A 115,343-nucleotide genomic window follows, 5' to 3' on the forward strand; every position below is an offset into this window, starting at 1 on the left:
GAGCCGTTGCCGGCCTTGACCAGGACGCGGTAGCGCTGCGCTTCCTTGTCCTTGTCGGACGACGAGCCCCAGCTGAACAGTTTCGAGAAGAAACCATCTTTCTTGACCACATCCGGATCGACGTAACGCACGAAATACGTGCCTTGCGTGCGGTCGCGGTCTTCCACGGTGAAGCCAACGCGGTCCAGCGCCAGGCCAACACGGCGCCAGGCGCGGTCGAAACCTTCATCGACTTCGATTGCGCGCGCCGGCGTGGCGGCGTCGCCCACCAGCTTGGCGTGCAGCGGCTGCACAATGGCGGCATCCACGGCTGTCTTCGCCTGCGCTTCGTCGCCGGCCGCGCCCAGGCGCGTCATCAGCTTGGCCAGGAATTGCGCTTCCAGGCCCGGATCGTTGGGACGCGCGGTCCAGGTGGTGGTTTCCTTGTCGCGACCCGTGACGACCTCTTCTACGCCACGGTGGCTGATGTAGATCTCGGTCGAGCCATCGGCCAGGCGTTCCACGCGGGTACGGAACTTGTCTTTTTCACCCGTCGAGTACAGCGAATCGAAGGCCTTGCCAATGGTGCTGCGGATAAAGTCTTGCGGCACTTTGGCGCGGTTTTCATTCCATTCAGTTTCCATGATGCCAGCCGTCGGCTGGTCGATGGCGACGGTAAAGCCCGAATCTTCCCAGAACTGCTTGAGTTGCGGCCACAGCACTTCAGGCGACTGCTTGACGACCAGCCAGCGCTGGTTGCCCGCGCGCTCGACCTTCACGCCACCGGCCGTGACAGGCACGACGCCCACCACGCCGTCGGCGCCCACGACGACAGGCGTACCTGCCGTGGCGTTGCGCTGCGCGTTGTAGCCGGAAGCCGTCGCCACGCCGTTCTTCGCATCCGGCAGGGAGTAGCGGTTGTCCTGCTGCAATTGCGTCAGGTCAGGCGGCACGTCCAGAGTGCTGGCTTTCTTGACCGACTTGTAGTCGACCTTGTCGCCGCCGACTACCGAACTGATCATGCCGCAGCCCGCGAGGCTGGCTGCGATGGCGCCGATGACGATGCCGCGGACGGCGATGGTGGCAGGCGCCGATTGGTTTTTCTTGCAATTAGTCATGTCGTAACTGGATAAGAAGCTAAGTAGCAGCTGGAATCAGGGAAGGTCCGGACTGGTCAAGTCCGGGCTTGAGGTTCGGCCTTAAGACAGGATGCCGGCGTCGCGCAAGGCATCGCGCACGGTAGCATGGCAATTTTCAGCCAGTGGCACCAGTGGCAAGCGTATGCCAGCCGGCATCAGGCCCATTTCGGCCATCGCCCATTTGACGGGCACCGGGTTGGGCTCGACAAACAATTTCTGGTGCAGAGGAAAAACTTTGTTATTGATGGCGATCGCCGTGGCGCGATCACCCGCCATGGCCGCAACGCACAGTTCGTGCATGGCGCGCGGCGCCACGTTGGCTGTCACGGAGATGTTGCCGTGGCCGCCGCAGAACATCAGCGCCATGGCCGTCGGATCATCGCCCGAGTACACGGCGAAACCGGCTGGCACGAGGCGCAGCAGGTCGATGCCACGGCCGATGTTGCCGGTCGCATCTTTCACGCCGACGATATTCGGGATGGCGGACAGGCGCACGATCGTTTCGTTGCTCATGTCGGCAACCGTGCGGCCTGGCACGTTGTACAGGATCACGGGAATATCGACGGCTTCGGCGATGGCCTTGAAGTGCTGGTACATGCCTTCCTGGGTAGGACGGTTGTAGTACGGCACCACTTGCAAGACAGCATCGGCACCCGCTTCTTTCGCATAGCGCGTCAGTTTGATGGCCTCGGCCGTGGAGTTGCCTCCGGCACCGGCGATGATAGGAATGCGTCCCTTGGCATGTTCGACGGTCAACTGGATCAGTTCGCAGTGTTCTTCCACGCTGACTGTTGCCGATTCGCCCGTCGTGCCAACGATGACGATGCCGTCCGTACCCTCGGCGATATGCCAGTCGATCAGCTTGCGCAGACCTGGAAAGTCCAGACTGCCGTCTGCGTGCATCGGGGTGACGATTGCTACAATGCTGCCCTTGATCATAGTAAGTTTATAGCGCCGATAAATAAAACAACGATTGTAGCGGATAGCCCGCGCCTGTGGTGCATTCTGACATAGTATGGCCGCTCAAAACGTCGGCAGCAAGGCTGCCAACCGTGGAAAATCCGGCCGGACGGCACAAATTCGTTGCACCAAAGCAGCTTTTGGCTGTTCCACGCGCCCATCCTCGTACGCTACCACACGCAAGCCGTGCTGCACCGCCCAGCTCAGCATTTCGCCTTCCTTCAGCAGGAATTTCGGATTCGACGGCTTGCCGAACTGCTCGTTACCCTCGGCGAAAGTTTCAACCAGCAGCACGCCATCGGGCGCCAGGCTGGCCACCATCGCTTCGAGCAAAGGCCGGTGCAGATAATTGGTGACGACGATGCCGGCAAAGCGGCCGGGCGCGAAGGGCCACACGGCGCCCTGCGCCTCCAGGTCCACCAGCGAGGTGGTGATGCCCGTGCCGGCCGCCTTTTCCAGCATTTCCGGATCGTGGTCGAGCGCGATGACGGGATGGCCAAGGCTGACCAGGTGGCGCGCATGGCGGCCCGCGCCGCAGGCCAGGTCCAGCACTTCGCCGCCCGGGATCAGGGGCGCCCAGCGGCGCACCCAGCCAGAAATCGCTTCAGTTTCTATTGTTGGTTCAGTTACTTGCATCGGTACTTCCATCAATTATTTGCGACCATTCAGTTGCTTGTTTCAAGTCAATATGGCCGTCAGGGGCGTGACCAGGGTGACAAAAATGCCAATCACAAATTCGATCGCCGTCAGCAGGGCGCGGTTCAGGATGCCCGTGTACATCAGCAGCACCAGGGCGCCGAACACATACAGGCCGTAGCGCTCGATGCTGGCGTAAGGACGCGCCAGCTGCATCGGCAGCAAGCCCGTCATGATGCGTCCACCATCGAGGGGCGGCACGGGAATCAGGTTAAAGACAAACATGGCCGCATTCACGCTGACGCCGGCGCCGGCCATCTTGCGGAAAAACATGCCCATTTCCGTCGGCGGCATCACGCTGAGGACGACAAAGGCGATCATCCAGCCCAGGCCCATGACGAAATTGGCGCCAGGACCGGCAAACGCCACCCAGGCCATCTGCTTCTTCGGATTACGCAGGCGGCTGAAATCGACAGGCACAGGCTTGGCATAGCCAAACGGTACCTGGATCGTGAAATACAGTATCAAGGGCAGCAATATCGTGCCGAAAGGATCGATATGCCGGATGGGATTGAGGCTCAGCCGGCCCTCGTTCGAGGCCGTGGGATCGCCGAAATAGCGGGCGGCGTAGCCGTGCGCCGCCTCATGCAGGGAAATGGCAAACAGCACCGGTACCAGGTACACCGCAACGGTCTGGACTATCGTATTGAAATCGCTCATGACCGCGATTCTACCAGAGGCGTCCCAGGCACTTTCTTATGTTGCCATTAAAGATAGGTAAATCGAGCGCCCTGCGCCAGCCGCTACAAGCCCAGCACGGCCGGGTCGCCCCGTCCCACGCGCACCACTTCCGGCTCCGGCCCCGTCAGGTCGATCACTGTACTGGGGCCATGCGCGCAAACGCCGCCATCGACGATCAGGTCGACCAGCTTTTCCAGCCGTTCGCGGATCGTGTCGGCATCCGTCAGGCTGTCTTCGTCGCCAGGCAGGGTCAGGGTCGCACCCAGCAGGGGCTGGCCCAGTTCTTCCAGCAGGCTTTGCACGATGCGGTGCTGCGGCACGCGCAGGCCGATGGTCTTGCGCGAAGGATGGCTGAGGCGACGCGGCACTTCCTTGGTCGCCTCCAGGATGAAGGTATAGGCGCCCGGCGTGCCCGCCTTGAGCAGGCGGAACTGGCGGTTGTCCACGCGGGCATACAAGCCCAGTTCGCTCAAATCGCGGCACAGCAGGGTCAGGTGATGCTTTTCATCCACGCCGCGGATGCGGCGCAGGCGCTCGACGGCGCCCTTGTCGTCGAGCTGGCACACCAGCGCGTAGCAGGAATCCGTAGGCAAGGCCACGACGCCGCCGGACTGGATGATCTGCGCCGCCTGCTTGATCAGGCGCAATTGCGGATTTTCAGGGTGAATATGGAAAAATTGACTCATGTGTAAGCGTTCTGGCGAACCAGCTTGTTAAGTTAGCATTATTGTACGCCGCGCAGCGCGGCGATGCGTTGTTCGAGGGGTGGATGGGTGGCGAACAGCGCGCCCCAGCCGCCATTGCCGCCGCTGATGCCCAGCGCCTGCATCGATTGGGGCAGTTCGCCCGGCGGCACGCCGCCCAGGCGGGCCAGCGCATGCATCATCGGCGTCGGGCTGCCCAGCAGCTTGGCGGAACCGGCATCGGCGCGAAATTCGCGCTGGCGCGAGAACCAGGCCACGATGATGGAAGCGAGCAAGCCGAAGATGACTTCGCACACCATGACGGTGACGAAATAGCCGATGCCCCGCCCACCGCCTTCGCGGTTGTTATTTTTCAGCAGCACATTGTCGACAAAGAAACCAACAACGCGCGCCATGAAGACGACAAAGGTATTGACCACGCCCTGGATCAAGGTGAGCGTCACCATGTCGCCATTGGCGACGTGGGCGATTTCATGGCCCAGCACGGCCTCGACTTCATCGCGGTTCATGCTTTGCAGCAAGCCTGTGGAAACGGCCACCAGCGCCGAGTTTTTGAAGGCGCCCGTGGCAAACGCATTCGCGTCGCCTTCGTACACGGCCACTTCCGGCATGCCGATGCCGGCCCGTTCAGACAAGGCGCGTACGGTATTGACCAGCCACAACTCGGTCGACGAGGTCGGATTGTCGATCACGCGCGCGCCCGTGCTCCACTTGGCCATGGGTTTGCTGATCAACAGCGAAAAGATCGAGCCCGTGAAGCCCACCACCAGCGAAAACACCAGCAGGCTGCCCAGGTTCAGGGTACTGCCCCGCGCCGGATTGCCCACGCCCAGCAAGCTGAGGACGAGCGACAGCACCAGCATCACGGCCAGGTTGGTTGCGATAAAGAGGACGATACGTTTCATGGGCGATGGCTCCGAAAAACAATAATAACTAAAAGATAAGTATGCGGTCGCGACTTTTCAAGCCCGCCCAGCAGGCGCAGGCTGGCCGTGCCTTAGAACCAGTCGTGCCAGATCGGGGTCACGTTGGCAGGCAGCGGCGGCAGCTTGGCAAAATCCACGCGCGACTCGCCCGGCGCATGGAAATCCGTGCCGCGCGAGGCGAGGAATCCGTAAGCGTTGGCCAGCTGCGCGTATTCGGGATACTGGTCCGGACTGTGGCTGCCCGTGACGACTTCGATGGCCACGCCGCCGAGCTGCTTGAATTCATCGAACAGCACGCCTTGCGCCATGTCGCTGAAGCGGTAGCGGCCCGGATGGGCGATGACGGCCACGCCGCCCGCGCCGCGTATCCAGCCCACCGCTTCGGCCAGGGTCGCCCAGCGGTGCTCGACGTAGCCCGGCTTGCCTTCCGACAGGTATTTCTTGAACACGTCAGGGATGTTTGCGCACTTCCCCGTTTCCACGATGTAGCGGGCAAAGTGCGTGCGCGACATCAGATCCGGGTTGCCGACAAATTTCAAGGCCCCTTCATAGGCATCGGGGATGCCGGCCAGATCCAGCTGGCGAGCGATCTCCCGGCCCCGCGCGTCGCGCCCGGACCGTGTCTGGTGCAAGCCCTGTACGAGACCTGGATTGTTTTCATCGACTTGCAAGCCCACGATGTGCACGGTCTGGCCGGCCCACGTGATGGATATTTCCACGCCGGCCACGAAACGCATGCCCAGGTCCAGCGCGGCCGTACGCGCGGCGGCGACGCCGGACACTTCATCGTGGTCCGTCAGCGCCCACACATCGACGCCGGCCTTGCGTGCATAGGCGGCCACGGCAGCGGGCGCGAGCACGCCGTCGGAAATATTCGAATGACAATGCAGGTCGACTTTAAGCATACGAAAACAATACCCTGCACGGGCTCAGCATGAAAGAAGTTTTCATTGTACGCTGCTTGCCCGATATGGAAGTCGCGTTAGCGACACAGTTGCGCCAGCGCATTATTGCGCAAGGAAGGTTTCCACCAGGCGCGCCAGCTCCGCCGGCTGGTCATGGTGCAGCATGTGGCCCGCGTCCAGCATCATCTCGCAGCGCACATCCTTGATGCAGGCCAGACGCCGGTCGATTTCGATGCGCGCCTCTTCCTTCGGCCCCATCCACTGCCACATATTTGTGTCAATCGCCTCCACCCACAGCACGGGCGCCGTGATGCGGCGCCAGCAAGCCATCACTTCTTCCACCTGGTACAGGATGGGATTGACGCGCTTGTGTTGCGGGTCGCCCATGATGTCCCACTCGCCCGCCTCGTTCTGCGCCGACCAGTGCTCGGCCAGGAAGGCGGCGCGGTCATCCGGCAGGCGCGGATTGGTCTTTTGCAGGCGCTCGGCCACCGCGCGCTGCGAGGGATAACTGCGCATGACGGGCGGCTCGCGCAATTCGTCCAGCCACTTGGCGTAGCGGCCAGGGGCTTGCTCCGGCTTCGTCGCCATCATGCCAAAGCCTTCCAGGTTGATGAAACGGCTGATGCGCTCGGGCCGCACGCCCGCATACAGGCCGGCCACATTGGCGCCCATGCTGTGACCGAGCAGGTTCACGGGCGCATCCGGCGAATAGTGCAGCAGCATGGCGTCCAGGTCGGCCAGGTAGTCGGGGAACCAGTAGGTGTCCGATTGCGTGTAGTCGCTCACACCAAAGCCGCGCCAGTCGGGCGCGATCACGTGCCAGTCACCAGCTAACTCGTCGACGACGAACTGGAACGAGGCGGCCACGTCCATCCAGCCGTGCACCATGAACAGGATGGGCGCGCCTTCGCGGCCCCAATGGCGTACATGCGTGCGGGCGCCGCGGATGTTGATGAATTCGGAACGGGAAAGTTTCATGGGTTTCATCTCATTGCCTGCCTTGAAAGTGGCGCGGATGGCGCCACATGCTGTGTCTGTAGATAGTGCGGCATAAAAGTACGACCGTTCGATAATTATACCGGATTAGCGCACGGCGTCAGGACTTGCCCTGCAACAGCGTAAAATAGCGTACATAGTAGCTAAGCAAGTAAGTAAAACTCCCGCGTCCGGCCCAGCCCGGCGCTTCCACCACCGCCACAGGCTAACGATGACACTCTACCAATTGGGCGCCGAGGCGCCACAGATTGACGCTTCCGCTTTTGTAGCCGACACGGCCAACGTGATCGGCAAGGTGACCCTGGAAGCGAACACCTCCGTATGGTTCGGCGCCACCATCCGCGGCGACAATGAACGCATCACCGTGGGCGCCAACAGCAATGTGCAGGAAGGCGCCGTACTGCACACGGACCCGGGCTACCCGCTGGACATCGGCCAGAACGTGACCATCGGCCACCAGGCGATGTTACATGGATGCACGATTGGCGATGGTGCCCTGATCGGCATCCAGGCCGTGATCCTGAATGGCGCGAAGATCGGCAAAGGGTGCCTGGTCGGCGCAGGCGCCCTGGTCACGGAAGGCAAGGAATTTCCCGACAATATGCTAATCATCGGCTCACCGGCAAAAGCCGTGCGGGCCCTGACGGCAGACGATATCACCAGGCTACAAGGCAACGCCGTGAACTATGTGCAGCGCGGCCAGCTATTTAATACGCAACTCAAGAAGATTGGATAAGAGAATGACGACTGAAACCACGGGCGCAGTCAGCGCAGCCGTTAGCGGCCAGGATACCCTGCAAAAATTTATTTTCGACAACGCCGCCGTGCGCGGCCAGTTCATCGACGTCTCCCACACCTGGCAGGAAGTGGTATCGCGCCACGCCTACCCGACTGCCGTGAAAAAAGTGCTGGGCGAAATGGTGGCTGCCGCCGCCCTGCTGTCGGCCAACCTGAAATTCAACGGCTCCATCATCATGCAAATCCATGGTGACGGTCCCGTGCGCCTGATGGTGGTCGAGTGCGATTCCGACCTGCGCCTGCGCGCCACGGCCAAGCTGGACCCGGACGCCACCATTGCCGAGGTCGCCACCGTGCCGCAATTGCTCAACGCCACGGGCAAGGGCCGCTTCATCATCACCCTGGACCCGGCCGACAAGGTGCCGGGCCAGCAACCGTACCAGGGCATCGTGCCGCTGGACGGCGATGACATGGCCACCGTGATCGAAAACTACATGTTGCGTTCGGAGCAGCTCGACACGCGTTTGTGGCTGGCCACGGACGACAGCGTTTCGCGCGGCCTGCTGCTGCAAAAGCTGCCCCACCATGGCGGCAAGGCCGAAGCGACGCCCGTCTCGGAAGAAGATGCACTGGACACGTGGCACCGCGCCGTGATGCTGGCGTCGACCCTGAAAGAGGAAGAAATCCTGGCCACCGACATCGATACACTGATGCAACGCTTGTTTTGGGAAGAAACGATCCGCGTCTTCGACCCGCTGCACCCGAGCTTCCATTGCAGCTGCACGCGCGAAAAAGTGGGCAATATGCTCAAGATGCTGGGCGAAGAAGAAGTCAACAGCACCCTGGACGAAGTGGGCCAGGTGGGTGTGAACTGCGATTTCTGCGGCCAGCACTACGAATTCGACAAGGTCGATTGCGCGCAGCTGTTCATCACGGATGCGCCGGCCGAAGTCTTGATTCCTCCGGCAGCGAGCATTAACTAAGCTCAAGCAAGCATTACAGTTTCGCCATCATCCTTCCGCGCCGCCTTTCAGGCGGCGCAATTGTTTCCACTGTCATCGTTCCGTCATCAGTTCGTCATCAGCCCGTCACGCGCCGCCGTTACGCTGCGCAGCTTGTATTACTTTCCACTTTCCACAGGCTGATGATGAATACCCACTTGACGCTGGCCCTGCGCCGCCATTCCTTCCATGTTTTGCTGGGCGCGTGCGCCGCAGGCCTCTCCCTGCCAGCGCTGGCCCAAACGGCCGCGGCCGCGGCCGTGGCGTCCGCCGCCGCCGACATGGCCGCTGCAACGGCTGCTGCAGCCGACGACAATACCCCCATGACCACCGTGGAGATTTCCTCGCGCAAGACGCGCTCCTCCGTGGCCTTGAGCAAGAATGAAATCCAGAAAATCCTGCCAGGCACGAATCCCCTGAAAGCCCTGCAAACCTTGCCTGGCGTCAGCTTCCAGACGGCCGACCCATGGGGCAACAACGAGCAGAACCTGTCGCTGTTCGTGCATGGTTTCTCCGGCCAGCAACTCGGCTACACCATGGATGGCGTGCCGCTGGGCGACCAGCAGTACGGCAACTACAACGGCCTGTCGCCGCAGCGCGCCGTCATCAGCGAAAACGTGCGCAGCGTCGTGCTGTCGTCGGGCGCAGGCGACCTGGCCACGGCCTCGACCAGCAACCTGGGTGGCACCATCGAAACCTATTCCAGCGACCCGCTGGCCACGCAGGGTGCCAGCGTGCAGCAAACGGTGGGCAGCCACCGCACTTCGCGCACGTTTGCCCGCTACGACACGGGCGCCTTTGGCGACGGCAGCAGCGCCTACTTTTCCATCCTGCACCACGAAGCACGGGCCTGGGACTTCGATGCGCGCCAGGGCGGCGATCAGTTCAATGCCAAATACGTCAACCGCAGCGACGCGGGCAAGCTGACCCTGTTCTTCAATTACTCGGACAAGATCGAGCCGAACGAAGACAGCACCGTGCACGTGGCCGGGGAGAAGAGCGCGCCGTACACGCGCCCCTTCCTGTACCCGGACTTCAAGGCGGCCCTGAATTATTTGTCGCCGACGGGCGCCACGCCTGCTGCCGACGGCAACAATTACCGCAATTACTACAGCGATGCGCAGCGCACCGATTACCTGGCCTACGCCAAGTTCGACGCCAACCTGGGCGAAGGCACGACCTGGGCGAACCAGGTGTATTACCACAAGGATGACGGCGCGGGCGTAGTGGCCGGTCCCATCGGCGTGGCCGGCTTGCCTGGCCTGTTCAGCGTGTACTACCCGAAACAGAACCTGAAACAGGTGTTCGGCAACTCGGGCTACGCCGTGCGCACCACGGAATACGACATCAAGCGGGGCGGCTTCATTTCCACGCTGCGCAAGGAAATCGGCGAGCATCAATTGGAAGCGGGCCTGTGGCTGGAGCAGAACCGCTCGTCCGCCTACCGCCGCTGGTATGCGCTGGACGTCAACAATCCCACTTCGCCGTATGACCGCCCCAGCAATCCTTTGATCACGCAGTACGGCAGCGAGATCGACAACAAGGTGGTGCAGCTGCACTTGCAGGATGAGTGGCGCATCCGTCCCGATATCGCCCTGCAGGCCGGCTTCAAGTCCAGCCTGCAGTTTGCCGATGGCCAATTTCCCGTGCAGCCGGCCCTGGGCGCCATTTCCGGCGGCTCGACGGCCTTGCCGGTCGGCACCATCAACACGAAAAAATGGTTCTTGCCGCAAGTGGGCGCGCGCTGGGACTTCACGCCGCAAGACCAACTCTACTTCAATATCCAGAAAAACATGCGCCAGTTCGTCACCTATGGCGGCGGCGGCGCTTCGCCATGGAGCTTGTCGAGCCAGGCCGCCTTCGACCTGTTCAAGCGCGACGCCAAGCCGGAAACGGCCCTCACCTATGAAGTGGGCGTGCGCGGCAGCCATGCCCTGAACCTGGGCGCCATCACGGCCATCGATGGCCAGGTCAATGTGTACCACGTCGATTTCAGCAACCGTTTGCTGCAGATCAGCCCGACGCCCGTGATTTCCTCCATCATCGGTGGCAACCCCGTGCTGGCCAACGTGGGTAGCGTGCGTACGGACGGCATCGACATCGCTGGAACCGTGCACTTTGGCAACAATTTTTCGTTCTACAATGCCCTGTCGTACAACCGTTCGCAGTACGCGGACAATTACAGCAATGGCGCCGCGCTGGTATTGACGGCCGGCAAGAACGTACCCGGTTCGCCGGAATGGCTGAACAAGTTCGTGGCCTCGGCCACCTTTGGCGATATCGAAGTGCAACTGACGGGTGACTATGTGGGCAAGCGCTACGCGACATACACCAACGATTTGTCCGTGCCCAGCTATTTCCTGATGGGACTGGGCGTGTCGGGCAAGCTGCCGGCCATGGCCAGCTGGCTGAAAAACCCCCGCTGGCGCTTGAACGTCAGCAACCTGGCCAACCGCGAAGGTTCGCTGAACGTGGTGGTGGGTGCGGCCGACAAGACCTACAACACCTTCCCCATCGCCCCGCGCCAGGGCTTTTTGACCCTGACGGCGGACTTCTGATGCGCGAGCCTATCCTCCCGCATCGGCACTTTTCCCGCCGCAACTTCGTCCAGGCGGCCGTGGGCGGCCTGGCCCTGGCCGCCGCGCCCGGCTTTGCCGCCGGCCTGCTGGCCACGCCCCCCAGCCGCCCACTGGTGTTCGCCCACCGGGGCGCCAGCGCCCTGCGCCCCGAGCATACGCTGGCTTCGTACGCCAAAGCCATCCTCGACGGCGCCGACTATGTCGAGCCGGACCTGGTGGCCACGCGCGACGGCATCCTCGTGGCGCGTCACGAAAGCAATCTGATCGACACCACCGACGTGGCGCGCCGTCCTGAATTTGCCAGCCGGCGCGGCAAGAAGATGGTCGATGGCGAATGGCACGAGGGCTGGTTCGTCGACGACTTCACGCTGGCGGAACTGAAAACACTGCGCGCCATCGAACGGTTGCCGAAAGTTCGCACCGGCAACACCTTGTACGATGGACAATTTCAGATTCCCACCTGGGAAGAAATCATCGATTTTGTTGCAGCGCAATCTGCCGCCAGCGGACGCATCATCGGCCTCGTGCCGGAGCTGAAAAGTTCGACGTATTTCCGCGATGCGGGCCTGGCGCTGGAAGACCGTTTCCTCTCGACGATGCTGGCGCACGAATACACGCGCCGCGCGCCCATCGAGATCCAGTCCTTCGAAGTGGCGAATCTGAAATATTTGCGCGAGAAGCTGGGACGACGCGCCAACGTGCGCCTGATGCAACTGGTGGTGGGCGGCGATGTGCGCCCGATGGACGTGGTCAAAGCCGGTGGCAAGCTGACCTTCGGCCAGATGACGACGCCGGCCGGCCTGCGCGACATCGCTGCCTACGCGGACGTGGTGGCGCCGCCCACGCGGGGCGTCATCCCGCTGGGCGCCGACCAGCGCCTGGCCGCGCCCACGACCATCGTCGACGATGCGCACCAGGCCGGCTTGCTGTTGCACACCTGGACCTTCCGCCCGGAAAACCGTTTCCTGGCAGCCGATTTCCGCGATGGCAATGGCGAAAATGCGCGTAATGAAGCGGGTTCCGTGGCGGAAATGCGGCGCTATATCGAAACGGGACTGGACGGCTTTTTCAGCGATGATCCGGGCCTGGGACGCATCGCCGCCGGATAAACATTTCGTAACAAATTCATTTTGAGGGCGTGGCCAGCGGCGACGCCCTTATTATGCGTTTCTTGAATTACTGAAATTGGAATTTGAAATTAGACATATATCGCGAACTCCATTATTGTGCAATGCAACAACAGACCATTCATGGAGGGCATATGTCCACTTTTACCAACACCTACAGCAACGACGACAACTATTTCAGCAACCTGGGCCGCGCCACGCGCGCCTTCCTGGGCGCCCTGCTCGCTTCCAAGCCGTACAGCGAACTGGCGCAGAAGGAAGTCATCGCCACGACCACCAGCCATACCGAAGAACAGCGCTATGTGCGCCCAAGCAAGCGCGACATCGCCTTGCTGAACTCGGAAGCGGCCCGTTACGAAAACCTGATGCCGAACTTGGCCTCGGAACTGCGCTTCCTGGCTTCGCGCGGCTAAAAAACGTTCATGGCGGCGTTGCCTGCGCCTTGCGGTACGTTCGTACTGCCTGCCGCTTGGCGCCTTGCCCTGGACGTTTTTTAGGCTATTCAGGCACTACTAATTTAAAAGGAACTTTTATGATATTTCTCGAAACCGCACTGATCGCCGTGGCCGTCGTGGTCACCGGCATCCATTTCTACCTGATCTCGACCGGCAAAGCCCGTTTCTGATCAGCAAGCAGCAAGGCAAAAGCAGCACGCCGCGCCATGCGGCCAGTCGTGTGCAGCAGTACAGAGTAGCAATACAAGGTAGTAATGATATGTCAGCCTGGCAATCGGTCCAGGCTGGCAAGTGGGAAAGTTAGTACACCCTTAGTGTGGCGCAGCAGCGTCCACCGGCGTTTCCAGCAGTGGCGGGGTTTGTCCCTTGCGCACGATCTGCACGAAAATCTCATTCTGTTTGACCATGCCCAACTCATAGCGGGCACGCTCCTCGACGGCGCCCGTGCCATCTTTCAGGTCGCGCACTTCGGATTCGAGCTTGGCGTTTCGCGCCTTCAATTCCATGTTCTTCTTATTGGCCACCGCCACTTGGGCTTCCATGTCGGCAACACGCAGCCAGCCGCCTTTACCCAGCCAGAGGGGAAATTGGATCAGCAGCAGCAGGGCTGCCAGGGCGAGCGTAATCAGGCGCATGGGACATTCAGTTAAAAAACCGGCCGGATATCTCCGGCCGGCCAGTGGGTTTTACATCAGCTTACTTCAGATTATAGAACGCATCGCGGCCAGGGTAGCTGGCGATGTCGCCCAGGTCCTCTTCGATACGCAGCAGCTGGTTGTACTTGGCCATGCGGTCCGAACGCGACATCGAGCCGGTCTTGATCTGCAGGGCGTTCGTGGCCACGGCGATATCGGCGATGGTCGAGTCTTCCGTTTCGCCCGAGCGGTGCGAAATGACGGCCGTGTAGCCGGCGCGCTTGGCCATTTCGATGGCGGCGAAGGTTTCCGTCAGGGTGCCGATCTGGTTGATCTTGATCAGGATCGAGTTGGCGATACCTTTCGAGATGCCTTCTTTCAGGATCTTGGTGTTGGTGACATACAGGTCGTCGCCGACCAGTTGCACTTTCTTGCCCAATTCCGCCGTCAGGATCGCCCAGCCGTCCCAGTCGCCTTCGTGCATCGCGTCTTCGATCGAGATGATCGGGTACTTGTCGCACCAGGTTGCCAGCAGGTTGGTGAACTCGGTGGCCGTCAGGCTCAGGCCTTCGCCTTCCATCTCGTACTTGCCGTTCTTGTAGAACTCGGACGCGGCGCAATCGAGACCGATGGCGATCTGCGTACCTGGCTCGTAGCCCGCTTCTTCGATGGCCTGGATGATCAGCTTGATGGCTTCTTCATGATTGGCCAGCGATGGCGCGAAACCGCCTTCGTCGCCCACGTTGGTGTTCAGACCCTTCTTGTGCAGGATCTTTTTCAGCGTGTGGAACACTTCCGCGCCGTAGCGGACGGCTTCCTTGAACGACGGGGCGCCCACGGGAATGATCATGAATTCCTGGATGTCCAGGTTGTTGTCGGCATGCGCACCGCCGTTGATCACGTTCATCATCGGCACTGGCATCTGCATGGCGCCCGAACCGCCGAAATAGCGGTACAGCGGCAAGCCCGCTTCTTCGGCGGCAGCCTTGGCAACGGCCATGGAGACGGCCAGGATGGCGTTGGCGCCCAGGCGCGATTTGTTTTCCGTGCCGTCCAGGTCGATCAGGGTACGGTCCAGGAAAGCCTGTTCATTGGCGTCCAGGCCCATGATGGCTTCGGAGATTTCGGTGTTGATGTTTTCGCATGCTTGCAACACGCCTTTGCCGAAGTAGCGCTTGGCATCGCCATCGCGCAATTCCACGGCTTCACGCGAACCGGTCGAGGCACCCGACGGCACGGCCGCACGGCCCATCACGCCCGATTCCAGCAACACATCGCATTCGACGGTCGGATTGCCGCGCGAGTCCAGGATCTCGCGACCGATAATATCAACAATAGCACTCATGTCATTCTCCAAAGTTAAGCGTAACAGGGGCTGCACACTGCGTACTGATGCGCAATTGCACAAAGGGGGCAAAGAAACTCCCGGCGGGAACCATCTGGCCGGGAGCTGTCTTACGGGTAATACTGTCGCAATCGACCCGCGTTATTCCGCAGCGGCGTTGGCTTCCTTGTGCGCCAACGCTGCCTTGATGAACGAGGTAAACAAGGGATGGCCGGTGCGTGGCGTCGACTTGAACTCAGGATGGTATTGCACGCCCATATACCATGGGTGGGCATTGTCGCCCGTACGTGGCAATTCCATGATTTCGCACAAATCTTCGCTCGGCGTGCGGGCCGACACGATCATGCCAGCCGCTTCGACACGGGCCAGGTAGTGATTATTGGCTTCGTAGCGATGGCGGTGACGCTCGGTCACCACGCTGCCGTAGATCTCGGCAGCGAGGGTGCCCGGATTGACGGCACAGGTCTGCGCGCCCAGGCGCATGGTACCGCCCAGGTCCGAGTTTTCATCGCGCAACTCGACTTTACCATCGTGGTTTTGCCACTCATTGATCAGTGCAACGACAGGTTGATCCGTATCAAGGTCGAACTCGGTCGAATTCGCGTTCGGCATGCCAGCCTTGTTGCGCGCGTATTCGATCAGGGCCACTTGCATGCCCAGGCAGATGCCCAGGTAAGGGATCTTGTGCTCACGGGCGAACTGAGCCGCCTTGATCTTGCCTTCCACGCCGCGCTTGCCGAAGCCGCCCGGTACCAGGATGGCATCGTACTTGGCCAGGTTGTCGCAACCCGTCGTTTCGATTTCTTCCGAATCGATGTACTCGATGTTGACGCGGCTTTCCGTGTGGATGCCGGCGTGGCGCAGCGCTTCGATCAGCGACTTGTACGACTCGGTCAGCTCGACATACTTGCCGACCATGCCGACGGTCACTTCCGCCTTCGGGTGTTCCATCGTATAGATCAGCTTGCTCCAGATCGACAGGTCGGCCGGTGCAGGATCGAGGTCCAGCGCGTCGCAGATGATCTTGTCGAGGCCCTGGTCGTGCAGCATCTGCGGCACTTTGTAGATGGTGTCGACGTCCCACACGGAGATGACGGCCTGCTCTTCGATATTCGAGAACAGCGAGATTTTTGCACGCTCGTCTTCCGGGATGGCGCGGTCGGCGCGGCACAGCAATGCGTTTGGCATGATGCCGATTTCACGCAGCTTTTGCACCGAATGCTGGGTCGGCTTGGTCTTCAATTCACCGGCCGAGGCGATGTAAGGCACCAGGGTCAGATGGACGAAGGCCGTGTTCTTGCGGCCGGCGCGCAGGCTCAGCTGACGCGCCGCTTCCAGGAATGGCAGCGATTCGATATCGCCGACGGTGCCGCCGATTTCGCACAGGGCCACGTCGTAGCCTTCGGCGCCACGGCGGATGTAATCCTGGATTTCATTGGTGATGTGCGGAATCACCTGCACGGTCTTGCCCAGATATTCGCCCCGGCGTTCCTTGCGGATCACCGATTCATAGATCTGGCCAGTGGTGAAGTTATTCACCTTTTTCATGCGGGTGGAGATGAAGCGCTCGTAGTGACCGAGGTCGAGGTCGGTTTCGGCCCCGTCATCGGTGACGAATACTTCACCGTGTTGCATAGGGCTCATCGTGCCAGGATCGACGTTGATATACGGGTCGAGCTTGAGCATGGTGACTTTAAGGCCGCGCGATTCGAGGATCGCGGCGAGGGAGGCGGCGGCAATCCCTTTTCCAAGGGAAGACACAACGCCACCAGTGACGAAGACAAATTTGGTCATTGCAGATGGTGCCGAACGGCACGTGCGGGAAATTGAAATTATACACTAAAGCCCGCCTGCGGCGCTCCCCACGCGTGGAAATTTGCGCCAAATGCCGACTATCGCCCCGCTCCTGCGGTCTACGCACCACAAAATTACCCAATGGCAATAATTGAAATATTTCCAACTCCATACTTTGTGTGGGAGAGCGAACAGACCCTGCCGCGCTCCGGCCGCAAACTGGGATTTTTCAACGGAGGTACATCATGAGCTACGAAGAACGCGACGCCTACGGCATGTATGTCAACCGCGGCCACAAAGGCCCCGGCCCTGAACTGATGGGCGCCGACACCCTGATCGGCGACCATGTGCACAACGCCAAGGATGAACACCTGGGCGAAATCAAGGAAATCATGATCGACATGCGCAGCGGCAAGATCGCCTATGCTGTCATGTCGCACGGCGGCGTCTTCACCATCGGCGAAAAGCTGTTCGCCGTGCCTTGGGAAGCGCTGCTGCTCGACACCGTCAACAAGCGCTTCACCCTCAACGTCGACAAGGAACGCATCGAAAACGCGCCCGGCTTCGACACGGATAACTGGCCGAACATGGCCGATACCACGTGGGCCAATTCCATCCATAGTTACTACGGAACGACACCACGCGAGTATTAAACGCTGGCCTAATTTGGGGTCAGACCCGCCGGGTCTGACCCCAGCGTTAAATTAGAACCGGTACTCCAGCCCCGCCACATACGTCCTTCCCCGCGCCGTACTCATCGGCGTATTGTCGTTCGACTGCGACGGCATCGAATTCAGACGGTTCAGCGCTTCCAAATAATTCTTGTTTATGGCGTTTTGCACCGACAGGCGCAAGATACGTGCTGGGCAGCTCACTGATGTCGCACGCGCCAAACCACGCGCTGGCGATCGCGGTAGGCTGGCTGGTCTTTTCGCGCGTGTACGACAGGCGCGCATGCGCCTGCAAAAAATCGGACCAACCACCTGGCTGCCATCGAGGCGCTTGCTGGGGGAGAGTGCCGGGCTGAATGCCCGGCGGACATGCAGGAACTATTTGGCACTGGCGACGGCAGTTGCCACTGCCGGCGTGAACCACACAAAGTCCGCCTGGGACGCCAGCACCGTGGCGCCGCGCTGCGCCAGCACCAGCACGAGCGGCGCGGGGCCGCCCGTCAAGTCCTGCACGTGCAGCGGCACGCCCAGGTCCTTGTGCGCATGGTAGGCGCCGGCGATCAGCACGGCTGGCGCGGGCGCGGCCAGCAGGCGCTCGGCCATGCGGCGGTCGCGCTGCTGCTGCACCGACAACATGGCAGCCAGGCGCGGTGCGTCAATCTGGTTGTCATGCATGACACGGATGATGTCTTTCAGTTTGTCATGCACCTTGCCATCGTTGGCCAGGTTGGAGTGCTTGCCCTGCACGGCCGGCCGGTCGACAAACAGTTGCTTTATCTCGCTGCGGTCCAGGTTGGCCGACCAGACGGGATACGGCGCACGCATCACCGTCATCACCAGCTCGCCATATTGCTCCCATTTCCAGCTCGGTTGCCAGGCCAGCATCTCGGTCACGTGTTCGGGACGCACGACCGGGTCCGTCTGCAGCCACGGCTTGAGCTTGTCCACCCTGGCTTGCTGGTCCGGGTTCAGCATTTCCAGCAGCACGCTGCCTTGCGGACGCTGGCCCTGCAATTGCTGCACCAGCCATTGCTCGATCTGGTGATGGCTGAGCTGGTCATGCTGTTCGCCGATGATGAGCCGTGGAGCGGCGGCCAGCTGGGACAGCAATTGTTCGGCGCTCAGGCGCTGGCCGCTGCGCAGGTCGACGATCTCCCCCACCTGGCGCACGTCTTGCGCAGAAGCGGACGCGGCTGTCGTGTTGGCCAACGGTGCGACGCTGCTACAGGCGCTCAGCGCCAGCATGCAGGCGGGCAGGACAGCGGCGAGGGACAGGGGGAATTTCATGGCATGGCCTTTCGGGTTGAAGCTCGCATTGCAAAATAACTACTGGCGGACATTTTAATAGAAATGATTCTCATTTACAATCAATGCACGGCATACCCTGCAATTTTTTTACACCAGGCAAAAAATCAATATAGTGCCTCGGTGAAATCCCAGGGCGCGGAGTAGAATAAAAAAAACGGAGGACTAGCGTGAATCAAACTGACCAGTTGGCGGTACTGAAAAAACCGCTGCCCGCATCCCTTGCTGCCGTACTTTCCCTGATCTTTGCCGACCGCTTTTCCATGACGCAAGCCGTGCGCGAGCACCATGGCCGCGACGAGTCCAGCTATCCCCCCATGTTACCGGACGCCGTCATCTTCGCCCATTCCACCGAAGAAGTGGCGGCCGCCGTCAAGCTGTGCAGTGCGCACGACGTACCCATCATCGCCTATGGCAGTGGCACCTCGCTCGAAGGCCACGTGCTGGCCCTGCATGGTGGCGTGACGATTGATCTGTCGCAAATGAACGCCATGGTGGCCGTGCATCATGAAGACTTGACGGCCACCGTGCAGGCAGGCGTGACGCGCAAGCAGCTGAACGAGGAAATCCGCGACACGGGCCTGTTCTTCCCCATCGACCCGGGCGCCAATGCATCGCTGGGCGGCATGGCGGCGACGCGCGCCTCGGGCACGAACGCCGTGCGCTACGGCACCATGCGCGAAAACGTGCTGGCCCTGACGGTGGTGACGGCCGATGGCCGCATCATCAAGACGGGCACGCGGGCGAAAAAATCGTCGGCCGGCTACGACCTGACACGATTGTTCGTGGGCAGCGAGGGAACGCTGGGCATCATCACGGAAGTGACGGTGAAACTGTATCCGCTGCCGGAAGCGATCTCGGCGGCCGTCTGCTCCTTCCCCGGCACGGGCGAAGCCGTCAACGCCGTGATCCAGACCATCCAGATGGGCGTGCCCGTGGCGCGGGTCGAGTTTCTCGATGAAAATGGCGTCAAGGCCATCAATGCCTACGACAAGATGGCGCTGCCGCAAAAGCCATTGTTATTGTTTGAATTCCACGGCACGCCGGCCAGCGTGGCCGAGCAGGCGCAACTGGTGCAAGCCATCACGGCGGAGCACGGCGCCAGCGATTTCGAATGGGCCAGCCGCCCCGAAGAGCGCTCGCGCCTGTGGGCCGCGCGCCACAACGCGTATTTCGCCCTGCTGCAGATGCGCCCCGGCAGCCGCGCCATTTCCACCGATTGCTGCGTGCCTATTTCGCGCCTGGCCGAATGCATCCTGGCCACCAAGGCCGATTGCGAAGCGCAAGGCCTGGTCTACGCCATCATCGGCCACGTGGGCGACGGCAATTTCCACGTGCAGATGCTGGTCGACCCAAATGATCCCGCCGACATCGCCCGCGCGGAAAAGGTCAACAGCGACATGGTCACGCGCGCCATTGGCATGGACGGCACCTGCACGGGCGAACACGGCGTGGGCATGCACAAGATGGCGTTCCTGATGGAAGAACATGGCGAAGGGGCCATCGACACCATGCGCGCCTTGAAACACGCGCTGGACCCGAAGAACATCATGAATCCGGGCAAGATCGTGCGCTGGTAATAAGCCCGCAAGCAAAAACTGGGGTCTGACCCGCCGGGTCTGACCCGGCTTTGGGCTCGGGCTTATTTTTACAGCTCCATGCGCATCGGCACAAACGCGATGCCGCCCGTCTCCACCTTCGGTCCCGTGGCGACAAAGCCCAGGCTTTCATACAGGGGCAAGGCGTAGGCCGATGAATTGACGGTAAATGCCGTCACGCCGCCCCTGGCAAGCGACGCAGCGCGGGCGGCCTGCCACAGGCGGCGCGCCATGCCGCGCCGGTGCAGGGCGCGCGGCACGAACATGTGGAACAGGTGCGTGTTGTCGCGCATGGCCACCACGCCGGCCAGCGCGCCATCGATATGCGCGAGCTGGTAATGGTAATTCGGTAGCGACAAATAGTTTTCGATGGCCGGCTGGCGGCAGTGTTCGATGAACTTTTCCGCCCCCGCGCCATCCGGGTGCAGAGTCAGAAAGGGCATCAGGTCATCGATCAGGGCAACGATGGCGGGCGCATCGGCAACCAGAGCGGGACGCAGTGTCGGTTCGGGTAAAGTAGTCATGATGATAATCATGCCACCGTCTGGACGATATTGACAAGTATCAACAGAAATCGCGGCTGCTGGTGCGCAAACGCCCCAACAGATGCGACATGTCGACCAGGCGCTTGGCCACCAGGTTGCGCACCTGCCCTTCGCGCTGCCACACGCCGTACACCCCCAGCAGGGGCGCGCTCAACACTTCGCGCCGCTGGCTTTCCACCAGGTCGGGCCAGACGATGACGTTGACCGTGCCCGTCTCGTCTTCCAGGGTCATGAAGATCACGCCCTTGGCCGTGCCCGGCCGCTGGCGCACGGTGACGATGCCGCAGGCGCGCGCCAGCTGGCCATTCGTGTAGCTGGCAAGCGTCGCGGCGGGCAGGAAACGCTGCTCCAGCAATGACTTGCGCAGCAGCGCCAGCGGGTGGCGGCCCAGGGTCAGGCCTTGCGCGCGGTAGTCGCTGACGATGCTCTCGCCTTCCGTGGGCGCGGCCAGCACGGGCAAGTCTTCCTCTTGTGTGGTGGCGCGCAGCAAGTCCCTGTCGGGCACGGCGCCGGCCGCCTGCCACAGCGCCTCGCGCCGGTGGCCAGCCAGCGCGTGCAGCGCGTTGCCGGCAGCGAGCACCTGCAAGTCATGACGGTCCAGGCTGCCACGCCGGGCCAGGTCGGCCACGTCAAGAAAGGCGGCGATGGAACGCGCATCCTCGATGCGCCGGGCCGCCTCCACGCGCATGCCGAACAGACTGTTCAAGCCCAGGCGCACGGCGGGCGCGGCGCCCTGCCCTCCCTGTCCTTCCCGCTCCTCCAGCGCCGCCTCCCAGCCGCTGACGGCCACGTCGACGGGCAGCACTTGCACGCCATGCCGACGACCATCCTGCACCAGTTGCGAGGGACTGTAAAAGCCCATGGGCTGGCTGTTGAGCAAGGCGCACAGGAAGGCAGCCGGTTCGTGGCATTTCAGCCAGGAACTGGCGTACGTCAGCAGGGCAAAACTGGCCGCATGCGACTCGGGGAAACCGTATTCGCCGAAACCCTCGATCTGGCTGAAGATGGCCTCGGAAAATTCTTTCTCATAGCCATTGTCCACCATGGCATCGACGATGCGGTCATGGTAATTGTTCATGCCGCCCTTGCGTTTCCAGGCCGCCATGGCGCGCCGCAACTGATCCGCTTCGCCGGGCGTAAAATCGGCGGCGATGATGGCCACCTGCATCACCTGCTCCTGGAAAATCGGGATGCCCAGGGTGCGTCCCAGCGCCTTTTCCAGGCCCTTCGGAAACTCGACCGCTTCCTTCTGCTGGCGCCGCTGCAGATACGGATGCACCATGCCGCCCTGGATGGGGCCGGGGCGCACCAGCGCCACCTCGATGACGAGGTCGTAGAATTCACGGGGACGCAAGCGCGGCAGCATGCTCATCTGAGCGCGCGACTCGATCTGGAACACGCCGATGGTGTCCGCCTGACACATCATGTCGTAAGTGGCGGGGTCTTCGCCGGGAATATCCTGCATCCGGAATTCCTCGCCGCGCCGCGCACTCACCAGTTCCAGGGCACGGCGCAGGGCCGACAGCATGCCCAGCGCCAGCACGTCGACCTTCATCAAGCCCAGCTCCTCGAGGTCGTTCTTGTCCCACTCGATGACACTGCGCTCGGCCATGCTGGCGTTTTCGATGGGCACCAGGCGCGACAACTTGCCTTGCGCGATGACAAAGCCTCCCGGATGCTGGGACAGGTGCCGGGGAAATCCCAGCAACTGCTGCGCCAGGCTGGCCCACTGCTGCGACAATTCCGCCTCCGGGTCCAGCCCGCATTCGGCCAGGCGCTCCAACAGATCGCGCTTGCCGTCGAACCAGCGATGCGCTTTGGCCACCTTTTCCACGATGGCCAGGTCGATCCCCAGCGCCCGGCCGCTGTCGCGCAAGGCGCTTTTCGGCCGGTAGCTGATCACCACGGCCGCCAGCGCGGCCCGCTCGCGGCCATATTTCCCGTAGATATATTGAATGACCTCTTCACGCCGCTGGTGCTCGAAATCGACGTCGATATCGGGCGGCTCGTTGCGCTCGCGCGACATGAAGCGCTCGACCAGGCAATTGCCGCGCGCAGGGTCCACTTCCGTGATGTGCAGGCAATAGCAGACAGCCGAGTTGGCGGCCGAGCCCCGGCCCTGGCACAGGATGTTTTGCCCCCGTGCAAAGCGCACGATGTCGTACACGGTCAAAAAATACGGCTCGTAGGAAAGGTCGGCGATCAGTTGCAGCTCGTGCTCGATCTGCTGCTGCACGTTCGCCGGGATACCCAGCGGAAAGCGGATGCGCGCGCCCGCATACGTTTCCTCGCGCAGATACGTCGCCGGCGTGTGCCCGTCCGGCACCAGCTCGTCGGGATAGTCATAGCGCAAGCTGTCGAGGGAAAATGTGCACATCCTGGCGATGCGCACGGTTTCCGCCAGCGCTTGCGGCGGATACACATTGGCCAGGCGCAAGCGCGCGCGCAGATGCTGCTCGGCATTTTGCGCCAGCGCATAGCCGCACTCGCCCACCGGCTTGCCCACGCGAATCGCGCACAGGGTGTCGAGCAAAGGCTTGCGCGAACGCACATGCATGCACACATGGCCGACGGCCACCACGGGCAAGCCCAGCGCCTGCGCGGTGTCCTGCACGGCGCTGCGGTGGGCGTCATCCTGCGCCCGCTGCAGCAAATTCAGGCCGATCCAGCTGCGCTCGCTGCCAAAGGTGGCCACCATCCACTCTCCCTGTGCGCGCACGGCTTCCGGCTGGGCCGGATAGCCGGGCAGCAAGATCATCAGACAGCCGGGCAAACCCTGCAAATGGGCAAACTCGGGCGAGGGCACGGCGAAATCTTCGGGCGTCAGCAAATATCGCCCCTTGGCCGCCCGCGTGCGCGCCATGGTGATCAGTTCCGACAGATTGCCGTAACCGTCGCGATCCCGCACCAGCGCCAGCAAGGACAGCGCCGCACTACCGTCGGCCTGCGTCAAATGAAAATGCGCGCCGATAATCAGGGGAAAACCGGCCCGCTTGGCTGTCGCATGGGCGCGCACGACGCCCGCCAGCGAACATTCGTCCGTGATGGCCACCGCCTTGTAACCGAGCTGTACAGAGCGCGCCACCAACTCTTCCGCATGCGAGGCCCCATGCAGGAAGCTGAAATTGCTCAGGCAATACAACTCAGCATACTCGGGTAAGACTGCGCCCCACATGATCTACCTCAATACTGTATATAAACACAGTATATTATACGCATCTTGGATCGGGCTTATCGTTTATGCTGATGTTTTACCTTGCATCGTCTCCACCATGATCGTTCATCTCTTGAAATGTTTCGGCGCCGCCCCCGGTGGCGGCAATACGGCGCTGGTCGTGGAAAACGACCATGGCAGCGAAACGGCGCGCCAGCAGTTCGCCCGCGAACGCCAGGTCAGCGCCTGCGTCTTCATCGACCGGCAAGCGGACGGCGGCATCGTGCTCGACTATTTTTATCCGCACACGCGCAGCCCCCTGTGCCTGCATGCCACCCTGGCGGCCGCACATGTGCTGCTGACGGCGCCCTGCGCCCCGGCAACCCTGACGGTGAGCACGGCCATGCGCGGGCAAGCCTTGCTGCTGGTGCGCCGCGCGGAAGGTATGTCGCATGGATTATTTATTGGCCTGGCGCCGCAACCCTCGCCTGCCGTCATGGTGGAAAAGTATATCCCGTCAGAACTCATGGGCCAGCACATGCACTTGCTGTCGCCGCCCGTGATCGCCTCGGTCGGCAGTCCGAAGCTGCTGCTGGAAGTGGCAGACCTCACCACCCTGCGCGCGCTGCGGCCGAACCTGGAACTGATCGCCGACTGGAGCGCCTTGCACAAGGTCAACGGCTGCTATGCGTATTGCCGCACGGGCGAGAACACATACGAAGGGCGCAACTTCAACCACCTCGACCCGGCGTTGGAAGACAGCGCCACGGGCGTGGCGGCGGGCGCGCTGGCAGCGTATTTGCAACAGTCGCTGCGCCTGCATCAGGGCCACGTGACGCAGCAACCCTGTTTGATCGACGTGCAATACAGCCCCGGGGAAATCCTGGTGGGCGGCATGGTGCAAGCGAGCACCTGAACGGGGCACTGCGCACCAGCGCAAGGCAAGCCAGGCGCTGAACAAAAGATAGTCAACCAGGAAACAACAGTTACAACAGATTTGTAATAACAAAACAAAGTATCGCTGGTGGAGGATGAAATGATGGCACTAGAATCAAGTCACAATACCACTTGGAGACACCGCGTGCCGACCCTCACCACCTTGCGTAAAGCCATTCTCATCAGCCTGTACGGCAGCACTGCCCTGGCCGCGTTCAGTCCCGCCGCCATGGCCCAGACCACGGAAGCGGGCGCCACCGATGGTCCCGTGCAAACGGTCAGCGTGGTCGGCTCGCGCCGGGTCACCAGTTCCGCCACCGACACCATGGTGCCGGTCGATATCATTCCGATTTCCAGGGTGGCCGAGCAAGGCGGTCAGTTTGACCTGGCGCAATCGCTGCAATACATCTCGCCCTCGTTCAACTCCACGCGCCAGACGGGCGCCGACGGGGCCGACCTCGTCGATTCGGCCGCCCTGCGCGGTCTCGGTTCCGATCAGACACTGGTGCTGGTGAACGGCAAACGGCGCCACACGACGGCCCTGGTCAACCTGTTCGGCGCGCGCAACCGCGGCAACACGGGCACGGACATGAATGCGATTCCTTTGCTGGCGATCAAGAACGTGCAAGTACTGCGCGACGGCGCCGCCGCCCAGTACGGCTCGGACGCCATTGCCGGCGTGATCGACATCGAACTGAAGAAAAGCCTGGGTTGCGAAGCGGTGGCCGGCTACAGCCAGTACTCGGCCGGCGACGGCAAGAACTACATGACCTCCGCCTACTGCGGCATCGCGCTGGGCGACAAGGGTAGCTTGGCCATCACGGGCGAATACCTGGACCGGGGCCGCTCGAACCGGGCCGATGCGGACAGCATGCGCATCATCGGTGACACCAAGGCCAAGAACAAGACCCTGTACATCAATGGCGACTACGCCACCAGCGCCACGGGCAAACTGTACTTCACGGCCGGCGCGCAGACGCGCGATGCATCCAGCGCCGCGTTTGGCCGCGGCGGCATCGGCAGCGACGACATTCCGTCGCGCAATTCGGCCGCCATGTATCCGGACGGTTTCGTACCGTTCATTAACGGCAAGATCGACGACCAGTACGCCACCATCGGCCACCGCAGCCAGATCGGCGAATGGCATGCTGATTTTTCGCAAACCTATGGCTACAACAAGATGCGCTACGACATCAGCCATACCTTGAACGCCTCGATTGCCAACCTCGACTTGATGAACGGCGGCAAGGGCGTCAGCGCCAGCAGCTACGACGCGGGCGGCTTCTCGTTCCAACAGCTGACCAGCAACGCCGATTTCAGCCGCTTTTACGATACGGTAATGAGCGGCATGAACGTGGCTTTCGGCGCCGAATACCGCAGCGAGGAATACAAGATCATGGCCGGAGAACCGGGCTCCTACATCGACGCCGACGGCGTGGGCATGGGCGGCAATGCGGGCAGCCAGGGTTTTCCCGGCTTCCAGCCAGGCGATGCCACCAAGGCCAAACGCCACAGCATCGCCGCGTATGCCGACGTGGAACTGGACTGGACGGAACGCCTGAAAACCCAGGCTGCCCTGCGCTATGAAAAATTCAGCGATTTCGGCTCCACCGTGACGGGCAAACTGGCCGCCAGCTATAAAGTGGCACCGAATGTGCTGCTGCGCGGCTCGGCCAGTACGGGCTTCCGCGCGCCATCCTTGCAGCAAGTTTATTTCTCGTCCACCTTCACCGACTTCATCGGCGGCGTGCCCACGGACGTGGTGCTGGCCCCCAATGGCGGCACCGTCGCCAACGCAGCCGGCATTCCCAAGTTGAAAGAGGAAAAATCCACCAGCTTCACGTTTGGCACCACCTGGACGCCGACACAAGCCATTTCCGTCACGGCTGACTTGTACAATATCAAGATCAAGGACCGCATCGTGCTGTCGGGCCGCTTCAATGCCGACAACTATCCGGACCTGGCGGCACGCCTGGCGCTCTTGGGCGTGGGCGAGGCGCAATTCTTCGTCAACTCCATCGACACGCGCACGCGCGGCCTGGACCTGACGGCCTCGTACAAGGGCGAACTGGCCGGCAACCGCCTGAACACCTTCCTGGCCTTGAACCTGAGCAAAACGGAAGTGACGAAGGTCAAGACGCCCGCCTCGCTGACGGGCTTCGAGGATGTCTTGCTGTCCGAGCGCGAACGCCTGTTCATCGAACAGGGCGGCCCCCGTGCGAAGGCCACCGTGGGCTTCGACTACATCACGGGCAAGCTGGAATCGGACTTGCGCATCATCTATTTTGGCCCGCAAACCCTGGGCACCTTCAGCGGCACGGCCGCCGGCGTGCCCAACGCCCACTACGCAGCCAAGACCTCGGCCGACCTGAGCTTTACCTACAGCATCAACAAAAATACCAAGCTCACTTTCGGCGGCAACAATATCTTCAACGTCAAGCCGACCACGCAAAACGCGGATGAAACGGACAACGGTTTCAAATACGACAGCGTGCAGTTCGGCCTGAACGGCGCCTCGTACTTTGGCAGGCTGTGGGTGAAGTTCTGATCACCGTGCCCGCCTGAAGAAACAGCGGCTGCGCCAATATGGGCAGCCGCTGTTTTTTTTGTGCGCAGATCAATACACTGCTGCCCAAGATGGATTGTCGTTAGCCTTGGCGAGAAATAAGCCACTGCCGGCCTGCAAATGACGTGGGATGGTGAATCGTAAGCCATCGCCGGCAAACTCCGTCCCCTCACGTCACACAGCATGAACAGCCCGGCAGTCCTGCCCCAGCGGCTCCCGGCGGACACGGCCGCAGTGAACAATCTTTGCCCTGCGGCGGAAAGAACGGATAATAGCGCCTAACTCATCAGCACAGTATTGGATTACCTCATGGAAATTAAAGTCAACTTTCTCGACAAGCTGCGTCTCGAAGCCAAGTTCGACGATTTCACCGTCATCGCAGATCAGCCCATCCGCTACAAGGGCGATGGTTCGGCGCCTGGCCCGTTCGATTACTTTTTAGCATCATCGGCACTGTGCGCAGCGTACTTCGTGAAGTTGTATTGCGATACGCGCAATATTTCCACCGAAAATATCCGCCTGTCGCAAAACAATATTGTTGATCCGGAAAACCGTTACCAGCAGATTTTCAAGATCCAGGTCGAATTGCCGGCCGATATCTCGGCCAAGGACCGCCAGGGCATCCTGCGCTCGATCGACCGTTGCACGGTGAAAAAAGTGGTGCAGGCGGGGCCGGAATTCGTCATTGAAGAAGTCGAGAACCTGGACGCCGATGCGCAGGCCTTGCTGACCTTGAATCCGGATCCGGGTGCGAGCACCTATATCGTCGGCAAGGATTTGCCGCTGGAACAGACCATCGCCAATATGTCGGGCCTCCTGGCGGGCCTGGGCATCAAGATTGAAATCGCCTCGTGGCGCAACATCATTCCAAATGTATGGTCGCTGCACATCCGTGACGCGCACTCACCCATGTGCTTTACCAACGGCAAGGGCGCGACCAAGGAAAGCGCGCTGGCGTCGGCCCTGGGCGAGTATATCGAGCGGCTCAGCAACAACCATTTCTACGCGGGGTCTTTCTGGGGTGTCGACATTGCCAACGCGCCATTCGTGCATTACCCGAACGAACGCTGGTTCAAGCCGGGCCGCAAGGATGCGCTGCCGAAGGAGATTCTCGATGCCTACTGCCTCGATATCTACAACCCCGATGGCGAGCTGCGCGGCTCGCACCTGATCGACACCAACTCCGGCAATGCGGAGCGCGGCATCTGCTCGCTGCCGTATGTGCGCCATTCCGATGGCGAGGTCGTGTATTTCCCGTCGAACCTGATCGAAAACCTGTACGTCAGCAATGGCATGAGCGCCGGCAATACCCTGGTCGAAGCGCAGGTGCAATGTCTGTCGGAAATTTTCGAACGGGCCGTCAAGCGCGAAATCCTCGAAGGTGAAATCGCCCTGCCCGACGTGCCGCAGGAAGTGCTGGCGAAGTATCCGGGCATCCTGGCCGGCATCCAGGGCCTGGAAGAGCAAGGCTTTCCCGTGCTGGTGAAAGATGCGTCGCTGGGCGGCGTGTACCCGGTGATGTGCGTTACCCTGATGAACCCGCGCACGGGCGGCGTGTTTGCCTCGTTCGGCGCACACCCGAGCCTGGAAGTGGCGCTCGAGCGCAGCCTGACGGAATTGCTGCAAGGGCGCAGTTTTGAAGGCTTGAACGACTTGCCGCAGCCGACGTTTGCCAGCGAAGCCGTCACCGAGCCGAATAACTTCGTCGAACACTTCATCGATTCGAGCGGCATCGTCTCGTGGCGCTTCTTCAGCGCCAGGGCCGATTACGATTTTGTCGAGTGGGATTTTTCCGGCCACGGCGAGAACTCGAATGCCGAGGAAGCGGCGACCCTGTTCGGCATCCTCGCCGACATGGGCAAGGAAGTGTACACGGCCGAGTATGACCAGCTGGGCGCCATCGCCTGCCGCATTCTCGTGCCCGGTTATTCGGAAGTGTATCCAGTCGAGGATTTGATCTGGGACAACACCAACAAGGCGCTGCTGTTCCGCGCCGACATCCTGAACCTGCATAATCTGGACGATGCCAGCCTGGAAGCGCTGCTGGAGCGCCTGGAAAACAGCGAGCTCGACGAGTACGGCGACATCGCCACGCTGATCGGCATCGAGTTTGACGAAAACACGGTGTGGGGCCAGCTGACGACGCTGGAATTGAAGCTGCTGATTCATCTGGTCCTGCAGCAATTCGAAGAGGCGAAAGAGCTGGTGGAAACCTTCCTGCAGTACAACGACAACACGCTCGAGCGCAAGCTGTTCTATCAAGCCTTGAACGTGGTGCTGGAAGTGGAACTGGACGACGAGCTGGAGCTGGATGATTACGTGGTCAATTTCCGCCGCATGTTTGGCGACGCCCGCATGGACGCGGTGCTGGGCTCGGTGGACGGCAGCGTGCGCTTCTTCGGCCTGACCCCGACCAGCATGCAGCTGGAAGGCCTGGACAGGCACCAGCGCCTGATCGACAGCTTCAAGAAATTGCACGCGGCGCGCGCCAAGGCTGCGGCCCGCTAAGGTGACTAGCCAGGGATGGACTTGCAACAGTTCATCCCTGGCGACAACAAGCTGACGACAATCAGCCGGCCAGCGCCGCGATCTCCTTCTGCATGTTTTCAATGGCCCGCTCGTTGTACTGGTCGGCGAAATACGCATCGCCAAACAGCTGTCCCGCCTGTGCCTTGGCGCACAGGTGCTGCAGCGCCAAGCCCCGCTGCTCGTTGAAGCGCACGGGGTCCACATGCGCGTATTCACGGCCGATGGCTTGCGTGTAGGCGTGGTACACCTCTTCATCCTGACCGAGGATGGCCAGGTCGGCGCTGAGCATGGCGTCCTTCAGCGCGTGGCTGATGCCGGGTCCCTGGAAATGGTCGGTCACGCGTATCAATTGCGCCACATCAAGGTTGTCGCCCGCATCGAGGCCGCTGGCCAGCCACAGCTGGGCGCTGGCCTCTTCGCTCGAATACAGGGCGTCTTCGTCGTGGCTGTAGACGGCGTCATGGAACCAGAAGGCTTTTTTGACCAGCGCGCTGTCGCGTTTGGGCGCATTGGTATTGTCCGCCCACACGCGGATTTCCGACAGGCCGTGCACCAGGTGGTCGAGGTTGTGATAGTGGCGGTCCGTGCCGCCATACGCCTGCGGTCCCGTCAGGTACGCGAACCAGTGATCCGCCAGCGCGATGTCGGCTTGCGAGGCGCTGGCGTAATTCCACAGCGCTTCCCACTCCTTGCGCAGGCAGTCGAGTATCCACGCCTGGTAGGCCGGGCCTGGGACGAATTTTTTCATGGTCCAGTTCCAGCCCACGGGGCCTTCCAGCGCCTTGACGAAGCTGGAGCTGACGGAGCCGAGGTCGCGCGGCGGCATGACGAAAATCGTCTTGGCGCCAGCAAGCACGTCCACATTGGTTTGCTGGATCAGGTTTTCATAGTCGAAATCGGCCGTCGTGCGGATGCCGCGTATCAGATAATCACAGCCATGCTTTTTCGCCGCGCGCGCCGTGTAGTCGCCCTTGACGATGACCACCTGCACATTGTCCCAGCCGCACTCGCGCGCGCTCTGTTCGATGATGCGCTTGCGGTCTTCGGCAGGGAATTGAGGGCGCTTGGCGGGGTTTTGCGACAAGAAGACGATCACCTCGTCGGCGAGCGAACGCGCTTCGCCGATCACCCACATATGGCCGTTGGTGATGGGGTCGAGGGTTCCTGAAAATCCGATTCTCTGCATGCTGCGCTCCGTGGTCTGGTTCTGCTTGTTTCGCAGACAATATAGGGCCACGGCGCGCACGTCAATGCACCAGGTTAAAGATCCGCCTCATGCAAGGGCGAAGTGGAGGGAAATCTGCCTCATTTTTTCGCCACCAGGGGGAATTCCACGCGCACGCACAGGCCGCCCAGGCGCTCGGATTTATCCAGCACCAGACGCGCGCCATGGCGTTCGGCGATGGCCTTGATGATGGCCAGCCCCAGGCCGCTGCCGTTGGCGTCCGTGCCGGGCACGCGGTAGAAGCGGCTGAAGACGCGCTCGCGCTCTTCGGGCGGGATGCCGGGACCGCTATCTTCCACGGACAAGGTCACGCCGACGGGGCTGGCGCGCAGGTCGATATCGACAGTGCCGCCCTGCGGCGTGTACTTGATGGCGTTGTCGACCAGGTTGCGCAGCATGATATTGAGCGCATCGGCCTGCCCCGCCACCTTGGCCGCGTCCATGTGGTGCAGGCCCAGGTCGATCTTGCGCGCTTGCGCGATGCCGGCCATGTCGCCCAGCGCCCGCTTGACGACGTCGTTCAAGTCCACCGCCTGCAACTGGTCGCCGCTGGCGGCGCTCGCTTCCTGGCGCGCCAGCACCAGCAATTGCTCGACCAGGCGCGTGGCCCGCTCGATGCCGGCACTCACGCGGGAAATCGCCAGGCTGCGTTTTTCCTCGGATTCGGCCCGTTCCAGGCTCAACACCTGCAGTTTCAGGGCCGCCAGCGGCGTGCGCAATTCATGCGCGGCGTCGGCAACAAAGTGCTGCTGCGCGTCGAACGCCGTTTTTACGCGGCCGAACAGCAGGTTCAATTCATGCACCAGAGGGCGCACTTCATCTGGCAAGCCCGCTTCCGAGACGGGCGACAGATCGTCCGCCTGGCGCGCCGCCACCTGCTTGCGCACGCGCGAGACGGGCGCCAGCGAACCGCTGACGACCCACCAGACGACCAGCATCAATATCGGCGCCATCAGCGCGATGGGGCCCACCGTGCGCAGCGCCAGGCTGCCGGCCATGCGCTTGCGCACGGCCATGTCCTGAGCGATCTGCACGGTCTGGGAACTGGTTTGCACGGAGAAGATGCGATAGGTGGTGCCGTTGGCTTTCACGTTGGAAAAGCCCAGCACGGCGCGCTGCGGCAGTTCCGCGCGCGTGATCGAGCGGAACACCTGCACGCCGTCCGGCGTCCACACCTGCACCACCATGTCGTTGTTGACGGGGTCGGCCGGCAAAGCTTGCGCATGGTTGGCCAGCGGCGCGCCGGAGCGCAGCGACAGGGCCATCTGCTGCATGTGGTAGTCAAAAATCTGGTCGGCGTCGTACAGGGCGCTGCGGTAGGCGATCGACGCCTGGGCCAGGGCCGCCATGATGATGGCCGCCAGCAAAAACCACAGCAGGCGGCCGCGCAGCGAGTGCGTCACCGTGACCTTCATCCTCATGCCTTGGGCACCATATAGCCGAGGCCGCGCACGTTCTGGATCAAGTCGCTACCGAGCTTCTTGCGCAAGCCATGGATATACACTTCCACGGCATTGCTGTTGACTTCATCCTTCCAGCTGTACAGTTTTTCTTCCAGCTGCGCGCGCGACAGCACGATGCCGGGGCGCGCGATCAAGGCTTCCAGCACGGCCCATTCGCGCGCCGACAGGTTGACGGGATGGCCCTCGGCGATCACTTCGCGCGTCAGCGGATTAATACTCACGCCCTGGTGTTCGAAGATCGGTTCCGGCCGCCCCGAGGCGCGCCGCAGCAGGGCGCGTATGCGCGCCAGCAATTCATCGAGGTCATACGGCTTCAGCACGTAATCGTCGGCACCCGCGTCGAGGCCCGCGATGCGCTGCTCGACGGCGTCGCGCGCCGTGGCCACCAGCACCGGGGTGTCGAGCTTGCGCAATCGCATCGAGCGCAGCACGTCAAGACCATCCTTGCGCGGCAAGCCCAGGTCCAGCAGCACCAGGTCATAGGTTTGCGTCTGCAGGGCCGTGTCGGCCATGTCGCCATCCTTGACCCAGTCCACCGCGTAATGCTCGGCGCGCAGCAAGTCAAGCACCACCTCGCCGATCATCGTGTCGTCTTCTACCAGCAATAAGCGCATGGCTTGCCTTTCTGTTTCGTTATGCTCGCTTTCACCCCAAAAGATGAAAGGCTGGGGTCAGACCCGGCGGGTCTGACCCCGGTGCTAATGAGTTAACCTAATCGCACGGGAATAAAAATCTTATCCGGTCCCCGCTGTATCAGCAAGGCCACCGACTTGGCGGATTTTTCCACCACGTCGCGCACCTGTTCGACCGTGTTGACGGGACGGCCATTGACCGACAATAGCACGTCGCCCGGCTGCACTCCGGCATTCGCGGCCGCACCGCCAGCGTCTTCCACCAGCAGGCCGGCGCTGATGCCCGCCTCGCGTTTTTCATCCGATTGTAACGGACGCAGCGCCAGGCCCAGCTTTACCTTGCCGGCCGCGCTGTCGCTTTTCGCCACTTCGGCCACCTTGTCGGCGGCATTGGCCAGGGTTGCCGTCAGGCTGACGATCTTGCCGTCACGCCAGACATCCAGGCTGATCTTGTCGCCTGGCAAGGACGTACCCACTAGAGCCGGCAAGTCGGCCGAGCCGATGATGCGCTGGCCATTCACCTTGCGCACCACGTCGCCCGACTTCAGGCCTGCCTTGTCGGCCGGGCTACCCCGCTCCACGTTGGCGACCAAGGCGCCTTCCGGCGTGGCCAGCTTGAACGAGTCGGCAAAACCCTGGTTCACTTCCTGCACCGTCACGCCCAGCTTGGCATGGCTGGCCTTGCCCGTGGCGACGATCTGGTCCTTGATGCGGCCGGCCAGGTCGATCGGGATGGCGAACGACAAGCCCTGGAAGCCTCCCGTCTGGCTGTAGATCTGCGAATTGATACCCACCACTTCGCCGCGCGTATTGAATAGCGGACCGCCCGAGTTGCCGGGGTTCACTGCCACGTCGGTCTGGATGAAGGGTACATTGCTGTCGTCAGGCAGGGAGCGTCCCTTGGCGCTCACCACGCCCGCCGTTACCGTGCTGTCGAAACCGTACGGCGAACCGATGGCCAGCACCCACTCGCCCACTTTCAGGTCGCTCGAATGACCGAGCGGTACGACGGGCAGGTTGTTCGCGTCTATCTTCAGCACGGCGATATCGGTCTTCGGATCCGTGCCCAGCACCTTGGCGCGGAATTCGCGGCGGTCGTTGAGCTTGACGGTCACTTCGCGCGCATCACGTACCACGTGGGCATTCGTCATGATGACGCCATCCGGGCTGACGATGAAGCCGGAACCGAGGCCGTGCGTGGGCACGTCGCGGCCACCGCGCTGCCCTCCTTGCGGCCCCTGGAAGCGGCGGAAAAATTCGAAGAAGGGGTCGTTGCCGAAATCGTCGTTGCCGGCCTGGGCCGAGGGGTCGTAAGCCACCTTGGTGCTGCCCGTGACGCTGATATTGACCACGGCCGGGCTATTGCGCGCGGCGATCTGGCTAAAGTCGGGCAAGGCCACCAGCGGTGCGGCAGCGGCAGGCGCCACGGCGGCGGCCACCGGGGCGGCCGGCGCGCTGGCGGCGGCATTCGCGCCTGCATTGTTCTGATGGATCACCATGGCGCCGCCGGCGCCCAGCACACCGATCGCGGCCAGCGCGGCTACGGTGCGTTTGATTTTCAGCGATGCGGTATTGGTTTGCTGTTCCATGAATTGCTCCTCATTCAATGAGATTTTGATGTATGCAATAGTGGGCCACGAGTCTTAGGCTGTGCTTAACATTTTTCTATTTAGAAACAGGCGCTGGCGCCTTTAAGCAGGGTTTAATCTTGCGTGCTGCGCACACCTCGCATGGCGGGCGATGAAGGGCCCGAACGGGCTCTGGACGTGACACTGGCCGGATCAACCGGCCAGTATTTTACTGCATGGGGAGGGGCTAGCCCCTCCCGGCTATGCCAGCGCGTGGCGCCGACATCAGCTCAGCTCAGGCTGCCTGGCGCTGTTCCAGCGCATTCACGTTAGCGGCGGTGGCGTAGGTGTCGCTGCCGGTGCCGATCTCGATCTTGCGCGGTTTCAGCGCTTCCGGCACTTCACGCACCAGGTCGATGGTCAGCATGCCGTTTTCAAACGTGGCGCCCGTGACCTTCACATGGTTGGCCAGCTGGAAACGCTGTTCGAAATCGCGGGCAGCGATGCCGCGGTGCAAGAACGTGCGCTCGACGCCATCTTTCTGCTTGCGGCCCGTGACGTGCAGGGAATCGCGTTCGGTGATGATGTCGATCTCTTCGCGCGAGAAGCCAGCCAATGCCATCACGATCCGGTATTTATCTTCCGACACCAGTTCGATGTTGTAGGGTGGATAGCTCGGTTGCGCATCGGCGCGCTGTTCATTGAGCAGTTGTGCCAGGCGGTCAAAACCAATGGCGGAACGATACAGGGGGGCAAGGTCAAAAGTACGCATGATAAATATCCTTTTCAAATGAAGCGATAAGAGGGGCGGACCTCACCGTGAGCATCCGCCTGTTACCGATATACGGCCTGTCCAGCCCCTTTCAAGGCCTTGAAATTGGCGAAAAACGCCCCAGTCAGCCCCAAATTTGTAAGAAATTTTTACAGAATGCTAGACTCGGCCTTTGCCATCCAGCCCGCCGCCCCATGTCCCGCGCCTTCCTGTCTTTGTCCTTCTCCCTTCTCGTTTCCGCCGCGGCCCAGGCCGCCACGCCCGCCCCCATCGTGCTGCACGTCGATGCTAGCAATGTGGCGCAGCAACTATTCAGCATCCGCGCAAGTATTCCCGCCGCGCCCGGCAAGCTGACCCTGCTGTATCCACAATGGGTGCCCGGCAACCACGGCCCCAGCGGCCCCCTGAACCAGCTGGCCGGCCTGCGCCTGTCCGCCAACGGCCAGCCTCTGGAATGGCGGCGCGATCCCGTCAACATGTTCGCCTTCCACGTGGAGGTGCCGGCCGGCGCCGGCAGCGTGGAAGCGCAATACCAGTTCCTCTCGCCCGTCGACACCAGCCAGGGCCGCATCACCATGACGGGCGCCATGCTGGGCGTGCAATGGCATGCGATGACCCTGTATCCGGCCGGGCGCGCCGCGCGCGACATCTTCGTGCAACCGAGCCTGACCCTGCCGGCGGGCTGGGAATTTGCCAGCGCCCTGGAAGTGCGCGCGCGTACGGCCACGCCGGCCAGCCAGCAAGTCGATTTCGAACCGCTGGACCTCGACACCCTGGTCGACTCGCCCGTCTTCGCGGGGCGCCATTTCGAGCGCATCGACCTCGACCCGGGCGCGCAAGTGCCCGTACACCTCAATGTGATGGCCGACAGCGCCGACAGCCTGGAAGCGACGCCACAGCAAGTCGAAAAACACCGCGCCATGCTGCAGCAAGCCTACAAACTGTTCGGCGCGCGCCATTACCGCCACTATGACTTCCTGCTGGCCCTGAGCGACGAGTTCGGCGGCATCGGCCGCGAACACATGCAGTCGAGCGAAAACGGTGTCAAGCCCGGCTATTTCAGCGACTGGGACAAGAACGAAGCGGAGCGCGTGCTGCTGCCCCATGAGCTGACGCATTCGTGGAACGGCAAGTTCCGCCGCCCCGCCGGCCAGGACACGCCCGACTTCAACACGCCGCTGCAAAACAGCCTGCTGTGGGTCTACGAAGGCCAGACCCAGTACTGGGGCAATGTGCTGGCGGCCCGTTCCGGCCTGGTGGCCCCGGCCCACATGCGCGAGCTGTTCGCCGCGACGGCGGCCCATTACGACGTCATGCCGGGGCGCAGCTGGCGCACCATGCAGGACACAACGAACGACCCCATCATCAATGGCCGGCGCCCCATCGGCTGGAGCAGCTGGCAGCGCGACGAAGATTACTATATGGAAGGCGCGCTGGTCTGGCTCGACGTCGACACCACCATCCGCGAACTGTCGGGCGAACGCCGCTCGCTCGACGACTTCGCGCGCAGTTTCTTTGGCGTGCAGGATGGCAGCACCACACCCCTGCCCTACACGTTCGAGGACGTGGTCGCTGCGCTGAACGCCGTGCAGCCGCACGACTGGGCCGCGTTCCTGCGCCGCCTCCTCGATGGCCACGGACCCGGCGCGCCGCTCGATGGCCTGGCCCGCGCCGGCTGGAAACTGGTCTACCGCGACACGCCCACTCCCTTCCTGAAAGCCAATGAAGAGCGCAGCAAGAGCACGGACCTGACATATACACTGGGCTTGAGCATAGACAAGGACGGCAAGCTGGGCAAGCTGCTGTGGGATGGTCCCGCCTTCCAGGCTGGCCTGTCGGGCAACACCACCTTGCTCGCCGTCAATGGCACGGCCTACACGCCCAAGCTATTGAAGGCGGCCATCCAGGCGGCCAAGACCAGCCCGCAGCCGATCAACTTGCTGGTCAGAAAGGGCAAGCAATTCCAGACGGTGGCACTCGACTATCACGGCGGCTTGAAGTACCCGCAACTGGAGCGCATCGCCGGTACGCGCGACCGTCTGTCGGCCATTCTGCAGGCACGCTGAGGCGACGATTCCGGGAGGATTTTGCGCCGCGCGCCCTATGCGGGGCCGGCTTTTGGTGTATGCTGGCGGCATGAATAATGACACCGACATCCAGCTCAGCGGCCCCTTCAAGGCCACCGACGGCTCCGGCCGTGCCCACGACATCAAGGCCATCCGCATCTTCGACGAAGGCTACGGCATCATCGACGTCTATGTCGATTTCGCCGCCCCGCTCGAAGCGGGCGCATACAAGGACAAGACCCTGGTCGGCCACATCCTGGCCCGCTTGCGCAGCCTCGGCTACGTCGGCCCGGACTTCGGCCATGGCGACCTGGGCTTGCAAGACAAGAAACTGATCGTTCTGGAAGCGCCCGAGGAATTTTCCGCCTTTGCCGTCAGCAAGGGCTGGAAGGATTTATCGGCAGAGTTTGACGAGGACTGAGCCTTCGCCACCTGAACACCATCATGCGCCGCGCCTGCCCCAGCAGGGGCGGCGTTTTTCATCGTCCCCTTGCTTTTTCCGTCCATGTTCCTGCTCTTTCTGCGCACCTGCGCCGTGCCCGCCCTGTTTTGTATGCTGGCCGGATGCCAGCAATCCGACCTGATCAAGGACTTTGAACAGAAGGTGCCGCTGCAAGACCAGCAACTGGCGCGGCATTACAGCGACTTGCTGCGTGAAAAACAGCTGGACTATGTGCGCATGGCTACCGAGCCGGGCAATAACGGCGATCAGATCCGCCAGGCGCTGCCCGCCTTGAGTGCCGCCTTCCCCGCAGGCGAGCCCCGGTACGTCAAGGTGGTGGGCTACCAGCGCATCGAGCAGCGCGATGCGCCTCAACTGCTGAGTGTCAGCTTCGAATATGCCTATCCTGAAAAATGGATCGTCAGCACCGTCGTGCTGAGAAAATATGGCACTGACGCCACCATCATGGGCTTGAGCGTGGCGCCGCAGAGCGCATCGCTGGAACAGCTGGCGACCTTCACGCTAGGCGGCAAATCGCTGCTCCACTACGTGGTGCTCGGCGCTGCCATCCTCTCCCCCTTGCTGATCCTGTCTACCCTGGTGTTATGCCTGCGCAGCAAGCTGACCGTCAGGAAATGGCCCTGGTTGCTGTTCATCAGCATCGGTTTCGGCCAGCTATCGCTCAACTGGGCGACGGGACAGTACCTGTTTCTACCCATCGCCATCCAGCTGTTTGGCGTTGCCGCAGGCACCAGCGCCTACCAGCCCTGGACATTCATCGTCTCCCTGCCGCTGGGCGCCAGCGTATTTCTGCTAGTCAGGAAAAAACTGGCCGCGCCTGCAGGTAGCGCGCGCTCCACGCGGCGATGACGTTGGCGACATAGGCCGCATCATCGCGCCCCGTCAACAGATGGTCGGCATCGTCGAGCGAAACGAAACTTTTCGGGTGCTTCGCTGCCGTAAAAATATCCATCGCATTCGACAGGCTCACCGTCGTGTCATTCGGCGCGTGCATCACCAGCAAGGCGCGGCGCAGGCCGGCGATGTCAGCCTTCAGGCTGTGGCTGCCCGCGTCGTCGACGAATTGCTGGCGGATGCGGAATGGCCGCCCTTCCAGCTGCACCAGTGCCTCGCCTTCGGCGGCGATTTGCTCCAGATGGTCGCTGAACATGCGCGTCACGTAGGCGGGCGTGCTGGGGGCGGCCAAGGTCACCACGGCCGTGGCTTCCGGCACTTGCGCGGCAGCGGCCAGCACGGCGGCGCCACCGAGGCTGTGGCCGATCAGCAATTGCGGCGCAGCATGTCTGGCCCGCAAAAAGTCGGCGGCGGCAAGCAGGTCGTCCACGTTCGACGAGAAATTGGTGGCGGCAAACTCGCCCTCGCTGGCGCCCAGCCCCGTAAAATCGAAGCGCAGCACGGCGATGCCGTGTTCCGTCAAACCTTGCGCGATGCGCCGCGCGGCCAGCACATCCTTGCCGCAGGTGAAGCAATGGGCGAACAGCGCATAGGCGCGGATGGCGCCGTCGGGCGCGTCGAGGCGCGCCGCCAGCACATGGCCGTGCGCGCCGGGAAAATCTTGCCGGGTGGATTTCATTGTCTCAGATCAAAGCTGCCGCGCAGCGCGGCCGATGGCGCATTGTAGCGCTGCCCGGCCGCCGCAGTTGGCCAACCTTAATCGCGCTTCGGTATGTCCAGGCCCTTGATGACGGCAGGCCGGGCCAGGAACGCTTGCAGCGCGCGCTGCACATTCGGAAAGTTGTCGAAGCCGACGAGGTCGCTAGCGCCATAGAAACCCACGAGGCAGCGCACCCACGGGAAGATGGCGATGTCGGCAATCGTGTACTGCCCGCCCATGATCCAGTCGCGGCCCTGCAGGCGCTGCTCGAGTACGCCCAATAGCCGCCTGGCCTCGCCGAGATAGCGCTCCAGCGGACGTTTGTCTTCATAGTCCTTGCCGGCGAACTTGTGGAAAAAGCCCACCTGGCCGAACATGGGGCCGATACCGCCCATCTGGAACATCAGCCATTGTATCGTTTCGTAGCGCAAGCCCGCGTCCTGCGGCAGGAACTTGCCCGTCTTTTCGGCCAGGTACAACAGGATGGCGCCCGATTCGAACAGGGCCAGCGGCTTGCCAGCGGGACCGTGCGGGTCGAGGATGGCGGGAATCTTGTTGTTCGGATTGAGGGACAGGAATGCGGGCGACATCTGGTCGTTCTGCTCGAAGCTGACTAGATGCGGCTCGTAAGCGAGGCCCAGTTCTTCCAGCAGGATGGAAACCTTGATGCCGTTCGGCGTGGGCAGAGAATACAGCTGCAGGCGCTCGGGATGCCGGGCAGGCCATTTCTGGGTGATGGGAAAGTCGGAGAGTTGGGACATGGAAATCCTAATTGAGGTGTGCGACACGGCGCAAGAAAGCAAGTATAGCCAAGCATGGCAATGTGCGTTGTTTGGCCAGCACGTCCTGCCACCAGCAAGACCATGGGCTAACTGCGTGTAAGCGTGGATAGCGCCACTGGGCGGCCCGGACATCGCCACGATTGGCATCACTGCTTGCGCTGGTTCAGCAGGCTCACCGCCTTGTTCAGCACAACATCCTCGCCTGCGGCCAGACTTTCTCTGGTGGCACGCACCTCGACATCGGGAAAAATACCGATACCCACGAATTCCCGCCCATCGGGATAGGTATCGCGCTTCGCGCAAATCCGCCCATGGCCGCCGCCCGGCAAATACACCAAGATGGGCTGGCCCGTACTGCCTCCGGTCGCCTCGCCTATCTTTAATCCTCTCTGCAATGTATCGAAGGAAACAAGAAAATCTTCCGCCGCCGAAAACGTTGCTGCGCCTGTCAGCACAGCCACCGGACCGTCAAAAACACGCTTCCGCGAATAATGCGCTTCACTGCCCTTTCCTCCGATGACTTTCCATACGATATCTGCACCGTCACTCCGGGAATAACCATTGTCACTCCGAACGTAACTCTTCGAAAACGGGATCGGCTGCCGGGTCAGATAACTGAGAATATCTGCACCAAACTGTGTGGAACCTCCACCATTTTTCCGGATATCGAGGACGAGCGCCTTGGCCTGCAGGATGTCAGGGAAAACCTTTTCCAATTTTCTGACGCCTTCATCACTCTCGAAATGGTCGAGGGAGAGATAGGCTATTCGCCCGGGCAATATCTTGAATATAAATGCTTCTTTCTTTTCAATATCGGCATACCCCGACCTGGCGATGACTTCACTACGCTCCAGCCCGGACATATTGCGCAAGCCAAGCGTGATCGGCCTGTCCGCATCGCCCGCCAGGAGCTGATAACCATACGTGCGCAATTGACGATCCTGCTCCGTTGAACTGCTTACCAAGGGCAAAATGTATTGTTTCGCATAGTCCTGAACCGGCATGCCATCGATGCTGAGCACTTCATCGCCAACTGCAAGCCTGGCCTTCAGCGCAGGACTAGAAATTGCCTCTATGACTACTTTGTTGTCCAGCATGGCCGTGCGCAACGGTGGCCGGGCATACAATTTCTTGCTGAGTTCTGGCGGCGCATAAATATTCGTGTGGCCATCCCGGAGCAAGGGCGCCAGTTGCGACAGCACTCGGTAATATTCTTCCGTCGTTCCGGCTGCGATCACCTTGCCCAGGTATTCCAGGTAGACCTTATTCCAGTCGAGCTCCGGCACGTTGTCGAAATAGACGAAACTTTCCCTGACCTGGTGCCAAAATTGCGAAAGCCCCGCCACCCGCTCCTCGACGCTCAAGGTGGCGGCGTAGGGATACGCCGCCTCGGATGGCCATAGCTGCCTGGGGATAGCGGCAACGGACAGTATCTTTTGCACGCGTGGATCATCTGCCATCTTTGCCAGGCCGGGCCTGTCTTTCATCACTTTCAGCAGTATCGGCGTCCAGCTTATGTCGTTGATTTCCTGCAAGGTCTTGACCGCCTTGTCTTGCTGCTTCAGTTTGCCATACGTTTCGGCCAGGTCCAGCCTCAGATTAAATCCGCAAAATTTCAGATAAATATCACCAGCCGCCAGATCACGGATCTCCGGCCTGTCAAGATACACGAGGATGGTTTCCAGCGCCTGCGCATATTTTTTCAGCGCCGCCTGGTCATCCCTGGCATTGACAATGATGTTGAAAGCGGCTTTCCGCAGAAACTGTACGTGCTCGTAGCTTGCCATGGCAGTATGCGGAGGCGGCTGATGAGCGGCATGCGCCGGATTCCGACACAACATGAGTCCCAATACCAGCAGCAATAGCAGTTTCATATTTCCCCAAAGATATCGTACCGCGCCCTGGCCAGACATCCTGCATCCATCACACAAGATGCAGGCAGGCGGTCTGGCCATAAACAGGAGAAGCATCTTACAGGAGCAGGTCATGTCAATTATCTCCGTTTGTCACGGGACGCCGAGCGCAAAACAGGCAAGCATGGCGCGCAGGAACGGCTGCCCCACTCAGCCAAACAAGCCATGCAAAAACCAGCGCGGCGCGGCCTCTTCACCGCTGCCGGCGATGCGTTCGCGGTAGACCCAGTAATGGGCGTGGTCGAGGCCTTCGGCGATGAAATAATCGCGCGCCTGCGACTGGCCCCACCAGCCCGCCTCGATGCGCTCGGCGACGGACACCATTTTCAGGGGCGAGCCATAGAAGGGCCGGTGTTCGCGCATCAAGAGGGCAATGGGCTGGGCCAGCAGCCAGCCGGGACGGGGCATGCCGGGCAAGCCGGGCGGCAAGTCGGGCAGCGCGCTTTTAGCACCGGGCTTGGCAGGCAGCGGCAGCCACTGGTTCGCCGCTTCGGGGCGGTAATCGGCGCGCGGCACTGCCTGCAAGACATTCTCGGCGCCCAGGCGCGCCACCAGCAATTCCATCAGGCGCTGGCGCTCCTGCGGCGTGCCGCCCGGCTCGGGAAACAGGCTCTCGCTGGGCGGCGCCATGGGCTGCACCTGCAGCACTTCCAGGGTGAGACCGATCACGGGCGCCTCCAGCACCAGCTGCGCCAGGCGCTCCTTGAGCAAACGCAACAAGTGTTCGTCACGCCAGACGGCGACACCCAAAGCCAGCTCGATGACGGTGGGCGGGCGCGCCACCCTGCCCCGCTCGTGCGCCAGCAGCAGTTGTATGCGCTCGACAGCAAATTGCCGCGCGCACAGCCAGCCCGTCATCTGCTGCAGCAGGCGGCGCGCGCCGAACAGCAGCGCGTCCGCGTGCTCCACGCGGTCGAACAATTCCAGGCTCGCGCGGAACGTGGGCGGCGCTTCGATCCACAGGTACAGTTCCGTGCTGTGGCCATGCGCGTCGTCGAGCATGTCCAGCAAGGTCCTGCCGCAGCGGCGCTGCAAGCCGGGCCGCGGCAAGTGGCGCAGCTGCCCCAGGTTACGGCAGCCGATGCCCTCCAGCCAGTCCAGGTAGGGGCGCGCGGGCGGCAGCAGGGCGCACGGCAGGCGGTCGAGGCGGCGCACGAGACTGGCCATGCTTAATGTCCGGCCCCGGCGCGTACCGGCGCGCGCCAGCAGCCAGGCGCCCCGCGCCGTGGGGGCACACGACAGCTGGGCCGTGTAGCCGAGCGCGCGCAAGCTGGCCGCGATTTGCCGGCACAGGGCGCGCACACCGCCAAACAGGCGCAGGCTGGCGCCCGCGTCGACCAGCAGGGTGGCTTCTTCGCCCTGCGCCACCAGCGGCGAGTATTGCAGCAGCGCCAGCGCCACCGCTTGCAAGGCTTGCGCTTCCAGTTCGTGCGAGCGTTCATGCAGGCGTGCCTGCGGCGCCAGCATCAGCGCGCCCGCGCGGCGCATGCCCGGCCGGATGCCAGCCGCCTGCGCCAGCGGCGACAGTACCATCACTTGCTCCTGCTCCAGCACCACGCTCAGGAGGTCAGCCGACCAGCGCGGGCAAAACACTTCGAGCGGAAGCAGGGGCAGGCACAGGCCGATCCAGAGTCGCATGACGCAGCAGTAAAGAAGGAGGTTGCAGGGGCAGGAACAGGGGCGCGTCGCGCTGCGGTCCCCGGCGCTTGATGAAGCCGATCTCGATGCCGCCGGCGGCCGGGCGCACGGACAGGCGCAGCGGCGCCGGCGACGCATCCTGCGCGCCGTGCAAGGGGCGCAGCATGCAAAACAGGGTGTTACCGCCTTGCGCGGCCAGGTGCAAGCGGCGCAGGCTGTCGGCGCGCACGTGCGACTGCCAGAACAGCAAGGCGCCGCAACTGCCGCTGCGCAAGATGTTTTCCGCCGCCCACAAAGCATCCTTGCTGCTGGCGCTCTTTAGCCACAGCAGCTGCGACGACACCAGTCCCTGCGCGGCCAGGGCCAGCGCCTGCGGCGGATGGGGCGGCTGCAGCAGCACGATGGGCAAGCCCGGCAGCTGCGCCAGCGCGGGCGCCAGCAGGCGCAATTCGCCGCTGCCCGGCTGCTGCACCAGCAGATCGATGAGGCTGCCGCTGGGCCAACCGCCGCCTGGCAGCTGCGCGGACAGGGCGGCAAAGCCCGTCTCCAGGCAGCGCGTGGCGCCCTGGCCCAGCTGCGATGCACGCCATAAAGAAGGGTGCAAGGCTTCCGGCGAGGCCATCAATTCGGAATGTTGCATAATTAGATATGAAGATGAATACTGTATGTATATACAGTACTATCCGGCCCTCCTTTTGGCAAGGCTTATCTGCTTATTCTCTGTGCATCGCCGCTGCCCGGGCCGCTCCGCCATGTCCGAAAAACCCCGTTTCCGGCATCGATTGCTGTACCATAAGCACTCTCCTTACCGCCTGGCAAAGTACCAGTCGGCTCCCTCCGTCCATAAGGAAACGCATTTGACCACCATCCAAATCATCAGCGCCATCGTCTTCGGCCTTGCTCTCATCCACACCTTCGCCGCCAAATCGTTTGAAACCCTGGCGCAGCGCCACCCCCGTCATGCAGGCATGCTGCACTTGCTGGGCGAAGTGGAAGTCGTGTTCGGCTTCTGGGCCTTCATTTTGATCATCATCATGGCCTTTGTCTCGGGCGGCGAGGCGGCCATCGAGTATGCCGAATCGCGCCAGTACACGGAACCGCTGTTCGTCTTTGTCGTCATGGTGGTAGCCGCCTCGCGCCCCGTGCTCGACGCCGTGCAGCGCCTGTTGAAAAGCGTGGCGCGCGTCATGCCGCTGCGTACGGAACTGGCCCTCGTCTGGCTGGGACTGGCGCTCGTGCCCCTGACGGGCTCGATGATCACGGAACCGGCCGCCATGACCCTGGCTGCGCTGATGCTGGCGCCACAAATCTTCCGTCCGGGCATACCCGAATGGCTGAAATACGGCGCGCTGGGCGTGCTGTTCGTCAACGTGTCCATCGGCGGCACCCTGACTTCATACGCGGCACCGCCCGTGCTGATGGTGGCCACTACGTGGAACTGGGACAGCGCCTTCATGGCCAGCCATTTCGGCTGGAAAGCGGCCATCGCCGTGCTGATCAATGCCACGGGCGTGAGCATCCTGCTGCGCAAATATCTGCACAGCAACACGTCCGACATCAAGCCGAAAGCGGGTGACGTGGAAGCGCCGAAAGTGCCGCTGACCGTCAGCCTGGTGCACCTGGCCGTGCTGGCCGGCGTGGTAGCCCTGGCGCACCATCCCGTGCTGTTCTTCGGCCTGTTCCTGTTCTTCCTTGGCTTCGTGCAGGCGTATGAGCGCTATCAAAGCCCGCTGATCCTGAAAGAAGGTTTGCTGGTCGGCTTCTTCCTCGGCGGCCTGGTGGTACTGGGCGGCATGCAGCAATGGTGGCTGCAGCCCATCGTCTCCAGCCTGAAGCCGCTGGCCCTGTTCTTCGGCGCCCTGGGCTTGACGGCCATTACCGACAATGCGGCCCTCACTTACCTCGGTTCGCTGATCGTCGGCATGACGGACGAAGCGAAATACATGCTGGTGGCCGGCGCCGTGGCCGGTGGCGGCCTGACCGTCATCGCCAACGCGCCGAATCCGGCCGGCGTGGCCCTGCTGCGCCGCGGCTTCAAGGATGAGTCGATCGGCGCCGTCGGCCTGCTGGCCGGTGCCCTGCTGCCGACGGCCGTGGCCGCCCTGGCCTTCCTGGCCCTGTAAGCATGCACTGGGGCGGCTGCCGGCCGCCCCAGCTCCTCTCGGTTTCCCTCCTCAATTTCCCTCCTCAGTTGCCTTCGTACACCAGGAAGTGCAGGCGGTCATAGAACAGGCTGTAGGCATAGTCGAACGTGCCAACGCTGCGAAAACCCTTGTGCAGATACACTTGCAAGGCGTCGCTCTTTTCCCACACCGTCAGGGTGATGCGCGCACAGCCCTTGCGGCTGGCCAGGTCGCGGATTTCATGGAACATCTGCCGGAACAGGCCCTGCCCCCGGTATTTCTCGTCGATGGCCAGGCTGCTGACGAAACAGTCGTCGGCGCGCGCATGCGCGAGCACGAATGCGTCATAGGCATCGTCGAGCGCCTTCATGTCATCGCGGTAATACGAGACGGCGCCGCAAGCCTGGAATTCGGCCATCGTGGCGGCCGTGAAAAAGCCGATGAAACGGTCGTCCTCGTCATGCAGGCCGTGGATGTGCGTCAGGTAAGGGTCGATGTTCTGCCGCCGCTGCAATTCGACGAACTGCAGATTGAGCTTGTTTCCAAACGAACAGTATTCCAGGTAACTGGTGGCAAACAGCAGTTTCGCCATGCGGTTCTTCGCCTCGTCGCCCAGCAGCTCACCTGGCACCAGCCTGAGCGGCGCATGCGACAGCAAGCCCGCCTGCGCCTCGTCGCCGGACGGGGCCGCATCGCCGACGGCCGGCATGCGGCTGCCGTGGCGGCCCACGGTGGGGCGCCAGAAATTGCCGGCGGCAATATGCTGCGAACGGTGGGCCAGCAGGTAGCGGCAAAAAACGGCATTCACGCGGTCCAGTTGCGGGTCCTCCGACAGCACCGAGTAATAGTGAAAATGCTCGATGTCCGCCCGCAACTGGGCCGCATACGCCATGCGCGGCACTTCCTCGATATCGAACACATCGACGATATTGACCAGGCGCAAAGGATCGTCGAGTTGCCAGTCGATTTCGGCTAGCCGCGCCACGCAGCGCGCATACGCGCGATGTTCCTCGTCGCTCAAGGGGATGTGCATGTCGGTAATGATATCGTCCAGCAGCCGCATGCCTCGGATGCCGCCCGTCACCGCTTCCCGCGCGCCGTCATACAGCACGCAATAGCGCTGGTAAAACTCGGCATGGCTGAGCAGGGTCACACCCAGGTTCTTCTTCCATTCGGCATAGAACTGGCCAAACAGCTGCGCCTCGAATTGCGGGCAAGAACGGGGGATTTCCCCATCGATGCCCGCATAAGCAAGGTTCACATTGCGCTGGATCACACGCAGCGCGGCATCGTTCTTCTTGGCGATCAGCATGCCCGTTTCATCGAGAAACAGATTCATCCAGCTGACATGCTGGCGCGCTTCGTCCTCGCCCTCCTTGCGCTGGAAATAATCGGGCACTTCCGGCTTCATCAGGAAAATCGTCGCCGGCTTATGCGGGATCGTATCGACATCCATATACATGCCGCCGTATTCGCACATGATGAGGATGCGGAAATAATCGGACAAGGTGGCGAAGTAGCGCTGCGCATGCAGGGTATCGAGGATATCGAAGCGGGCAGGAGCAAAGTCCAGCGCCAGCGCGCGCAGCGAGTTGATATGCAGGGTCGTGCCGCCGATGGCGTAGCGGCCTATCGTGTAGCGCCCTGCGCCACCCGTGGGGCTGAAGCGCTCGTCATGGCGCAATTGTTGCGCATCCCAGGCCCACAGGATGGAGACATATGGCGCACCGCCGTTGTGCCGCACCTCTTCCAGCGCCGCGCCCCACTGCTGGATCGCTTCACAGGCGACGGCCGGCAAGGGGCCGCCCATCCAGATGCGGTGCAGGTAGCGCTCGTCGTCGCCCAGTGCGCGCGTGGGGATACAGCTCAGCGAGGAACAGCTTGCCGCATTGAAATACGTAAAATTGCCGGCGACAAAGCTGCGCAGGGCGGCGATGCCTGCCTGGTGCTCCGCTGCCAGTTGTTTCAGGTCGCTGCCGGCTGGCCGAATATCGGCCAGGGTGATGTAATCGAGTTTCAGCCGGTGAATGCGAAACTCGTATTCCAAGTTGAAAATCTTTGCTTGATCGTGTTTTGAGGCCAGGTCATCTATTTTCATGGGCGCACCATTTTCCGCTGGAGGGTGTCAATAAACGTCGCAGGAGGTAACTCAAGGTCGGGAACATGCGCATCGTTGCGCCATCAGTGCCGGGCCAGCCGCACCTCGCTTTCCGGGCGCCCCGCCATGCCGCGCGTAAACAACAGCAGGCAGCCGGCGATGACCACGATGACGGGGATATTGAGCAGCGCATACGTTTCCAGCGCATAGCCGAAGCGCTGGCACAGCACGTTGTACAGCTGCAGCCAGGCGGACAAATAAATGCAGTACAGCAAGCTCATGGCAGCCGTCGTCAGTGTCATCGATTCCTTGCTGGCAGTGATCGCGCTACGGATCAGGGCGCCATTGAACAGGCCGAAGCCGATGGAATAGACAAACATGCAGGCCGCAAACACGTCGACGTGATGGCGGCCCACGCCCGCGCCCAGCATGCCGGCGGCCGCGATCAGTCCGCCCAGGCGCAGCAGATGCCCGAGCGGGAAATCCTGGCGCAGGCGCTGGATGGCGATGCTACTGAAGACAAAGCCGGACAAAATCACGCATTGCAGGGCGATATACGTGGCGTAGGAGGCGCCCATCTCCTGCAGCACGAAGATGGGCGAAAAGCCGATCCAGGCCGTCAGGGGCACGGTGGCCAGCCCGGCCGTGAACATGCCGAACATGAAGCGCCCGTTGGTGAAAATGGCGACATAGCTGCGCACGATGGCGCGGCCATCCAGGCGCGGCTGTGCCGGCGCCGTGCGCGGCATGGTCTTGAACAGGCCCAGCAAGGACAGCAAGGCCAGCAGGCCGGAGAGGAAAAACACATAGCGCCAGTCCAGCCGGCTGATGATGGCGCTGCCGAGGATGGGGCCGGCCAGGGGGGCGAGGATGGTGGTGCTCGACAGAATACTGCTGAGCTTGACGGCCGCCATGTCATCGAACAGTTCGTGGATCATGGCATAGCCGACGAAGATGAAGCAGCAGCCCATGCCCTGAATGAAACGCGCGACGAGAAATTGCTCGATCGAGGTGGCAAACGGCACGGCAAGCGTGGCCAGCAGGAACAAGGCATTGCCGCTCAGCACCAGCTTGCGCTTGCCGATGGTGTCGGCCAGCGGGCCCAGGAAAATCTGCAGCGAACTGCCGCCCAGCAGGTACAGACTCAGGGACAGCGGAACGAACGTCTTCTCCGCCTGGAACTCGTCGACGATGCCCAGCATCGCCGGCATGATCATGTCGTTCGACAGATAAATATTCAGTTCAAAGACGAGGAAAAACGCAAAAAACCACAGCAATTGCCTGGACTTGATGGACATGGCGCATTCCGTAACGTGGGTGGCTGCCGTCAGTGCGCATCGGCCGTCGGGGCATGGGACGGCGAACACAGCTTCACACTGAAAACATGTACCAATTGTATACCAGTTAGTATTTTTAGCGCCTTTTTTTGTGAATTTTAAATACCGCAGCAATACCACTCGGACAAAATCCATGGTACTGCGGCAAAGGCATCTGTGCGGAAAAGGCGCGGCCAGCGTGCCGGCACGCTGGCGCGGCCCTGCGGGGGCGTGGAAGAACGATGCATACCAGTGCCTGGCGCCGTTGCGGCGTTCGGCAGGCTGGCTTACAGTCGGCGGTGGCTGGAGAAGAAATCGAGCAGCATCTTGCTGGCGTCGGGCTTGGCCTTGTCATTGAACGGCAGGCTGGCGTCGCCACCGCTCCACGCGTGTTCAAGGTGCTCGACCTGCGCCACGCGCAGCAGCACATCCTTGCCCACCTGATAATCGTGCAGGGCATATGCATGGGCCGGGTTGCGCCCGCCCGCCGCGCCGCCGGGCAGGCGCTGCGCCGTCACCAGCGTATCGGCTGGCAGGCGGTTGACGCGCACGCTCTGGCGCACCAGTTGGGTCTGGTTGATCGGCCGCACCACCTTGTCAGCCTGCCCTTGCAGCAGGATGGTGGGCAGGCGGGGAAACGCGGGGTGGCGTGCCAGCACTTCATCGATGGCCGCGTCGGCACGGGCGGCAGCGCCATGCTGCATCACCTGCAGCGCACCGATCAGACTATGCCCTGCGCCAAACACGGGCCCGGAATGCAGGCCCAGCGCGGCAAACAGATGGGGATGGTTCAGGGCCACGATATGGGCCATGCCGGCGCCGGCGGAGATGCCGCAGATATAGATGCGCGTGCGGTCGATGGCATAGCGGGCCGCCACCTGCTCGATGGCGCCGACGATCAGGCGTACGTCGCCGCCCCCCTCCTGCGTCAGCTTGTCATACCACTTCCAGCAGCGGCGTGCATGCGAACGCAACGATTGCTGCGGATACAGCACGGCATAGCCCTTGCGTTCAGCCAGGCGGTTCATGCGTGTGCCTTCGGCAAACTGCGTGGCGCTCTGCTCGCAGCCGTGCAGCATCACCAGCAGCGGCCGGCCCCGGGTGCGCATGGCGGCGCTCGGCGCCTTCTCGGGCAGGTACAGGAAATACGGCAGGCGCCGGCCCGGCAACGGCGCATAGTGGGCGGCCAGCCACTTGCCCGGCGGGGGCGCCGTTCGCTTGCGCACGCGCGGGGGCGACAGGGGCGTGGCGAAGGGCGCCAGCGCGGCTGGCGCATCGCTGGCGGACCTGGCACGCGCCTTGGCGACGGTTTTCACCACCGCCTTGGCGCCGGCCTTGTGCACGACCTTGTGCACGACCTTGTTCACTGCCTTGCGAGGCTTGGGCTTGGCCGGCACGGGTCCGAACAGTACCTTGGCCAGCTTGGTCGCCGTGCGCTGCTGCGCCTTACCGGCACGCAATAGCCCGCGCAGCCATTTGGTGGCGGGCTTCACCATGGAAAATCTCGCGCATGTGGTCGTGGAGCGTACCGCAAGTTCATCCCTCTGCATCGTTGCATCGTCAGCATGTGCGGCCTCCTCCTTAGAACGCATAGGGTACCGCAGTTGGCGGACAACACCGTACGTTTGCGCACCGATAAAAGTGCCGCTAAGTAATCCTCAGGAAATTATTGTGAATTTATGACAAACAGAACCGGATGCTATGCAAGGCGCCCATTGCGACGCAGTGCGAGCACTGCTAGCAGTGGGCAACGCCGCAGAGCGCCGGTTATGGAAGTCAGAAATCATAATAATTTATTGGGGGTTACTTAACACCATTGAGGCAGATCAAGCGCGACCTTGTACGCATGCGTAATCTGGGGACTCGATCAGCCCTTCACGAGGAGAGAACACCATGAGCTATCTGGACCGCGACATCCTGGGCATGTACCGCGACCACGACGGCCCTGGGCCGGACCTGATGGGGGTCGACACCCTGATCGGCGACGATGTCTACAATTACGGCGACGAGGAACTGGGCAACATCAAGGAAATCATGCTCGACATGCGCACCGGCCAGATCACCTATGCCGTGCTGTCCTTCAGCGGCATTCCGGGCATGGGCGACAAGCTGTTTGCCGTGCCCTGGGAACGCCTGATGCTGGACCCCGTCAACAAGCGCTTCCTGCTGAATGTGGAAAAAAACCGGCTGAAAGATGCGCCCGGTTTCGACAAGAACAACTGGCCCGACATGAGCAGCGATGCGTGGAACCAGCAGATGGAAGCGTTCTATGGCGGCGGCGCCATGGCAGCGGGCCGCATGCAGTCTGGCAGCGACCTGGGCTCACGTTCCTCGCTCAGCGATGATGAGAGGTAGAACCTGGGTCGGGTAGGTCGGATTAGCGGCGTAGCTGCGTAATCCGACACCACCAGCGACACCGCACCACCGTCGCGCCAACGATGGCGTCGGATTACGCGTGGCTTCGCCCTGCTAATCCGGCCTACCGCTGCATCGATTCCCATACCTTTTGCAACCGTTTCGCCGACACCGGCATCGGCGTACGCAATTCCTGCGCAAACAGGGACACGCGCAGCTCTTCGAGCATCCAGCGGAACTCGACCAGTTTCGGGTCCGTGTTCTTGCCGGCCTGGCGGTCCTTGGCCTGGCGCAAGTATGGTGCGGCCGCCGATTGCCATTCGGCCATGAGCTTGGTGTCGCGCGCGGGGTCGGCGCGCAGCTTTTCCAGGCGCACGTTGATCGCCTTCAGGTAGCGGGGGAAATGCGCCAGCTGCGTGTACTCGTTTTCCGTCAGGAAGCGTTTATGCACGAGTCCCTGCAGCTGCGACTGGATATCGGTCGCCGCAGCAGCGGGAATATTCTGCAGGCGCTTGGGCAAGCCGTGGAATTCCGTCAGCACTTGCGACAGCAAACGGGCGATTTCATTGACCAGCAACACGAGGCGCGACTTGCCCTCCGCCTGGCGCTTGGCGAACGAGGCGGCGTCCAGCGGCAGCGGATCTTGCAAACAAGCAATATCAAGCGCCTTGTTGGTGATTTGCTCGCGCAACTCTTCCTGCGAACCCAGGGCCATGAACTGCATGCCCATCTGCTGCAAGCCGGGAATGCTTTTCTCGACGTACTTGATCTGCTCCTTCATTTGCAGCGCAAACAATCGGCGCAAACCGATCTTGTGCGTGCGCGCGGCCACGGTCGGGTCGTCAAACACTTCCAGGTCGCAATGCGTGCCCTTGTCGACCAGCGCCGGGAAGCCGATCAGGGTCAGCTTGCCCTGCACGATTTCCAGCAATTCCGGCAATTCGCCAAAGGTCCAGGCCGTCAAGCCCATGTGCTGCGAGACGGTGGCATTCGGGGACGCCGGCGCCGCAGCGGCAGCCGCTCCCTTGGCCGGCGCGCCGCCCTTGCCTGTTGCCGCGTTGGCGGCGGCACCCTGGGCTTGCGCCTGCAGCCGCGACGCCACTTGCGCGCCCGCCACATTGGCACCGGGCGTGCCCGTGCCGGACACGCCCGACACTTCGGCCAGCTTCTGGAAACTCTGGCGCGCCTGGCCGCCGAATTCCGCCTGCAGGGTGGCCAGGTTGCGGCCCATGTCCAGCTGGCGGCCATGCTCGTCGATCACCTTGAAATTCATGAAGTGATGGGCAGGCAGGGTTTCCGGCTTGAAGTCCGTCGTCAGCACATTGATCGTGATTTGCGTGCGGATGTCGAGGATGATGGCGTCGATCAGGTCACCCCGGCCAAACACGCCCGCCTCGTGCACGCGCTCGCAGAATTTCGCCGCATAGTCAGGCAAGGGCACGCAGTGGCGACGCAGCTTTTGCGGCAAGGACTTGAGCAGCAGATGCACTTTTTCCTTCAGCATGCCCGGCACCAGCCATTCGCAGCGTTCGCGCGGCAACTGGTTCAGCGCATACAGCGGCACGCTCAACGTCACGCCATCGCGCACGCTGCCAGGCTCGAAGTGGTACGTCAGACCCATTTCCAGGCCCGTCACGGACATGGTTTTCGGGAACAGATCCGTCGTCACGCCTGCCGCCTCGTGGCGCATCAGCTCTTCGCGGTTCAAATACAGCAGCTTCGGATTGTCGCGCGTGGCATCCTTGTGCCATTTTTCGAAACCGGCGCCATTGCACACGTCGGCCGGCAGCAGCTTGTCGTAGAAGGCGGCGATCAGTTCATCGTCGACCAGCACGTCCAGGCGGCGCGATTTGTGCTCAAGGTTTTCGATGTCCTTGATCAGCTTGTGGTTGTGCGCAAAGAATGGCGCGCGCGTGTCGAAGTCGCCGCCGACGAGCGCATCGCGGATGAAGATTTCGCGCGCTTCCGGCAAGTTGAAATTGCCGTAATTGATGCGGCGCTGGCTGTACACCACCAGCCCATACAAAGTCGCCCGTTCGGACGCCGTCACTTGCGCCGAACGCTTTTCCCAACGCGGCTCGCCCCACGATTTCTTCAGCAGGTGCACGCCCACTTTTTCCAGCCACTCGGGCTGGATCTGCGCCACGCAGCGCGCGTACAAACGCGTCGTGTCGACCAGTTCGGCCGCCATGATCCACTTGCCCGGCTTTTTCAGCAGCGAGGAACCGGGCCAGATGTGGAACTTGATGCCGCGCGCGCCCAGATAGCCCGCACCCGGCTCGTCCTCGCCCTTGAAACCGATATTGCCCAGCAAGCCGGTCAGCAAGGCCATGTGCAAATTATCATAGGTAGCAGGTGCTTCGTTCAGGCGCCAGCCCTGTTCCTTGACGATGGTCAGCAACTGCGAGTGCACGTCGCGCCATTCGCGCAAGCGCATCTGCGACAGGAAATTCGTGCGGCAATTGTCCTGCAGCTGGCGGTTGGTTTTCTTGTGCTCGATGGCAGACTCGAACCAGCGCCAGATTTTAAGATAGCTCAAGAATTCCGACTTTTCATCGGCAAACTTCTTGTGCGCCTCGTCAGCCGCCTGCTGGTGCTCCATCGGGCGGTCGCGCGGGTCCTGCACCGACAACGCGGAGGCGACGATCAGTACTTCCGTCAGGCAGGCGTTATCCAGCGCGGCCAGGATCATGCGGCCCACGCGCGGGTCCAGCGGCAGCTTGGCCAGCTTGTTGCCCAGCGGCGTCAGTTTATTGACTTCATCGACGGCGCCCAGTTCCTGCAGCAACTGGTAGCCGTCGGCCACCGCGCGCGCCAGCGGCGGCTCGATGAAGGGGAAGGTTTCCACGTCCGTCAGGTGCAGAGATTTCATGCGCAGGATGACGGCCGCCAGCGAGGAGCGCAGGATTTCCGGCTCCGTGAATTTGGGCCGCAGCAGATAATCCTGCTCTTCATACAGGCGGATGCAGACGCCATCGGCCACCCGGCCGCAACGGCCAGCGCGCTGGTTGGCGGCCGACTGGGCGATCGGCTCGACCTGCAGTTGCTCGACCTTGTTCCGATAACTGTAGCGCTTGACCCGCGCCAGGCCCGCGTCGACCACATAGCGGATGCCGGGCACGGTCAGCGAGGTTTCCGCCACGTTGGTCGCCAGCACGATGCGGCGCGCATTGCTGGTCTTGAACACGCGCTCCTGCTCTTCGGCGGACAAACGGGCGAACAGGGGCAAAATCTCCACATGCGGCGGATGGTGTTTGCGCAGCGCTTCGGCGCAGTCGCGGATTTCGCGCTCACCGGGCAAGAACACCAGCACGTCACCCGAGCCGATGCGGCACAGCTCTTCCACGCCATCGACGACGGCATCCATCAGGTCGCGCTTTTCGCGCGCGGCGGCGGTGCGCTGGCCCGGCTTGTCGGCATTGCTGCCTGCGCCCGGCATGGCTACCTGCTCGCGTTCCACGGGGCGGTAGCGCACTTCCACCTGGTACAAACGGCCCGACACTTCGATCACGGGCGCCGGCTTTTCCGGCGTGCCGAAATGGCGCGAGAAGCGTTCCGCATCGATGGTGGCCGAGGTGATGATGATTTTTAAATCGGGGCGGCGCGGCAGCAGCTGTTTCAGATAGCCGAGCAGGAAATCGATGTTCAGGCTGCGTTCGTGCGCTTCATCGATGATGATGGTGTCGTAATTTTTCAACAACGGGTCGGTCTGCGTCTCGGCCAGCAAGATACCGTCCGTCATCAGCTTGACGGAGGCGCCACGGCTCAGGGTGTCGGTAAAGCGCACCTTGAAACCCACCGTTTCGCCCAGCGGCGTTCCCAGCTCCTGCGCGATGCGCTTGGCCGTCGAGGAAGCGGCGATACGCCGCGGCTGCGTGTGGCCGATCATGCCCTTCTGGCCACGTCCCAGTTCCAGGCAAATCTTCGGCAACTGCGTCGTCTTGCCGGAACCCGTCTCACCCGAGACGATGATGACCTGGTTTTCCATCAGGGCCTTGGCGATTTCGGCGCGCCGGCCCGAAACGGGCAAGTCTTCCGGATAGGTAATCGGCGGCAGCGGATTGCGGAATGCCTTTTCCGCCTCGCGCGCGGCGCGGGCAGCGTCACGGCCCTCGCGACTCTCGCGCTCTTCGCGGCTAGCCTGGTCATTGCGCGGCGCCTGCCCCTCGCGCGGCGGGCGCGGCGCGCGCTGCTGCTGTTGCTGTTTCTGCTGTTCCGTGCGTGGCGCCTGCGGCCTTTGCTGGCTCACGGGCGGGCGCTGGCGGCCCTGCGCAGGCGCGGCGGCAGGCGTGGAAACATCCCCGCTGGCGGGCACATTTGCAACGGAGGAAGGAGGGGAAGACTTATTGCTGGCTGAAGACATTGTTTTTTTACAGGTATTTTAAGCGCGCACATCGCGCAGCGAATTATAATGCGCTTAATGGAAAACCCTACCCAATTCGTCCAATGGCTGCGCTCGGTCGCGCCCTACATCCACGCCTTTCGCGGCAAGACCTTCGTGGTCGCCTTCCCCGGTGAACTCGTCAGCGCCGGGGCGCTGCAGGTGCTGGCCCATGATTTGTCCCTGCTACATGCGCTGGACATCAATGTCACCGTTGTCTACGGCTCGCGGCCGCAGGTAGCGGAACAGCTGGCCTTGCGTAACGTCGAAGGCCGCTTCCACAATGGCGTGCGCATCACGGACATCGCCGCGCTGGAATGCGCGAAAGAGGCCGCCGGCGAACTGCGCCTCGATATCGAGGCCGCGTTCAGCCAGGGCTTGCCGAACACGCCGATGTCGCATGCGGCCATCCGTATCATTTCCGGCAACTTCATCACGGCGCGCCCGCTGGGCGTGATCGATGGCGTGGATCTGGAACTGACGGGCATCACGCGCAAGGTCGACGCCGAAACCATCCATTCCATCCTCGGTTCGGACGGCCTGGTGCTGCTGTCGCCGCTGGGATTCTCGCCCACGGGCGAAGCATTCAACCTGACCATGGAAGACGTGGCCTGCAGTGCCGCCATCGCCCTGCACGCGGACAAACTGATTTTCATCACGGAAACGCCGATGATGGAAGACGCCACGGGCGTGGAAATCCGCGAACTGTCGTCGCACCAGGCCGAAGCCGTGCTGATGGCCGGTTTCCTGCCGGATGCCACTGCGTTCTACCTGAAACATTGCGTCAAGGCATGCCACAACGGCGTCGAGCGCTCGCACATCGTGCCGTTCTCGATGGACGGTTCGGCCCTGCTGGAATTGTTCACCCATGATGGCGTGGGTACCATGATCAGTCATGAAAACCTGGAAAGCCTGCGCCAGGCCACCATCGAAGACGTGGGCGGCATCATCAAGCTGATCGAACCGCTGGAAGCGGACGGCACCCTCGTCAAGCGAGGCCGCGAGCTGATCGAGCGCGAAATCGATTATTTCTCCGTCATCGAACATGATGGCGTGATCTTCGGCTGCGCCGCCCTGTATCCCTTCCCCGCGCAAAAGATGGCGGAAATGGCATGCCTGACCGTCAACCCGGAAGTGCAAGCCCAGGGCGACGGCGAGCGTATCCTGAAACACATGGAGAACCGCGCGCGCGCCGCCGGCCTGAACAAACTCTTCGTGCTGACCACGCGCACCTCGCACTGGTTCAAGAAACGGGGCTTCGTACCGGCCACCGTCGACGATTTGCCGAAGGACCGCCAGCATATGTATAACTGGCAACGTAAATCCCAAGTGCTCATCAAGACACTGTAAAACTGAAAAAGCCCGGCATGCCGGGCTTTTTCATTACTTAAACAGGATTACTTGATATTCAGCGGTGCGAACGATTTCACCAGGTCGTCGAGCGCCTTCAATTGCGCCAGGAATGGTTCCAGCTGGTCCAGCGGCAAGGCGCTCGGGCCGTCGCAGCGGGCGTTGTCGGGGTCCGGATGGGCTTCCAGGAACAGGCCGGCGATGCCGACGGCCAGGCCGGCGCGGGCCAGGTCCGCCACTTGCTGGCGGCGGCCACCCGAGGCGGCGCCACCGGGGTCGCGCTGCTGCAGCGCGTGCGTGACGTCGAAGATGATAGGCAAGTCGTCACACGTTTTCTTCATGACGCCAAAGCCCAGCATGTCGACCACGAGGTTATCGTAGCCCAGGCAGGTGCCGCGGTCGCACAGGATCAATTGGTCGTTGCCCGCTTCCTTGAATTTCTCGACGATATTGGCCATCTGGCCAGGGCTCAAAAATTGCGGCTTCTTGATATTGATGACTTTACCGGTTTTCGCCAGGGCCACGACCAGGTCCGTCTGGCGCGCCAGGAAGGCGGGCAATTGCAGCACGTCCACCACTTCGGCCACTTGCTGCGCCTGCCACGGCTCATGCACATCGGTAATCACGGGCACGCCAAACGCCGCCTTCACATCCTGGAAGATGCGCATGCCTTCTTCCAGGCCCGGACCGCGGTAGGAATGAATCGATGAACGGTTGGCCTTGTCGAAACTGGCCTTGAACACATATGGAATGCCCAGTTTTTGCGTCACGCGCACATATTCTTCGCAGGCGCGCATGGCAAGATCGCGCGATTCGAGCACGTTAATGCCGCCAAACAGCACGAAGCTGCCTGTATTGCTGACATCGATGCCATGGACTTTCACTGAGGTCATAGGGATTCCATATTGGTTAATTGTTATTACTTACCGTGAAGAGGCGCAGCCAGCGGCTGGCGCGATAAGGCATCTTACTAGCTGGGGCGGCGCAGATCAAATTTGATCCAGCGCAAGGGGCCGGCAAACGGCGCGTGGCCTGGCCGCGACTGCCCCGCGAGGGCAGGCGCAAAGTGCCTTATAATCACGCTTTACCTCTATACTGATTCAGGAGCACAGATGGCCCGCACGATCCACTGCATCAAACTCAACAAGGAAGCCGAAGGACTGGATTTCCCACCGTACCCGGGCGAACTGGGCAAGAAGATTTACGAATCGGTGTCGAAAGAAGCGTGGGCCGCCTGGCTCAAGCACCAGACCATGCTGGTCAATGAAAACCGCCTGAACCTGGCCGACGCGCGCGCCCGCAAATACCTGGCCACGCAAATGGAAAAACATTTCTTCGGTGATGGCGCCGATGCGGCCATGGGCTACGTGCCACCAACGGAATAAGTTTTATCGCTTGCCCGTGACCACGTCACGGGCAGTTTTACCTGCGTTTCACGCCCTCCCCCGCCGTTTCACGGCACCTCATCCCCGTTTCGTCGCAAGCGCCTCGCCGACCCTGCCGCCGGCTGGCACAGTACGTCCATCGACAACTTCATTCCAGGGCGGACACCATGTTGCAGCAAATCTTCAGCCACACTCCCCTCTACGTCTGGGTCATCCTGGGATTTCTCGTCTACCGCGGCGTGCTGGCCAGCCGCGCGCGTGAAGTGACCTTGCGCAAGCTGTGCATCATTCCCCTGGTCATGCTGGCCCTGTCCCTGAGCGGCGTGTACGGCAGCTTCGGCCTGGCCGGCATTGCGCCATTCGCCTGGACCGCCGGCGCCCTGGCCGGTGCGGCGCTGGCCTGGACGCTGGTCGATACAAACAAGATCGTGCCCATTACCGAGCGGGGCAGCGTGCGGCGCCCTGGCAGCTGGGTACCATTGATCTTGATGATGAGCATCTTCTGCATGAAATATGCGGTTGCCGTGACCCTGGCCATCGCCCCGGCGACTGCCCATGCGACCGGCTTCGTCGTGCCAGTCTGCCTCGCCTACGGCAGCTTCAGCGGCATCTTCCTCGGCGGTTTGCTGCGCACCGTGGCCGTGTACCGGGCGGTGCAAACGGAAGGCTGGGGTCAGACCCGGCGGGGGAATGCGCCCCAGTGGGGCGCATTCCGATCACGCGGTGACTGACCCCGGATTTCTGCTACGTATCAGTATGCCAACGTCCGCACGCCTTCCGGCGTGCCCAGCAGGCAAACGTTGGCGCCGCGCACGGCGAACAAGCCGACGGCGATGACGCCGACGATCTGGTTGATCTGCTGTTCCAGCGCCACCGGGTCGGCGATCTGCAAGCCCAGCACGTCGATGATTTCGCCACCGTTATCAGTGATGAACGCTTCGGTGCTGCCGGCCTTCAGGCGCAAGCGGGGCGTGCCGCCCAGCGCAGCCAGCTGGCGCGATACGGCGGCGCGCGCCATCGGCACCACTTCCACCGGCAGCGGGAAGGCACCCAGGGTCTCGACGAGCTTGGAGCCGTCGGCGATGCAGACGAACTGCTTCGCTACGGAAGCCACAATCTTTTCACGCGTCAATGCTGCGCCGCCGCCCTTGATCATGGCGCCGCTGGCCGTGATTTCATCGGCGCCGTCGATGTAGACGGCGATCGACTCGACGTCGTTGAGGTCGAAGACGGCAATACCATGACCGGCCAGGCGGGCAGCCGTCGCTTCGGACGACGCGACGGTGCCCTTGATGGTGTCCTTGATCTTGGCCAGTTCATCGATGAAAAAATTGGCGGTGGAACCGGTGCCGACACCGATGATTTCACCCTCAACCACATAGGCTATGGCGGCGCGGGCTACGGCTTGCTTCAATTCGTCTTGGGTCATGACATTCAGGCTAAAGTGGGGAATGGCGCTATTTTAACGGATTGCCGGCCCGGCTAGCCGGCCATGGTGACCGGCCATTCCATTTGATACAACAGGCAAGTGGGAAAAGCTTGCCATAGGGCAATTCCCCATTCAATTACTCTCTATGGCCCTTAAAATATGCGAAAATGGAGCGATAGCCCGATATGACGTTTCAGGAATAGCCAATGAATCACAGTAAGCAGGTACTTGTTGTCGATGACAGCAGGGTTTCACGTTTGATGTCGCATCAGTTCATCCTCAGTAAACATGCCGACTGGCAAGTGATTGAGGCGGCGACGGGTGAAGAAGCCCTGGAAAAAGTCAAGACAGCCAGCCCTGCCCTGATATTACTGGATGTCAACATGCCTGGCATGGGCGGCGTGGCGGCGGCGGAACAATTGCGCGCGCTGTGCCCGAAAACACACATCATTCTCGTCACGGCGAATGTGCAAAACGCCATCCGCAACCGCGCCAGCGAACTGGGCGTGGGCTTCATGGAAAAACCCATCACGGAAACCCGCATCCATCAGCTGATCGAATCACTGGGACTGTGAGCATGGTCAATCTCTCCGAACTCGAAAACGATGCCCTGGTAGAGATATTCAACATCGGGGTAGGCCATGCGGCCGCCTCGATGAGCGAGATCGTCAACGAAGAAGTCACCATGTCGGTGCCGTCGATCACCTTCCTGAACCGTGCCGACGCGGCCGCCCTGCTGGGCAGCAAGAAGGATGGCGAACGCATCTGCGGCGTCAGCCAGCATTACGATGGCGCCTTCGCCACCGAGGCCATCCTGATGTTCCCGGAAGACAAGAGCCTGGAAATCGTGCGCCTGATGGTGGGCGACGCCATGCCGCTGCAGGAACTGACGGAGATGGAACAGGAGGCGATGAGCGAAATCGGCAACATCATCCTCAACTCCTGCGTGGGTACCCTGGCCAACCTGTTCGACAGCGAACTGCATGGCTCGCTGCCCCTGTACCACGTGGGCACCAGCGCAGAAATCCTGTCATCTTTCGGCGGCCACGATGACGACGCCGTCGTGCTGATGCTGCATATCGACTTCGTGCTGTCCCGGCACCAGATCCACGGCTATGTCGCCTTCGTGCTCGACCTGTCCGCCTTGCACGACCTGAAGCAGCAGGTCAGCCACTATCTGGCCAAGGTACTGGGACAGGCGTGACGATCATGCCGGATGCCTTACACCGACTCGCCCTGCTCGAGAGCATCATTGGCGCCGTGAACCTGGGCGCCATCGTGCTCGATGAGCAGCACCGCATCGTGCTGTGGAACCACTGGATGAAGCGCCACTCGGCGTGCCCGGCCGACGCCGTGCTGGGCCAGGACTTCTTCACCGTCTATCCGGAACTGCGGCACAAGCGCATCGATTCGGCCATCACCCAGGCCCTGCGCGACAATTTCCAGTCTCTGCTGTCGCAAACCCTGCACAAGGCGCCATTTGCCCTGTATACGCATGGCACGGCCGCTGGCGCGGTGGAAGGCCAGGAACGCATGCAGCAAGCCATCGCCGTCACCCCGATCAATTTACCCGGCTCACCGCGCCACTGCCTGATCCAGATCAATGATGTCACCATCGCTGTGGGCCGCGAAAAGCTGCTGCGTGAACAGGCCATGGTCTTGCGGTCGCAAACCTTTTCCGACGGCTTGACGGGCATCGCCAACCGCCGCCACTTCGACGTGGCGATCGAGAAGGAAATGCGGCGCGCCATGCGCACGGGCAGCCCCCTGTCGCTGCTGATGATCGATATTGACCATTTCAAGGATTACAACGACCATTACGGTCACCAGCAAGGCGACGACTGCCTGATCCGCGTGGCAGCCGAACTGGCCGCCATGCTGCAGCGCCCCACCGACCTGCTGGCGCGCTATGGCGGCGAGGAATTTGCCGCCATCCTGCCCGACACCGACGCCGCGCAGGCGCTGCGCATGGCCCAGGCGATCCGTGAACGGGCGGCAGAGCTGCGTATTCCGCATGCCAAGACGGGCGATGAGGTCAAGCACATCACGGTCAGCATCGGCATCGCCACGCAGCACCCGCAGCAGCAACTGGCCACCTCCGCCCTGATCGGCGCCGCCGACCGCGCCCTGTACCTGGCCAAAGGCGCCGGGCGCAACAGGGTCATGGTACAGCCACTGTAGGAAAGCAACGCCGTTACGCAATTCCAGTAGACAACTTTACGGCGGATGCGTAGACTCATATGTGATTGCAGCAAAAACAACAAGAGTTTATCTGCGGTATCCATTCAAGCGCATGCGCCGCTCCTGCGCGGATACGCCCAGGAGTGCTTGTGAACCTCGACCTGCCCCTCAAATCCCGTCTGCCGGGCACCGGCCTGGATACGACCATGGTCAATGGCATGCGCCTGCTGTTGTCCAGTGCCACCTTGCTGACCCTGTTCATCGACCCCGAAAGCGCAGGCAAGCTGAGCAAGATCACCTGGCTGATCTTTTCCGCCTACACCATGCACAGCCTGCTGCTCTACGTGCTGGCCCTGATGAACTTCAGCCTGCCCCAGGACATCTTGCTGTACTGGCTGGACGTGGCCTGGTATGCACTGATCGTATTCTCCAGCAGCAACCACAACAACCTGTTTTTCCTGTTTTTCTTCTTTGCCATCCTGACCTCGTCGTTCCAGCGGGGCTTCGAGGAAGGCGCGCGCATCACCCTGGCTTCGGCCGGTCTGTTCGCCGCCACCGCCCTGTTTAGCGAAACGAATGCGGAACTGTCGCGCCTGCTGCTGCGCACCACATTCTTGCTGGCACTGGGCTACATGATCGCTTACTGGGGCGGCTCGGCCATCACGCAGCGCAGCCACCTGGCGCTGCTGCGCGATGTCAGCCAGCTGTCCAATCCGCGCTTCGGGGTCGACCAGACCATTAGCTCGGTGCTGGAAAAAACCCGAAGCTATTTTCATGCCCGCAGCTGCCTGCTGGCGATGCAGGACAAGGGGGCGCCGCACTGGTCGCTGCGCAGTGCCGTGCATACGGGAACGGAGCTGGTCACGACCAGCGCCATCCTCAGCGATGAGGCGGCCAGCCCCTTGCTGGCATTCCCGCCCGAAAAGATCGTGCTCTACAACCGCCCCCTGTCCAGCTGGCTGCCGTGGACAGGCGGCGTGCGTACGCTGGACGCGGACAGCGGGCGCTGGCTGCGGCATGGCGATATGGCCGGCGCCAGCCTGGCCGAGCTGCTCGAAGCGCATTCCTTCATCAGCGCGCCCTTGCCTTTGCGCAATGGAACGGGCCGCCTCTACATCGTTTCCAAGACCAGCCTGAGCAAGACCGACGCCCTTTTCCTCAGCCATATCGGCGCGCAGGCGTTTCCCGTCATTGAAAACATCGAACTGCTCGACCGCCTGGCATCGCAGGCAGCCTCGCGCGAACGCGAAAAGATCGCGCGCGACCTGCACGACACCGCCATCCAGCCGTATATCGGCTTGCGCCACGGCCTGGCCGCCCTGCGCAATGATGCCCTGCCAGGCAACCCCCTGTTGCCTGAACTGGAAAAACTGATCCTCATGTCGGGCCAGGTGATCGCCGACCTGCGCAGCTATGCGCGCACCTTCAAGAACGGCCAGGTGCAAAGCGAGCCAGAACTGCTGGTGGCGCTGCGGCGCCAAGCGGCGCAGATCCACGAATTCTATGGCATCGACATCACCCTGCATATCGAGGGCGACCTGCGCATCAACGACCGCCTGGCAGCCGAGGTATTTCAGATCGTCAACGAAGGCATGAGCAATATCCGCAAGCATACGTCGGCACGCCACGGCGCCGTCAAGCTGACGTGCGCGCAAGGCGCGCTGCACATCAGCATCGACAACGAGTGCGCGGCCGCGCACGTGCCCGATTTCCTGCCCGACTCGCTGGCCGAACGCGCCGCCGCCCTCGGTGGCAGCGCCAGGGTCACGCACAACACCTTGGGCAACACCTCCGTACAGATCGAGATCCCCATATGAATGAATTACGCCACATGCCACCGGCCAGCCATACCATCAGCGTCATGCTGGTGGACGATCACAAGACCATGCTCTGGGGCCTGGAGCGGCTGATCGGCGGCGAGCACTCGGGCATGCGGGTGGTCGCCACGGCGTCCGACAGCGCCGAGGCGCTGGAGCAGGCGAAGGCGCTGCAACCGGATGTGATCGTACTGGATCTGGACTTGGGCGGCGTCAGCTCGCTGGCCATCCTGCCTGCGCTGGCGCAGTGCGGCAGCACGCGCGTGCTGGTGCTGACGGCCAGCCACGATCAGGCCGTACTGGACCAGACGGTACTAAAAGGCGCGCGCGGCATCGTCAGCAAGGATGCGCCGGCAGAAATGGTGCTCAAGGCCATCGAAAAGGTGTATCACGGCGAGCTGTGGCTGGAACACGCAATGCTGGGACGCATGCTGACGCAGCTGACCCAGCCCGGCGGCGGCTCGGCGCAAGCCATCGCCGTCGCCAGCCTGACCCTCAAGGAAAGAAAGATCATCGCCGCGCTGGTGCACGGCAGCGGCACGCCGGCCAAGCTGCTGGCGGACCAGCTGTTTATCTCCGAACACACCTTGCGCAATCACCTGACGTCGATCTACCGCAAGCTGGGCGTGTACAACCGCCTGGAACTGTACGCCTACGCCACCAAGCACCAGCTGGGCGAATTGCCGCCCGGCGCCTGACGCCGCAATCCCCCAGGACGGCCACAGCACGGCCGCGCACTCCCTCCCCGCCGCCCCCTTCGCCAACCACCGGCACGGCCGTTGCCTGCGCGCGCCAAACTCAACCATGACAATTGTCACGAAAAAAACAAGCAGTTCCTCCTTGCAATAAAAGGAGGTTCTTCTGATGTAGATCAAGCTGCCAACTTCTATAGTGATCTTACCGGAGTGCAAATCACCGCGCGGCCCACCACGACACGGAGCACAGCATGCGCCTTGACAAGTTTCTTCCGGCAGCCCTGATCACCTATTTGCAGGGCAAGCAAAAGGCTGCGTTCTACCGCTATGCACTGGTAGCGGCCCTCATGGCGGTGGTCTGCATCATCGGACTGCTGGCACTGGGCGAAAGCCCATGAGAGCGCCAAATCGAAGCAACAGGAAGCAACGCTGCCATGTCGTTTTACCCACCGCTGTACCTTAACCACCACCAGGAGTTGTCATGAACCTCATCAAAAACTTTATCCGCGAAGAAGATGGCGTCACTGCAATTGAGTACGGCCTGATCGCAGCCCTGATTGCCGTGGTGATCATCGGCGCCGTCACCATCGTCGGCACGCAGCTGAAAAAGACCTTCAGCACCATCGGCACCAAGCTCACCACCGCCAACGGCTGATGCAGCGCAGTCCGGGCTTGCCCAGCGCCAGCCCGGACATACCGCCCCCGCCACACTCCAGCAAGCCCACCTTGATGACGCATAGCGAGGCCCATCGTGAAATCTCTCTTCAGCCGTTTTTCCGATGAATCGGCAGTCACGGCGATCGAATACGCGCTGCTGACGAGCCTGATAGCGGCAGTGCTGGTAGTCACGATCACCCTGCTCGGCGACCAGATCAAGCTGCTATTTGTCTACGTCAAGGACCAAGTGGTCCTGGCCCTGTCATGAATACCCTGCGCGCCTCGCTGCGCACCCACCGCGCCCTGCTGCTGATCGTGCTGCTGTACGCCACCGCGGCAGCGCTGCTGGCCGGCAGCCTGCCCAGCCCATCGGACATCCTCAACGTGCTGGCAGGCTTCCTCTTGGCCATCCTCACGGGTCCCATCTTCATCCTGTGCGGCTATACCATTCGCGTCATGGTGATGCAACGTCCGCACCGCCTGTGCCACTACCTGTACCACGACCTGCGCCGCTACTTGAGCAACGAGCGCCTGCTGCACGCGCTGCCGGCCATGCTGCTGATCCCCGTCTTCGCCTCCAGCTTCACCGTCTTCAAGGCCGCCATCCCCCGCCTGCACCCCTACACCTGGGATGCCACCCTGTCAGCCTGGGACATCGCGCTGCATGGCGGCAAAGCCCCATGGGAAAGGCTGCAGCCGCTGCTGGGCCACCCGCTCGTCACCGGCCTGCTCAACTTCAGCTACCACTTCTGGTTCTTCCTGTTCTACGCCGTGCTGTACTGGCTCATCCTCGATACGCGCCGCCCGCTGCTGCGCATGCAGTTCCTGCTCAGCTTTGCGCTGACCTGGATCGTCCTGGGCAGCATCCTGGCCGTGCTGTTCGCCTCGGTCGGCCCCTGCTACTACGGCCACCTGCATGCCAGCGATCCGTATGCGCCGCTGATGGCCTACCTGCATGACACCAACCAGCACGTCCCCGTGTGGGCCCTGCAGGTGCAGGACATGCTATGGCAAGGCTATCAAAGCAAGGGAACAAACGGCGATCTGGGCATCTCCGCCATGCCCAGCATGCATGTGGCCACGGCCGTGCTGATGGCCATCATGGGCTGGAATGTGAGCCGCGCCGCAGGCATCTCGCTGTCCGCCTTCGCCGTGCTGATACTGCTCGGCTCCATCCACCTGGGCTGGCACTATGCGCTCGACGGTTATGTCGGCGCGGCCGGCGCGGCGCTGGTGTGGCACCTGGTCGGACGGATGCTGGGCAGCCAGGCAGCGGCACCCGCCATGAGCATGGCCACGGTGCCCTGCATGAGCAAGGAAGGACTGACATCATGAACGCCCACCTGCCCATGCTGCTGTGCCTGGCCGTACTGGCCACCCTGCTCGCCGCCGCGCTGTGGCACGACCTGCGCACGCGCCGCATCCCCAACCTGCTGGTGCTGTGGGGCATGCTGGCGGGACTGATCCTGAACAGCTTCGTGCCGTCCGGCGCCGGCCTGTTCGACGTCGACTTCGGCGGCCTGGGCCTGCTGCAGGCGCTGGCTGGCGCCGCTGCCGGATTGGCACTGCTGCTGCCCATGTATCTGCTGCGCGCCCTGGGCGCCGGCGACGTCAAGCTGATGGCCATGTGCGGCGCCTTCCTCGGCCCCGACGCCGTACTGGAAGCGGCCCTGCTGACCTTCCTGTGCGGCGGCGTGCTGGCCCTGGCCGCCGCGCTGGCAGGCCGCCGCCTGCGCCTGGTGCTGCGCAACACCTACCACATGATGCTGGGCGCGCTGCTGCACAGCCTTGCCGGCGGCGCCGCCACGATCGCCGAACCGCCGCCCGCCACGGGCAAGCTGGCCTACGCCTTCGCCATTGCCAGCGGCACCCTGCTGCAGGTGTTCTTGCAATACAACCATCTGTGGAGCTTGCGCTGAAACGCGCCGCTCCGACGACCAGCCACCACAGGACCCGACCATGGACACCCTCGCCACTCTCTGCCACTCGCGCCGCGCCAGCCTGCTCACCAGCATCGCCATGGCCGGACTGTGGGTATTCTTTGCCAGTGCACACGTGGTGGGCTATTTGCACAGCGACGACTGGAGCTATTTGCTGTTCTGCGCCGCCGAAACCCTCGCCGCCCTGTTCTTTGTCGTACGCTCGGCCCCCGTCAGCATTTCCACCGATGCGGGCGACTGGCTGCTGGCCATCGGCGCCACCTTCGCCCCTTTCCTGCTCTCGCCTGCCGACATGGCCATCTGGCCCGGCGCGCGTTACCTGCTGGCCATCGGCAGCCTGCTGCAGATCGCCGGCCTGCTGTCGCTGAATCGCAGCTTCGGCCTGGTGGCGGCGCAGCGCGAGATCAAGACGGGCGGCGCCTACCGCGTGGTGCGCCATCCCCTGTATGCCAGCTACCTGATTTCCCTGAGCGGCTACCTGCTGGCCAATACCTCGCCCGCCAATGCCGTGACCTACGTCGCGACAATCGCCATGATGGTTGCGCGCCTGCTGCGCGAGGAGCGCTTCCTGTCCACCGACGTGCGCTACCGCGTGTACATGCGGCAAGTGAAATACCGGCTGCTGCCGTTCATCTTCTGACCTCACCATCCGGCAAAAGGAGCGATCATCATGCCCGATACCTACCCAGAAGCGCCTGCCGACGGCAGCATCATGCCGGCCATGCAGCGCGCACCACGCAACGTGGCCGAAACGGGCCTGCCCTTCCTGTTCCTGGTGGAACTGCTGGTGAAGGTCATGTTCCTGCGTGGCCAGATCGGCTTGCCTGCCCTGTCGTCGCACGTCAAACTGGGCGCCGGCGTGCTCGAACCACTGCTGACCTTCATGCGCGCCGAAAAACTGTGCGAAGTGCAGCGCAACGGCTACAGCGGCACGGATGCCGACCAGCACTACCACCTGGTCGACCAGGGCCGCCTGCGCGCCGCCGACTATTTGCGGCGCAATGCCTACAGCGGCCCGGCGCCCGTCACGCTGGCCCACTACAGCGCGCAGGTGCTGGCGCAAAGCGTGGCGCACATGCACGTCACGCGGGAAAGCATGATGCAGCAGTTTCACGACGTGGTGGCCAGCACGTCGGTGCTCGACCAGCTGGGCGCGGCCATGAATTCGGGCCGCGCACTGTTCCTGCACGGCCCCGCCGGCAGCGGCAAGACGTATCTGGCCGAGCGCCTGCATGGTTTGCTCAGCGGCACCATCGCCCTGCCGCACGCGGTCATGGTCGATGGCGAGGTGCTACCCTTCCTCGACCCCATGCTGCACACGCTGGCCACCGGCGTGGCGCCGCCGGCCGACCCGCGCTGGGTACGCGCCTGGCGCCCCACCGTGCTGACGGGCGGTGAGCTGACGCTCGACATGCTCGACCTGCAATTCGATCCCGGTGCCCGCCTGTATCAGGCACCGCCGCACCTGAAGGCCAACAACGGTATCTTCATCATCGATGACCTGGGCCGCCAGCGCTGCTCGCCCGTGGAGCTGATGAACCGCTGGATCGTGCCAATGGCGCGCCGCGTCGATTATCTGTCGCTGCACACAGGCTACAAATTTCCCGTCCCCTTCGACGTGATCGTCGTATTTTCCTCGAACCTGGCGCCGCAGCAGCTGGCCGACGACTCCTTCCTGCGCCGTATCGGCTACAAGATCCATGTCGGGGAATTGAGCGGCTACCACTACGAAGCCGTGTTCCGCCACGTCTGCGAACAATTCGGCATGACCTTCAACCATGCTGCCTACCACTACCTGCTGCAGTTGCACGGCCAGCACGCAAGGCCCCTGCTGGCTTGCTATCCCCGCGACATATTGGCCCAACTGTGCGACGTGGCCCGCTATGAGGGCCGCCCGCCGCGGCTCGAGGCCGAGGCGTTGCACTGGGCCTGGAACAATTATTTCGGCGCCGCCGACGGCTCCGCCGGCATACAGAACGGACCGGCTGCGGTCCTGGATAAAGGAGTATCAAAATGAGAAACGCACGCGCTCTGACAATGATGGCCTTCGCGGTCATCCTGGCGTTCGTGGCCGTCATCGTGGCCGCGCGCTGGATCAATGCCCAGGCCTCGGGCAATACCAACAAGGTCGCTGTCGCCCTGATCGACATCAGCCTGGGCGCGCGCATCGCGCCGGAAATGGTGCGCATGGTCGACTGGCCCAGCAGCGCGCTGCCGCCGGGCGCCATCAACGACCCGAAACTGCTCGATGCGCGCGTCACGCGCACCAGCATCCAGCACGGCGAACCGATCATGGAAAGCAAGCTGGCGCCCCCCGGCACCCAGGGCGGCCTGTCGGCCGTGGTGGGCGAGGGCAAGCGCGCCATGACGGTGCGTGTCAATGACGTGGTCGGCGTGGCAGGCTTCGCCCTGCCCGGCAACTATGTCGACATTCTCGTCAACACGCAGGACGATGCGGCCAAGACGGGCACCGGGCGAGATCCCAGCATCTCCAAAATCGTGCTCGAACGCATACTCGTGCTGGCCATTGCGCAGGAATCGAACCGCGACGACACCAAGCCCAAGGTGGTCAATGCCGTGACCCTGGAACTGACACCCGACCAGACGGAAAAGCTCGACCTGGCGCGCAGCGTGGGCACCCTGTCGCTGGTGCTGCGCAACCAGATCGAAGACAAGCCCGTCAACACGGATGGCGCCACCAAGACCAGCCTGCTGGATGCCAAGGTCGCCGCCCAGGTGGCCGCCCCCGCCCCCCGGCCAGTCATACACCGCCGCGTGGTGCAAGGGCCAGCCGGGCCGCAAGTCGATGTCATCAAGGGGCTGGAACGCAGCTCCCAACAATTCTGAACAACGCTACGCCGATCGTCATCCGATCCGCACCACGAGGAGCACGCCATGAGCACCATGAGCAAAATGAACACAGCAAACGGAGGCCGCATCCTGCGCATGGCCCTCGCCATCGCCACCATCGGCGCCCTTATCCCGGCAGCCCATGGCGAAGCGGGCGCACCTGCCACCTCGCCTGGCCTGTCGACCACGCCGCCGGGAGCCACGCCAGCGCCTGCATCAGCATCGGCTGCGGTCTCCGCGCCGCCCCCCAAGGTGGTGCGCCGCGTGCCGCGCGTGAAACCGGTGGCGCAGCAAGCCATGCTCGATACGGCGGGAGGACGCACGGAACTGTCGCGCAACATGGCGCTGGCCGAAGGCAAGTCCACCCTGATGCACCTGCCGTTTCCTGTCGCCCGCGTCTCGGTAGGCGACCCGCGCATCGCCGACGTGATCCTGCTCAACACCACCGATGTCTATCTGTTGGGCAAATCCGTGGGCACGACCAACCTGATCGTATGGAACCGCAATAATGAAGCGAGCATCATCGATCTGTCCGTCAGCATCGACGCCAGCCTGCTGCAGACGCGCCTGAGCGAACTGTTGCCGAACGAAAAAGAGCTGCGCGTGACGGTGGCCGGCGACACACTGATACTGTCGGGTGTCGTCAGCGACACCGTCAAGGCCGACCAGGCGATGTCGCTGGCCAACGCGTATGCACAACGCGGTTCCCGCCCCGCCGCTGGCGCCGCAGTTGCCGGTGCGGCACCCGCCGCCGCCGGCGCCGCACCCGACCCTTCGGGCGGCCCGTCAGCCTCGCCACGCGTGATCAACCTGATGGCGATCGCCGCGCCACAGCAGGTGATGCTGGAAGTCAAAGTGGCGGAAGTGTCGAAAACCCTGGTCGACCAACTGGGCGCCAACCTGGGCCTGAGCAAGACTATCGGCGGCTGGACCTATTCGCTGCTGTCGAACTTGCTCAGCAATAATCCCAGCGGTTTCAACGCCAGCAACAGCCGCAACGGCAACTTCCTGGGTCTCGATGCGCAAAAGCGCGATGGCTTGATCAAGGTACTGGCAGAACCGAACATCATGGCCATCAGCGGACAGGAAGCCAGTTTCCTGGCTGGCGGCAAGATCTTCATCCCCGTCAGCCAGACCAACAATGGTGGCACGCCCACCATCACGCTGGAAGAAAAAGAGTTTGGCGTGGCCGTGAAATTCACCCCCACCGTGCTCGAAGGGGGACGCATCAACCTGAAAGTGTCGCCGGAAGTGTCCGACCTGAACAAGGAAGGCATCGGCATCACGGCCACCGGCATTTCCACCACCGCCATCCTGCCCTCGTTTACCACGCGGCGCGCCACCACCACCGTGCAGCTGTTCGATGGCCAGAGCTTCGCCATCGGCGGCTTGATCAAGAACAATGTGACCAGCAACATCAAGGCCTTGCCGGGCCTGGGCGAAGTGCCCGTCCTGGGTGCCCTTTTCCGCAGCACGGACTTCCAGACAGACCGCTCGGAACTGGTCTTCATCATCACGCCGCACCTGGTCAAGCCGCTACCGCCCGACTACAAGCTGCCTACCGATCCGTATGTGCAACCTACGCGCGGCGACATGTTCATGCAAGGCAAGATGGAAGGCACGGCGCCCGCACCAGCGCCAGCACCACTGCCGCAGCCAGCGCCGATGCCGCTACCTGCCGCCGCGCCGCCGGCAGCCATGGCCGCGCCCGTGCCGCCTTCCATGCCGGTGGCCATGCCCGTCGCCACGCCGACGGTGACCACCAACGACCTGCCGCAATACCGCGCCGTACCGAAAGCCGATGCGGCCACGTCATCGGCCAGCATTATCGATGATCTCAAATAGGAGCATCTCCATGAAAACCTTCGCAACCACCCTGCCCCGCTGCCTGCTGTGCGCTGCGGCAATCGGCGCGTTGGCCGGCTGTGCCGCCACCACCACCCCCGTGCTCGACAGCCATTTCGGCGAGTCGGTGACCTTGCTCAAGCAGCAGCAAATCCTGTATCCGGACGCGGCCTACAACAGCAATCCCGTGCTCGGTCTCGATGGCAAGGCCGCCATCAGTGGCTACAAGCTCTACCAGAAATCCTTCAGCGCGCCCGATCCAATTCCCGACGTGCTGACGATCGGCGTCAGCAAACGCTGAACCGTACCCCATCCACCCAGCCACTGCCGGAGCTTGCCGTGAAAATCTTCATTATTTCCAGTAACGAAAAACAACTGGCCGCCATGACGGCGCTGTTGCGCGAGCGCCACGCGGGCGACGATATCGACAGCGCCGTCGGCAGCCTGGAACGGCTGGCCGGCACGGCTGAAATGGCCGTGCCAGACGTGCTGCTGCTGGCGCAGCCCGTCATCGACGATGCCGACCTGGTGCGCATCGAACGTCTGGCCAGCCGCCAGCCCGCCATGGCCATCATCCTGCAGTGCCAGCAGCAGGGCAGCGACTTCCTGCTGCAAGCCATGCGCGCGGGCGTGCGCGAGGTGCTGCCGCAAGCCGACAACGGCGCCGCCCTGAATGCGGCGCTGCAGCGCATCGAGGACAAGAGCGCGCGCCACGTGCGGCGCGATGGCAAGATCATCGCCTTCGTCTCGTGCAAGGGCGGCAGCGGCGCTACCTTTCTCGCCGCCAACCTGGCATACGCGCTGGCGCAGGACAACCAGCGCGTGGCGCTGTTCGATCTGAACTTGCAGTTTGGCGATGCGGCGCTGTTTGTCTCGGACCAGAAGCCGGCCGCCACGCTGTCGCACGTGGCGCAGCAGATTCATCGCCTCGACCCCTCCTTCCTCGCCGCCAGCATGGTGCAAGTGACGCCGAACTTCAGCATCCTGGCGGCGCCCGAAGATCCCGGACACGCGAGCGACATCAAACCCGAGCACATCGACCAGCTGCTGCACCTGGCGCGCCACGAGTATGATTTTGTTGTGCTCGACACGGGCCGCGGCCTCGATGCCATCAGCGTGCGCGCGCTTGACAACGCCGACATGATTTGCCCCGTGGTGCAGGCAACGCTGCCCTACATCCGCGACGGCAAGCGGCTGCTGCAGGTGTTCCAGTCGCTGGAATACCCGACCAGCAAGATTCACCTGATCCTGAACCGCCATACGAGCGCCGATGAAATCCGCGGGCGCGACCTGGAAGCGGCCTATGGCCAGCAGATCTTCCACGCCATGCCGAATCATTACGCGGTGGCGGCGGCATCGGTCAACCAGGGCGTACCCGTGCTGAAGCTGGCGCCCGGCAGCCCGCTGGCCAAATCACTGCAGGAGTGCGCGCGCAAGCTGGGCGGTACGCGCGCGGCCAGCACGCCTGGCCTGTTTTCACGCCTGTTCCAGCGCAGCCGGCCCATCCAACTTCGAGGGGAAACAGCATGAGCATCGACATCAATGGTGCAGGCCCCAGCCTGCGCGAACGCCTCGGCAGTGCCCCGGCCTCGAACGGCAATTCGGCTTTCGGCGCCGTGCGCGGCGGCAGCATCGACAATCCCGCCTACCAGGAACTCAAGCAGCACGTGCACCAGTCCCTGCTCGACCGCATCGACCTGGAAGGAATGCAACGCCTGTCCCAGGAGCAAATACGCGACGACCTGAAGATCCTGGTGGGGCGCCTGCTGGATGAAGACAGCGTCGTCATCAACGACCTGGAGCGGCGCACCCTGGTGCGCGACATCCAGGACGAAGTATTGGGCTTTGGCCCGCTCGAACCGCTGCTAAACGATCCCAGCGTCTCGGACATCCTCGTCAACACGCACCGGCAGGTATATGTCGAACGCCACGGCCAGCTCGAACTGAGCGACATCCGTTTCAACGACGATGCGCACCTGATGAAGATCATCGACAAGATCGTCTCGCGCGTGGGCCGCCGCATCGACGAATCGAGCCCCATGGTCGATGCGCGCCTGCCGGACGGTTCGCGCGTCAACGCCATCATCCCCCCGCTGGCCATCGACGGACCCGTGATGTCGATACGGCGCTTTTCGGCCCAGCCGCTGCGGCTTTCCAACCTGGTCGAACATCACAGCCTGACGGCCGAAATGGCACAAATCCTGCAGGGCCTGGGCAAGGCCAAGATCAATATCCTGATCTCGGGCGGCACGGGCAGCGGCAAGACCACCATGCTCAACGCGATATCGGGCTTCATCAGCGGCACCGAGCGCATCGTCACCATCGAGGATGCGGCGGAACTGCAAATGCAGCAGCCGCACGTGGTGCGCCTGGAAACGCGGCCCGCGAACATCGAAGGCAAGGGCGAGGTGACGCAACGCGCACTGGTACGCAATGCCCTGCGCATGCGGCCCGACCGCATCATTTTGGGCGAGGTGCGCGGTGCCGAGGCGCTCGACATGCTGCAGGCGATGAATACGGGCCATGAGGGTTCAATGGCCACCATCCATGCCAACACGCCGCGCGATGCCCTGACGCGGCTGGAAAACATGATCAGCATGGCCGCCTCCATGTTGCCGGGCAAGGCCATGCGCCAGCAGATCAGCGCAGCCATCGGCGTGGTGGTACAGGTGGCGCGTCTGACGGACGGCAAGCGCAAGGTGGTGTCCATCCAGGAGATCACGGGCATGGAAGGCGAGATGATCACCATGCAGGAAATCTTCACGTTCCGCCAGACGGGCGTAGCCCAGGATGGCGCCGTCAGCGGCCACTTCCAGGCCAGCGGCGTGCGCCCCCGCTTCCTCGACCGCCTGCGCGCCTTCGGCGTGGTCGTGCCGGAAAGCCTGTTCGATCCCGACCGCCAATACCATTGAGGAGCCGCGCCATGGACACCAGTTTTTACGTCTTCGGGGCCCTGATCTTCATCGCCGTGGTGCTGCTCGTCACGGGCATGTACCAGGCCTGGAACAATGTGCGCGGGCCGGAATCGGAACGCGTGGCGCGGCGTCTGCGCGTGATGTCGGCCGGCGCCCACGCCGGTGAGCAGAACACGTCGATGATCAAGCAGCGCCTGCTCAGCGACACGCCGGCGCTGCAGAAATTATTATTGGAAGTACCGCGCGTGCATGCACTCGACCGCCTGCTGGAACAGTCAGGGCTGACGTGGAGCGTGGCGCAATGGGCCTTGCTGGTGCTGCTGACATTTCTCGTTGGCCTGGTCGGCGCCAGCCTGTTCGAGCTGCCCTGGCTGCTGCGCCTGGTGGCAGCGGCCGCCTGCGCGCTGTTGCCCCTGTACTACATCGAGCGTGCCAAGGCGCGCCGCCTGCAGCGCATCGGCCAGCAGTTGCCAGACGCGCTGGAACTCATGAGCCGCGCCCTGCGCGCCGGCCATGCCTTTCCCACGGCCCTGAAAATGGTCGGCGAGGAAATGAACGCGCCACTGGGCGACGAATTTCGCATCGCCTTCGACGAAGTCAACTTCGGCATCGCCATGCCGGACGCGCTGATGAACCTGGCCACGCGCGTGCCCAGCACGGACGTGCGCTATTTCGTCATCGCCGTGCTGATTCAGCGCGAGACGGGCGGCAACCTGTCGGAATTGCTCGATAGCATCAGCCACATCATCCGCGAACGCATCAAGCTGCTGGGACAGGTGCGCGTGCTGTCGGCCGAGGCGCGCCTGTCGGCGTGGATCCTGGGGCTGTTGCCGTTCGGCGCGGCAGCCATGATCCAGCTGACCAACCCCACCTTCCTGGAACTGCTGTACCGCGATCCCGGCGGACAGAAAATGCTGGGCGGCGCGCTATTGCTGATGCTGCTCGGCGTCATCTTCATGCGCAAGATCATCCATATCCGGGTGTGAATTTTTGAGGGGAACGACATCATGACTACCATGCAAATGGGCTTTCTCGGCTTGCTGTTCGTCGCCGTCTTCGCCGGCGCCATGTTCGTGCTGCTGCTGGCCATACCTGACCCGCTGCGCCAGCGCCTCGACAGCGTGGGCGCCGCCGGGACTGGCGGCGCCCGCCACTGGCTGGCGCACTTCGTCAAGCTGAGCAAACCACTAGCGCGTCTGTCCCTGCCCGAAGATGGCTGGGAGACGTCGAAAACACGCCTGCGCTTCATGCATGCGGGACTGCGTCACCCATCGGCGCCGCTGCTGTATTTTGGCGCCAAGACGGCCTTCGCCGTGGGCCTGCCCGTACTGCTTTTCCTGGGCCTGAGCGTGGCCGGCGTGCATTACAGCGGCACGGCATTACTGCTGTGGCTGCTGCTGGCCGCCGCATTCGGCTACTACCTGCCGAACGGCTGGCTGAACCGCCGCATCCGCCTGCGCCAGCGCGACATTTTTGAAAGTTTTCCCGATGCGCTGGACCTGATGACGGTCTGCGTGGAAGCTGGCCTGGCCATGGATGCGGCGCTGGCGCGGGTGGCCTCCGAAATCACGCTGAAAAGCGCCGTGCTGGCCGAGGAACTGCACCTGCTGACGCTGGAACTGCGCGCCGGCAACTCGAAGGAACGGGCCTTGCGCAACTTGGCCCTGCGCACGGGCGTGGAAGATGTCGATGCCCTCGTTGCCATGCTGATCCAGGCCGAACGTTTCGGCACCAGCATCGCCGCCTCCCTGCGTGTGCAATCGGACCAGTTGCGCACCAAGCGGCGCCAGCTGGCAGAAGAGCAGGCGGCGAAAATTGCCCTGAAACTGCTGTTTCCGCTGATCTTCTTCATCTTCCCTTCCCTGCTGGTGGTGCTCATGGGACCAGCCTTCCTGCAAATCTACCGCGTGCTGCTGCCTGGCATGGCCGGCGGCAATTAAAACCGCAGCCCTCCCACATGCTCCTGGCAGTCAACGCTGCCGGGAGCCAAAGATCTCCTCCGCAACACCCCGTCCCGCCCTTTGCCTGCTCTCCTGCCGGCTACCCGCATTGCCCTGCTCCGGCCTGAACACAAGCGCATTCCACATTGCCTGGCGCCTCTGCCGCTGCACATGCCGCATACGTGGAGGGCGGCACTGGCACACTGCCCGATTCCAGCCTTTTCAGGTCTCGACATCTGCGTTATGGATGGCTTCGGGATGTGCCCGCCCCCCTGTCAGCGATCACTGGCCACCCACCAAGTCCGGTACGCCCTTCGCATCATGGGTTGCCGGACTTGGCTGGCCAAAATATCGAGGACCGAGCTGTGCATATACTAGCGGGGCAATCCGCCATGCGGCACGAAGATCCCGCTACATGCGACATCGACTCCTCGGCGAGCGGAAGCTTGAGCGGCCTGCGGCATGGTGTGCTGTCCGCAGCCTAAGTGCACAGGCAATAAAAAAGGGCCGGAGCGGATATCCGGCCCTGACCATCTGGTTTCCGTATCTACATGCTGATGCGCAAAATGGCCGAGGCGAGTTTCTCGAAGCAGGGCTTCAACTCGTTGGAGTTGGCGGCGTGGCAATAAATGCCGACGGGTTGGCCGGCGCCCGCGTTCACGCAGCGCGACAGGGCATCGGGCGTGTTGGCCATGCACTTGAGGATATCTTCGCCCTTGTCGCTGGGCGCGGGGCCATTTGCCGCGGTCAACTCGCTGCCCAGGCCCAGGGTAAACACGTACATGCCCTCGCTGCGGGCCTTGGCGGCCACCGCTTCGAGCAGGTTGCGCGAGGCCCGGTTGACATTGATCCAGGTGGCCGAATTGCTGCTGGTATCGTTGGTGACCGAACGCGGCGTGGCCGTGATGATGGGGAACTCCTGCAAGGCCGGCAAGTTCGTGGGATTGTGCGCGTTATACCACTGCGGCAAGGCGGCCGTATCGAGGTTCTTGACGATGTTCGTATCCTGGTTGCACTTGCCGGCCGCCGTCGTGCCCTGCTTGTCGATCCGCCACAGGCCGGCCGGCGTGCCGGTGCTGGTGCCGTCGCCCGTCACCAGCGATCCAGGCGTGGTGCAGTCGGCCGGCTTCTTGAACTTGAAGACGGACGAAATGGTATTGGGCGATCCATCGGAAAAAAACACGATGACGCGCAGACTGGAGCGGTTGGCCAGGGCGATGCTGTTGAGCTGGTCGCGACCATTCCACATGCCTTCGGCCGAATTCGTCAAGCCGTCAAACGAATAGTTGCCAATGGTGGTCTTCATGCCCGCCTGGTCGAAACCGCGCGCCACCTTGCTGATCGGCGTATCGACTTCGGCGCCGTAGGAAAAATGGATCAGGGCCATGCGGTCCAGCGCCGGATTGAATTTGCTGAGAAACAGCTGCGCGCTGCTGATGACGGTGGAGCCGACAGGCGACAGCGAGCCCGAGGTATCCATCACGAAGGCCAGGTCCAGGTCCTTGCGGATGGTCTGCGCCGAGGCGCTGACCGACAGCAAATTGAAGCCTAGCACGCGCATCAGGGTCACGGGCACGGAGGCCGTGGCCGCCGCATCGATCGTCACCTTGCCGGCATCAAAGGTCACTGTGGGATTGTTGAAGGTGGGCGTGGCCCCCAGGTAGCCCGTGGGGAAATTCGCGGCAAAGAACTTTTGCGCCGCCGCCTGGGCGCTGGCCCGCTGCGCCGCCTCGCCCACGCCTTGCGTCACGGCGCGCGCGGCGGCGATGCTGGCCGAATCGACGGCCGCATTGAGCTTGGAACGGATGATGAAGCCCAGGCCGGAATCGATGGCCAGCCCCACCGCGCCGATCAGCACCACCATCGACAGGGCGATGACGATCAGCACTTGCCCCTTTTGTTTTCCGGTCTGCCTGCGTATGCTTTTCATGATGTTCTCCCGGCGCGTGCACGTGCGCCTGCGCAATAATGACAGCGTGTCTAAAAAATAGTCTTGGCGTACAGATTGCCGCTCAGCTGGGGCGTTTGCGCTCCAAAACCCAGGCTCATGCCGGCAAACAGGATGTTGGCGCGATACAGTCCCTCGACGACATAAATGACTTCGCCATTGGCCAACTGGTTGCTCATGGCATCGTTGATGGGCGAACCACCACTGGGAATGCTGGTGCACTTGCCCGTGCCGTCGCTGGCCCAGTTGCTGCAGTTCCACACCTTGCTAGCCTGCTGCGGCCCTTGGGTCCAGCGGTAATGTTCAAGAATGACGTTTTGCTTGCCGGGGCCATTGCCCATGATCTTGCTGATGTACATGCTGCCATTGCTGGCCATGTCCAGCGGCGGCGTCGTCATCGCCAGCGCCGTCATGATGGTTTGCGGGTCTTGCGAGGAGCGCGAGGCCAAATTGGCCCCTTCGCGGCTCAGATTGGTCAATATCATGTCGCCTTGCACGATGCGCGCCAGATCGAAGACGGGGACGGCCATCATCAGCAAGAAGGGCAGCACCAGGGCGAATTCCACGGCAGCCACGCCTTGCTGGCGGCGCGCGCGCATCAATGCCAATTGTTTGGATGGTGTCATCAGAAGGCCTCGTTACGCATGGTGGCCGCGACGCTGAAGGCATACTGGCCGGGCGCACTGGTGGAAGTTTTGGGATTGAGCAAGGCCATCAAGCGCCATGCGGGGGTGATGACGGGCCAGGTGCAGTTCACCTGCAGCACAACGATATCGCCGGCCGAGCCGAACATATTGTTGTTGTAGGCGGAGGGCGCTTGCGATACGCCATTGACCACCACCACGGGACTGACCATGGCATACAGGCCCAGCGAACTGTCGTTGATCTTTTGTAGCACGGCCTCGTAGCGCTGTTTGTTGGCGCTGGCCGGATCAAGGTTGTTTTGCCCCGTGATGGAGTAGCGGGCCCCTTCGCGCACGGCGTATTGCATCGTCAGGTTGACCCAGAACATGATCCCCAGTTCCATGATCATGGCGATAAGGAAAAAGAGGATAGGGGCGATCAAGGCAAATTCCACCAGCGCTGCGCCACGTGGGCGTTTTTTCAGGCACGACTTTCCTCTACAGCTGTTTCTAATCTGCATGATTTACTCGCTTGGACAGGTTGCTCTCGATCTCGCGCCGAGGTTGCAATTAAAACAAAGAAATTGTTCTTTGTATAATTTAATTTAGGTAATGCTGAGATGAATGTCAAGGTCTGAATACATGCAAATTAAATATATATGCACGCGTACATGAAATAACGATAGGAAACGAAATTAGCGCGGCAGCAAGCTGCAGTCGGCGGGGTCGAGCAGGAAGCCTTGCAGGATGTCCTGCAGCTGTGGCAGCTTGGCCACGTGGGCGGGAATGCCCAGCTGGCGGGCGCCGAAATAGTGGGCGATGATGTCGCCCTGCTGCTCCATGTTGAAGTCGGACAGCATACCGCCGGCTTGCGCGTCGTAGCGATAGGCGCGCTGCCGGATGTAGCCGCCGCACAGCGCCAGCCGCACGCCATGCAGCAGCACGCAGTAGCCGAGCTGGTACTGCCACACGTGCACCATTTCGTGGATGAAGAATAGCTTGCCGCCGTTGCCTTCACGCGAAAAATCGTCGCGGTACTGGGCCGGCATGAAGTGCAGGCTGCCGCGCGGCGTCATCGCCGTGTTCTGGTCCTGCAGGCCGAATGGTAAAAAGGAGCCGCGCACCACACGCACGCGCGCGTAATCGATGGCGCCCTGAAAGACGCTGCGGGCCATGGCGGTTTCGCCGATGGTCAGGGGGCGGCGCAAGACTCGCATGCAGAGGAGGGAGGAAAGCGCGGCAGGCACGCAAGGCTGCCGCGCCGGTACCGCTTACGCTGAGCGCAAACCGCTGGCAGCCTTGGCGATTTCCGTGATGCGGTCCCAGTTGCCGGCCGCGATCGCGTCTTTCGGCGTCAGCCACGAACCACCCACGCAGGCGACGTTCTTGCACGCCAGGAACTGCGACGCCGTCTCTTGCGAGATGCCGCCCGTCGGGCAGAACGTGATGTCCGGCAGGGGGCCGTAGATGGCGTTGAGCATGCCGATACCGCCGGCAGGCACGGCCGGGAACAGTTTCAGCTGCTGGAAGCCGTTTTCACGCGCCGCCATCACTTCACCGGGCGTCATCACGCCTGGCAGCAGGGGCAAGCCGCTGCTTTTCGCCGCCGCCACCAGGGCTGACGTCAGGCCTGGCGAGACGCCAAACACGGCGCCCGCATCGCGCGCCTGGACAAATTCCTCGGGACGGGTCAGGGTGCCGACGCCGACGATGGCGCCCGGTACTGCCGACATGGCGCGAATCGCTTCCAGGCCGTGCTTGGTGCGCAGGGTCACTTCCAGCACGCGGATGCCGCCCGCCACCAGCGCGCGCGCCAGCGGTACGGCGTGTTCAGGATCGTCGATCGCAATCACGGGGATCACGCTCGAGGTGCGCATAATTTCCAGTAGTGTCATGGTCATCTCTTATTTCCTAGCCAAAAAGTCTTCATCGGAACCGGGTACAGTATCACCGACATTGTCGGCGTCGTGCAAGGCGACGGTGGTGGGAATCGGCGACGGCAGGCCGAAGGTGGTGGCACCCTCTTCCGCCGCGCTGACGGTGGAACGGAACATGGAAAACAGCTCGCGGCCCATGCCGACGTGGTTCGGCGACAGGTCGGCCGTTACCAGCGAACGCGCGTGCCAGACGTCGGCTGGCACCAGCGCTTCGAGCACGCCCGTAAAGGCGTCAAGGCGGATGATGTCGCCATCGCGCACCAGGCCCAGGGCGCCGCCGGCGAGGATTTCAGGCGACACGTGGATGGCGGCCGGCACCTTGCCCGACGCGCCCGACATGCGGCCATCGGTAACCAGCGCCACCTGGCGGCCCGCATCCTGCAGGTTGGCCAGCGCGGGGGTCAGCGCATGCAGTTCCGGCATGCCGTTGGCGCGCGGGCCCTGGAAGCGCAGCACGGCGACAAAGTCGCGGTCCAGGGTGCCGGCCTTGTAGGCGTTCATGAACTCTTCCTGCGAATTGAACACCAGGGCAGGCGCTTCCACCGTGCGGTGCTGTGGCTTGACGGCCGAGACTTTCATCACGGCGCGGCCCAGGTTACCTGCGACGAGGACCATGCCGCCGTCCGGCGCGAACGGGTTCGAAGCGGGACGCAACACGTTTTCATCGGCGCTGGCGGCCGGTGCATCTTTCCAGAAGACCTTGCCGTCTTCACCGAGGAACGGCTCCATGCAGTGCGCGCGCAAGCCACGGCCCAGGATGGTGTTGACGTCTTCGTGCAGCAAGCCCGCGTCCAGCAGTTCGCGGATCAGGTAACCGGTGCCGCCGGCCGCGTGGAAATGGTTCACGTCGGCGTCGCCGTTCGGGTAGATGCGCGTCAACATCGGCACGATGGCCGACAGTTCATTGAAATCGTTCCAGTCGATGACGATGCCGGCCGCCTTGGCGATCGCCACCAGGTGCAAAGTGTGGTTGGTCGAGCCGCCAGTGGCCAGCAAGCCCACGACGGCGTTGACGATACATTTCTCGTCAACGATATGACCGACTGGCAAGTAGCTGGCGCTTTGCGCCGTGATGCCCGCAGCACGCTGGGCGGCAGCTTTGGTGAGCGCATCGCGCAGCGGTGTGTTCGGCGTGATGAAGGCAGCGCCCGGCAAGTGCAGGCCCATCACTTCCATCAGCATCTGATTGCTGTTCGCCGTACCGTAGAAGGTACAGGTGCCGGCGCCATGGTAGGCTTTCGACTCGCCTTCGAGCAAGTCTTCGCGCGTGGCCTTGCCTTGTGCATACAACTGGCGCACCTTGGCTTTTTCCTGGTTCGACAGGCCCGACGTCATCGGACCTGCCGGCACGAAGACGGCCGGCAGATGGCCGAAGTGCAGCGCGCCGATCAGCAGGCCCGGCACGATCTTGTCGCACACGCCCAGGTACAGGGCGGCATCGAACATATTGTGCGACAGCGCCACGGCCGTCGACATGGCGATGGTGTCGCGCGAAAACAGCGACAATTCCATGCCCGGCTGGCCTTGCGTCACGCCATCGCACATGGCGGGCACGCCGCCGGCGAACTGGGCCACAGCACCCACTTCGCGCACGGCTTGCTTGATGATTTGCGGAAATCCTTCGAAGGGCTGGTGCGCCGACAGCATGTCGTTGTATGACGACACAATGGCCACGGACGGCTTCTTGTATTCCTTCAGCGACAGCTTGTCGTTGGCGGGAAAGGCGGCAAAACCGTGCGCCAGGTTGGTACACGACAGGGCGCCGCGCTGCACGCCCTGGATGCGGGCAGCATCCAGATGCGCCAGGTAGGCGCCGCGCGATGGCCGGCTGCGCGCGATGATGCGCGCTGTTACGGATTCGACTACTGGATGCAGCGCCATATGAATTTCCTTAAAAATGAGTATTTCGTGAAATTTTACTACAAAATGGTGAAGAAGAAGCACTCTCGCATGGGCCAACAACAGAAATAAGCCACAAATTGCGGCGTATCAAAGCCAACCCAGGCAATATCGCGTATCCACAGCTGCCAACATATCCCTTATATACGACTGCTGCAATCGCTAAAAAAAGCACAACAAAATCGGCTTCACGTTACAAACTGTAGTGAAATTACGTTTTTCTGATGTATTATTCTCATACCAACGCCGGATCCGCTGTTCGTCACGACGAACGCGCCGCGCTCCTTTCAACCGAGACAAGCACCCGAGCCGACCGCCATGCGCCAGCCAGCACCTACTCCTGCCATCACCGCCACCGCCAGTTTCCAGTCCCTGCAAGCGCATAGCGCCAGCCTGCGCGACGTACATCTGCGCCAGCTGTTCGCTCTAGATCCAGCGCGTTTTTCCAGCATGACAGTCGATGCGGCAGGACTGCTGCTCGATTACTCGAAGAACCGCGTCGACGCCACCGCCATGGCCCTGCTGATGGACCTGGCCCGCGAGCGCGGCGTGGAAGCGCAGCGTGAAGCGATGTTTACGGGCGAGAAAATCAATCTTACCGAACATCGGGCAGTTCTGCATACCGCCTTGCGCGCGCCGCGCGGCACCGCCCTGGTAGTTGATGGCCAGGATATCGATGCCGACGTGCAAGATGTGCTGCAGCGCGTGAAGGCGTTTACCGACAAGGTACGCAATGGCAGCTGGCTCGGCTATACGGGCAAGCCGATTTGCGACATCGTCAACATCGGCATCGGCGGCTCGGACCTGGGACCGAAAATGGCCTGCCTGGCGCTGCGCTCCTACGCCAACCCGGGCCTGGAAATGCACTTTGTGTCCAACGTCGACGGCCACGACATGGAAGCGACCCTGTCCAAGGTCGATCCGGAAACGACCCTGTTCATCGTGGCCTCGAAAACCTTCGTCACGGCCGAAACCATGCTCAACGCCAACACGGCGCGCGCCTGGTTCTTGCTTGAAGGCGAAGAAACTGACCTGGCGCAACACTTCGTGGCCGTCTCGACCAACACGCAAGCCATCGTCGATTTCGGCATTTCGCCAGAAAACATGTTCCCGTTCTGGGACTGGGTCGGTGGCCGCTATTCCGTCTGGTCCTCGATCGGCCTGGCCGTGGCGCTGTCCGTGGGCTTTGAGTACTTCAGCGACTTCCTCGCCGGCGCGCACGCGATGGACCAGCATTTCCGTCAAGCACCTCTGGAACAGAATATGCCCGTGGTGCTGGCCATGGTGGGCTTCTGGAACCGCCAGTTCCTCGACTGCGGCTCCGTCTCCATCGCGCCCTATCACCAGGACCTGAGCCGCTTTGCCGCCTACTTGCAACAACTGGACATGGAAAGCAACGGCAAGCGCGTCACCAAGGATGGCGTGCCCGTCGACGTACCGACCGGCCCCGTCATCTGGGGCGATTGCGGCACGAATGCGCAGCACGCGTATTTCCAGCTGCTGCATCAGGGCACGGACATCACGCCCATCGATTTCATCGCCGCCCTGCGCGCCACGCACGATTTGCCGGGCCACCACGACGCCCTGCTGGCGAACTGCTTCGCCCAGTCGGAAGCCTTCATGACGGGCAAGACGGGCGAGGAAGTGCGCCTTGACTTGCAGGCGCAAGGTTTGCCGGAAAACGAGATCGAAGCACTGGTGCCGCACAAGACTTTCCCGGGCAACCGCCCCAGCAATACCATTTTGATGGACCAGCTGACCCCGACCACCCTGGGCGCGCTGATCGCGCTGTACGAACACAAGACCTTCGTGCAGGGCGTCTTGTGGAACGTTAACAGCTTCGACCAGTGGGGCGTGGAACTGGGCAAGGTGCTGGCCAAGAAAATCCAGGCCGAACTGACGGGCGAAGCCCGTCCCGACCACCACGACAGCTCGACCAATGGCTTGATCGCCCTGGCCAAGGCCGCCAAGGCCGCATACTAATAACGCATAACTAAACCTGCTGCGCGTCGGTATAGGCAGCCTGCGATGCTCACTGTGCTCAAGCACAGTTCCGCTTCTCGGCCGCCCCTCCCTTCCGCTCGCTACGGTTTTTTTAAGCGTTCTCCACATTAAGAATAAATGAATATTTACGAAATCAAGGTAGTCAGCGACAAAGCCATGCAAGTGGGTGAATGCCCGCTATGGCATGGCAAGGAAGCGGCCCTGTACTGGGTCGACATCGATGGCCGCGCCGTGCACCGCGTGCACCCGGCCAGCGGCCAGCATGAGCAGTGGAGCATGCCGACGGAACCGTCGGCGCTGGCCATCAACGCCGGCGGCGGCCTGATCGTGGCCTTGCGCAGCGGCTTTGCCCACCTCGACACCAAGACGGGTAGCCTGGCGGAAATTGCCCCCGCTCCGTTCGACATGGCCACCACTCGCTTCAACGATGGCAAGGTCGACCCCGCAGGCCGCTTCTGGGTCGGCACGATTTTCGAGCCGCGCAGCGCTGATGCGGCGGAAATGTTCGTGCTGGAAAAGGGACAAGTGCGCAAGGTCTGGTCCGGCGGCATGACGGTATCGAACGGCCTGGGCTTCAGTCCTGACGGACGCACCATGTACCACTCGGATACCACTACGCACCGCATCGACCGCTTTGATTTCGACGTAGCCACGGGAGCCATTTCCGCGCCACAACCATTCCAGCGCTTTTCCACAGACAAAAAAGCGGCGGACTACGGCGGCCGCCCGGATGGCGCGGCCGTCGACAGCGAAGGCAATTACTGGTCGGCCATGTTTGAAGGCGGAAAGATTCTACGCTTCGCCCCTGATGGCCATTTGCTCGGTGAAATTACCGTGCCCGTGCGCTGCCCCACCATGGTGACGTTTGGCGGCCCCGACCTGCGCACCCTGTACATCACCAGCGCCAGCCACAACCGCTCGGCCACAGAGCTTGCCGACTATCCTTTGAGCGGCCACGTGCTGTCCGTGCGCGTGGACGTAGCGGGCCAGCCGGAACACCTGTATCAGGCCTAAAGTATCAGGCCCAATTTCAGCAAGGCATGAAAAAGCGCCGGCCCCTCGCGGGTGCCGGCGCTTTTTTTATGCCAATGGCGTAGGTCGGATTAGGGGGGCAACGCCCCGCGTAATCCGACAACAGTGTTGACCATGGTCATGGTGGTGGCGTCATATTAACGCGCAAGTACTTTACGGATGGTCTCGGCCAATTCCGCCGCCACAAACTTGGCCACATAACCATCGGCGCCCACGCCCTTGACGTGGTCTTCGTTGGTCGAGCCCGTCAGCGACGAGTGGATCACCACGGGGATGTTGGAAAAGCGGCCATCGTTCTTGATGTTGCGCGTCAGGGTGAAGCCATCCATTTCCGGCATTTCCAGGTCGGTCAGCACCAGCGCGACCTTGTCTTTCGCCGTCTTGCCTTCGGTCGCCGCCTGGGCCGAGATCGCCTGCAGGCGCTCCCACGCTTCCTTGCCCGTCTTGGTCATGATGAAGGGCACGCCCATCGCTTCGAGGCCCTTTTCGATCAGCGAGCGGGCCAGCGAAGAATCGTCGGCCGCGAGGATCACGGCGCCGGCCGGCAAGCGCACTTGCGGGCCGATGCTGTTCTCGTCCACATCGGGATCACCCGACGGCAGCACGTTGCGCAGGATTTGCTCCACGTCCAGCACTTGCGCCAGGCGTGTCTTGTCCGTGTCGCCATCGAGGCGCGCGATACTCGTGACGAGTCCGCCGCCGACGCTCGATTCGGCCGACAGCACCTGATTCCATTCCAGGCGTACGATTTCATCGACCTCTTCCACGGCAAACGCCTGTGTCGAGCGGGCGAATTCCGTCACCATCAGGATCTTCAAGCCATTGCTCTTGCAGCCGACCGCCATCGGCAAGTCGATCACGGGCACGATCTGGCCACGGATATTGACCACACCCAGCATATGCGGGTGCGAACCGGCCACCGCCGTGATGGCCGGCATTTCCATGATTTCACGGACTTTGAACACATTGATGCCGAAGAGTTCGCGGCTGGTCGAGTGATCACTGGTGCCCAGCTTGAACAGGAACAGTTCGAATTTATTATTGCCTGTCAGGCTGGTGCGTTCATCGACATCTTGCTGCATTGAATTCATTGTGTCCCCTTGAGCCGTCTTGTAAAGTTAAGTCGCCTGCCCTGATGCTGCGGGCAGTGCGGACTGCACGTCGCATGGACGTCGGATGGCGGGTTCGGGGCATGGCCGGCGCTAGCGGTGCAGTGTATATCGTACAATTTCTTACAACCAATAGTTGCTATCGATTCGAGCTTGAATTATACGGTTTTTTACTTTCCTCAAAGCTACTTTACGCTGCCAACGGCGATCCTGACAGCATTTCTTGATTTGCTTGTTGCTACAGCGCAAATGATGACGCAGAGAATTGAAAATTTCCCTGGCAACCATGGTTGCTTTGAAAAGCGCTCTGCAAGGCGTGACGGCGTACCTGCGCCAGCGAACGGCATATAATGACCATGGCGGCATCGCTGGCAGGCATACCGGGCAAAACTGCGACGTCAGGGGATGGAATGTAGTAAAATTTCTTGCAATTGCCTGTTCTACGTAGTAAATTTACACCACCGATTATAGTAGCGACAGACTGGCACTTCCGGTCGGCTTCCTCCCCGCTCCGGCCCTTTTACTTTTGCGACGACACTCACTTATGGCACTTACCGATTTTGACCTGGTCCTGTTTGGCGGCAGCGGCGATTTAGCAATGCGCAAGTTGTTGCCTGCAATGTATGCGCGCGACGTCGCGAACGATTTGCCGCCGACGGCGCGCATCATCTGTGTGGGCCGCCAGGATAGCGGCCAGGATGCATTCCTGAAGATGGTAGAAACCAACTCGCGTCCCCACATCAAGGCCAGCACGCTGAACGCCGCCACCTGGAGCAAATTCTGCGCGCGCATCGTGTATGTATCGCTCAACGCCAGCGATGCGGCCACGTACGCGCCACTGGTCGAAGCGCTGCGCGGCGATGCCGACCTGACGCGCGTGTACTACCTGGCGACGCCGCCTCACTTGTTTGCCTTGATCTGCGACAACCTGGAAGACAACGGCCTGGTCACGCCGAATTCGCGCGTGGTGCTGGAAAAGCCGCTGGGCCGCGACCTCGCCAGCGCCAAGCAGATCAACGCCGAAGTGGGTAAGGTCTTCCAGGAATCGCAGATCTACCGTATCGACCATTACCTGGGCAAGGAAACCGTGCAGAACTTGCTGGCCCTGCGCTTCGGCAATATCCTGTTCGAGCCGCTGTGGCGCCGCGAATGGATTTCCGACGTGCAGATCACCATCGCCGAGAAACTGGGCGTAGGCAACCGCATGGGTTACTACGATACCTCGGGTGCCCTGCGCGACATGCTGCAAAACCACTTGCTGCAACTGCTGTGCATCGTCGCCATGGAACCGCCGACCTCGATCGCGCCGGATGCCGTACGCGATGAAAAGCTGCAAGTATTGCGCTCGCTGAAAAAATTCACGCCCACCACCCTGGCGCAAAACATCGTGCGCGGCCAGTACCGTGCCGGCCACGTGGACGGCGTCACCGTGCCGAGCTACCGCGACGAGCCGGATGCACCCGAGCATTCGCGCACCGAAACCTTTGTCGCGCTGAAGGCGGAAATCGATACCTGGCGCTGGGCCGGCGTGCCGTTCTACCTGCGCACGGGCAAACGCATGGCCGACAGCCTGGCCGAAATCGTCGTGCGCTTCAAGCAGATCCCGCACTCGATCTTCAACCAGCCGACGTCCAGCTTCCAGCCGAACTGCCTGGTGATCCGTTTGCAGCCGGACGAAGGCTTGCGCATGAATTTGATGGCAAAAACCCCGGGCGACGGCATGCGCTTGAAACCGGCGGAACTGGAACTCGATTTCCGCGAATCGTTCAAGACACCGCGCATGGATGCCTACGAGCGCCTGCTGCTCGACGTCCTGCGCGGCCAGCTGACCCTGTTCATGCGCGGCGACGAACTGGAAGCGGCCTGGGAATGGGTCGAACCGATCCTCGACAACTGGGAACAGAACGACAGCGCGCCGATTCCGTACACGGCCGGCACCTGGGGCCCGGCCGCGGCCAGCGCCCTGATCGGCCGCGATGGCTTGCAGTGGCGTGAAGAAGCATTACCTGAGGATTAACAGGCAAGACAAGGGCCTGCCCGCATCTGGGCAGGCCATTTATCTATTATCCCCACACTCCTGAACACCTACCAAAAGACTACCCTGATGCTGCTTGATTCCATCCGCACCCAGCTCGATTCGCTCTCCAAGTCGGAGAAGAAGGTCGCGCTGGCCGTGCTTGACCAGCCTAACCAGACGGTCAGCCAGAACATCACGGCGCTGGCGAAAAGCGCGCAGGTGTCGGAACCGACCGTGGTGCGCTTTTGCCGCACGCTGGGCTACGACGGCTGGCATGAATTCAAGCTGAAGCTGGCGCAGGGCCTGGCCCTGGCCATGCCGGGCGCGAACGAGCAGCCGGCGCAGGACGACCTGGCGGCCGACCTGGTGAATAAAATCTGCAGCCGCTCGATCAATACCCTGCTCGACCTGCGCAACAACCTGAACCCGGAAGCGATCCAGCGCGCGCTCGACATCCTGTCGCGCGCCAGCAAGATCGAATTCTATGGCCAGGGCACGTCGGGCATCGTGGCGGCCGACGCGCAGCACAAGTTCTTCCGCTCGGGCGTGCCGACGGTGGCCTACAGCGATCCGAACATCCACAGCATCGCCGCAGCCCTGCTGCGCGGCGGCGACTGCCTGGTGGCCATCTCGCAGCGCGGCAACAGCCCTGCCCTGGTGCGTTCCGTGAAACTGGCGCGCCGCGGCGGCGCCGACGTCGTCGTGCTGGCCCCATCGGGTACGCCGCTGGCCGACCTGGCGACGGTCCTGATCCCGATCGACCTGGTCTTCAACACCGACCCCTACACCCCGATTTCAGCCCGCCTGGCCTACCTGGTGGTGATCGACGTGCTGGCCGTGGGTCTGGCCCTGCAGCGTGGACCTGAATTCCGCAAGAAGATGCAGAATGCGCAAAAAGCGCTGCAAGAGTTTGATATGCAGTTCGACTCCTTCATCGGTTGATCCCCTGCCGGCGCCAGCCTCGCTGACCGGCGCAGCCGCTTTGCCCGTCCCTCATTCCAGATGCGCCTTGCGGGGGATGCCATAGAAAGGATTCTCAATTTCCTGCCTGCAGAACTGCCCCTGTGGAAGGCGCGTGGCATGCAATTTCACCTCTGCGGCAGCAAGCGGCGTATCCGTCTTGAATGTTCCCAGCCGTGCCTGAACCGTACCATCGGCAAGAAAGTGCAAGAGCACGGCGGTCGGGCGGTCGGGACCTGTCGCGGGAAGAATGTCAACAATGGCCTGGCACCAGCGGCTGCCTGGGGAACTCTGCCTGGAAGTGCGCTCATCATAAGAAATACTCGATTTTCCATCGTGGTAGCTCGTATCGAACACCACGCTCCACACCACACGCACTCTCAGCGGCTTGTCGACCGGTCGGTCCCAGCTTAAACAGCAATTGCCACTGCTGACGGCAACTTTTTCACCATTATCGAGTTCCCTCCCGCTTGCGTCGCGAAAAAAAATGGAGCCGCCGCTGGGCGCGTCATCGATATTGAAGGGTAGCGAGATTTCCTTGTACGCAATGGAATACAGGTCGAAAGGCGTGTAGTTATAGGAGGTGGTCGTGAAAGTTTGCTCACTTAACTCTGCTTGCAATCGATCGTCGTTCTCCCTGGCATTGCAGGCGGCCAGAATGGCCAGGGACAAGATGATGAGGATGATTTTTTTCATGATCAGAAAAATGTAAAAAACAGACAAGTCCTGGCAATTATGCGTCCATTTTCAAAAAAGCAAGATTCAATTAAGCAAGCAGGACCAGGGCTAAGACAATAGTGGATCCCCACATGCAATGGATTCGGTACAATACTCTGGCAAGCCCTTTCACTCTTTCCCGTGCAGCCATGAACCAACTCGAACAACTGAAGCAATTTACTACCGTGGTGGCCGACACCGGCGACTTCCAATCGATCCAGGCCTACACGCCGCGCGACGCGACGACGAATCCTTCGCTGATCCTGAAGGCCGTGCAGAAGGATGAATACAAGCCGCTGCTGGAAAAGGCCGTGCGCGACCATCCGAACGCCTCTACCGCCGAGATCATCGACCGCCTCTTGATCGCGTTTGGCGTGGAAATCCTGCAAACCATCCCCGGCCGCGTCTCCACCGAAGTCGATGCGCGCCTGTCGTTCGACACGGAAGGCACGGTGGCCAAGGGCCGCGACCTGATCGCCCTGTATTCGAACGCGGGCATTGCCCGCGAACGGGTGCTGATCAAGATCGCGTCCACCTGGGAAGGCATCCGCGCCGCCGCCATCCTCGAAAAGGAAGGTATCCGCTGCAACATGACCCTGCTGTTCTCGCTGGCCCAGGCCATCGCCTGCGCCGAAGCGGGCGCGCAGCTCATTTCGCCCTTCGTCGGCCGCATCTACGACTGGTACAAGAAATCAACGGGTATCGATTACATGGGCGCGGAAGACCCGGGCGTGCAGTCGGTCCGGCGCATCTACAATTACTACCGCAAGTTCGGCTACAAGACCGAGGTGATGGGCGCAAGCTTCCGCAACACCTCGCAAATCCTCGAACTGGCCGGCTGCGACCTGCTCACCATCAGCCCCGACCTGCTGCAAAAGCTGGCCGACAGCGATGCGCCGGTGGAGCGCAAGCTGAGCGCCGAAGCGGCGCCATCGACCAACATCGTGCAAATGTCGCTGAACGAAGAAGCCTTCCGCTTCATGATGAATGAAGACGCGATGGCGACGGAAAAACTGGCCGAAGGCATCCGCGCCTTCTGCGTCGATTCCGGCAAGCTGAAACAGATGATCGCGGCACTGCGCTAATCACAAAGCGCGAAAAAAAGCGGCGTCCGTGCAGTGCACGGCGCCGCTTTTTTACATGGCAGCGCGCTCAGGCGCAATGGCGCTACAATAAACCACTGCCACCAGCCGCCCACGCATGTCTCTTACTTCATCCGCCATCACCATCCGCCTGGGCCGCCGCGCCCGGGCGCGCATCGCCGAAAATGGCATGCGCGCGCTTGACGTCGCCATCGTCCCTGCCGCCGCAGGCGGGCCGAAAGGCTTGATCCTGCACCAGCTCGATTGCTGGCTGTTCGGCGACTTCCTGGCGCAGGCGCCGCGTCCGCGCCATTTCGTCGGCGCCTCGATCGGCGCCTGGCGCATGGCCGCCGCCGTATTCCCAGACCCGGTCGCCGCGCAGCGCCGCCTGATGCGCGAATACGTGGGCCAGCGCTATCCCGACAAACCCGATGCCGCGCACGTCAGCCGCACTTGCCGCGCCCTGCTCGACACCGTCCTCGATGGCCAGGATGCGCTGCTGCGGCACGAGCACCACAGCCTGTCGGTGCTGGCCGTGCGCGGCATCGGCGCGCTGGCGCAGCCGGGCAAATGGCGCGACCGGCGCGGCTTCCTGCTGGCTGCCGCCGGCAATGCCGTGGCGCGCGCGCGTCTGGCCGCCTCGCTGGAGCGCGCGGTGTTCCATGCCGGGCCCGATGGCGCCAGCTGGCTGCGCTCGCGTTTCGACGCCTTTCATTCCCATTTCGTGCCGCTGGCGCAGGACAACCTGCGCGACGCGCTGCTGGCCTCCGGCTCCATCCCGCTGGTACTCGACGCCGTAACGGACATCGCCGGCGCGCCGCCCGGGCGCTACTGGGACGGCGGCCTGGTCGACTATCATCTGCACCTGCCGTACCAGCGCGAACCGGACCTGGTGCTGTACCCGCACTTTGCCGACCATATCGTGCCTGGCTGGCTGGACAAGGCCATGCCGTGGCGCCGCGCGCGCAGCGGCGATAGCGCGCTCGACAACATGATCCTCGTCTCGCCCTCGCCTGCCTTCGTAGCCAGCTTGCCCAACGGCAAACTGCCGGACCGGCGCGACTTCCCCCATTACGGGCAAGACCACGCGGCACGCATGCGCGACTGGCGCTGCGCCATCGCGGAAAGCGAGCGCATGGCGGCGGCCTTCGCCCGCTGGGCAGAGCAGCCGGACTTGCGCCAGGCGGGCAATCTGTAGCACGGGCGTGGCTGCAACAGTCAGCAAAACAGCTTCTTTTTTCGCTTACCTCTTGGTCACTTATCAGTGCATACTATGTCGCACAGGCAACTTAAATCCCTCTGCGACAGGAGTTACGACCATGCACGCCCTCTCCCACCTTCGTATCGGCACCCGCCTGGCTGCAGGCTTCGCGCTGGTGCTGCTGCTGTCCGTGATTTCCACCTCGTACGCGCTGTACAGCGCCAGCGTGAATGCCGAAGCGACGCGGCAAATGATGGAAAAACCGCTGGCCAAGGAACGCCTCGTGTCGGACTGGTACGTGCTGATTTACTCGGCCATCGCGCGCACCTCGATGATCGCCCGGAGCACGGATGAAACCCTGTCGAGCGTGTTTGCCGAGACCATCGCCGACAGCACCAAGCAAGGCAGCGAACTGCTGAAGAAAATCGAGGCGCTGCTCGACAGCGACGAGGAAAAGAGCATTTTCAAGGCGTCCATTGCCGAGCGCATCAAGTACCAGGATGCCAAGACCCTGGTGATGAATGCGCGCAAGGCCGGCAACGCGGCCCAGGCGGAAAGCACCTACCGCGACAGCTTCGCGCCGGCCGCCGCCAAGTACCAGAACAACGTCAAGGCCCTGCTGGCGCAGCAGCGCCAGGCCATCGACGCCACGGCGCACGCCATTGAGGTAGCCAACGGGCGCAGCTTCACCCTGCTGCTGACCTTGTGCGCGCTCGTGGTGGCGCTGGGCAGCGTCTGCGCCTGGCTGATCACGCGCTCGATCACGCAACCGTTGAAGGCCGCAGTGAAGGTGGCGGAAACGGTGGCCGACGGCGACTTGCGCACGCAGTTCGGCAAGCCTGCCAGCGATGAAATCGGCGACCTGATGCGCGCGCTGCACGGCATGAACGAGGCACTGCGCAAGGTGGTGTCGGAAGTGCAAACGGGTACCAACGCGATCGCCACGGCGTCGGGCGAAATCGCCGCCGGCAACCAGGATTTGTCGGCGCGCACGGAGCAACAAGCCAGTTCGCTGGAAGAGACGGCGTCGTCAATGGAAGAATTAACCAGCACCGTGAAGCAGAATGCGGACAATGCACGCCAGGCGAACCAGATGGCAGTCGCCGCTTCGGGTGTGGCCGAACGGGGCGGCAGCATCGTCAGCCAGGTGGTCGATACCATGGGCGCCATCGACACGGCGTCGACGAAAATCGTCGACATCATCGGCGTCATCGACGGGATCGCCTTCCAGACGAATATCCTGGCATTGAACGCAGCCGTCGAAGCGGCGCGCGCGGGCGAACAGGGGCGCGGCTTTGCCGTCGTGGCCACGGAAGTACGCAGCCTGGCGCAGCGCTCGGCTGCTGCGGCGCGCGAAATCAAGACCCTGATCGGCGATTCGGTGGAACAGGTCAACAACGGCACGCGGCTGGTACAACAGGCTGGCAGCACCATGAGCGAAGTGGTCGACAGCGTGCGCCGTGTCACCGACATCATGGCCGAGATCACCGCCGCCAGCGCAGAGCAAAGCATGGGCATCGATCAGGTCAACCAGGCCATCGCGCAGATGGATCAGGTGACGCAGCAAAATGCGGCCCTGGTGGAAGAAGCGGCGGCGGCGGCCGAGAGCATGCAGGACCAGGCGGCGCGCCTGGCGCAAGTGGCGGCCGGCTTCCAGCTCGAACACGTGGCCACGGCAGCGCCGTTACGCACTGCACGGCCGCTCAAGGCCGCCATTGCCACTACGCAAAAACTCGCGCAGCGCCCGCCCCAGGCCACGGCCAGCAAACCGGCAGCGCCCAAGGCGGCCGGTGCCGCGGCGCGCAAAACGCCATCGCACGTCGCCGGCGACCAGGATTGGGAAGAGTTTTAAGCCCGGCTTCAAGCGCCGTGCCGGCGGCGGCAAGGCGCTTGAAACTATTTGACAGCGGCGCCAGGCGCGCCGATACTGGTTTCAGGTGGGACTGGCGCGCCACCGCGACATGAGACAGCCGGCGCCTCCAGGGAGAGACCATGCGTCCCTATCTTGTTTTCGCCTCTTGCTTCAAGCGCCTGGGCGCCGCCCTGCTCTGTGGCGCTTTGGCGGCCTGCAGCGTAGCACCGCCCGCCAGCCTGCCCCCCATCTTCAACGACAGCGATTTTGCGCCGGCCGCCGCCATCGACGCCAGCCAGGTCTTTGCCATCGACGAGACCATGCGCCAGTATGTGCGCACGCAAGTGCGGCGCGAGGCGCGCAACAAGAATGACCGCGCGGCCCTGTATGACGCCCTGTACGACAAGAGCAGGCTGAAACTCGAGTACGATGCGGCCATGACGCGCAATGCGCGCGAAACGTTCTCCGCACGCCAGGGCAACTGCCTGTCGCTGGTGATCATGACGGCGGCGCTGGCACATGAAATGGGCTTGCAGGTGCGCTACCAGGAGGTGCTCGGTGAAGAAAGCTGGAGCCGCAGCGGCGACATGTATTTTGTCGCCGGCCACGTCAACCTGGTGCTGGGCCAGCGGCTGGATGACACATCCGGCAGGTACGATGCCAAGGGCATGATGGTGATCGATTTCCTGCCGTCCGCGGAGATGGGCGGCTACCGCACGCGAGAACTCGACGAAGTGACCGTGCTCGCCATGTACATGAACAACCGCGCTGCGGAAACCATGAGTGAAGGCCAGCTGGACCAGGCGTATTGGTGGGCCCGGGCAGCGCTGCTGCAGGACCCCTCGTACAGCGGCGCCTACAACACCCTGGGCGTAATCCAGTTCCGCCATGGCGACCTGGCGCAAGCACGGCGCACTTTCGCCCATGCGCTGACGCGCACGCCGGACAACACGGTGCTGCTGTCGAACCTGGCCCAAGCGCTGGAAGCGGCCGGCCTGCCGGATGAAGCGCTGCCGCTGCGCCGGCGCCTGCTGGCGCTGCAGCCGCAACCGCCTTTCCATTACTTCAACCTGGGCAAGGCGGCCATGCAGAAAAACGATTACGTGCGGGCGATACAGCTGTTTTCACGTGAAATCGCGCGCGACCCGTACTACCACGAATTCCACTTCTGGCTGGCGCAAGCCTATGCGCGCCTGGGCCAGCTGGAGCAGGCCGGCAAGCAGCTGGAACTAGCGATGAGCAACAGCACCACACGCAGCGACCACACTCTCTATGCGGCCAAGCTGCAGCGCCTGCGCGCCGTCCCCACGCATTAATCTTCCAAAAACATCTGCTGCAGGTCATTCAGGAAGCACAAGCCCAGCTCCGTCGGACGGATGACCTGGTGGTCGCGGTACAGCAAGCCCTTCGCTTCGGCCGCATTCAGCGGCTGCTCGATGGCGTTGATGGCCAGGCCTGTGCGCTCGGCGAACAGGTTGGGCGAGAAACCCTGCGTCAGGCGCAAGGTGTTGAGCATGAATTCAAAACCCATTTCCTCGCGCGCCAGTTCGCGCTCTTCCTGCACCGGGTTACCGGCCAGTACCGCGTCCATGTAGGCGCGCGGCTGCTTGTAGCGGGCCTGGCGCAGGACGCGGTGCGGGAACGAGATTTTTGAATGCGCGCCCGCGCCGATGCCCAGGTAGTCGCCGAATTCCCAGTAATTGCGGTTGTGGCGCGCCTGCCGGCCCGGCTGCGCATACGCCGACACTTCGTAGCGGCCATAGCCGGCCTGGGCCGCGCGCGCGGCCACCATGTCGGCAATGTCGGCGCTCTCGTCATCGTCCGGCAGCACGGGCGGATACTTGGCGAACAGGGTGTTGGGTTCGAGCGTCAGGTGGTATAGCGACAAATGCGGCGGCGCGAACGACAGCGCCGTTTCCAGGTCCTGCTGCGCTTCGGCCAGCGTTTGCGTGGGCAGCGCGTACATCAGGTCGAGATTGAAATTGTCGAAGTTGGCGTGCGCGATATCCACCGCGCGGCGCGCTTCATTATCGTCATGGATGCGGCCCAGCGCCTGCAAATGGCGGCCATTGAAGCTCTGGATGCCTATCGACAGGCGGTTGATGCCGCTGGCCCGGTAGGACTTGAATTTTTCCGTCTCAAAGGTACCCGGATTGGCTTCCATGGTGATTTCGCAATCGGGTTCCAATGGCAGCAAGGTGCGCACGTCCGACATCAGGCGGTCCAGCCCCGCCGCCGACATCAGGCTGGGCGTGCCACCGCCGATGAAAATGGTGTGGATCTTGCGGCCCCAGATCAGCGGCAGCGCCATTTCCAGGTCCAGGCGCAGGGCCGCCAGGTATTCATCTTCCGGAAAGCCGCCACGCACCTCGTGCGAATTGAAATCGCAATACGGGCATTTTTTCACGCACCACGGGAAATGGATGTACAGCGATAGCGGCGGCAGGGCCGTCAGGTTCAGCGCGCCCGGCTGCAGATACTTCAGCGCAGCTCCTGCCGCGCCGGAAATACCCTCCTGCGGCACGGGCGAGGGGCCGGATTTCACTGCTGATTTGGCGACAGCGCCCACCAGTTTGATCGGAATCATCGCAGGGTCCGCAGCTTGTCAACCAGCGCGCGCAGGGCCTGGCCCCGGTGCGACAGCGCGTTCTTTTCATCGGACGTCAGTTCGGCCGCGCACTTGCCCAGCGCAGGAATAAGGAAATGCGGATCGTAGCCGAAGCCGCCCTGGCCGCGCGGTGTGGCGATCATCTCGCCATTCCAGCGGCCGTCGGCGATCACCGGTTGCGGGTCGTCCGCATGGCGCACATAGACCAGCACGCAGTAGTAATACGCGGACTTGTCGGCATGCGCATCGAGGTCGGCAATCAGCTTGGCGCTGTTGGCGGCGTCCGATTTCGGCTCGCCAGCATAGCGGGCCGAATACACGCCGGGGGCGCCGCCGAGCGCATTGACGCATACGCCGGAATCATCGGCCAGCGCCGGCAAGCCCGTCAAGCGGGAAGCGTGGCGCGCCTTTTGCAAGGCGTTTTCCACGAAGGTGTGGAACGGTTCGTCGCTTTCCGGCACGGCGTACTCGCCCTGGGCGTGGACTGAAAAACCGATGGTCGAGAGCAGCTCATTGAATTCCTTGAGCTTGCCGGCGTTGTTGGAGGCGAGAATGAGGCGTTGGGTCATGTCAGTAGTCCGGTTGAAGTGCCGACATTGTAAACCTTTTGCGCTCCCCTCACCTTGGCCCACTGCCGCGCTCAACGGCGGCAGGTGTGGGCTTTTTGCCCGGCGCGGCGGGCGACAGGATGTAAATCCAGGTAAAGATTAAAGGCCGAGCGCCTGCTTCTGCATGACGATCAGGTCGGCGATGCCACCCTGCGCCAGATCCAGCAAACGGTTCATGCCGGCGCGGTCAAAGGCGGCGCCTTCGGCCGTGCCCTGCACTTCGATGAAGTGACCCGCTTCCGTCATCACCACGTTCATGTCCGTGTCGCAGCCCGAGTCTTCCACATAGTCCAGGTCCAGCACCGGCATGCCCTGGTAGACACCCACGGAGATGGCGGCGACGAAGCTTTTCACCGGGATGGCGGCGATGGCGCCGCGCGCCTGCAGCTGGGAAAACGCATCATACGCGGCCACCATGGCGCCGGTAATCGAGGCCGTGCGCGTGCCGCCATCGGCCTGGATGACGTCGCAATCGAGGTGCAGGGTGCGTTCGCCGAAGGCTTGCAGATCAAAGGCGGCGCGCAGCGAGCGGCCGATCAGGCGCTGGATTTCCTGCGTGCGGCCGGACTGCTTGCCGCGCGCCGCTTCGCGATCCATGCGTGTGTGCGTCGAGCGTGGCAGCATGCCGTACTCGGCCGTCAACCAGCCCTGCCCCTTACCTTTCAGGAAACCCGGCACCTTGTCTTCGATGCTGGCGGTGCAGATGACCTTGGTGTCGCCGCACTCGATCAGCACCGAGCCTTCGGCATGCTTGGTGTACTGGCGGGTGATGCGGATGGCGCGCAGCGCGTCGACGGAGCGGCCGCTCGGGCGGGATTCAAATGTCATGGGGGTATCCTGTGTGATTGGAGTTGCGGCAGCGATTTTACCACCGCGGCGCCATGACACGGCGCCTGGCGGCATGCGCACAAGATCCATACAATCCTGCCCCGCCAAACACAATTTTCTTTACAATGCCGTAAAACGCACACTATTCAGCAATTTTCAGGCCATCGCACTGTTCGGTCCTGTTTTGCGGCGCGGACGGTATTGCCTGCGCTGCCTGATTAAGTGTATAAGTGACTGTATATAAGACCAAATCGGGGAATCCTTTGAGCATTTCAAGCATGACAGGCTACGCGGTTGCCACCAGCGAAGGTGCTGCAGGCACACTGACAATTGAAATCAAGAGCGTCAACTCGCGCTTTCTCGACCTGCAATTCCGCATCAACGACGATCTGCGGGCGCTGGAGCCTGACTTGCGCGCCGCCGTCATGTCCGCCATCACGCGCGGCAAAGTCGAGGTACGCCTGAGCTTTGGCCGCAAGGCCGCGACGGCCGGCACGCAGGCGCTGAACCTGCCCCTACTGGCCGAACTGGCGCGCCTGCAAAACGAAGTGGGCCAGCATTTTGTCTCCGCCCCCGTCATGACGGTGGCCGAACTGCTGCGCTGGCCAGGCATCATCGAAGAAGCGCAAGTGGGGCAAGAGTCATTGCAGGCGGACGTAGGCGCGCTGACCAAACGCACCGTGGCTGCCTTCGTCGACAGCCGCAAGCGCGAAGGCGCGGCGCTCGAAGCGGTGCTGGTGTCGCGCATCGAAGCGATGGAAGCCATCGTCAAGCGCATCACCCCCTTGATACCGCAGGTGGTAGCGGCCTTCCAGCAAAAAGCCATCGAACGCATGCAGGACGCGCTGGGCCTGGCCAGCCAGGGATCGAATTCGGCCCTGTCGCGCCAGGACGCCATGGAGCGCATCCGCCAGGAAGTCATTTTGTATGGCATCCGCATCGACGTCTCGGAAGAACTGGCGCGCCTGTCGGCCCACCTGGGCGAAACGCGCCACATCCTCACCAAGGGCGGGCAAGTGGGCAAGCGACTCGACTTCATGATGCAGGAACTGAACCGCGAAGCCAACACGCTGGGCGCCAAGGCGTCCGTCAAGGAACTGGCCGATGCCTCGATGGACTTGAAGCTGCTGATCGAGCAGATGCGCGAACAGGTGCAGAACCTGGAATAATCCCCCGGCTTCAGGCCAGGCGCGTTGCGGCGCGCCCCCTGTCGCTGGCGGCGATGACGACGCAGGCCACAAACAGCACGATGCTGTATTCCACGCCACCAGCGCCATGTTCGCCCACGAACCATCCCTTGGCCGCATGCACGATGACGATGCCGCCGACGCAGATCACCATCAGCCCAGCCGCCGCCCAGCGCGTGTATTTGCCGACGATGAGCAAACTGCCGCAAACGATCTCGACAACAGTAATCGCCCACACCACGGCCAGGCCGCAGATGAATCCCTTGTCTTCCAGGAAACCGGCAAAGCGGGGGATCGTGCCGTTGGCAATGCGCGTAATGGCGTGCGCCATGAACATCACGGCAATGGCCACGCGCAGCAACAGCATGGCCTGGGCAATACTGAGGAAGGGGAAATTTTTCATGCGCGCATCCTGTCCGCAAAATAGTTATCAAGAAAAAACCATTCCAAATTAAATAACCATTTCCAAAAGATAACAAGCAAAATATGCGCAAGCGCGGCGGCAGGGCGCATCGCGGGACTGGCTCGCCGCCCTGCCTCTTGGTAAAATACCGAATTGGGCGGCGCGCACGCAAGCGCACACGCCGCCATCACACGCATATGGAAAGATCCGCATGAGCCACCCTACCGCCTTCTCCGGCAGCCTGTTCGTGGTCGCCGCGCCCTCGGGCGCCGGCAAATCGACACTGGTCAATGCATTGCTGGCGCAAGAGCCCGGCATCAAACTGTCGATTTCGACCACCACGCGCGCGCCCCGCCCCGGAGAGCAGCACGGCCGCGAGTACTACTTCACGACAGCGGAAGACTTTGTCGCGCGCGCCGACCAGGGCGAATTCCTGGAATGGGCGGAAGTGCATGGCAATTACTATGGTACTTCGCGCATCATGGTGGAACAGCAAATGCTGGCCGGTACCGACATCCTGCTGGAAATCGACTGGCAGGGCGCGCGCCAGGTGCGCAAGCAATTCCCCCGCGCGGCCGGTATTTTCATCCTGCCGCCATCGATCGATGCGCTGGAAGAGCGCCTGAACAAGCGCGGTCAGGACGAGCCGCATGTGATCACGCGCCGCCTGCTGGCGGCCGGCGGCGAAATCGCACACGCTCCCGAGTTCGAGTATGTTATTATCAATGAAGAGTTTACGGTCGCTTTGTCCGAACTGAGCGCGATCGTGAGAGCGGCCCGTTGCCGGTTTGCGCAACAAGCGGCCCGCAACGCATCGCTATTCGCCCAGCTGGGCCTGCACGCAGAATAATCATCCCTGCACGCCAGTTCACACAGCGCCACGCACCACTATTAGGAGTTACTATGGCCCGTATCACCATCGAAGATTGCCTGAAACAGATCCCTAACCGCTTTCAGCTGACCCTGGCTGCAACCTACCGCGCACGTCAGTTGTTGCAAGGCCACACCCCTAAGGTGGAAGCCAAGGACAAGCCTACCGTTGTCGCACTGCGTGAAATCGCTGCCGGTAAAGTCGGTATCGAAATGCTGAAAAAGGTCCCGATGTAAGTGGGAAGCCGCGTGCCGGAACAGTGCTGACCCCTGGTTCTACCGTATCCTTATTCACACTGTAAAGCAACGCGACGTTTTATGAGTCTGACTCCAGCCGACACGACTTCCGCAGCACTGCCGCCTCCGGCCCCGCGCCAGGCGGCAAAATCGCAGGGCGCTTCCGCGTCCGGCGCTGGCACGTCCACCGGGAATGCCTCCGCCACACCGCCAGCACCCGCCTTGGGCGTGGCCTCCGTCAGTCACCTGGCCGACAAACTGGCCGAATATCTTTCTCCCGCCGACTTGAAAAAAGTCAAGGAAGCCTACCGCTTCTCCGACGAAATGCACCTGGGGCAGATGCGCCGCTCGGGCGAGCCGTATATCTCGCATCCGATCGCCGTCGCCGAAATCTGCGCCGACTGGAAACTCGACGCGCAAGCCATCATGGCCGCCCTGCTGCATGACGTCATGGAAGACCAGGACGTCAAGAAGGAAGAATTGATCGAACGCTTCGGCGCGCCCGTGGCGCACCTGGTCGACGGCCTGTCGAAGCTGGAAAAGATCGAATTCCAGAGCCAGATCGAAGCGCAGGCGGAAAACTTCCGCAAGATGCTGCTGGCCATGGCGTCCGACGTGCGCGTGATCCTGATCAAACTGGCCGACCGCCTGCACAATATGCGCACGCTGGACTTCATGACGGCGGCAAAAAAACGCCGCATCGCCAGCGAGACCATGGAAGTGTACGTGCCGATCGCACACCGCCTCGGCCTGAACAATATTTATCATGAGCTGCAGGACCTGTCTTTCTCGCACCTGTACCCCATGCGCTACCGCACCCTGGCGAAAGCCGTCAAGGCGGCGCGCGGCAACCGGCGCGAAGTGGTCAACAAGATCATGGATGCGGTGAAAAGCACCTTGTCCATGGCCGAACTTGAGGCCGACGTCACGGGCCGCGAAAAGACCCTGTACGACATCTATAAAAAGATGCGCAGCAAGCACTTGTCGTTCTCGCAAGTGCTGGACGTGTATGGCTTCCGCGTGGTGGTGGGCAGCTTTGCCGACTGTTACGTGACCCTGGGCACCCTGCACAGCCTGTACAAACCCATGCCGGGAAAGTTCAAGGATTACATCGCGATCCGCAAGCTGAACGGCTACCAGTCGCTGCACACGACCGTCATCGGTCCGTATGGCACACCCGTCGAATTCCAGATCCGCACGCAGGAAATGCACCGCACGGCCGAATCGGGCGTGGCGGCGCACTGGCTGTACAAGAGCGGCGAATCGAACCCGTCCGACCTGCAGCAGCGCACGCATGCGTGGCTGCAATCGCTGCTCGACATCCAGCAGCAGACGGGCGACTCGGCCGAATTCCTCGAACACGTCAAGGTCGACCTGTTCCCCGATTCCGTCTACGTGTTTACGCCGAAGTCGAAGATCATCGCCCTGCCGCGCGGCGCCACGGCCATCGACTTCGCCTATTCGATCCATACGGGCATCGGCGACCAGACCGTGGCCGTGAAGATCAACAACGAAACCTCGCCCTTGCGCACCGAGCTGCATAATGGCGACATCGTCGAGATCATCACCGATTCCTCGTCGCGCCCCAGCCCGACGTGGCTGTCGTTCGTGCGCACCGGCAAGGCCCGTTCGGCCATCCGCCACCATTTGCGCACGATCAACCTGCCAGAATCGATCGCCCTGGGCCAGCAATTGCTGTCGCAAGCGCTGCAAACCTTGAACATCGACGCCGACCTGCCAGCCCCACTGGTCGAACGCCTGCTCAACGAATCGAGCGCCAATTCCATGGACGAGCTGTACGCGGACATCGGCATCGGCAAGCGCATGGCCACGCTGGTGGCGCGCCACATTTTTGGTTTGATCGGCGGCGAAGCGGCCAGCATGCCTGTAGAACACAATAGCGGCAGCGAACTCGACCCCGTTACCATCTGTGGCACCGAAGGCGTCTCCGTGCAGCTGGCGCCCTGCTGTTTGCCGATTCCCGGCGACCAGATCATCGGCCAGCTGCGCCGCGACCAGGGCTTGCTGGTGCACACGAGCGACTGCTCGCAAGCGAAACGCCAGCGCACCAAGGAACCGGACCGCTGGATCGCCGTGCGCTGGGGAACCGAACTGAACCGGCGCTTCGACTGCCGCATCAAGGTGCTGATCAACAGCGAACGGGGCATCCTGGCCCGCGTGGCCGCCGAAATCGGCGAGTCCGACGCCAACATCATCTATGTGGGCATGGACGAAGACAAGGACAACGTTCTCGACCAGCTGCGCTTCACCGTGCAAGTCAAGGATCGCGTCCACCTGGCCGCCCTGCTGCGCAATGTGCGCCGCGTCGCTGGCGTCAACCGCATCCTGCGCGAACGCAACTAAAATTGTTGGCAAAGAGCCGGGGTCAGACCCGTCGGGTTTGACCCCAGTTCTCCGCTGCGGACTACCGGCTCAGTTCCGCAACTCGCCTTAAAAACACCTGGTCGCCTACCGCAAATTCAGCATCGACTGCTTTTCGCAGTTGTCCGATGCAGCGCTCCCCCAATTTATCCTGAAATAACGATTGGTATGTTTTTTGCCGTTCAAGCTCATCATTTCCAAGCATCAAATACAAGGAATGCGGAGACAGCAGATCATCATGCCTGCCCTGCGCATTGCTCCGATAACTGGACCAGCAGTATTGCCCAGGCAATGTCACGATGCCGGCCCTGACGGGATTGAGTTCGATATAACGCTGGCAAATCAATAAATAGCGCTCGCCCTGCACCAAACAGGATTTGTAGCGACCTTCCCACAAGCTGCCGGTGCGACCATGACGCCAGTTGAAATATTGCACATAACGCTGGTTCAGCATTTTCATCAGCGACGACAGGGAGGCTGTGCTTTGCGTGGAGAGCAAGAGATGAACATGATTGCTCATCACCACATACGCATGCAGAGAGCATGGCACAAGCGCTAAACAACTGCGCAGATAGTCAAGATAGCGCTGTTTATCCTTCCCATCAAGAAAGCATGCTTGGCGATTCACTCCACGCTGCACTACATGCAGTGGAACGCCGGGCAAGACAAGCCGAAGGGGGCGGGGCATGACAACTCCTGATACCGATTAAATGATCAGTATCCCTGCGCGCGCCTAAGACACTCTGCGTCAACGCAAACTACCCCTCCCCCGGCGCCGGATACGTCACTTCCAGCAATTCCAGTTCCTGCTCGCCCAGCGGCGTGTTGAGGGTGATCACGTCGCCTTCGCGTGCCTTGGTGATGGTGCGGGCCATGGGCGAGACCCAGCTGATCTTGCCGTTCAGGGGGTCGAATTCGTCGATGCCGACGATGGTGATGGTATGCGTTTCGCCGTCGCTGGTGCGGTAGGTCACCGTGGCGCCGAAAAATACCTGGTCATTGCCATGGTGCACGCTGGGGTCGACGATGGCGGCCAGGTCCATGCGCTTGGTCAGGAAGCGGATGCGGCGGTCGATTTCGCGCAGGCGCCGCTTGCCATAGATATAGTCGCCATTTTCCGAACGGTCGCCATTCGACGCCGCCCAATGGACGATACGCACCACCTCCGGACGGTCGACGTCGATCAGTTGCAGCAACTCTTCCTTGATGCGCTGGTAGCCGGCCGGCGTGATGTAGTTCTTGGCGCCAGCGGGAATGGCCAGCGCCAGCGCGGCCGCTTCTTCATCGTCGTCGTTGTCGGATTCTTTTACAAAGGCTTTATTCATCTGCCTATTGTAGCCCCGCCAGGGAGCGACAGGCACACCGGATGCGGGGGCAGGCAGGCTTTTTTGACGTATCATCGGGGCAATCGCGGCAAACCTGCGCCGAACACGGAGACGGATGAAAAAATTCTACAGAGTCAGGCGCTGGCTGTTCGCGCCGCTGGTCTATTTGGCCGCCATCTTCCTGCTGATCGAGGAATGGCTGTGGGCGACGGGTGCGCGCATCATGCAGGTGGTGGCGCAATTTCCGCCCCTGCATGCGCTGGAAGCGTGGATCAAGCGCCTGCCGCCATACTGGGCGCTGGCCGTCTTCGTGCTGCCGGCCGTGCTGCTGTTTCCCGTCAAGCTGCTGGCCCTGCTGGCGATCGCGCGCGGCCATGCATTCTCCGGCATCGGCGTAATCGTCATTGCCAAGCTGGGCGGTGCGGCCGCCGTGGCCCGTCTGTACAGCCTGACGCGCCCTACCCTGCTCACTTTGCCGTGGTTTGCGCGCTGGCACGGCCTGTTCATGGAAACCAAGGACCGCTGGATCGCCCGCCTGCGCGCCACGCGTCCATGGCGCCGCGTCAGCCGCCTGTCGGCCGCACTGGGCCGCGCCCGCCGCGCCTGGTGGCAACGCTTGCGCAAGGGTACGCCAGGCCGTCATAATTCCCGCCCAGCGAGAGTGCTGCGCCGCTTCGCCGCCTTTTGGCGCGCCCGCCGCTGATGAAGAAAGGCAACTCCATGCACGACACTCCCCGGCTGGCGCCCGCCATGCGCGCGGCAACGCCGGAAATCTACCTGTACGATGCGGCCAGCTTGCAATTGCTGGATGCCAACGATGCCGCCTGCGACAACTTGCAGTACGCGCGCAAGCAATTGCTGGCAATGACGCCCTTTACCCTGGCGCCGCAGCTCGACGCGCAGCACCTCGCTGCCGTGCTGGCCACCCTGGACGACAGCATCGGCGCGCAGGCCCTGCTGCATCTACAGCAGCGCCGCCGCGATGGCAGCCTGTATTCGCTCAGCCTCCACCTGTCGCGCGCCAGCCGCCAGGGCCGCGCCCTGCTCCTGGCCGAGGGCGAAGACTTGCGCACGCCACAGGCGACGGCGGCCGCCCTGGCGCAGGTGCAGTCGCGCTTCAACGCCATCGTCTCGAACACGCCGGGCCTGGTGTACCAGTTCTGCCTGCATGCGGATGGACGCGCGTCCTTCGCCTACCTGAGCGACGGCTGCCAGGCCCTGCTGGGCCTGGACCCGGCACAGCTGCACGCGCGCCCGGAACTGTTCTATCAATTGATCCTGGCCGACGACCGCGCCTCGTATCTGGAGTCGATGCAAGCGTCAAAAAACGCCTTGTGGAGCTGGAACTGGGAAGGCCGCATCTGGATCGATGCCTGGAAGGATGTCAAATGGATCAATCTGCGGTCCACGCCGCGCGCGCTGGCCGACGGTACGGTGCAGTGGGAAGGCATCATGACGAATATCACCGAAAGCCGGCTCGAACAGATCGAAGTGCGCCAGTCGCGCGCCCGCCTGGCCGAACTGACGGCGCATATCGACAAGGTCAAGGAACACGAACGCACGCGCCTGGCGCGCGAATTGCACGATGACCTGGGCGGCAATTTGACGGCGATCAAGATGGCGCTGGCCATGCTGGCGCGCCGCCTGCCCCCGGACGACCCGCTGCTGCAGGAAAAGGCCAACTATGTCGATGCCCTGGTCGACCGCAGCATCGACGCCGTACACCGTATTTCGCTGGACCTGCGCCCTTCCATGCTGGACCTGGGCCTGGTTGCCGCGCTGGACTGGCAGGTGAAGGAATTCGCGCGCCAGGCCGGCATCGAATGCCAGTTCATTTCCAACCGCCAGCATATCGAACTGGAGCTGGACCTGGCGACCAGCCTGTTCCGCATCGCCCAGGAGGCGCTGACGAATATCGCCAAACATGCGCAGGCCAGCAAGGTCAGCGTGCGCCTGGCCCGGCAGCGCCAGCATATCAGCCTGTCGATCGCCGACAACGGCGTCGGCATGCGCCTGTCCGACCGTGCCAAGCCGCAATCGTTTGGCATCCGCGGCATGGCCGAACGCGCCAGCGCGCTGGGCGGCACCCTGAGCCTGATGGATGGGCCGGACGGTGGCACCATCCTGAGCATAAAAATCCGGCTGACCACGCCGCGAGAGGCGATAATAGCGGCTGCAGCCAGCGCACCAGCGCAAAGCGGAGCGCCGTAAGGCCACAGGGTCGCCGCCGGGCGCAGGGATTCAGATAGGAAACAACGCAGTCATGAAAGAAAAAGCCACCATCCGGGTATTCATCGCCGACGATCACGCGATCGTGCGCGAGGGCTTGAAACAAATCCTCGCCGACACGAAGGACATCATCGTCGCCGGCGAGGCTGAAAATGGCCACGACGCCATCAAGCTGTTCCGCGGCTCGAAATGCCAGGTGTTGCTGCTCGACATCTCCCTGCCCGACCGCAGCGGCATCGAGGTGCTCAAGCAGATCAAGAAGGAAAAGCCGGAACTGGCCGTGCTGATGCTCTCCATGCACCGCGAAGACCAGTACGCCATCCGTTCGCTCAAGGCGGGCGCGGCCGGCTACCTGACGAAACAGAGTGCGCCGCGCGAACTGGTCACGGCCATACGCCAGGTGGCGCAGGGATTAAAATACATCAGCGCCTCGCTGGCGCAGGAACTGGCCAACACGGTGGGCGAAGACCACGAAACGGCATTGCACGACACCCTGTCGGACCGCGAATACCAGACGCTGGTGATGATCGCCTCGGGCAAGGCGGTAGGCGCCATCGCCGAAGAGCTCAAATTATCCGTGAAAACCGTCAGCGAATACCGCTCCCGCTTGCTGGTCAAGATGAAACTCAAGAACAGCGCCGAACTGACGCATTACGCCATCCGCAACCAGCTGGTGGATTGACGGCAAAGCGGCATGCGCGCTGGCATCGGGCGAATTGACAGGACTTCTCCTTGCTTCTCGCACAATAAGTTCTTTGCCAACTCGCCTATCATGAGGATAATGAGAAATATCTAAAAAGGCTGTGTCTACATGTCCAGTAAATTGCCATCTTCACCAGCAAGCGCTCCCGCTGGCGCCACGAATACCGCCTCCGGTGCGGCGATGAATCCGGCTGAGATCGCGCGCGAAGCGTTTCGCCGCCTGGCCACGCGCCGCATCGCCCCCACGCCCAGCGCCTACCGCGAGATCTACAATGAAATCGCCGGCATCAGCGAACCGGCGGACAGCCCTGCCGTGCCGGCAGCCGTGCTGGCCGCCAGCGCCCCCACAGAAAGCGGCGCGGAAAACGTCCTGACGCAATTTGCCGCCAAGATGAGCGAATCGACGGGGGAACTGGGCGACTTTGGCCGCCGTTTCCAGCGCGCCCTGAAAGCGCGCGACTGGGACAGCTATGCGCGCACGCTGGCGCAACTGGCGGAAAAACAGGTCAAGAAAGGCGGCATCGAATTGCCGCCCCTGCCGGACGGCGAACAGACGCGTACCCTGCGTGAGTTGCTCAGCCGCACCCTGGGCTTTGCCGTCGCCACCTTGCTGACAGGCACGCCCGCGCTGGTGGAAGAAGCAGAATCGCTGGGCGCGGCCATCAAGCTGGCGCACACGGAAGAGGCGCTGAACGAAGCGGCCCTGCGCCTGAAGCAGCTGTGCTACCAGATCGAACTCAAAAGCGGCGACACGGCCGAACAGCAGGAATTGCTGCTGCGTCTGTTCAAGTTGCTGCTCGATAACGTCAGCCAGTTGCTCGACGACGACAGCTGGCTGCGCGGCCAGGTCGATGCCGTGCAAAATCTGATCGCCGGTCCGCTCGACCAGCGCGCGCTGGAAGACGCCACCCGCAGCCTGAAGGAAGTCATCTACAAACAGAGCCAGCTCAAGCACAGCCTGTCCGACGTCAAGCTGACGGTGAAGAACATGATGATGACCTTCATCGACCGCCTGGGGCAAGTGGCGGCCAGCACGGGCGACTTCCATGAAAAGATCGGCGGCTATTCGGAAAAGATCAGCCAGGCGGAAAATATCAGCGAATTGAACAACGTTCTCGACGAGGTCTTGCGCGAAACGCGCATGGTGCAGAACGAAGCCTTGCGCGCACGCGACAAAATGGTGCTGGCGCGCCAGGAAGTGCAGGATGCGGAACAGCGCATCCACACCCTGGAAGCCAAGCTCCAGCATATGAGCGAACTGGTGCGGGAAGACCAGCTGACAGGCAGCCTGAACCGCCGTGGCCTGGACGACGTGTTCGAGCGCGAGACGGCCCGCTCCGACCGCCGCGGCACGCCGCTGTGCATCGCCATGCTGGATCTGGACGATTTCAAGCGCCTGAACGACACCTACGGTCACCTGGCCGGCGATGCCGCCTTGAAACACTTGGTAAAAATCGTCAAGGAAACCCTGCGCTCGATGGACGTCATCGCCCGCTTCGGCGGCGAGGAATTCCTCATCCTGCTGCCGGAAACCACGGTCGATGCAGCCTCGTCGACGATGACACGCTTGCAGCGCGAGCTGACCCGGCATTTCTTCCTGCATGACAATGAAAAAGTCTTGATTACCTTTTCCGCCGGCGTGGCCCTGCGCCTGCCGAACGAAGACCAGGCCGAGCTGGTCAAGCGCGCCGACCGCGCCATGTACCAGGCCAAGCAAACGGGCAAGAACCGCGTGGTGGTGGCCGACTGAACCCCGCCCGCTTCGCCTATGCCGTCCCGCCACCCGGCCGGACGGCATTTTTCATTCCAAAACAACAACACTCGCTTCCCTTCCTGCACTTCGCCAGCATCCACGCGATATGAAAATAAAACTATTTTTACCCTCAAGTTTCTTTAAATCATGTCGTCTAGCGCGCGGCCAGCGGCAAACTGAAGGGCTAAAAATTAAAATTTAAAGCACTTTTCGCCATAAATTTTCCCGCAGAGCAACCGTTACCCTAAATAACAGCGGCTTGATTGTCCCGGAACAGCGGGGCAGGCCAAAGTGACTAGCACATAGCGCAATGTAGTACCTGTTTGGAGAATTATCATGGCTGCAGTAATTAATACCAACATCTCGTCCCTGAATTCGCAACGTAACCTGTCGACTTCGCAGTCGGCCCTGAGCACCTCGCTGCAACGCCTGTCCTCCGGCTTCCGCATCAACAGCGCCAAAGATGATGCTGCTGGTCTGGCGATTTCCGACCGCATGACGTCGCAAATCCGCGGCATGACCCAAGCCACCCGCAATGCCAACGACGGCGTCTCGCTGGCTCAGACGGCTGAAGGCGCGTTGGCAAGCTCGGGCGACATCCTGCAACGTATCCGCGAACTGGCCGTGCAATCGTCGAACTCGACGAACTCGTCGAGCGACCGCCAGGCGCTGCAAACCGAGGTAGGCCAACTGGGTTCGGAATTGAACCGTATCGCCCAAACCACCTCGTTCAACGGCCAGGCGCTGCTGGACGGCACCATGGGTACGGCCAACTTCCAGGTCGGCGCAGATGCCAATCAGCTGATTTCCGCCAGTGGCGCGAACTTCCTGACCAATACCTACGGTAACAACCGTATCGCCAACGATGCATCGGCTGCCAAGCTGGATGCCGTTGGTAATGCAGTTGTCGGCAAGCTGACGATTTCCGGCTCCATCGGCACCACGACCGTCGACACGACGGCTGCCGTTGCCGAAACGGCACCCGGTGCCGGTGACGCCATCAAAGGCAGCACCGCCAAATCCATCGCTGCCGACATCAACAGCCAGACTTCGAAAACGGGCGTGACCGCATCGGCACAAACGGACGTGAACCTGAACCTGGGCGCCGAATCGTATTCGTTCGCCATCGGTTCGGATAATGCCAAGGGCGTCACCGTGTCGTTCGCCGTTAGCGGCACGGCATCGACCGCAGCTGACTATGCAGCAGGCATCAACGCCATCAATGCCCAAACGGCCAAGACCGGCGTGACCGCCCAGTACGACAGCGTCAACAAGGGCATGAAGCTGACCAACGCATCGGGCGAGAACATCAGCCTGACGCAAGGCACAACGGCCAACACCAAGTTAGAGGTTGTTGGCTACCAGGCCGATGGCAAGATTCAAGCCGCAGCAAATATGGTCGACGCCAAAGCCGCAGCCGCAGCCGCCACGGTCAACGGTCGCGTGACCTTCGACTCGCAAAACAGCTTCTCGGTCACGGAAAACACCACGACCGGCCTGGCAATTGGTAAAGCAACGGCACAAGGTTCGACTCTGAACTCCGTGTCGACCCTGGACGTGACGACGTTTGACGGCGCCCAGCTGGCACTGAAAATTGCCGATGCAGCACTGGCAACGGTGAACGGTCAACGCGCCCAGTACGGTGCTTTGCAATCGCGCTTCTCGTCGGCGATTTCCAACCTGCAATCGACCACGGAAAACCTGTCCGCATCGCGCAGCCGCATCGTCGATACCGACTTTGCATCGGAAACGGCCAACATGACCCGCGGCCAGATCCTGCAACAAGCTGGTACGGCCATGCTGGCACAAGCGAACTCGCTGCCAAACGGCGTCCTGAGCCTGCTGCGCGGCTAATCTCCGATTAGTCAGGCAACATCGCAGGACTCTGATTCCCCTGCCGGATTTTTTCGGCAGGGGAATTTTCACTAGGAGAGCACCATGACTATCGACACGATAGCGGCCGCCTCCGCGGCCCGGGTAGACAAGACTTATGTGTCTGCGGACACGCCGGCAGCGCGCCCGGCAACGCCACGCACGGCTACGGAAAACGACACGTTTGCACCACAGCAAGCCAGCAAGGAACCCAGCCGCGAGCAATTGAACAAAGCGGTATCGGAACTGAACCAGTCCTCGCAAATGAAAACGCAAGGCATTGAGTTCTCCATCGACGAGGACAGCCAGCGCACTGTGGTCAAGGTCGTTGACCAGGAAACCAAGGAAGTACTGCGCCAGATACCTACCAAGGAAGCCCTGGAACTGGCCAAGTCCTTTGACTCGGCCAAAGGCTCGCTGATCAGTCAAAGCGCCTGATAATGGCATGGCACATGGGGTGCGACATCGTGGCAATACGCATCAGCATGACCAAGGGCCCGATAGCCTGGCTATCCGGCCCGTTTTTCATTGCAACTCAAGCCACACGCCCTGCCTCTTCCCCGATTTTTTGCTCCCGCTGAAAACAGCGCGGTAAATCCCCCTCTCAAGTCCTGATTGATTCTGCCGATAACAGCTTATATTAGCGTTTTCCTAGGAGTATTCAGTGGCCATCACACCTACAGTTTCATCCATCGGCATCGGCGCCGGCGCCAGCGGCCTGGATGTGAATGCCCTCATCGACAAGCTGATGACGGCCGAAGCGGCCCCACTGGGTACTTTTGACAAGAAAACGGCCTCTTACCAGTCCAAGCTCAGCGCGATGGGCACGCTCAGTGGCGCCGTCAGCACCTTCCAGAATTCGCTGTCGGCGTTGTCCAACACCAATAACTTCCGCGCCGTCAGCGCCACGCCCGCCGATCCCCTGGTGCTGTCAGCCAGTGCTGGCGCCAAGGCCGTGGCCGGCAACTACAACATCAATGTCACCCAGCTGGCCCAGTCGCAGACCCTGATGTCGGGCGGCATGGCCAGCAAGCTGTCGACCATAGGGCTGGGCAGCAAGACGACGATTTCCTTCCAGCTGGGCTCGCTCACGGGCGGCACCTTCGGATTGAACGGCACGGCCCTGGGCGCCACCACGGCGCAGACGGGCATCAGCAACGGCTCCCTGATACTCAACGGCACCGCCATCCCCACCGACGCCAGCACCAAGAGCGCGCGCGCCCTGGCCGATGCCATCAACGCCAAGAGCAGCACCACGGGCGTGACCGCCACCGCTCAGCCGACATCGAGCAGCGCGACCATGTTCAGCGGCTTCGGCAATATCGCAACGGGCGCGGACGGCACCTACTCGTTGTCGGTGGGCGGCATCGAGATCGTTACCCAGGGTAACGGCGTCACCGCAGGCACCGGCATTACGGCCGCCTCGCTCGACACGACGCTCGAGGGCCCGAATGCCGTCTCGAATGCGCTGGCTGCGGCCAACATCACCGTCACCGGCAAGGCCGCCGACGGCACCCTGAAATTTACGCGCGCCGACGGTTCCAACCTCAACATCGAAGAAGTGGTGACAGGCTCGGTCATGGGCGGCATCGGCCATGCTTCGAACTCGGTCAATGACGGCTCGAACGTGACGCTCACCAGCACCATCAACCTGGCCTCGAGCAATGCCAGCCCGATCACCATTGCCGGCAGCAATCCGGCCGCCGCCGGACTGACGGCAGGCTCCGGTGGCGCCTACATGAACACCAGCTTTACCCAGGACGGCACGCAGGCGACGGGCACGGTGGTGATCGACGCCACCAACAACACCTTGCAAGGCATCCGCGACGCCATCAATAACGCGGGACTGGGCGTGACCGCCAGCATCGTCTCGGACGGCACGGACAAGCCCTACCATCTGGTGTTGAGCTCGTCGAAGACGGGCGCCAACTCGTCCATGAAAATCTCGCTGAGCGGCAGCGACGGCCTGCCCCCGGAAAGCGCCCTGAACGATTTATTGTCATACGATGCGGGTGGCACGCAGAACCTGAAACAGAACAGCGCCGCGCAAAACACGAACTTCAGCGTCAACGGCATCGCCATTACCAGCGCATCGAACAGCGTCGATACGGCCATCGAAGGCGTGACCCTGGGCATTGCCAAGGTCGGCAGCACCAGCTTGTCAGTGCAGAAAGATACCTCCACCGTCAAGACCAGCATCAATGCCTTCGTCAAGGCCTATAACGATCTGAATGCGGCGATGGCCAAGATGACGGCCTATGATCCGGAAACCAAGAAGGGCGGCGTCCTGCTGGGGGACTCCACCGCGCAATCGATCCAGAGCCAGCTGCGCAGGCAGCTTGGCGCACCCATTACCGGTTTGAACAGCAGTTTGAGCACCTTGAGCCAGGTCGGCATCTCCTTTCAGAAAGATGGCAGCCTGGCGCTGGACACCAGCAAGCTCGACAAAGCCATCAGCGCCAACTTCACCGATATCGCCGGCCTGTTTTCCGCACTCGGCAAGGCCACCGACAGCAACGTCGCCTTTACCAGCTCGACCGCCGCAACCAAGCCAGGCAGCTATGAATTGACGATTACCACGATGGCCAGCCAGGGCTC

100 protein-coding genes (2 of these 100 only partly in view) are annotated in these 115,343 nt (G+C 62.2%); 56 read left to right on the top strand and 44 right to left on the bottom strand.

What is annotated here, in order from left to right; genetic code table 11:
* From bamC to CLU92_RS13645, 8 genes are all read right to left on the bottom strand, one after another.
* Positions 1–1,097 carry the 5' portion of an outer membrane protein assembly factor BamC gene (gene bamC / locus CLU92_RS13610; RefSeq protein WP_101482313.1) on the bottom strand. The gene continues 97 nt to the left of window position 1, outside the view, so only the first 1,097 of its 1,194 coding nucleotides appear in the window; its start codon is at positions 1,095–1,097; its stop codon lies off the left edge, out of view.
* Positions 1,098–1,178: 81 nt separating this feature from the next.
* The gene (gene dapA, locus CLU92_RS13615) at positions 1,179–2,057 is read right to left on the bottom strand and encodes a 4-hydroxy-tetrahydrodipicolinate synthase (protein WP_101482314.1); all 879 of its coding nucleotides are present in this window, start codon (positions 2,055–2,057) and stop codon (positions 1,179–1,181) included.
* 84 nt (positions 2,058–2,141) lie between these two features.
* Positions 2,142–2,714: a bifunctional 2-polyprenyl-6-hydroxyphenol methylase/3-demethylubiquinol 3-O-methyltransferase UbiG gene (locus CLU92_RS13620; RefSeq protein ID WP_101484677.1), complete on the bottom strand. Its 573-nt coding sequence runs from the start codon at positions 2,712–2,714 to the stop codon at positions 2,142–2,144.
* 42 nt (positions 2,715–2,756) lie between these two features.
* A complete protein-coding gene (locus CLU92_RS13625) occupies positions 2,757–3,434 on the bottom strand; it encodes a site-2 protease family protein (protein WP_101482315.1) in 678 nt (225 codons plus the stop codon).
* A gap of 83 nt (positions 3,435–3,517) precedes the next feature.
* The gene (locus CLU92_RS13630; RefSeq protein ID WP_101482316.1) at positions 3,518–4,141 is read right to left on the bottom strand and encodes an L-threonylcarbamoyladenylate synthase; all 624 of its coding nucleotides are present in this window, start codon (positions 4,139–4,141) and stop codon (positions 3,518–3,520) included.
* A gap of 38 nt (positions 4,142–4,179) precedes the next feature.
* Positions 4,180–5,064, bottom strand: a complete 885-nt coding sequence (htpX, locus tag CLU92_RS13635) for a protease HtpX (protein WP_035821167.1) — start codon at positions 5,062–5,064, stop codon at positions 4,180–4,182.
* Between the two features lie 92 nt (positions 5,065–5,156).
* Positions 5,157–5,990: a 3',5'-nucleoside bisphosphate phosphatase gene (locus tag CLU92_RS13640; RefSeq protein ID WP_101482317.1), complete on the bottom strand. Its 834-nt coding sequence runs from the start codon at positions 5,988–5,990 to the stop codon at positions 5,157–5,159.
* Between the two features lie 102 nt (positions 5,991–6,092).
* Positions 6,093–6,971: an alpha/beta fold hydrolase gene (locus CLU92_RS13645; RefSeq protein ID WP_101482318.1), complete on the bottom strand. Its 879-nt coding sequence runs from the start codon at positions 6,969–6,971 to the stop codon at positions 6,093–6,095.
* Positions 6,972–7,200: 229 nt separating this feature from the next.
* Here CLU92_RS13645 and CLU92_RS13650 point away from each other — a divergent pair, with 229 nt between their 5' ends.
* The 5 genes from CLU92_RS13650 (at position 7,201) to CLU92_RS13670 (ending at position 12,847) form a co-directional block, all read left to right on the top strand.
* Complete coding sequence (locus tag CLU92_RS13650) at positions 7,201–7,725, top strand: gamma carbonic anhydrase family protein (RefSeq protein ID WP_101482319.1); 525 nt, start codon at positions 7,201–7,203, stop codon at positions 7,723–7,725.
* A 4-nt stretch (positions 7,726–7,729) separates the two neighbouring features.
* Complete coding sequence (hslO, locus tag CLU92_RS13655) at positions 7,730–8,710, top strand: Hsp33 family molecular chaperone HslO (protein ID WP_101482320.1); 981 nt, start codon at positions 7,730–7,732, stop codon at positions 8,708–8,710.
* A 161-nt stretch (positions 8,711–8,871) separates the two neighbouring features.
* A complete protein-coding gene (locus tag CLU92_RS13660; RefSeq protein WP_257561083.1) occupies positions 8,872–11,286 on the top strand; it encodes a TonB-dependent receptor in 2,415 nt (804 codons plus the stop codon).
* Positions 11,286–12,416 carry a glycerophosphodiester phosphodiesterase gene (locus CLU92_RS13665; RefSeq protein WP_101482321.1) on the top strand — a complete coding sequence of 377 codons (1,131 nt, stop codon included), beginning with the start codon at positions 11,286–11,288 and terminating at the stop codon, positions 12,414–12,416. The genes CLU92_RS13660 and CLU92_RS13665 overlap by 1 nt, the downstream gene beginning before the upstream one ends.
* Before the next feature lie 152 nt (positions 12,417–12,568).
* Positions 12,569–12,847: a hypothetical protein gene (locus CLU92_RS13670; RefSeq protein WP_101482322.1), complete on the top strand. Its 279-nt coding sequence runs from the start codon at positions 12,569–12,571 to the stop codon at positions 12,845–12,847.
* A gap of 353 nt (positions 12,848–13,200) precedes the next feature.
* Here CLU92_RS13670 and ftsB read toward each other — a convergent pair whose 3' ends face one another.
* From ftsB to CLU92_RS13685, 3 genes are all read right to left on the bottom strand, one after another.
* Positions 13,201–13,524 carry a cell division protein FtsB gene (gene ftsB / locus CLU92_RS13675; protein WP_035821182.1) on the bottom strand — a complete coding sequence of 108 codons (324 nt, stop codon included), beginning with the start codon at positions 13,522–13,524 and terminating at the stop codon, positions 13,201–13,203.
* Positions 13,525–13,585: 61 nt separating this feature from the next.
* Positions 13,586–14,869 (bottom strand): phosphopyruvate hydratase, encoded by a 1,284-nt coding sequence (gene eno / locus CLU92_RS13680; protein WP_034750709.1) that lies wholly within the window; start codon positions 14,867–14,869, stop codon positions 13,586–13,588.
* 141 nt (positions 14,870–15,010) lie between these two features.
* A complete protein-coding gene (locus CLU92_RS13685; RefSeq protein ID WP_101482323.1) occupies positions 15,011–16,663 on the bottom strand; it encodes a CTP synthase in 1,653 nt (550 codons plus the stop codon).
* Between the two features lie 245 nt (positions 16,664–16,908).
* Here CLU92_RS13685 and CLU92_RS13690 point away from each other — a divergent pair, with 245 nt between their 5' ends.
* Positions 16,909–17,316, top strand: coding sequence for a PRC-barrel domain-containing protein (locus CLU92_RS13690; protein ID WP_099420585.1), 408 nt, complete (start codon positions 16,909–16,911; stop codon positions 17,314–17,316).
* A gap of 396 nt (positions 17,317–17,712) precedes the next feature.
* On the opposite strand, the gene CLU92_RS13700 is transcribed toward CLU92_RS13690, so the two are convergent.
* On the bottom strand, positions 17,713–18,621 hold the full coding sequence (locus CLU92_RS13700; RefSeq protein ID WP_101482324.1) for a ChaN family lipoprotein: 909 nt from the start codon (positions 18,619–18,621) through the stop codon (positions 17,713–17,715).
* 188 nt (positions 18,622–18,809) lie between these two features.
* Here CLU92_RS13700 and CLU92_RS13705 point away from each other — a divergent pair, with 188 nt between their 5' ends.
* Positions 18,810–20,219 (top strand): FAD-binding oxidoreductase, encoded by a 1,410-nt coding sequence (locus tag CLU92_RS13705; protein WP_101482325.1) that lies wholly within the window; start codon positions 18,810–18,812, stop codon positions 20,217–20,219.
* 68 nt (positions 20,220–20,287) lie between these two features.
* On the opposite strand, the gene CLU92_RS13710 is transcribed toward CLU92_RS13705, so the two are convergent.
* Entirely contained in the window at positions 20,288–20,761 is a 474-nt protein-coding gene (locus CLU92_RS13710; protein ID WP_243857968.1) for a GNAT family N-acetyltransferase, read from the bottom strand.
* Between the two features lie 40 nt (positions 20,762–20,801).
* Positions 20,802–23,957 (bottom strand): error-prone DNA polymerase, encoded by a 3,156-nt coding sequence (locus CLU92_RS13715; protein WP_101482326.1) that lies wholly within the window; start codon positions 23,955–23,957, stop codon positions 20,802–20,804.
* Positions 23,958–24,054: 97 nt separating this feature from the next.
* Here CLU92_RS13715 and CLU92_RS13720 point away from each other — a divergent pair, with 97 nt between their 5' ends.
* The 3 genes from CLU92_RS13720 to CLU92_RS13730 all read left to right on the top strand — a co-directional run bounded on the left by CLU92_RS13720 (position 24,055) and on the right by CLU92_RS13730 (position 29,946).
* Positions 24,055–24,852 carry a PhzF family phenazine biosynthesis protein gene (locus CLU92_RS13720; RefSeq protein WP_101482327.1) on the top strand — a complete coding sequence of 266 codons (798 nt, stop codon included), beginning with the start codon at positions 24,055–24,057 and terminating at the stop codon, positions 24,850–24,852.
* Between the two features lie 165 nt (positions 24,853–25,017).
* Positions 25,018–27,420, top strand: coding sequence for a TonB-dependent siderophore receptor (locus CLU92_RS13725; RefSeq protein WP_101482328.1), 2,403 nt, complete (start codon positions 25,018–25,020; stop codon positions 27,418–27,420).
* Positions 27,421–27,747: 327 nt separating this feature from the next.
* Positions 27,748–29,946 (top strand): OsmC domain/YcaO domain-containing protein, encoded by a 2,199-nt coding sequence (locus tag CLU92_RS13730; protein WP_101482329.1) that lies wholly within the window; start codon positions 27,748–27,750, stop codon positions 29,944–29,946.
* Positions 29,947–30,007: 61 nt separating this feature from the next.
* Here CLU92_RS13730 and coaD read toward each other — a convergent pair whose 3' ends face one another.
* From coaD to CLU92_RS13755, 5 genes are all read right to left on the bottom strand, one after another.
* Positions 30,008–31,153, bottom strand: a complete 1,146-nt coding sequence (gene coaD / locus CLU92_RS13735; protein WP_101484680.1) for a pantetheine-phosphate adenylyltransferase — start codon at positions 31,151–31,153, stop codon at positions 30,008–30,010.
* 119 nt (positions 31,154–31,272) lie between these two features.
* A complete protein-coding gene (locus CLU92_RS13740; protein ID WP_101482330.1) occupies positions 31,273–32,607 on the bottom strand; it encodes an ATP-binding protein in 1,335 nt (444 codons plus the stop codon).
* A gap of 2 nt (positions 32,608–32,609) precedes the next feature.
* Positions 32,610–33,269 carry a response regulator transcription factor gene (locus CLU92_RS13745; RefSeq protein ID WP_010400558.1) on the bottom strand — a complete coding sequence of 220 codons (660 nt, stop codon included), beginning with the start codon at positions 33,267–33,269 and terminating at the stop codon, positions 32,610–32,612.
* Positions 33,270–33,361: 92 nt separating this feature from the next.
* Entirely contained in the window at positions 33,362–34,876 is a 1,515-nt protein-coding gene (locus CLU92_RS13750; protein ID WP_101484681.1) for a Do family serine endopeptidase, read from the bottom strand.
* A gap of 274 nt (positions 34,877–35,150) precedes the next feature.
* A complete protein-coding gene (locus CLU92_RS13755; RefSeq protein ID WP_101482331.1) occupies positions 35,151–35,627 on the bottom strand; it encodes an Hsp20 family protein in 477 nt (158 codons plus the stop codon).
* A 194-nt stretch (positions 35,628–35,821) separates the two neighbouring features.
* Between CLU92_RS13755 and CLU92_RS13760 the strand changes: the two genes are divergently transcribed.
* The 3 genes from CLU92_RS13760 to CLU92_RS13770 all read left to right on the top strand — a co-directional run bounded on the left by CLU92_RS13760 (position 35,822) and on the right by CLU92_RS13770 (position 39,005).
* Entirely contained in the window at positions 35,822–37,693 is a 1,872-nt protein-coding gene (locus tag CLU92_RS13760; protein ID WP_101482332.1) for a M61 family metallopeptidase, read from the top strand.
* Between the two features lie 70 nt (positions 37,694–37,763).
* Positions 37,764–38,114, top strand: coding sequence for a hypothetical protein (locus CLU92_RS13765; RefSeq protein ID WP_034783462.1), 351 nt, complete (start codon positions 37,764–37,766; stop codon positions 38,112–38,114).
* A gap of 84 nt (positions 38,115–38,198) precedes the next feature.
* Entirely contained in the window at positions 38,199–39,005 is an 807-nt protein-coding gene (locus CLU92_RS13770; RefSeq protein WP_101482333.1) for a hypothetical protein, read from the top strand.
* Here CLU92_RS13770 and CLU92_RS13775 read toward each other — a convergent pair.
* From CLU92_RS13775 to imuA, 5 genes are all read right to left on the bottom strand, one after another.
* Entirely contained in the window at positions 38,953–39,729 is a 777-nt protein-coding gene (locus tag CLU92_RS13775; RefSeq protein WP_101482334.1) for a S9 family peptidase, read from the bottom strand. The genes CLU92_RS13770 and CLU92_RS13775 overlap by 53 nt on opposite strands.
* 77 nt (positions 39,730–39,806) lie before the next feature.
* Complete coding sequence (locus tag CLU92_RS13780; protein ID WP_101482335.1) at positions 39,807–40,511, bottom strand: glutathione binding-like protein; 705 nt, start codon at positions 40,509–40,511, stop codon at positions 39,807–39,809.
* A 167-nt stretch (positions 40,512–40,678) separates the two neighbouring features.
* Complete coding sequence (locus CLU92_RS13785) at positions 40,679–42,406, bottom strand: S41 family peptidase (RefSeq protein ID WP_180338516.1); 1,728 nt, start codon at positions 42,404–42,406, stop codon at positions 40,679–40,681.
* A gap of 189 nt (positions 42,407–42,595) precedes the next feature.
* Positions 42,596–44,083: a DNA polymerase Y family protein gene (locus CLU92_RS13790; protein WP_101482337.1), complete on the bottom strand. Its 1,488-nt coding sequence runs from the start codon at positions 44,081–44,083 to the stop codon at positions 42,596–42,598.
* Positions 44,013–44,723: a translesion DNA synthesis-associated protein ImuA gene (imuA, locus tag CLU92_RS13795; RefSeq protein WP_101482338.1), complete on the bottom strand. Its 711-nt coding sequence runs from the start codon at positions 44,721–44,723 to the stop codon at positions 44,013–44,015. The genes CLU92_RS13790 and imuA overlap by 71 nt, the downstream gene beginning before the upstream one ends.
* 217 nt (positions 44,724–44,940) lie before the next feature.
* On the opposite strand from imuA, the gene CLU92_RS13800 reads away from it, so the two are divergent.
* Positions 44,941–46,206 (top strand): putative Na+/H+ antiporter, encoded by a 1,266-nt coding sequence (locus CLU92_RS13800; protein WP_101482339.1) that lies wholly within the window; start codon positions 44,941–44,943, stop codon positions 46,204–46,206.
* 64 nt (positions 46,207–46,270) lie between these two features.
* Here CLU92_RS13800 and CLU92_RS13805 read toward each other — a convergent pair whose 3' ends face one another.
* From CLU92_RS13805 to CLU92_RS13815, 3 genes are all read right to left on the bottom strand, one after another.
* A complete protein-coding gene (locus tag CLU92_RS13805; protein WP_101482340.1) occupies positions 46,271–48,304 on the bottom strand; it encodes a GNAT family N-acetyltransferase in 2,034 nt (677 codons plus the stop codon).
* 83 nt (positions 48,305–48,387) lie between these two features.
* Positions 48,388–49,602, bottom strand: coding sequence for an MFS transporter (locus tag CLU92_RS13810; protein WP_101482341.1), 1,215 nt, complete (start codon positions 49,600–49,602; stop codon positions 48,388–48,390).
* Positions 49,603–49,907: 305 nt separating this feature from the next.
* On the bottom strand, positions 49,908–51,116 hold the full coding sequence (locus CLU92_RS13815) for a PHB depolymerase family esterase (RefSeq protein ID WP_101482342.1): 1,209 nt from the start codon (positions 51,114–51,116) through the stop codon (positions 49,908–49,910).
* Positions 51,117–51,513: 397 nt separating this feature from the next.
* Here CLU92_RS13815 and CLU92_RS13820 point away from each other — a divergent pair, with 397 nt between their 5' ends.
* Positions 51,514–51,975 carry a PRC-barrel domain-containing protein gene (locus tag CLU92_RS13820; RefSeq protein WP_101482343.1) on the top strand — a complete coding sequence of 154 codons (462 nt, stop codon included), beginning with the start codon at positions 51,514–51,516 and terminating at the stop codon, positions 51,973–51,975.
* A 124-nt stretch (positions 51,976–52,099) separates the two neighbouring features.
* Here CLU92_RS13820 and hrpA read toward each other — a convergent pair whose 3' ends face one another.
* Positions 52,100–56,338, bottom strand: a complete 4,239-nt coding sequence (gene hrpA, locus CLU92_RS13825; RefSeq protein WP_180338517.1) for an ATP-dependent RNA helicase HrpA — start codon at positions 56,336–56,338, stop codon at positions 52,100–52,102.
* A gap of 57 nt (positions 56,339–56,395) precedes the next feature.
* Between hrpA and argA the strand changes: the two genes are divergently transcribed.
* Positions 56,396–57,706: an amino-acid N-acetyltransferase gene (argA, locus tag CLU92_RS13830; RefSeq protein ID WP_046685875.1), complete on the top strand. Its 1,311-nt coding sequence runs from the start codon at positions 56,396–56,398 to the stop codon at positions 57,704–57,706.
* A 47-nt stretch (positions 57,707–57,753) separates the two neighbouring features.
* On the opposite strand, the gene kdsA is transcribed toward argA, so the two are convergent.
* Positions 57,754–58,599, bottom strand: coding sequence for a 3-deoxy-8-phosphooctulonate synthase (gene kdsA / locus CLU92_RS13835; RefSeq protein ID WP_071075913.1), 846 nt, complete (start codon positions 58,597–58,599; stop codon positions 57,754–57,756).
* A 219-nt stretch (positions 58,600–58,818) separates the two neighbouring features.
* Between kdsA and CLU92_RS13840 the strand changes: the two genes are divergently transcribed.
* On the top strand, positions 58,819–59,091 hold the full coding sequence (locus CLU92_RS13840; RefSeq protein ID WP_034750797.1) for an oxidative damage protection protein: 273 nt from the start codon (positions 58,819–58,821) through the stop codon (positions 59,089–59,091).
* Positions 59,092–59,213: 122 nt separating this feature from the next.
* On the top strand, positions 59,214–59,822 hold the full coding sequence (locus CLU92_RS13845) for a DUF6622 family protein (RefSeq protein ID WP_373918933.1): 609 nt from the start codon (positions 59,214–59,216) through the stop codon (positions 59,820–59,822).
* Between the two features lie 20 nt (positions 59,823–59,842).
* On the opposite strand, the gene rpiA is transcribed toward CLU92_RS13845, so the two are convergent.
* Positions 59,843–60,520, bottom strand: a complete 678-nt coding sequence (rpiA, locus tag CLU92_RS13850; protein WP_101482345.1) for a ribose-5-phosphate isomerase RpiA — start codon at positions 60,518–60,520, stop codon at positions 59,843–59,845.
* 206 nt (positions 60,521–60,726) lie between these two features.
* Between rpiA and CLU92_RS13855 the strand changes: the two genes are divergently transcribed.
* The 19 genes from CLU92_RS13855 to CLU92_RS13940 all read left to right on the top strand — a co-directional run bounded on the left by CLU92_RS13855 (position 60,727) and on the right by CLU92_RS13940 (position 77,360).
* Positions 60,727–61,095 carry a response regulator gene (locus CLU92_RS13855; RefSeq protein ID WP_101482346.1) on the top strand — a complete coding sequence of 123 codons (369 nt, stop codon included), beginning with the start codon at positions 60,727–60,729 and terminating at the stop codon, positions 61,093–61,095.
* A 2-nt stretch (positions 61,096–61,097) separates the two neighbouring features.
* Positions 61,098–61,724 (top strand): chemotaxis protein CheC, encoded by a 627-nt coding sequence (locus CLU92_RS13860; RefSeq protein ID WP_101482347.1) that lies wholly within the window; start codon positions 61,098–61,100, stop codon positions 61,722–61,724.
* A 5-nt stretch (positions 61,725–61,729) separates the two neighbouring features.
* A complete protein-coding gene (locus CLU92_RS13865) occupies positions 61,730–62,701 on the top strand; it encodes a sensor domain-containing diguanylate cyclase (RefSeq protein WP_166674708.1) in 972 nt (323 codons plus the stop codon).
* Positions 62,702–62,850: 149 nt separating this feature from the next.
* Positions 62,851–64,518, top strand: a complete 1,668-nt coding sequence (locus CLU92_RS13870) for a sensor histidine kinase (protein WP_101482349.1) — start codon at positions 62,851–62,853, stop codon at positions 64,516–64,518.
* Entirely contained in the window at positions 64,515–65,216 is a 702-nt protein-coding gene (locus tag CLU92_RS13875; RefSeq protein ID WP_243857966.1) for a response regulator transcription factor, read from the top strand. Before CLU92_RS13870 ends, CLU92_RS13875 begins: the two co-directional genes overlap by 4 nt.
* A gap of 248 nt (positions 65,217–65,464) precedes the next feature.
* Positions 65,465–65,611 carry a hypothetical protein gene (locus CLU92_RS27810; protein ID WP_166674707.1) on the top strand — a complete coding sequence of 49 codons (147 nt, stop codon included), beginning with the start codon at positions 65,465–65,467 and terminating at the stop codon, positions 65,609–65,611.
* 83 nt (positions 65,612–65,694) lie between these two features.
* A complete protein-coding gene (locus CLU92_RS13880; protein ID WP_101482350.1) occupies positions 65,695–65,868 on the top strand; it encodes a Flp family type IVb pilin in 174 nt (57 codons plus the stop codon).
* 96 nt (positions 65,869–65,964) lie between these two features.
* Entirely contained in the window at positions 65,965–66,138 is a 174-nt protein-coding gene (locus CLU92_RS13885; protein ID WP_166674706.1) for a Flp family type IVb pilin, read from the top strand.
* The gene (locus CLU92_RS13890) at positions 66,135–67,205 is read left to right on the top strand and encodes a phosphatase PAP2 family protein (protein ID WP_101482352.1); all 1,071 of its coding nucleotides are present in this window, start codon (positions 66,135–66,137) and stop codon (positions 67,203–67,205) included. Before CLU92_RS13885 ends, CLU92_RS13890 begins: the two co-directional genes overlap by 4 nt.
* Complete coding sequence (locus CLU92_RS13895; RefSeq protein ID WP_208327691.1) at positions 67,202–67,789, top strand: prepilin peptidase; 588 nt, start codon at positions 67,202–67,204, stop codon at positions 67,787–67,789. The genes CLU92_RS13890 and CLU92_RS13895 overlap by 4 nt, the downstream gene beginning before the upstream one ends.
* 40 nt (positions 67,790–67,829) lie before the next feature.
* Positions 67,830–68,450: an isoprenylcysteine carboxylmethyltransferase family protein gene (locus CLU92_RS13900; RefSeq protein ID WP_101482353.1), complete on the top strand. Its 621-nt coding sequence runs from the start codon at positions 67,830–67,832 to the stop codon at positions 68,448–68,450.
* A 30-nt stretch (positions 68,451–68,480) separates the two neighbouring features.
* Positions 68,481–69,827 (top strand): ATP-binding protein, encoded by a 1,347-nt coding sequence (locus CLU92_RS13905; RefSeq protein ID WP_101482354.1) that lies wholly within the window; start codon positions 68,481–68,483, stop codon positions 69,825–69,827.
* Positions 69,824–70,657 (top strand): Flp pilus assembly protein CpaB, encoded by an 834-nt coding sequence (gene cpaB, locus CLU92_RS13910; protein ID WP_101482355.1) that lies wholly within the window; start codon positions 69,824–69,826, stop codon positions 70,655–70,657. Before CLU92_RS13905 ends, cpaB begins: the two co-directional genes overlap by 4 nt.
* Positions 70,658–70,723: 66 nt before the next feature.
* Positions 70,724–72,505, top strand: coding sequence for a type II and III secretion system protein family protein (locus CLU92_RS13915; protein ID WP_101484684.1), 1,782 nt, complete (start codon positions 70,724–70,726; stop codon positions 72,503–72,505).
* 10 nt (positions 72,506–72,515) lie between these two features.
* Positions 72,516–72,806, top strand: coding sequence for a pilus assembly protein (locus tag CLU92_RS13920; RefSeq protein WP_101482356.1), 291 nt, complete (start codon positions 72,516–72,518; stop codon positions 72,804–72,806).
* Positions 72,807–72,844: 38 nt separating this feature from the next.
* Positions 72,845–74,035 (top strand): AAA family ATPase, encoded by a 1,191-nt coding sequence (locus CLU92_RS13925; RefSeq protein ID WP_101482357.1) that lies wholly within the window; start codon positions 72,845–72,847, stop codon positions 74,033–74,035.
* Positions 74,032–75,417 (top strand): CpaF family protein, encoded by a 1,386-nt coding sequence (locus CLU92_RS13930; RefSeq protein WP_101482358.1) that lies wholly within the window; start codon positions 74,032–74,034, stop codon positions 75,415–75,417. The genes CLU92_RS13925 and CLU92_RS13930 overlap by 4 nt, the downstream gene beginning before the upstream one ends.
* 11 nt (positions 75,418–75,428) lie before the next feature.
* Positions 75,429–76,406 carry a type II secretion system F family protein gene (locus CLU92_RS13935; RefSeq protein WP_101482359.1) on the top strand — a complete coding sequence of 326 codons (978 nt, stop codon included), beginning with the start codon at positions 75,429–75,431 and terminating at the stop codon, positions 76,404–76,406.
* Between the two features lie 21 nt (positions 76,407–76,427).
* Positions 76,428–77,360, top strand: a complete 933-nt coding sequence (locus CLU92_RS13940; RefSeq protein ID WP_101482360.1) for a type II secretion system F family protein — start codon at positions 76,428–76,430, stop codon at positions 77,358–77,360.
* Positions 77,361–77,907: 547 nt separating this feature from the next.
* On the opposite strand, the gene CLU92_RS13945 is transcribed toward CLU92_RS13940, so the two are convergent.
* From CLU92_RS13945 to edd, 6 genes are all read right to left on the bottom strand, one after another.
* A complete protein-coding gene (locus CLU92_RS13945) occupies positions 77,908–79,290 on the bottom strand; it encodes a TadE/TadG family type IV pilus assembly protein (RefSeq protein ID WP_101482361.1) in 1,383 nt (460 codons plus the stop codon).
* A gap of 50 nt (positions 79,291–79,340) precedes the next feature.
* Positions 79,341–79,934 (bottom strand): TadE/TadG family type IV pilus assembly protein, encoded by a 594-nt coding sequence (locus tag CLU92_RS13950; protein WP_101482362.1) that lies wholly within the window; start codon positions 79,932–79,934, stop codon positions 79,341–79,343.
* On the bottom strand, positions 79,934–80,452 hold the full coding sequence (locus tag CLU92_RS13955) for a TadE/TadG family type IV pilus assembly protein (RefSeq protein WP_101482363.1): 519 nt from the start codon (positions 80,450–80,452) through the stop codon (positions 79,934–79,936). Before CLU92_RS13955 ends, CLU92_RS13950 begins: the two co-directional genes overlap by 1 nt.
* A 174-nt stretch (positions 80,453–80,626) precedes the next feature.
* Positions 80,627–81,139 carry a type IV secretion protein Rhs gene (locus CLU92_RS13960; RefSeq protein WP_101482364.1) on the bottom strand — a complete coding sequence of 171 codons (513 nt, stop codon included), beginning with the start codon at positions 81,137–81,139 and terminating at the stop codon, positions 80,627–80,629.
* Positions 81,140–81,202: 63 nt separating this feature from the next.
* Positions 81,203–81,832 (bottom strand): bifunctional 4-hydroxy-2-oxoglutarate aldolase/2-dehydro-3-deoxy-phosphogluconate aldolase, encoded by a 630-nt coding sequence (eda, locus tag CLU92_RS13965; RefSeq protein ID WP_010400696.1) that lies wholly within the window; start codon positions 81,830–81,832, stop codon positions 81,203–81,205.
* Positions 81,833–81,835: 3 nt separating this feature from the next.
* The gene (gene edd, locus CLU92_RS13970; RefSeq protein ID WP_101482365.1) at positions 81,836–83,749 is read right to left on the bottom strand and encodes a phosphogluconate dehydratase; all 1,914 of its coding nucleotides are present in this window, start codon (positions 83,747–83,749) and stop codon (positions 81,836–81,838) included.
* Positions 83,750–84,085: 336 nt separating this feature from the next.
* On the opposite strand from edd, the gene pgi reads away from it, so the two are divergent.
* Together pgi and CLU92_RS13980 are read left to right on the top strand one after the other, a co-directional pair.
* Positions 84,086–85,750: a glucose-6-phosphate isomerase gene (gene pgi / locus CLU92_RS13975; protein WP_101482366.1), complete on the top strand. Its 1,665-nt coding sequence runs from the start codon at positions 84,086–84,088 to the stop codon at positions 85,748–85,750.
* A gap of 138 nt (positions 85,751–85,888) precedes the next feature.
* The gene (locus CLU92_RS13980; RefSeq protein ID WP_101482367.1) at positions 85,889–86,785 is read left to right on the top strand and encodes an SMP-30/gluconolactonase/LRE family protein; all 897 of its coding nucleotides are present in this window, start codon (positions 85,889–85,891) and stop codon (positions 86,783–86,785) included.
* 155 nt (positions 86,786–86,940) lie between these two features.
* Here CLU92_RS13980 and CLU92_RS13985 read toward each other — a convergent pair whose 3' ends face one another.
* Positions 86,941–87,894: a chemotaxis protein gene (locus CLU92_RS13985; protein ID WP_099379036.1), complete on the bottom strand. Its 954-nt coding sequence runs from the start codon at positions 87,892–87,894 to the stop codon at positions 86,941–86,943.
* 562 nt (positions 87,895–88,456) lie between these two features.
* Between CLU92_RS13985 and zwf the strand changes: the two genes are divergently transcribed.
* Both zwf and CLU92_RS13995 read left to right on the top strand, forming a co-directional pair.
* Positions 88,457–89,929 carry a glucose-6-phosphate dehydrogenase gene (gene zwf / locus CLU92_RS13990; RefSeq protein WP_101482368.1) on the top strand — a complete coding sequence of 491 codons (1,473 nt, stop codon included), beginning with the start codon at positions 88,457–88,459 and terminating at the stop codon, positions 89,927–89,929.
* An 87-nt stretch (positions 89,930–90,016) separates the two neighbouring features.
* Positions 90,017–90,871, top strand: coding sequence for an SIS domain-containing protein (locus CLU92_RS13995; protein WP_034750862.1), 855 nt, complete (start codon positions 90,017–90,019; stop codon positions 90,869–90,871).
* Between the two features lie 51 nt (positions 90,872–90,922).
* On the opposite strand, the gene CLU92_RS14000 is transcribed toward CLU92_RS13995, so the two are convergent.
* Positions 90,923–91,585, bottom strand: a complete 663-nt coding sequence (locus tag CLU92_RS14000; RefSeq protein ID WP_133989821.1) for a lipoprotein — start codon at positions 91,583–91,585, stop codon at positions 90,923–90,925.
* 170 nt (positions 91,586–91,755) lie between these two features.
* Between CLU92_RS14000 and tal the strand changes: the two genes are divergently transcribed.
* From tal to CLU92_RS14020, 4 genes are all read left to right on the top strand, one after another.
* Positions 91,756–92,691, top strand: coding sequence for a transaldolase (gene tal, locus CLU92_RS14005; RefSeq protein ID WP_086146874.1), 936 nt, complete (start codon positions 91,756–91,758; stop codon positions 92,689–92,691).
* Positions 92,692–92,806: 115 nt separating this feature from the next.
* Entirely contained in the window at positions 92,807–93,886 is a 1,080-nt protein-coding gene (locus CLU92_RS14010) for a patatin-like phospholipase family protein (protein ID WP_101482370.1), read from the top strand.
* A 121-nt stretch (positions 93,887–94,007) separates the two neighbouring features.
* On the top strand, positions 94,008–95,741 hold the full coding sequence (locus tag CLU92_RS14015; RefSeq protein ID WP_101482371.1) for a methyl-accepting chemotaxis protein: 1,734 nt from the start codon (positions 94,008–94,010) through the stop codon (positions 95,739–95,741).
* 140 nt (positions 95,742–95,881) lie between these two features.
* Entirely contained in the window at positions 95,882–97,057 is a 1,176-nt protein-coding gene (locus CLU92_RS14020; RefSeq protein WP_101482372.1) for a tetratricopeptide repeat protein, read from the top strand.
* On the opposite strand, the gene hemW is transcribed toward CLU92_RS14020, so the two are convergent.
* The 3 genes from hemW to rph all read right to left on the bottom strand — a co-directional run bounded on the left by hemW (position 97,054) and on the right by rph (position 99,785).
* Positions 97,054–98,328, bottom strand: a complete 1,275-nt coding sequence (gene hemW / locus CLU92_RS14025; protein ID WP_101482373.1) for a radical SAM family heme chaperone HemW — start codon at positions 98,326–98,328, stop codon at positions 97,054–97,056. The two genes, CLU92_RS14020 and hemW, sit on opposite strands and share 4 nt — an antisense overlap.
* On the bottom strand, positions 98,325–98,918 hold the full coding sequence (rdgB, locus tag CLU92_RS14030; protein WP_101482374.1) for an RdgB/HAM1 family non-canonical purine NTP pyrophosphatase: 594 nt from the start codon (positions 98,916–98,918) through the stop codon (positions 98,325–98,327). The genes hemW and rdgB overlap by 4 nt, the downstream gene beginning before the upstream one ends.
* A gap of 138 nt (positions 98,919–99,056) precedes the next feature.
* Entirely contained in the window at positions 99,057–99,785 is a 729-nt protein-coding gene (gene rph / locus CLU92_RS14035) for a ribonuclease PH (RefSeq protein WP_101482375.1), read from the bottom strand.
* Between the two features lie 278 nt (positions 99,786–100,063).
* On the opposite strand from rph, the gene CLU92_RS14040 reads away from it, so the two are divergent.
* Positions 100,064–100,954 (top strand): YicC/YloC family endoribonuclease, encoded by an 891-nt coding sequence (locus CLU92_RS14040; protein ID WP_034787070.1) that lies wholly within the window; start codon positions 100,064–100,066, stop codon positions 100,952–100,954.
* Between the two features lie 10 nt (positions 100,955–100,964).
* Here CLU92_RS14040 and CLU92_RS14045 read toward each other — a convergent pair whose 3' ends face one another.
* Positions 100,965–101,375, bottom strand: coding sequence for a DoxX family protein (locus CLU92_RS14045; protein WP_101482376.1), 411 nt, complete (start codon positions 101,373–101,375; stop codon positions 100,965–100,967).
* 211 nt (positions 101,376–101,586) lie between these two features.
* Between CLU92_RS14045 and gmk the strand changes: the two genes are divergently transcribed.
* From gmk to CLU92_RS14060, 3 genes are all read left to right on the top strand, one after another.
* Positions 101,587–102,225, top strand: a complete 639-nt coding sequence (gene gmk / locus CLU92_RS14050; protein WP_077407781.1) for a guanylate kinase — start codon at positions 101,587–101,589, stop codon at positions 102,223–102,225.
* A gap of 53 nt (positions 102,226–102,278) precedes the next feature.
* Positions 102,279–102,482 (top strand): DNA-directed RNA polymerase subunit omega, encoded by a 204-nt coding sequence (gene rpoZ / locus CLU92_RS14055; RefSeq protein ID WP_010400723.1) that lies wholly within the window; start codon positions 102,279–102,281, stop codon positions 102,480–102,482.
* 81 nt (positions 102,483–102,563) lie between these two features.
* Positions 102,564–104,846 carry a bifunctional (p)ppGpp synthetase/guanosine-3',5'-bis(diphosphate) 3'-pyrophosphohydrolase gene (locus tag CLU92_RS14060; protein WP_101482377.1) on the top strand — a complete coding sequence of 761 codons (2,283 nt, stop codon included), beginning with the start codon at positions 102,564–102,566 and terminating at the stop codon, positions 104,844–104,846.
* 61 nt (positions 104,847–104,907) lie between these two features.
* Here the strand turns inward: CLU92_RS14060 and CLU92_RS14065 are convergent, their stop codons facing one another.
* Together CLU92_RS14065 and greB are read right to left on the bottom strand one after the other, a co-directional pair.
* Positions 104,908–105,552, bottom strand: a complete 645-nt coding sequence (locus CLU92_RS14065) for a transposase (protein ID WP_101482378.1) — start codon at positions 105,550–105,552, stop codon at positions 104,908–104,910.
* A gap of 70 nt (positions 105,553–105,622) precedes the next feature.
* Positions 105,623–106,189 (bottom strand): transcription elongation factor GreB, encoded by a 567-nt coding sequence (gene greB / locus CLU92_RS14070; RefSeq protein WP_077407784.1) that lies wholly within the window; start codon positions 106,187–106,189, stop codon positions 105,623–105,625.
* 115 nt (positions 106,190–106,304) lie between these two features.
* Between greB and CLU92_RS14075 the strand changes: the two genes are divergently transcribed.
* From CLU92_RS14075 to fliD, 7 genes are all read left to right on the top strand, one after another.
* Complete coding sequence (locus CLU92_RS14075) at positions 106,305–106,892, top strand: hypothetical protein (protein ID WP_101482379.1); 588 nt, start codon at positions 106,305–106,307, stop codon at positions 106,890–106,892.
* Positions 106,893–106,909: 17 nt separating this feature from the next.
* Entirely contained in the window at positions 106,910–108,400 is a 1,491-nt protein-coding gene (locus CLU92_RS14080; RefSeq protein WP_243857964.1) for a sensor histidine kinase, read from the top strand.
* A 52-nt stretch (positions 108,401–108,452) separates the two neighbouring features.
* Positions 108,453–109,100 (top strand): response regulator transcription factor, encoded by a 648-nt coding sequence (locus CLU92_RS14085; RefSeq protein WP_101482380.1) that lies wholly within the window; start codon positions 108,453–108,455, stop codon positions 109,098–109,100.
* Positions 109,101–109,301: 201 nt separating this feature from the next.
* Entirely contained in the window at positions 109,302–110,870 is a 1,569-nt protein-coding gene (locus CLU92_RS14090) for a diguanylate cyclase (RefSeq protein WP_101482381.1), read from the top strand.
* 339 nt (positions 110,871–111,209) lie between these two features.
* A complete protein-coding gene (locus CLU92_RS14095; protein WP_101482382.1) occupies positions 111,210–112,727 on the top strand; it encodes a flagellin in 1,518 nt (505 codons plus the stop codon).
* Positions 112,728–112,811: 84 nt separating this feature from the next.
* Entirely contained in the window at positions 112,812–113,183 is a 372-nt protein-coding gene (locus CLU92_RS14100; RefSeq protein ID WP_101482383.1) for a flagellar protein FlaG, read from the top strand.
* A 226-nt stretch (positions 113,184–113,409) separates the two neighbouring features.
* On the top strand, positions 113,410–115,343 hold the 5' portion of the coding sequence (gene fliD / locus CLU92_RS14105) for a flagellar filament capping protein FliD (RefSeq protein WP_257561085.1). The gene runs 748 nt beyond the window's last position; the window shows 1,934 of its 2,682 coding nt (coding positions 1–1,934); it begins with the start codon at positions 113,410–113,412; the stop codon falls past the right edge of the window.

The organism is Janthinobacterium sp. 61 (assembly GCF_002846335.1).
Classification (GTDB): domain Bacteria; phylum Pseudomonadota; class Gammaproteobacteria; order Burkholderiales; family Burkholderiaceae_D; genus Janthinobacterium.

Bases quoted from the DNA above. Each gene is read 5' to 3' on its own strand.
- CLU92_RS13775 (WP_101482334.1), bottom strand. From the start codon at position 39,729: ATGAAATCCACCCGGCAAGATTTTCCCGGCGCGCACGGCCATGTGCTG.
- CLU92_RS14060 (WP_101482377.1), top strand. From the start codon at position 102,564: ATGAGTCTGACTCCAGCCGACACGACTTCCGCAGCACTGCCGCCTCCG.
- CLU92_RS14000 (WP_133989821.1), bottom strand. From the start codon at position 91,585: ATGAAAAAAATCATCCTCATCATCTTGTCCCTGGCCATTCTGGCCGCC.
- CLU92_RS14080 (WP_243857964.1), top strand. From the start codon at position 106,910: ATGCACGACACTCCCCGGCTGGCGCCCGCCATGCGCGCGGCAACGCCG.
- CLU92_RS13880 (WP_101482350.1), top strand. From the start codon at position 65,695: ATGAACCTCATCAAAAACTTTATCCGCGAAGAAGATGGCGTCACTGCA.
- CLU92_RS13815 (WP_101482342.1), bottom strand. From the start codon at position 51,116: ATGGTGAAGCCCGCCACCAAATGGCTGCGCGGGCTATTGCGTGCCGGT.
- CLU92_RS13755 (WP_101482331.1), bottom strand. From the start codon at position 35,627: ATGCGTACTTTTGACCTTGCCCCCCTGTATCGTTCCGCCATTGGTTTT.
- CLU92_RS13955 (WP_101482363.1), bottom strand. From the start codon at position 80,452: ATGCAGATTAGAAACAGCTGTAGAGGAAAGTCGTGCCTGAAAAAACGC.
- CLU92_RS14040 (WP_034787070.1), top strand. From the start codon at position 100,064: ATGACAGGCTACGCGGTTGCCACCAGCGAAGGTGCTGCAGGCACACTG.
- CLU92_RS13785 (WP_180338516.1), bottom strand. From the start codon at position 42,406: ATGAAACTGCTATTGCTGCTGGTATTGGGACTCATGTTGTGTCGGAAT.
- pgi (WP_101482366.1), top strand. From the start codon at position 84,086: ATGCGCCAGCCAGCACCTACTCCTGCCATCACCGCCACCGCCAGTTTC.
- CLU92_RS13875 (WP_243857966.1), top strand. From the start codon at position 64,515: ATGAATGAATTACGCCACATGCCACCGGCCAGCCATACCATCAGCGTC.
- CLU92_RS13750 (WP_101484681.1), bottom strand. From the start codon at position 34,876: ATGGAACAGCAAACCAATACCGCATCGCTGAAAATCAAACGCACCGTA.
- CLU92_RS13865 (WP_166674708.1), top strand. From the start codon at position 61,730: ATGCCGGATGCCTTACACCGACTCGCCCTGCTCGAGAGCATCATTGGC.
- CLU92_RS13895 (WP_208327691.1), top strand. From the start codon at position 67,202: ATGAACGCCCACCTGCCCATGCTGCTGTGCCTGGCCGTACTGGCCACC.
- rpiA (WP_101482345.1), bottom strand. From the start codon at position 60,520: ATGACCCAAGACGAATTGAAGCAAGCCGTAGCCCGCGCCGCCATAGCC.
- CLU92_RS13930 (WP_101482358.1), top strand. From the start codon at position 74,032: ATGAGCATCGACATCAATGGTGCAGGCCCCAGCCTGCGCGAACGCCTC.
- imuA (WP_101482338.1), bottom strand. From the start codon at position 44,723: ATGCAACATTCCGAATTGATGGCCTCGCCGGAAGCCTTGCACCCTTCT.
- CLU92_RS13980 (WP_101482367.1), top strand. From the start codon at position 85,889: ATGAATATTTACGAAATCAAGGTAGTCAGCGACAAAGCCATGCAAGTG.
- CLU92_RS13640 (WP_101482317.1), bottom strand. From the start codon at position 5,990: ATGCTTAAAGTCGACCTGCATTGTCATTCGAATATTTCCGACGGCGTG.
- CLU92_RS13730 (WP_101482329.1), top strand. From the start codon at position 27,748: ATGGAAATTAAAGTCAACTTTCTCGACAAGCTGCGTCTCGAAGCCAAG.
- kdsA (WP_071075913.1), bottom strand. From the start codon at position 58,599: ATGACCTCAGTGAAAGTCCATGGCATCGATGTCAGCAATACAGGCAGC.
- CLU92_RS13810 (WP_101482341.1), bottom strand. From the start codon at position 49,602: ATGTCCATCAAGTCCAGGCAATTGCTGTGGTTTTTTGCGTTTTTCCTC.
- CLU92_RS13670 (WP_101482322.1), top strand. From the start codon at position 12,569: ATGTCCACTTTTACCAACACCTACAGCAACGACGACAACTATTTCAGC.
- CLU92_RS13715 (WP_101482326.1), bottom strand. From the start codon at position 23,957: ATGTGGGGCGCAGTCTTACCCGAGTATGCTGAGTTGTATTGCCTGAGC.
- CLU92_RS14045 (WP_101482376.1), bottom strand. From the start codon at position 101,375: ATGAAAAATTTCCCCTTCCTCAGTATTGCCCAGGCCATGCTGTTGCTG.
- CLU92_RS13710 (WP_243857968.1), bottom strand. From the start codon at position 20,761: ATGACTACTTTACCCGAACCGACACTGCGTCCCGCTCTGGTTGCCGAT.
- CLU92_RS14095 (WP_101482382.1), top strand. From the start codon at position 111,210: ATGGCTGCAGTAATTAATACCAACATCTCGTCCCTGAATTCGCAACGT.
- CLU92_RS13905 (WP_101482354.1), top strand. From the start codon at position 68,481: ATGCCCGATACCTACCCAGAAGCGCCTGCCGACGGCAGCATCATGCCG.
- rpoZ (WP_010400723.1), top strand. From the start codon at position 102,279: ATGGCCCGTATCACCATCGAAGATTGCCTGAAACAGATCCCTAACCGC.
- CLU92_RS13660 (WP_257561083.1), top strand. From the start codon at position 8,872: ATGATGAATACCCACTTGACGCTGGCCCTGCGCCGCCATTCCTTCCAT.
- CLU92_RS14010 (WP_101482370.1), top strand. From the start codon at position 92,807: ATGTCTCTTACTTCATCCGCCATCACCATCCGCCTGGGCCGCCGCGCC.
- CLU92_RS14020 (WP_101482372.1), top strand. From the start codon at position 95,882: ATGCGTCCCTATCTTGTTTTCGCCTCTTGCTTCAAGCGCCTGGGCGCC.
- CLU92_RS13645 (WP_101482318.1), bottom strand. From the start codon at position 6,971: ATGAAACTTTCCCGTTCCGAATTCATCAACATCCGCGGCGCCCGCACG.
- CLU92_RS14015 (WP_101482371.1), top strand. From the start codon at position 94,008: ATGCACGCCCTCTCCCACCTTCGTATCGGCACCCGCCTGGCTGCAGGC.
- CLU92_RS13630 (WP_101482316.1), bottom strand. From the start codon at position 4,141: ATGAGTCAATTTTTCCATATTCACCCTGAAAATCCGCAATTGCGCCTG.
- CLU92_RS13700 (WP_101482324.1), bottom strand. From the start codon at position 18,621: ATGAAATTCCCCCTGTCCCTCGCCGCTGTCCTGCCCGCCTGCATGCTG.
- CLU92_RS13690 (WP_099420585.1), top strand. From the start codon at position 16,909: ATGAGCTACGAAGAACGCGACGCCTACGGCATGTATGTCAACCGCGGC.
- CLU92_RS13760 (WP_101482332.1), top strand. From the start codon at position 35,822: ATGTCCCGCGCCTTCCTGTCTTTGTCCTTCTCCCTTCTCGTTTCCGCC.
- CLU92_RS13920 (WP_101482356.1), top strand. From the start codon at position 72,516: ATGAAAACCTTCGCAACCACCCTGCCCCGCTGCCTGCTGTGCGCTGCG.
- CLU92_RS13820 (WP_101482343.1), top strand. From the start codon at position 51,514: ATGAGCTATCTGGACCGCGACATCCTGGGCATGTACCGCGACCACGAC.
- CLU92_RS13770 (WP_101482333.1), top strand. From the start codon at position 38,199: ATGTTCCTGCTCTTTCTGCGCACCTGCGCCGTGCCCGCCCTGTTTTGT.
- CLU92_RS13855 (WP_101482346.1), top strand. From the start codon at position 60,727: ATGAATCACAGTAAGCAGGTACTTGTTGTCGATGACAGCAGGGTTTCA.
- CLU92_RS14075 (WP_101482379.1), top strand. From the start codon at position 106,305: ATGAAAAAATTCTACAGAGTCAGGCGCTGGCTGTTCGCGCCGCTGGTC.
- CLU92_RS13840 (WP_034750797.1), top strand. From the start codon at position 58,819: ATGGCCCGCACGATCCACTGCATCAAACTCAACAAGGAAGCCGAAGGA.
- CLU92_RS13940 (WP_101482360.1), top strand. From the start codon at position 76,428: ATGACTACCATGCAAATGGGCTTTCTCGGCTTGCTGTTCGTCGCCGTC.
- CLU92_RS13995 (WP_034750862.1), top strand. From the start codon at position 90,017: ATGCTGCTTGATTCCATCCGCACCCAGCTCGATTCGCTCTCCAAGTCG.
- gmk (WP_077407781.1), top strand. From the start codon at position 101,587: ATGAGCCACCCTACCGCCTTCTCCGGCAGCCTGTTCGTGGTCGCCGCG.
- CLU92_RS13625 (WP_101482315.1), bottom strand. From the start codon at position 3,434: ATGAGCGATTTCAATACGATAGTCCAGACCGTTGCGGTGTACCTGGTA.
- CLU92_RS13620 (WP_101484677.1), bottom strand. From the start codon at position 2,714: ATGCAAGTAACTGAACCAACAATAGAAACTGAAGCGATTTCTGGCTGG.
- tal (WP_086146874.1), top strand. From the start codon at position 91,756: ATGAACCAACTCGAACAACTGAAGCAATTTACTACCGTGGTGGCCGAC.
- CLU92_RS13765 (WP_034783462.1), top strand. From the start codon at position 37,764: ATGAATAATGACACCGACATCCAGCTCAGCGGCCCCTTCAAGGCCACC.
- dapA (WP_101482314.1), bottom strand. From the start codon at position 2,057: ATGATCAAGGGCAGCATTGTAGCAATCGTCACCCCGATGCACGCAGAC.
- CLU92_RS13720 (WP_101482327.1), top strand. From the start codon at position 24,055: ATGATCGTTCATCTCTTGAAATGTTTCGGCGCCGCCCCCGGTGGCGGC.
- rph (WP_101482375.1), bottom strand. From the start codon at position 99,785: ATGACATTTGAATCCCGCCCGAGCGGCCGCTCCGTCGACGCGCTGCGC.
- CLU92_RS13890 (WP_101482352.1), top strand. From the start codon at position 66,135: ATGAATACCCTGCGCGCCTCGCTGCGCACCCACCGCGCCCTGCTGCTG.
- greB (WP_077407784.1), bottom strand. From the start codon at position 106,189: ATGAATAAAGCCTTTGTAAAAGAATCCGACAACGACGACGATGAAGAA.
- CLU92_RS13780 (WP_101482335.1), bottom strand. From the start codon at position 40,511: ATGTCCCAACTCTCCGACTTTCCCATCACCCAGAAATGGCCTGCCCGG.
- edd (WP_101482365.1), bottom strand. From the start codon at position 83,749: ATGGCGCTGCATCCAGTAGTCGAATCCGTAACAGCGCGCATCATCGCG.
- CLU92_RS14085 (WP_101482380.1), top strand. From the start codon at position 108,453: ATGAAAGAAAAAGCCACCATCCGGGTATTCATCGCCGACGATCACGCG.
- CLU92_RS13665 (WP_101482321.1), top strand. From the start codon at position 11,286: ATGCGCGAGCCTATCCTCCCGCATCGGCACTTTTCCCGCCGCAACTTC.
- CLU92_RS14065 (WP_101482378.1), bottom strand. From the start codon at position 105,552: ATGCCCCGCCCCCTTCGGCTTGTCTTGCCCGGCGTTCCACTGCATGTA.
- hemW (WP_101482373.1), bottom strand. From the start codon at position 98,328: ATGATTCCGATCAAACTGGTGGGCGCTGTCGCCAAATCAGCAGTGAAA.
- CLU92_RS14100 (WP_101482383.1), top strand. From the start codon at position 112,812: ATGACTATCGACACGATAGCGGCCGCCTCCGCGGCCCGGGTAGACAAG.
- hslO (WP_101482320.1), top strand. From the start codon at position 7,730: ATGACGACTGAAACCACGGGCGCAGTCAGCGCAGCCGTTAGCGGCCAG.
- CLU92_RS13915 (WP_101484684.1), top strand. From the start codon at position 70,724: ATGAACACAGCAAACGGAGGCCGCATCCTGCGCATGGCCCTCGCCATC.
- CLU92_RS13745 (WP_010400558.1), bottom strand. From the start codon at position 33,269: ATGCGCTTATTGCTGGTAGAAGACGACACGATGATCGGCGAGGTGGTG.
- coaD (WP_101484680.1), bottom strand. From the start codon at position 31,153: ATGCAGAGAATCGGATTTTCAGGAACCCTCGACCCCATCACCAACGGC.
- CLU92_RS13685 (WP_101482323.1), bottom strand. From the start codon at position 16,663: ATGACCAAATTTGTCTTCGTCACTGGTGGCGTTGTGTCTTCCCTTGGA.
- CLU92_RS13900 (WP_101482353.1), top strand. From the start codon at position 67,830: ATGGACACCCTCGCCACTCTCTGCCACTCGCGCCGCGCCAGCCTGCTC.
- cpaB (WP_101482355.1), top strand. From the start codon at position 69,824: ATGAGAAACGCACGCGCTCTGACAATGATGGCCTTCGCGGTCATCCTG.
- CLU92_RS13985 (WP_099379036.1), bottom strand. From the start codon at position 87,894: ATGAATTCAATGCAGCAAGATGTCGATGAACGCACCAGCCTGACAGGC.
- CLU92_RS13950 (WP_101482362.1), bottom strand. From the start codon at position 79,934: ATGACACCATCCAAACAATTGGCATTGATGCGCGCGCGCCGCCAGCAA.
- eda (WP_010400696.1), bottom strand. From the start codon at position 81,832: ATGACCATGACACTACTGGAAATTATGCGCACCTCGAGCGTGATCCCC.
- CLU92_RS13860 (WP_101482347.1), top strand. From the start codon at position 61,098: ATGGTCAATCTCTCCGAACTCGAAAACGATGCCCTGGTAGAGATATTC.
- CLU92_RS13935 (WP_101482359.1), top strand. From the start codon at position 75,429: ATGGACACCAGTTTTTACGTCTTCGGGGCCCTGATCTTCATCGCCGTG.
- CLU92_RS13790 (WP_101482337.1), bottom strand. From the start codon at position 44,083: ATGCGACTCTGGATCGGCCTGTGCCTGCCCCTGCTTCCGCTCGAAGTG.
- rdgB (WP_101482374.1), bottom strand. From the start codon at position 98,918: ATGACCCAACGCCTCATTCTCGCCTCCAACAACGCCGGCAAGCTCAAG.
- ftsB (WP_035821182.1), bottom strand. From the start codon at position 13,524: ATGCGCCTGATTACGCTCGCCCTGGCAGCCCTGCTGCTGCTGATCCAA.
- CLU92_RS13650 (WP_101482319.1), top strand. From the start codon at position 7,201: ATGACACTCTACCAATTGGGCGCCGAGGCGCCACAGATTGACGCTTCC.
- argA (WP_046685875.1), top strand. From the start codon at position 56,396: ATGGAAAACCCTACCCAATTCGTCCAATGGCTGCGCTCGGTCGCGCCC.
- htpX (WP_035821167.1), bottom strand. From the start codon at position 5,064: ATGAAACGTATCGTCCTCTTTATCGCAACCAACCTGGCCGTGATGCTG.
- CLU92_RS13805 (WP_101482340.1), bottom strand. From the start codon at position 48,304: ATGAAAATAGATGACCTGGCCTCAAAACACGATCAAGCAAAGATTTTC.
- hrpA (WP_180338517.1), bottom strand. From the start codon at position 56,338: ATGTCTTCAGCCAGCAATAAGTCTTCCCCTCCTTCCTCCGTTGCAAAT.
- CLU92_RS13740 (WP_101482330.1), bottom strand. From the start codon at position 32,607: ATGAAGGTCACGGTGACGCACTCGCTGCGCGGCCGCCTGCTGTGGTTT.
- CLU92_RS13945 (WP_101482361.1), bottom strand. From the start codon at position 79,290: ATGAAAAGCATACGCAGGCAGACCGGAAAACAAAAGGGGCAAGTGCTG.
- CLU92_RS27810 (WP_166674707.1), top strand. From the start codon at position 65,465: ATGCGCCTTGACAAGTTTCTTCCGGCAGCCCTGATCACCTATTTGCAG.
- eno (WP_034750709.1), bottom strand. From the start codon at position 14,869: ATGAGTGCTATTGTTGATATTATCGGTCGCGAGATCCTGGACTCGCGC.
- zwf (WP_101482368.1), top strand. From the start codon at position 88,457: ATGGCACTTACCGATTTTGACCTGGTCCTGTTTGGCGGCAGCGGCGAT.
- CLU92_RS14090 (WP_101482381.1), top strand. From the start codon at position 109,302: ATGAATCCGGCTGAGATCGCGCGCGAAGCGTTTCGCCGCCTGGCCACG.